Here is a 110,489-nt window from a genome sequence, read left to right as displayed (position 1 = left end):
AAGGTCATCGGCTGGACGCTGCCGACCAATATCAGCGAGACGGTGTGCGTGGTTCTCGCGCTCGTTCTCGGGATGGCTTGCCGATGACCCCGGTCCAGATCCTCTGGCTCAACATGGTGCTCACGATCACTCTCGGTCTCGGTCTGGCGTTCGAGCCGTCCGAGTCAGGCGTGATGGGCCGGCCGCCGCGCCGTCGCGATGCGCCGATCCTGTCACGCTTCCTGGTCTGGCGGATCGGCTTCGTCTCGCTCCTGCTCACTGCCGGCGTGTTTTTCGTGTTCGACTACGCGCTGCGAAGGGGACTGGGCGAAGACGGAGCAAGGACGATGGTCGTGAACGTGCTCGTCGTCATGGAAATCTTTTACCTCTTCAATGTCCGCTACCTTTATACGACGTCTTTCAGGCTGAACGGCGCCATGGGCACACCGGCGGTTCTCGGTGCCGTCGTCGCTGTGGTGGTCGCGTAACTGGCCTTCACCTACCTGCCGCTCATGCAGAGCCTGTTCGGAAGCACGCCGCTGTCGATCGAGAATGGTTCAGTTTTCCTGCTTGTCGGCGTCGCGTTGATGGCCGTGCTGGAGGTCGAAAAGCCATTCATGCGCCGCCTGCATTCAGGCCGGCAGCCCGCGGTCCACGCGGCATGAAGCAAGCCGGCATCATGACGTAAAGAAGCACGACATGCAGGTCCGCACACTCGACAGGTCGGAATGCGATTGAGGCGATGAAAACCCCAGAGAGCTTTTGATTTTTCTCAAAGCCTGACGTTTCAAGCAATGCCACAAATGGGCTGATTACAATTGGGAAAAACGCCACATGCCGTTCAAGACAGTCCTCACCATTGTGTCGTCGCACCGGGGAGACGACGACTTGAAGATGGTCTCTACACTCTGCGACGAGACAGAGGCACATCTATCGGTCGTTGTCCTGACGCCCGCGCCGCCGCCGCCGATCGGCCACCATGCGATTGGCTGGTTCGAGCAACGCGAACGAGACGAACATACGCTGCAGCGGCGCGCTGCGGCCGTGTCGGACTTGCTGACGTCGGCCGCCGTCTCGGCCGACCTGTGGACCGTCTATCCGGAAGTTCCTTATCTGGACGATGTGGTCGGCCGCCGTGCGCGCTATGCCGACATCACGGTGCTCGGCCCTGAATTGCTTTCCGACGAGACGCTGAAAGCAAAGGCTCTGGAGGGCGCGCTGTTTTCATCCGGGAAGCCGGTTTTACTGATTCCCGCAGGTGCCAAAGCCTCGCTCAAGCCGAAGCGGGTCAACGTCGCCTGGGATTCCCGCGTCGAAGCGTCGAATGCGGTCGCGTCATCCCTGGATATGCTGAGAATGGCCGAGGAGGTGCGTCTTGTGCTTGTCGATCCCGTACAGGGCGAGGGCGCTCAGGGCGCCGAGCCCGGTGCGGACGCTGCCGCCTATCTGGCCCGGCATGGCGTGAAGATCGTCGTCGATCGTCTGCCTTCGCAAGGGCAGCCGATCGCCGAAGTGCTTGGTCGGCACGCAGTCGATACGGCAGCGGAAGTTCTCGTGATGGGCGCCTATGGCCATTCGCGCCTGCGCGAGCGCCTGTTCGGCGGCGTAACGCGCTCGATGATCGAGACGCCGCCGCTTCCCCTCCTGATGGCCCGGTAGGGGCGAAGGCGCTCGGCTGGAGACCGCGCTCGCGTTCCTGCGCGAGCGGGTCGAAGGACGCGAACGAAGTCCTTCCGACGCCACGATCGATATCCTTGCGCGTCAGCTTCAACGGGATGTCGGGACGATGGACTTGCGCAGGGTCGATGCGGGACGCGATGTCGGGTTGATCGTGCGCGAAATCCTCTCGCTCCCTGTGGATGACATGGCCGGTCCCTCGGACCGGCCATGACGCATTGTCTGCAAGAGCCTCAATCTGCTTTGAGGTTCTTGCGGATGAGAACGAGCGTGGGATCGTCCGGGTAAGGGCTCGCTGTGAAGCCCTGCTGCCGCTCGAGTTCGATCGCCTCGTGGTTCTGGCGGCTCTCGAGAGATTCAAGAACCTTCACCCCCATGACCTGCGCGTGGGCCGAGACGTGACGCAGCAGTTCCCAACCGACGCCCTTGTGCTTGTAGTCGGAGCGCACGGAAATCGCGACCTCGGCTCTTCCAAGCCCTTCCTCGCAGACGAGCATCGCCGCGCCGATGATCGGCGTCCCCTCAGGCGCGAAGGCCAGAAAGCTCTCGGTCCGGCCGTGTTCGACCCTCAGCATGTCGGCCAGTCTTTCATGGCTCACTTCCCGGATGCTGCCGAGAAAGCGGTACCGAAGATCTTCTGGCGCGACATGCCTGAAGAATTCCGCCAGCGCGGCTTCGTCGTCCGGACGTGCGGCGCGGACATCGAAAACAAGGCCGGAGCGGGTTTCGACGGCGGTCGTCTCACCATGGCCGGTCATGTTCAGTTCCTGATTTGCAAGACCCGCGCTGGTCGGCGAGGCGCACTCGATGATGACCTTCAAAGCGCCTGTGCTGGATGCGCTGCCGAACGTCTCATAGGCGTCGAGGATCTGGTCGAGGGCAAACCGGTGGGTGACGAGCTTGCCGGCTTCGAGCTTTCCGGATTGGACCGTTTTCAGAAGCATCGGCGTGGTGACGGTATCTACGAGCCTGGTGGTGATGGCGATGTTGTGCGACCAGAGCTCTTCCAGATGAAGGTCCGCCTTCGCGCCGTGGACACCGACATTGGCGATGATGCCGCCAGCCGCCACGATCTCCTGGCAAAGCTCGAAGGTTGCCGGGATGCCAACCGCCTCAATGGCGGTGTCGACGCCGCAGCCGCCGGTCAGCGCCATCACCTCGCGGGCAGCGTCTTCGCCTGAAGCCTTAATCGTGTGGGTAGCTCCGAAGCGCTTCGCTACCTCGAGCCGGTTCTCGTCGAGATCGACCATAATGATATGGGCGGGCGAGTAGAATTGCGCCGTAAGCAGCGCCGCCAGCCCGACGGGACCGGCTCCGACGATCGCCACCGTGCCTCCAGGCTGCACCTTTCCGTTGAGAACGCCGCATTCGAAGCCCGTCGGCAGGATGTCGCTGATCATCACCAGCGCGTCCTCGTCGGCGCCATCGGGTATCGCGTAGAGGCTGGTGTCGGCATGCGGGATACGTACATATTCGGCCTGGGTGCCGTCGATCGTGTTGCCGAGGATCCATCCGCCGGTCGCGCAGTGGGAGTACATGCCGCGGCGACAATTCTCGCACTTCCCGCATGAGGAGATGCACGAAATCAGGACACGATCGCCTTTCTTGAACTGCGTGACCCCGGCTCCGGTTTCGGCGATGACGCCGACCCCTTCGTGCCCAAGGATGCGGCCGGGCAAACAACTGGACACATCACCTTTCAGGATATGCAGATCCGTGCCGCAGATCGTGGTCTTGACGATTCTGACGACTGCATCGGTTGAGGATTCGATCACCGGCATGGGTCGCTCCTGAAGCGATTTCGCGCCGGGGCCTTCGTAAACCAAAGCTTTCATGAAAAATGCTCCTGATGTTGAGTAACGCGACACTGTTAATCCGATCGCGCGTCTTCGCTCGCAGTTTGACAGTTTGACAGTTTGACACAAGGGCATCTTTGACTTTGGTCAATGCGATGCGAACGTTATCACCCAACATCTTCGGCTCATGCCGAACTACCTGATCGAAGGTCCAGAAGTGCCCGCGCGGCCGACTATTGGGATCCTGAGTGCGCGGGGTGAGAGTTGCCGAAACGGGGGGCGGTTGTCGCTTGATCAAAGGCTGTGTTTTCGCCGGCGGCGCGATTACTGTCGGTCTACAGCTTCAGCTCATCCTTGAAGCCCGGACCCGCGACGCTCTCGACGATCATGCGCACCACATCGATCTCCGACGCCGACGCCATCACTCCTACTACGCGGACCGCACCGGCCTCGACATAGTATCCCGGCTGACGCGTCAGGACAGAAGCGGCCTCCTGAAGCCGAGCTGCCAGAGCCCGCCGAACGGCCTCATCCCCTCGGACCTCGGCATCGGGTTTACCGGCCGACACGATGCTCAACAGATCTGCCCGGCTGACGATACCCACTAGCCGCCCATCCCGCTGTACGGGAAGGCGTTTGATGCGATGTACGCCGAGGAGCATGGCGGCGGTACCAATCGGCGTATCCTCTTCGACCATCACAACCTTCGTCGACATCACGTCGCCGACGCGCCAGCTTCGGCTCTTGAGATAAAACATCGCCGGATCCGGCGGCGCATCCACTCCGGCGACTATGGCCGCATTGCCCAGTTCGGTGCGGCGCAGGAGATCGCCTTCTGTGACGATGCCGACGAGTGACAGATCGCTATCGAGGACGGGCAAGCCACTGACTCGTTGGCTCAGCATGATATGTGCTGCATGCCAGACACTGTGATCTGGGCTTACGGTGATAGGATCGACGGTCATAAGGTCACGTACGCGCATCGCAACTGCCCTCTTAACGCATGTAAGCTTCGGTTGCGTAACGGCGAAGCATCCGGTGACTGCTGAACGAGGATCCGATCTTGCTGATCGACTGTTTCATCATCCATGTCCAACGGGCCCGGTCATTATAGTAAAGCGGGAGCACGACTTCTTGCAGCTTGTCGTAGAGCGGAGCCGCGTCGTTTGGCCTTTTGGGGTCATGATCGATCGACCAGCCGGTCACGCCCTCGATGCAGCCTTCGACCCACCAGCCGTCGAGTATGCTGAGATTGAGCGCACCGTTGAGCGCCGCCTTCATGCCGCTGGTTCCAGACGCCTCGAGCGGCGGCAGCGGCGTGTTGAGCCAGATGTCGCAACCGGCGACCAGTGCGCCAGCCAGGTCGAGATTGTAGCCGGACAGAAACGCTGCAGGGATCGTGCCGTCGAGGGCCGCGACGTGAGCGCCGATCGCCTGGATCGCCTCCTGTCCACCGCGATCGCTCGGATGTGCCAATCCTGCAAGGACGATCTGAAAGGGTTGCCTACGCGCTAGTTCCTTCAACCGCTCTATGTCCGAAAACAGAAGTTCTGGCCGCTTATAGGCCGTCATCCGGCGCGCATAGCCGATCAGTGGGACGTCGACTCGAAACTGCTTGCCAGTCGTCTCGGCGATGCGAGTAACCAGCGCTGCCTTGATCCGCTGATGCGCTTCCCAGAATGGCTGATCTTCGAGCCTGTCCGCAAAAGCGAGCACCTCCGGTTCGTGCCCCCAATTGGGCGCCATGCGGTCGTGCAGCTTGCCGATCTCGGCTTGCGTCCAGCGATGGACATGTACGCCATTGGTAATCGAAGAGATTGCGTAGCCGGGGAAAAGCGAACGCGTCGTTTCCGCGTGCCGGCGCGCCACGCCGTTGACATAACTGCTGAGATTCAGCGCTAACCGCGTCATGTTGAGTTGGTCGGGACCGGCAAGCGCCTTCAGCGCATCCAGCGGGACATACTCGCCGAGCAGGCGGCGTACCAGATCGTAGTCGAACTTGTCGAACCCGGCTTCGACCGGCGTATGGGTGGTGAATACGCAGCGGTCGCGAACTGCCGCGACATCATAAATTTCATTTGGATCGGAGGGCCGTGGGTCCGGCCGTTGTGTCGCCCGAAGCAGCGGCAATGTCAGAAGAGCGGCATGCCCCTCGTTGAGGTGATACGTCCTGATGTCGAAGCCGAGGACGCGCAGGAGCTTTTGCCCGCCGATGCCCAAGATGATCTCCTGCTTGAGTCTGTAGGCGGCATCGCCACCATAGAGCCGGTCGGTGATCCGTCGATCTTCAGCGGCATTCTGCTCGAGGTCCGTGTCCAGCAGAATGACCGGGACAGCGTGCCCGAGCGGACACGTAAGGGCGTAGAGCCAAGGGCGCACCCAGACCGTGCGCCCTTCGATCACCACGGCAACCATGTGCGGCAACGGCCTCGCCCAATCCTGGGGCGACCACGGATCGGGTAGGCTGACTTGAGCGTAATCATCGCCGATCTGCTGGCGGACATATCCCTGCCGGCTGATCAGCGTGACAAATACCATCGGCAAATCGAGATCGGCTGCCGAACGGGCTGTGTCGCCTGCCAGCACGCCGAGGCCGCCGCTATAGGTGTGGATTTCAGGCTGTAGCGCTATCTCCATCGAGAAATAGGCGATGTGGGCGCGGCGTATAGCACGATGAAGGATGTCCAAAAGTCTCTCCTGGAACCGTCGCGGCGGCTGCGATTGCCGCATTGCGGTTGATGCGTCAGTGGGCCGTTAGCAACGGCACGGGACTGCTCTTGAGGAGCGACCGGGTAACGCCCCCAGATCTTCCTGTAGAAAGCGTGAATATACGAAGGCACCTATTACAATCATGTCGAGCCCTTCGTTCGTGACGTATCGGCGCGGAGTCTCCGCGACACCACCATTTTATGCCGAAATCTGTTCGACCTCGGCACGAACGCCGTGTAGATCGAGATAAGCGAAAAGTTCGGTGCCGGAGGCAGCGCGACTGGGATTTTCTCGCCCCCGACCCACGACGATCGAAGCCGTCCTTGCGGCCTCCAGTAGCGGAAGATATCCTTCTCCTTGGGATTCGGTCCTTCGGAGAAGGAGCGCATTCGTTATTTCTTGTCTCTGGAGGGCGACTGCCCTTCTGTGTTCTCTGGCGCAGCCGCCGCCGCAAGTTCGGATTCGGCTTTCAGCCAATGGCCTAGATCGTGGCCATGCTGGCAGCCTTCGTGAAGCCAGATGTCGTATGCGCGCATCTCAATACGCCGTTTCAAAGACTCTCGATCTGAAACAGACTCGATGGTGGACATAGTTTTCTCCTTTACGATTCTGAGCTGGCGACAACAGAGTAGAATGCACAAACACCCCGTTCATTGACCAACATCAATAAAACTTGCGGACGGATCATCCAGAGCAGGAAGTCCGAGGTGTTACCGGCAGCCTCGACAGGCCGCTATCATGATAACGTTGGAGAACAGGTAAGTTTACGGTCAGTTTTCCCATCAGCTTGAACTGGGATCGGTGGCCGATCTACCTCACCTTAGAAATCGTCTGAACCGCCATCGCGACAAGACGAAAAAGGCCAAGCCGATGGCAACGAGGGCGAGGATTTGCGGCCAGATGACTTCGAGCCCGGCGCCGCGAAAAAGGACCGCTCTCGCCAGTGCCACGAAGTGCGTGTCCGGCGCGGCCATCATCGGAATCCTCACGAAATCCGGCATGCTCTCCACGGGCGTCGTGCCGCCGGCCAGAACCTGGAGCGGGAAAAGAACGAGCATCAAGAGGAGGCCGAACTGCGGCATCGAACCGGCGAGCGTGGCAAGCAGGATGCCGAGCGAGGTGGTGGCAAAAAGCTGCAGAGCGAGCCCCAGCATGAGCAGCCAGAGCGAACCGGCGACCGGAATGGCCAGCCATATCCGGATGACCACCACGATGGCCAGGAGGGCGGCGACGAAGACGACGAGCGCTGTGGGCCACATCTTGCCGATCATGATCTCGGTCGGCGTGACGGGCATGACGAGCAGATGCTCGATCGTGCCGCGCTCGCGTTCCCTGATCAAGAACGCGCCGGCAAGGATGATCGAAAGCAGCGAAACGTTGTTTACCACCTCCATCATCGCCCCGTACCAGTTCGGATCGAGGCCCGGATTGAAGCGGGCGCGCAGGACGAGTTCGATGGGCGCGGCCTCAACCGCCCGATAACGCCGTACAAATTCCTCGACCTCGCCGGAAAACGATTGCCTGGACGTAGCCGGCGCCGGCAAAGGCCTGGGCCATGCGCGTGGCGTCGACATTGAGCTGGATAGCCGGCGTGCTCCCCGCCAGCACGTCGCGCTGGAACCCCGGCGGGATGACCAGGGCGAAGGTATCGAGGCCAGCATCCATGCGGCCGTCCATCTGCGAAAGGGAGATCAACTGCGGCGGATTGAACTGCGGCGGGTAGAAGGCAGCGGCAATGCGCGAGGACAGCGGGGACCGGTCCTCGTCCACGATGGAAATCGGCGCCTTGCTGAGCACTTCCGGCATGACGGTTGCGGCGGCGTAGATCTGTGCGGTGAACGCCCAGACGATCAGTAGCAGCAGCGCCGGATTGCGCGCTAATCCCCACAATTCCTTGATGCCCAGACGCCAGGTGGTGGATATCCGCATGGCTATCGCGCCTGCTTGCGCAACAAAAGGACGCTGAGGCCAAGCAATACCGGAGCCGCAACGAGCAAGGGCACGTACGCGTCTCGCAGTTCCGCGAGCCCAAGCCCCTTTGAGAATGTACCGCGCGCGATCGTGACGAAGTGTGTCGCCGGATTGATCGACCCGATCAGCGCCGCCGATCCCTCCATGGACGAGATTGGATCGAGCATGCCGGAATACTCGACTGCAAGCATCATCGTCGCAAGCGTAGCGAGAAAGGTCGCTGCGATCTGGCTGTTCATGAAGCTGGAGATCAACAGACCGAGCCCGGTCGATGCAAAGGCATAGAGCAACGCCCCGGCGGCGAAGGCGACGAGGCTGCCCGTGAACGGCACACCCTGTACGAAGACAGCGAACATCATTAGGGTCACAGTATTCATCAGGGCCAGACCGACATAGGGAAGTTGCTTTCCGATCAAGAATTCCAGCCGCGAGACCGGCGTGACGTAAAGGTTGACGATCGAGCCCATTTCCTTTTCCCGGACGACCGACAGTGTCGCCAGCATGGTGGGGATGAAGAGAAGCACCAGGGCGATGACCGCCGGGACAATGGCGATCAGGCTTTTAAGGGCGGGGTTGTAGCGGAAGCGAGGCTCCAGTTCGAAGATTCCCTTTAGCGCTGTCGACCCAATTAGCTGCCTCGCCTTTTCCGCCAGCCAATAGGCGTGCAGACCTTCGACATAACCTTTAGCGGTCTCGGCGCGCGCCGGCATAGCGCCGTCGATCCATGCACCGATCCTGACGTCCCGGCCGGCAGACAGATCGCGGGCGAATCCGAGCGGGATCTCGATGGCCAGGCTGAGTTCGCCGCTGCGCATGCGCCGGTCCCTCTCGGCGGGGCTGGATATCGGCGGGCGCTCGGAAAAGAAACGCGACCCTGCTATCTGCTGCGTATAATCGCGGCTCAACGTGGTCTGATCGTAATCGAGCACCGCATAGGGAAGGTCCTCGACGTCGGTGCTGATGCCGTAGCCGATCACGAAGAGCAGAAGAATGCTGCCGAGAAAGGCGAAGGCGGCGCGGATCGGATCGCGGCGCAGTTCGAGGGTCTCTCGCCTCGCGTAGCTCAAGAGACGTCGCGTGCTGAGACTGCCGGACGTCGCCCGCGCCGCCTCGTCCGTCGCGCCGCGTGAAGACCGGTCCGGCTGACGGAGGGTCTTTACTCCCTCAGCCCCCGCAGTATTGCGGCCATCCTCGCCCGAGATGGCTGCTTCCAGGTAGTAGACAAACGCTTGCTCGAGGTTCGTGCTGCCGCTCGCCTTGATGAGAGCCGCCGGTGTGGCGCTGGTCAGCACCTTGCCGGCGTGCATCAGCGAGATGCGGTCGCAGCGCTCCGCCTCGCTCATGAAGTGGGTGGAGATAAAGATGGTGACGCCGTCATTGCGCGAGAGGTCGGCGAAACTTTGCCACAGTGCGTCGCGGGCAATCGGATCCACACCGGACGTCGGTTCATCGAGGATCAGGATCTCGGGCGCGTGGATCATGGCGACCGCCAGCGACAGGCGTTGCGTCAGGCCGAGCGGCAGGGCTGCGGGTAACGTGTCGAGGACCTCGGAAAGCCCGAAGCGTCGGGTCATCTCGTCGATGCGTGCCGGAATGTCCTGCGCAGGCAGATCGAACAGCCGAGCGTGCAGATCGAGGTTCTGGCGGACCGTCAATTCGGAATAGAGGGAAAACGACTGCGACATGTAGCCGACGCGGCGCCGTGCCTCGATATTGCCGGCGTCGACCTGTTGCCCGAACAGGCGTGCGGTCCCCTCTGTGGCCGGCAGGAGGCCGGTCAGCATCTTCATCGTCGTGGTCTTGCCGCAGCCGTTGGAGCCCAGGAACCCGAAGATCTCACCGCGCGGTATGCGGAAGCTGACCTTGTCGACCGCAGTGAAGTCGCCGAATCGCATAGTCAGGCCATCCGCTTCGATGGCCGGCTGGTCGTCGCCGCTCAAGGAGCGTGGCGGGATGACGACGCTGCGATGAAGCCGGCGCTTGGCTTCCGGCATCAAGGCGATGAAAGCCTCGTCCAGCGAGGAAGCCCCCGTCAGCTGCTTTAGGCTCTCCGGCGTGCCGGCGGCGAGGACCTGTCCGGCATCCATCGCCACGAGCCAGTCGAAACGTGCGGCTTCCTCCATATAGGCTGTGGCGACGATGACTCCCATGCCGGGCCGGTCGGCACGGATCGTATCGATCAGGGTCCAGAACTGGCGCCGCGCCATTGGATCGACGCCGGTGGTCGGCTCGTCGAGGATCAGAAGGTCCGGATCGTGGATGAGCGCGCAGCAGAGGCCGAGCTTCTGCTTCATACCACCCGAGAGCTTGCCCGCGGGGCGGTTTGCGAACGGGTCGAGCCCCGTCGCCGCCAGAAGTTCGCCGATGCGTCGTTCGCGCACCGGCCGGTGATGCCCGAATAGACGTCCGAAGAAATCGATGTTCTCGAACACGGACAGCGTCGGATAGAGGTTTTTGCCCAGCCCCTGCGGCATATAGGCGATCCGCGGACCGACAGCGCGGCGCTGACGCGCGCTTCGCATATCAGCTCCGAGGGTTTCGACTTGGCCCTTCTGCACTTTGCGGGCGCCTGCAACCAGCGAGAGCAAGGTCGATTTGCCGACGCCGTCCGGTCCGATCAGGCCGACGATGCCGCCGGCCGGAAAGTCGAGCGTCACGCCGTCCAGCGCGCGCGTCTTGCCGAAGACGTGGTTTACACCCTTCAGGCGGGCAACGGCGGGCGGCACGTCGTCCGTCATTCGAGAAGCCCCGTGGCGAGACGTTGCGGCCATTCGGAGGCTGACTCGAGCCGCACATAGGCCACCCCTGGTAAACCCGGCTTCACGTAGTCGGAATATTTCAGCAGCAGTTCAGGCGCGATGCGCGCGCGGACGCGGAACATCAACCCTTGCCTCTCGTCGGCAGTTTCCACTGTGCGCGGCGTGAATTGGGCAAGATCGGAAATAAAGGACACCGTGGCGGGCACGACAACACCAGGCGCCGTGTCGAGCACGATGCGGGCCTCCGCACCCAAGCGCAGGCGCCCTGCCTGCGCTGTCGGCAGAAAGAACGTCATGTAGACGTCGGCCAGATCTATGAGGTTGAGCACTCGCCCCCCGCCGGCGACGACTTCGCCAGGCTGCGCCACCAGATACTGGATCCGCCCGCTTCGCGGTGCACGCAACGTGCTGTCATTGATATCGACCTGGATACGTTGGATCGTGGCGTCCGCCGCCTCGATGACAGCGTCCGCATCGACGATCCGCGCACGGGCGGTCGCCATCCCTGCTTCCGCGGCCGCAACCTGGGCCCGCGCGGCATCAAGCGCGGCACTGGCGCCTTCCATCCGGGCCCGATCGTCGTCAAGAACCTGTTGGGAAATCGCGTTGGTGCGCGCGAGTTGCTCGGAGCGGTCGAACCTGCGCTGCGACGCATTGAGTTCCGTCTGCCGCTGCGCGACGACTGCGCGTGTCGCCGTAAACTCTGCCTTGGCCTGGACTACACCGCTTTCGGCAACGCTCCGGGCGATCCGACCGCGCTGAAGTTGCGCCCGAAACTCGCGCAGCTGAGCTTCAAGCTGCTGCGTATCCATATTGACGAGCACTTGCCCAGCCGAGACCGATTGCCCCTCTTCGACCGCGATAGCCCCGATCCGGCCGCCGATATTGGCAGAGATGTCGATGGCGACAGCGTCTATCCGACCGTTTGCGAAGACAATACCCGTCGGCAGCGGTGGTTCGGCCAACTGTTGGGCCAGATACCAACCAAGAAGTAGCGTTGCCGCGAGGCCACTGACCCAAAGCCAGCCGCCGCCAAGCAACCGCCGAATCCGATTAGGCATCGTTCAGTTTCCCAAGAACTTTTCATTGCGTCGCCGGCATAAATATCCATGATGCGACCGGCCCACTTTGAGCAAAATCAAGCGAGGGAAAAACTTGAGACGCGTGACCGTGCGAATCCGGACAGCGGGGCGCCAACAAGCGCGGCTTCAATCTCGGCAACACCCGCGATCGGGTGCTCTTGGCTTGAAGACCCTACTCGGCCCGGCCATCATGTCGTTGCCTGTCCCCAAATTTCTTATAAGTACAGCAACTAAGGATTATGGCGGTCGCCTGAGCAACTGCGAATCGCCCCGGATTTGGCGGCCAGCGATGGTCTTTGCCAATAGTCAATCGAGCAGTATCGGTCATCTTCCGCAGTCGCCGCGCACCGGATCAAGGTTGCGAGTTTCCGCGACTTCATCGGGGCAGCGTACAGTGCGGACTTCTACCATGTTCACGATACTCGATCTTCGAACGTAACAACTTCGTCATCCAGCAAATGATCGAGTTCGGTCACCTGTCTCAGACGGTTTATGTCCGTAATGATGATCCGGGTTCCGTCCACCTTGACTCCATCCGGCTGCAGGCCACGCAGCAATCGCGAGAGACTTTCGGCGGTTATCCCAAGATATGTTGCCAGTTGGCGCTTTTCGAGCGGTAGGAAAAATGACGGAGTGGAGCCGGCCAAGCCCGATTGCTGCAATATCCAGGCGGCCAACCGCTCCCGCGCCGAACGCAGCTTCAAATTTTTGGCATGACGCACCATAACGCGATAGCTCATGGCCAGTTCATTCATCGATGCCATCGCCAGATCGGGGTCGCGCCGCATGGCGGAACGCAGGTCACCAGCCGGCAACATGATGATCCGCGATTTCTCAAGCGTCCGGGCCGACATGAGATAGACCATATCGCTCACGCATGCCGCCAAAATGAAAGCGGACACAGGCCTCACCACGGCCATGACAGTCTCACGGCCATTCCATTTGGCATGCAATTCCACGGCCCCCTCCACCACCACATGCAGGAAATCGGCTTTTTCTCCTTCGCGGAACAGATCAAGAAGGGGAGGGAAGTTCTGCGAGTAGGCGGCCATCATCAAAGTGTCGAACGTTTGAGGCATGATGTCACGAAACAGCGGTAGTTTTCGAATGCTCGGTTTTTCTTCTTTTCGCACGATGCCCTAACTCTCATTCTATCAAATATCATACTTATCAGAATCATTTATCAAGTCAAAGCATCGGTATCGTTGGCCGTTTGGCTGATCATTTGCCTCCTTTGAAACTGATGTCTGTCTCCATTTTCGACTTTTTGTTCAGCCTGTTCCTCATGTTTGATCTAGGTCAATTCCATTGCTTCGGAGACGGTGATCCTGCGGGAAATCATTGACTTTTCTTCGATCCCTTCGGAGACAGACCATGGCAGGCATGAGCAAAACATCCCACACCCAACAACACAGAGCGCTTTGGCTCAGCACGATAGCATTCACGCTTTGCTTCGCAGTCTGGACCATTTTCGCGATCATCGGTGTGACCATCAAGGCTGAGCTCGGACTCGGCGAATTCGAATATGGCGTTCTCATCGCTACCCCCGTCCTTACCGGCTCGTTGATCAGGCTGTTTCTCGGCGTCTGGACCGAACGATACGGCGGACGTCTGGTCTTCGGATTGCAAATGATCATGACCGGACTGGCTACCTGGGCGTTGGCCTGGGCAGACAGTTACACGACCTTTCTGCTGGCGGCGTTAGGAGTAGGACTTGCCGGCGGGTCTTTCATCGTCGGGGTAACGTATGTCTCGAAGTGGTTTCCCGCGGACCGCCAGGGCTTGGCACTCGGCACATTCGGCATGGGCAATGTCGGCGCAGCCGTAACCAAGTTTCTCGCGCCGTTTGTCCTGGTCGCCTGGGGCTGGCAGGCCGTGGCGGAAATATGGGCGGTCGTCATTGTCCTCATGGGCGCGGCTTTCTGGATTTTCGCCAAGGATGATCCGGACTTTGCGGCGCGGCGCGCCCAAGGCATCCGGGCGCCCAGCTTAGCCCAGCAATTCGCGCCATTGAAAAACCTTCAGGTCTGGCGCTTCGCGCTCTACTACTTTTTCGTCTTCGGCGGGTTCGTCGCATTGGCTCTGTGGCTGCCGCATTATCTGGTCCAGGTCTACGGCGTCGATCTGCGTACGGCAGGCATGGCCGCAGCGGCATTTAGCCTTGCGGCCAGTCTGTTCAGGGCTTATGGCGGCATGCTGTCGGATCGTTTCGGCGCGCGGACGGTAATGTACTGGACCTTCGGTTTCAGCGCCCTGCTGCTGTTGATGCTTTCCTACCCGCCAACCAATTATGTCATCCGCGGCAAGGATGGCCCGATTGCCTTGTCGGCGGAAATGGGACTGGTTCCCTTCGTGGTGACGCTATTCGCGCTCGGGTTCTTCATGAGCCTCGGCAAGGCTGCCGTCTTCAAGCACATTCCCGTCTATTATCCGAACCATGTCGGCGCCGTTGGCGGCCTGGTCGGCATGATTGGCGGACTCGGCGGCTTCATCCTGCCCATCGTCTTCGGCGCCATACTCGACATGACCGGGATATGGACCTCGGCCTTCTTCCTGCTGCTGGTCATCGTTCTGGTGTCGATGGCATGGATGCATGTATCGATCCGCATAATGGAACGGAAGGCGGCAGGCGCCGCCCTCGACAAACTGCCGACCTTTGCCGAACTGACGGAAATCCACGACCCCGATCGGACGGCTATGCCCAGAATGATCGACGACTGGCGGCCAGAAGATCCCGCGTTCTGGGCCGAGAAAGGCCGCCGTGTCGCCAGGCGCAATCTTTGGATCTCGATCCCTGCGCTGATACTGGCCTTTTCCGTCTGGATGGTATGGTCGGTGGTTGTCTCCAGGCTTCCTGGCATCGGCTTCAATTTCGCCCAGGACCAGCTTTTCTGGCTGGCAGCTCTCCCGGCGCTTTCGGGCGCAACGCTTCGTGTTTTCTACAGTTTCATGGTGCCGATTTTCGGCGGCAGGCTATGGACGACGCTATCGACGGCCTCGTTGCTCATTCCGGCGCTCGGCATCGGCTATGCGGTTCAGGATCAGCAAACACCATACCTGGTTTTCGTGATCCTTGCTCTGCTTTGTGGCTTTGGCGGCGGAAACTTTGCCTCTTCCATGGCCAATATCAGTTTCTTTTTCCCGCGTTCGGAAAAGGGCAACGCCATGGCGCTCAATGCGGGGCTCGGCAATCTCGGCGTTTCGCTGATGCAGTTCCTTGTCCCTCTCGCCATCACCATGAGCGTGTTCGGATCACTTGGCGGCCAGCCGCAGGTCCTGTCGGCGGGTGCCAAAGTTTGGGTGCAGAATGCCGGGTTCATCTGGGTTCCGCTGGTGATCGCCGCGACAGCTGCGGCCTGGCTGGGCATGAACGACCTTGCCGATGCGCGTGCCAGCTTCCGAGAGCAGGCCATCATCTTCACACGCAAGCACAACTGGATCATGTGTCTGCTTTATATCGGCACATTCGGAAGCTTTCTCGGTTTTTCCGCCGGCTTCCCATTGCTGACCGGCATTGCCTTCCCTGACGTCAATGCCTTGCAATTCGCATTTCTCGGGCCGCTGGTGGGCGCATTGTCGCGCGCCGGATCTGGATGGATCGCCGATCGTGTCGGTGGAGCGCGTGTTACCTTCTGGGTCTTTGCAATGATGATCCTGTCGGTTTTGGTGGTGATCGCCGGTCTCGACCGTGGCTCGTTCTCCTTCTTCTTCGCGGGCTTCCTGCTGCTGTTCTTTTTCACAGGAATCGGCAATTCCTCGACCTTCCAGATGATCCCGGTGATCATGCGGCTGGAGGTTGCGCGCCTGATGCCCGAACTGCCCAGCGAAGACCGGCGTCGTCAGTCTGAACGCGAATCCGCAGCGATCGTCGCCTTCACCAGCGCGATCGGCGGGTATGGCGGATTTTTTATCCCCAAAGCCTATGGCACCTCGATTGCCGCAACCGGTAGCGCTGCCGGCGCACTTTGGGCGTTCCTGGCCTTCTACGTTGTTTGTCTTGTCATCACCTGGTGCGTCTACGCACGCCGTGGCGGTCTTCTGCATGAGATCGAGCGCGGCAGAGCGACGGCTGCCTCAGCAAAATCCGCCTAAACCTGAAAGGAGAGCGCCATGAGCCAGCTTCTGGATCGCCTGAATTTTCTGAAACCGCTTCGCAAGGATACGTTTTCCGAGGGATATGGCCAGACGACCATCGAGAGCCGCGACTGGGAGCACACCTATCGCTCGCGATGGCAGCACGACAAGATCGTTCGCTCCACGCATGGTGTGAACTGTACCGGCTCCTGTTCTTGGAAAATCTACGTTAAATCGGGGATTGTGACCTGGGAAACTCAGCAGACGGATTATCCGCGCACACGACCGGACCTGCCCAATCACGAGCCGCGCGGCTGCGCGCGAGGAGCAAGCTACAGCTGGTATCTTTACTCGGCAAACCGGGTCAAGACACCGCTGGTGCGCGGGCGCTTGATGAAGCTTTGGCGCGAAAAGCGTCTGACCCTGCCGCCTGTCGCGGCATGGGCCGCGATCCAGGCCGATCCGGAAGCGCGCGCCAGCTACACGAAGGTCCGCGGCAAGGGCGGTTTCGTTCGCGCCAGCTGGGCTGAAGCCACCGAAATTACCGCTGCCGCGAATGCGTATACGGCGAAGAAATACGGTCCCGACCGGGTATTCGGCTTTTCACCGATCCCGGCCATGTCAATGGTTTCTTATGCCGCCGGTACTCGTTACCTGTCGTTGCTGGGCGGTACCTGCATGTCGTTCTACGACTGGTACTGCGATCTTCCGCCGGCGAGCCCACAGACGTGGGGAGAACAGACAGACGTTCCGGAATCCGCGGACTGGTATAATGCCGGCTACCTGCTTCTTTGGGGGTCCAACGTACCGCAGACGCGCACGCCCGACGCACATTTCTACACCGAAGTCCGCTACAAGGGCACGAAATCGGCAGTCATCTGTCCGGACTACTCGGAGGCTGCGAAGTTTTCCGACATCTGGCTCAACGCCAAACAGGGCACGGATGCGGCTCTCGGCATGGCCTTCGGTCATGTCATCCTGCGAGAATTCCATCTCGACAGGCAGGCCGATTACTTCGAGGACTACTGTCGCCGCTACACAGATATGCCGATGCTCGTGCATCTGGAAAAACGGGATGATGGCCGCCTCGTACCCGCTCGGCAGTTGCGCGCATCCGATCTTGAGGGAGCGCTCGGTCAGCAACAGCATCCCGATTGGAAGACCATCGCTATCGACGAAATCTCCGGTGCTCTCGTGGCGCCAAACGGATCGATCGGCTTCCGCTGGACGGATGAGGCGGCTGGCGGCGTCCCCAGCGGCCGCTGGAACCTAGAACAGAAGGCAGACGGCACCGATGTAAGGCTGAAGTTGAGCTTGATTTCCGACGGCGACCACGACGCCGTGGTGGGGGTCGATTTCCCTTATTTCGGCGGCATGGCCTCGAATGGATTTGCCCGCGACGACCGCGGCGATGTGCTGACGCGCAACGTGCCCGCAAGGCGAATCCGTCTCGCCGACGGCTCTGAGGTGCTTGTCGCCACGGTATTCGACTTGTTTTGCGCCAATTACGGCCTCGACCGGGGACTTGGGGGCGACCACGTCGCTCTCAGCTATGACGAGGATGTGCCCTTCACGCCCGCCTGGGCGGAAAAGATCACCGGCGTGCGCCGGGACAAGATCGTCCAGGTCGCCCGTGAATTCGCCGCCAACGCGGAAAAGACAAAGGGCCGCTCGATGGTGATTATCGGTGCGGGCATGAACCACTGGTTCCACATGGACATGAGCTACCGGGCGGTCATCAACATGCTGGTCATGTGCGGCTGTGTCGGCGAGTCCGGCGGCGGCTGGTCGCATTATGTCGGACAGGAGAAGCTCCGCCCGCAGACAGGCTGGACCGCGCTCGCATTTGCTCTCGACTGGGCACGTCCGCCTCGGCACATGAACGCGACATCAGCCTGGTACGCGCATACCGATCAGTGGCGTTATGAGACGGTGACGGCCAGCGAGCTGCTTTCTCCCACAGCCCCCAAGGGCGACTGGAACAGCCTCAGTCTGATCGATTACAACGTCCGTGCGGAACGCATGGGCTGGCTTCCGTCCGCCCCGCAACTGAAGACGAATCCGCTGGAGGTCGGTCGCGCCGCGACCAAGGCCGGTGTGCCTGTCAAGGATTATGTGGCGAAGGGTCTGAAGGACGGCTCGCTGCAGATGTCCTGCGAGGATCCGGATGCCCCGGAAAACTGGCCGCGCAACCTCTATGTGTGGCGGTCCAACCTGTTGGGCTCCTCCGGCAAGGGGCATGAATATTTCCTCAAACACCTGCTCGGCACCGATCATGGCGTTCAGGGCCGCGATCTCGGCGATGAAGGTGGCATCAAGCCGGCGGAGGCCATCTGGCGCGAGGAAGCACCGGAAGGCAAGCTCGACCTTCTGGTCGATATCGACTTCCGCATGTCCACCACCGCCGTTTATGCCGACATCGTCCTGCCGACAGCCAGCTGGTATGAAAAGGACGACATGAATACGTCGGACATGCATCCGTTCATCCATCCGCTTCAGGCGGCGGTGGACCCCGCGTATGAATCCAAGACGGACTGGGAAATATTCAAGGCGATCGCGAGGACTTTCTCCGAAATCGCACCCGAAGTGCTGGGCGTCGAGACCGACGTGGTTCAGCTCCCCCTCCAGCACGACAGCCCAGGCGAACTTGCCCAGAACACGGTACGCGACTGGAAGCGCGGCGAGTGCGAGCTCATTCCTGGAATAACGGCGCCAGCCTATCTCGCGGTGGAGCGCGATTATCCAAACCTTCACAAACGCTTCACTGCTGTCGGCCCTCTGATGGAGAAGGTCGGCAACGGCGGCAAGGGTATTGCCTGGGACACCAAGCATGAGGTTCGCCACCTTCGCGCCCTGAACGGAACAGTTACGGAAGACGGTGTCACGAAGGGCATGGCGCGGCTCGATACCGCTATAGACGCGGCCGAAATGATCCTGATGCTGGCGCCGGAAACCAATGGTGAAGTCGCGGTAAAGGCCTGGGAAGCGCTTTCAAAGGCAACAGGCCGAAGCCACAAGCATCTGGCCGAGGTGAAGGAAGACGAGAAGATCCGCTTCCGCGACATCGCCGCGCAGCCGCGCAAGATCATCTCTTCGCCAACCTGGTCGGGCATCGAAAGCGAAGAGGTCTGCTACAATGCCGGCTGGACCAATGTTCACGAACTGATCCCGTGGCGCACGGTCTCCGGACGCCAGCAGCTCTATCAGGACCACGAATGGATGCTGGCCTTCGGCGAAGGCTTCGTGACATGGCGGCCGCCGATCGATCTCAAGACCGTCGGCCATGCCGCAACTCGTTCGCTCGAGGACGGTGAAAAGCACGTGGTGCTGAATTTCCTGACGCCCCACCAGAAATGGGGCATCCACTCGACCTATACCGATAATCTGCTGATGCTGACGCTCAATCGCGGCGGGCCGGTTGTCTGGATCTCGGAGAAGGATGCAAGGCAGGCCGGACTGGTCGACAATGACTGGGTCGAAGTCTTCAACGCCAACGGCGCCATAACTGCGCGTGCGGTGGTCAGCCAGCGCATGAAGGACGGCTCGATGTTCATGTATCACGCCCAGGAAAAGATCGTGAACACGCCCGGTAGCAAGGTGACCGGCAAGCGCGGCGGCATCCACAACTCGGTCACCCGAATCGTCCTCAAACCCACCCACATGATCGGCGGCTATGCCCAGCTTTCCTACGGCTTCAACTATTACGGAACCGTGGGCGCCAACCGCGACGAGTTCGTCATCGTCCGAAAGCTGAGCAGGATCGATTGGCTCGACCAGCCGCTCGAAACCGAGACCCAAAAGATGGAGGCAGACCAATGAAGGTGCGCGCGCAAATCGGCATGGTGCTCAATCTAGACAAATGCATCGGCTGTCATACCTGCTCTGTTACCTGCAAGAATGTCTGGACTTCGCGCGAAGGCGTCGAATATGCCTGGTTCAACAATGTCGAGACCAAACCCGGCATCGGCTATCCGAAGGACTGGGAAAACCAGAAGCGCTGGAACGGCGGCTGGAGCCGCTCGAAATCCGGAAAGCTGCAGCCGAAGCAGGGCGGAAAATGGCGGATTCTGGCGAATATCTTCGCCAATCCCGACCTTCCCGAGATCGATGATTTCTACGAGCCTTTCGACTTCGATTACGACCATCTGAAATCCGCGCCGGAAATGCAGGCATTTCCGACCGCACGGCCACGCTCGAAGATTTCCGGGGAGCGCATGGAGAAGATCGAATGGGGGCCAAACTGGGAGGAAATCCTGGGCGGCGAATTCGCCAAGCGGTCGAAAGACTATAATTTTGAAGGCGTGCAGAAGGAGATCTACGGAGAGTACGAAAATACTTTCATGATGTATCTGCCGCGCCTGTGCGAGCACTGTCTCAACCCGGCCTGCGTTGCATCCTGTCCCTCGGGAGCGATCTACAAGCGTGAAGACGACGGTGTCGTACTGATTGACCAGGAGAAGTGCCGCGGCTGGCGCATGTGTGTGTCCGGCTGTCCCTACAAGAAGATTTACTACAACTGGTCATCGGGAAAATCGGAGAAATGCACGCTCTGTTATCCCCGTCTGGAAAGCGGCATGCCGACAGTCTGTTCGGAGACCTGTGTCGGGCGCATACGTTATCTCGGCGTCATGCTTTATGATGCCGATCGCATCGCACAGGCCGCGAGCGTTGAAAACGAGCAGGACCTCTACGACGCACAACTTGGCGTTTTCCTCGACCCGAACGATCCGGCCGTAATCGAAGCGGCGCGCGCGGAGGGCATTCCCGAGGACTGGATAGAAGGTGCGCGCAATTCGCCAATCTGGAAGATGGCGATGGAGTGGAAAATTGCGTTTCCGCTGCACCCCGAATACCGCACACTTCCGATGGTGTGGTATGTGCCGCCTCTTTCACCGATCCAGAACGCGGCAGCAGCTGGCAAGATTGCGGCTCAGGACGACATGCCGGATGTGAAATCCCTGCGCATTCCGCTGCGCTACCTCGCCAACATGCTGACGGCCGGAGACGAGACGCCTATCGCTTCGGCGCTGGAGAGGATGCTTGCCATGCGCTCCTACATGCGCTCGAAAACCGTTGACGGCGTCGTCAACCTTGCCGTCGCGCGCCGTGTCAATCTGGCACCGCAGCAGATCGACGAGATGTATCACCTTCTCGCCATCGCCAATTACGAGGATCGTTTCGTCATACCGACAACCCATCGGGAGCTGGTTGAGGACGCCTACGATCTGAAAGGCGGTTGCGGCTTTACCGATGGCAACGGCTGTTCGAGCGGTCATTCGTCAGGCACGATTTTCAGCGGCAAGAAATTCCGCAGCCCGCAGGAGTTCATCGCATGAAGACCTTCAAGGCATTCTCCCTGCTTCTGTCCTATCCGTCCGCGGCGTTGCAGCAGGGCATTCCCGAAATCGAGACGGTCCTTCACAGCGAGGGATTGCTGGATTCCAACCGGCTGCGGAAGCTGTTGCTTCTTCTGGCCGAGCTTCGCGACGGCGACCTTTACGATCTGCAGGAACGTTATGTCCTGCTCTTCGACAGATCGCGCACGCTTTCGCTCAACCTGTTCGAACACATTCACGGTGAAGGCCGCGATCGCGGCGGCGCGATGGTGGACCTTCTGGAGATGTATCGGACCGGTGGGCTCGACCTCGATGGCACGGAGCTTCCCGATCACCTGCCTGTTCTGCTCGAATATCTGTCGACGCGGCCGCTTCAGGAGGCTCGGACAGTGCTGGCCGACGCCGGCCATATTGTGGTAGCTCTGCATGAGCGCCTGGAGCGTCGCGCGGCGCCTTATGCGGCGGTCCTTGATGCGCTCGCCGCGATTGCCGCCGTCCATCCAGCAAGCGAGGAAGCGCAGGCGCTGCTCGCCGAAAAGGATGATAATCCAGAGGACCTCAGGGCTCTCGACGCGGTCTGGGAGGAGGCGCAGGTCACTTTTGGCCCCGATCCGAACGCGGGCTGCCCTGTCAGCCGCGATATTCTGTCCCGCATCGATCCCGCGCCAGCGCGCGCGGCCCAGTAACGGAGGGTAAGATGCATAATTTCATTTTCGGGGTTTTCCCCTATATTGCGATCACCGTGATGGTCGTCGGTTCCATCATCCGGTATGAGCGCGATCCGTTCACCTGGAAATCCTCGTCCAGCCAGCTGCTGCGCCGCAGGCAGTTCGTCGTTGGTTCGGTGCTCTTTCACCTCGGCGTATTGATGATCTTCGCCGGGCATTTCGTCGGCCTCCTGACGCCGATATGGGTTTTCGACGCGCTCGGTGTCAGCCATGGCGCCAAGCAGATGCTTGCGATCGTCGCCGGCGGTGTCGCCGGTATGATGGCGATGGTCGGAGGTCTTATCCTATTGCATCGCCGCCTGATGGACCCACGTATCCGCGCCAATTCGACCCTCGCCGATACGGGCATATTGATCCTGCTGATGATGCAGCTTACCCTTGGCCTAGGCTCGATATTCTTCTCGCTCGGCAGCCTCAATGGCGAGGAGATGGTGAAATTCATGAACTGGGCGCAGGGCATCCTGTATTTCGGTTCCCAGCCGGCCGCGTACATCGCCGATGTTCCCTTTATCTTCAAGGCCCATATCCTGCTCGGCCTGATGATATTCCTGGTCTTTCCGTTCACGCGGCTCGTTCACATGTTTTCTGCTCCCGTCCGGTATCTCTGGCGGCCCGGCTATCAGATCGTTCGTTCCAGGCGCGGCGCCAAACCCGCCTATCGTGGACTGGAGCCAATCTCGCGGCTTCCGGGGGAATAGATCATGCAGATCGATATAGAAAGAACCATCGGAACGCGGCAACCCGTGAGCGTCAACGGCATCGTCATAGATCCGGCGCGGATCGCTGCGGAGGCGCAAAACCACCCCGCCCCAAAAGGCAAGCCCGGAGCGGCCTGGATGGCGGCTGCGCGTGCGCTGGCGCTGCGTGAACTGATGCTGCAGGAGGCTGGGAGACGTGGCCTGGTCCCGGAGCCGGCGGAGGTCGAACCCGGTCAGTGGGAAACGCAGGACGAGGCTCTTGTCCGGCAACTGCTGGATGAAGGCATCGAGATTGAAGCTTTCGACGATGGACAGTTGCGCGCTCTTTACGACGCCGATCAAGATCGCTTCCGCGGGCCGTCGCTCTATGAGGCAGCGCATATCCTGTTTCCCGCGCCCGCTGGCGACGCCTCGGCACGGACGGCGGCAAGGGCCAGGGCCGGCGCCGTTCTTGCCACATTGATGGAAAGACCCTCACGTTTCGCCGCGCTTGCTCGCGAGCACAGCGGCTGTTCTTCGCGCGACAATGGCGGCCTGCTTGGCCAGTTGGCCAGCGGCGATACCGTGGCGGATTTCGAGGCCGCACTGGCTGCGATGAAGGAGGGCGACATCTCGACCGTCCCCGTTGAAACCCGCTATGGTTTTCATCTGATCAGGCTCGACGCCAAAGCGCACGGAGAGGTTCTACCGTTCGAAGCCGTGCTGCCGCATCTTCGTGCGGCCCAGGAAAAGGCGGCCTGGATCCACGCAAGCAAGTCGTTCATCGCTAAGCTCGTCGCTAGTGCGGACATAACCGGCGTCCAGATCATCCGCTCCATCGCGACAACATAGGAGCCTTCTCACTATGTCGTTCCGAAAACCAAACACACTGACTGAGGAATCGAGCCTCATTCAATCGAAAGCTGAGGCGCTGATTCCGGTGGACGATGCGATCAGACGTGTGCTCGATTTCGTGGCGCCGGTAACTGACCTCGAGACCTTGCCGTTGGATAGCGCTCACGGCCGGGTCTTGGCCGAAGCAACATGCGCGCGCGTGTCTTTACCGGTCTTCGACAATTCCGCTATCGATGGATACGCATTGCGTCTCAACGATCTGACAGGTCGGGGACCATGGTCGTTTCGGATTGCTGGCCATGTTGCGGCCGGCGACTGCGGCGACACGGACTGGCCTGCGGCGAATGCACTGCGCATCCTCACCGGGGCTCGAGTTCCAGCCGGCTGCGATACTGTGGTCGCGCAAGAGGATATTTCGCTCGAGGGCGGTTCGATCACAGTTGCGAGCCAGCCAGCGGAAGGACAAAACATCCGGCGCCGGGGAGAGGACATAAAGGCTGGCATACGTCTTTTCCCGGCAGGTCGAATCATCGATCCACGCGCGGCGGCTGTTCTGGCTGCTACCGGGGAAGGGCAGGTCGGGGTTCGCAGGCGGGTCCGCATCGCCATTCTGTCCACCGGTTCGGAACTAGTCGAGCCCGATCAGCACTTGGCGCCAGGACAGATTTGGAACGCTAATCGCTATCATCTAAGCGGCGCGCTGAAGCTTCCTTGGATTGAGCTGCTGGACTTCGGCATCGTGCCTGACAATGTGGAAGCACTTCGCATCGTGATGGAGAAGGCAGCTCATGGAGCTGATCTCGTCGTCTCGACTGGTGGCATTTCCGTTGGTGACAAGGATCACGTGCCGGCGGCGATGAAGGCCGCTGGTGCCAGTTTGCTGACCATGAAACTCGCCATGAAACCAGGAAGGCCACTCGCGGTCGGGCGGCTGGACGGCGCTTTGCTGTTGGGTTTGCCGGGAAATCCCGTTGCATCGTTCGTTTCGTGGAAGCTTATCGGCGCGCGTGTGGCGGAGAAGCTAGCGGGAATATCGAACAACAGCGTCAAGACTATCCGGGTCCGCGCGGGCTTCGAGCACAGGAGGCGTCCGGGGCGCGCCGAATTTATTCCAGCCATTCTGCATGGACCCGATGAAACCGGTATCCGTGTTGCCGAGATCGCGACGACATCGACGTCACACCGCGTTGCCCTGTTGGCCATTGCCGATGGCCTGCTTTGTATCCCGACTGACCTGGAACAGTTCCGACGGGCAGACCTGCTGGATTTCCTGCCATTTTGAGCACCGGCTTCTCCTGAGTTCCACGTGCCTGACGAAGAAAGGACGAGATGATGAAGCTGGGATATGTAACCGTTTCCGGCCGTGGCGAGATAGATTTGCTGCTCGCTGCGGTTGTCGGGACCCTTGAAGCCGACGGATGGAATCTGGCTGGTACGGTGCAAACCAATATTGAAAGAACAGACCGGCATCATTGTGATATGGACATCCGGCTGCTGCCGCATGGGCCATCAGTGCGTATCAGCATCGACCGAGGCGCCGAGGCACGAGGCTGTCGGCTTGATCCAGATGCGCTGGAGCGCTCCGTAGCATGGGTATCGTGTAATTTGGAAGGCGCTGATCTCCTGGTTATCAACAAGTTCGGAAAGCAGGAAGCGGAAGGACGGGGGTTGACCTGCGTGATCGCCGAAGCACTCGACCGCGAACTTCCGGTTCTGATTGGCGTCAACGGCCTCAACCTTCAGCCTTTTCTCGCATTTTCAGAAGGAATGGCAGAACGACTCATACCCACGTCAGATGCGGTAATCAGATGGTGTCGAGAAAGTAGGAACCGAAACGCTGAGGATGGATAAGCCAAATCGCTTGAACAAGCCCGGCGGCCGCATTCCAAACAACCGATACATCAACATTCTTATTAAATTCTTTGATCACCAGCCGCACAAAATGAGGAGGCTCGGTCATCTAGATGAAGCCGTCAGGAGCTGCTGCTGTATCACGGTTTCGGCAGAGCGCAGGCGTGACCGAGGGGGCAAACCCACGTCATTTCCAACATATCCAAAACCGCACGTTAGTTCCATAAATTAGGTTATGCGATATGTTATACCATAACGTTGCACTATTGGTAGGCGCGGACGTCTGGCCGCACTGTCGACGTTGTGACAGAGCATGTTTTGTTGGAGTTTTGAATGGAGAATTTACGGATACGACGTGGGTTTCAAGGTCTCGCCCTTGAAATCCAGAATGCCCCGACTGTTGATGATGCACTGCACATTCTGGAAGCGGCATACGAGATCGACTTTTCCACCTACCATCTGGCTCTGACTATAGCAGACGTGGTCGACACTCCGTATGTTCGCACGACCTATCGCGATGCCTGGGTTGCTCGATACCTGCTGCGGGGATACGTGAAAGTCGATCCGATCGTCCGCGAAGGTCTCATCCGGCAAATGCCTTTCGATTGGCGCGAGGTCGAGGTTCCACAGGCGGCCCATGACTTCCTGCTCGACGCCCAGGAACATGGTGTTGGAGCCAACGGATATTCCATTCCCATTGTCGACAAGAAGCGCCGCGCTCTCTTCTCTTTGAACTCCAGGAAGCCCGCCAACGACTGGAGCAACCTGGTCCAAACATATAGCCACGAGTGGCTCGATCTTGGGTTTCTGATCCACAGGAAGGCAGTGTTCGAACTTCACGGCGAGCATGATCCAATCCCGCAGCTCGCCCCACGCGAGAAGGAGTGCCTGTACTGGTCCGCTCTTGGCAAAACAAACGATGAAATAGCCGAAATTCTCGGTCTTTCGATGCACACGACGCAACGGTACCTGATGTCGGCACGCCACAAGCTCGGGGGTGCTTCGACCACATCGGCAACCGCTCTTGCGATTCAGCTGCGCCTGATAAATCCGTATGGCAATACCCAGGATTCGGGGAGCTAATCTCCGAATATATCGCGCGCGCGTATCCTGTTGCACGCTGGCCCCGATCAATATGCGGAGGCAAGCATGTATCTCCTTATCCAAGCACACGAATATCACAAACACACGAAACTGCTCGATCAGTCGTTCCGACTGAGGAAAAGAGTATTCGCAGACCGGCTCGGCTGGGACGTGTCCGTATCCGGCCATCGAGAGCGGGATCGCTATGATGATCTTCACCCTGCTTATCTGCTGTGGTGCGATGAAGATCAAAGGCAGCTTTACGGCTCTGTTCGGCTCATGCCGACGACTGGTCCGACGCTGCTTTATGACGTCTTCCGGGAAACATTTCCCGATATGTGCGACCTGATCGCACCTGGCATATGGGAAGGCACGCGGATGTGCATCGATGAGGATGCGATCGATCGAGACTTTCCCGGAATGCGGCCGGACAGGGCATTTTGCTTGCTGCTACTCGCCTTGTGCGAGGCGGCGCTTGCCAATGGCATCAACACGATGATCTCGAACTACGAGCCGCACATGCGGCGCGTCTATCAAAAAGCCGGAGCTGAACTCGATGAACTTGGACGTTCCGAAGGATATGGACGTTACCCGGTCTGCTGCGGCGCGTTCGAGGTTTCGAACCGCATTCTCGGTGTCATGCGCGCCAAACTCCAGGTGGACGGGCCGCTTTATCAGCGGCCAGCGTTTCCATCGCGCGTCGCCTCTGCGCCGGCGTTGCAATTCGCCTGACCAAATGAGCTGGAAGTTCTCATGGCCAAACACATTTCCGAAACGGTTGTCTGGGTCGCAGATGCCGACCGGATCGCAGAGACGCTCTGCGGATCGCTAAGCGATTGCGCTCTGTCGGTCGATATTGATGGCTCCGACCAAGTTCTGAACTTTGGCGACGGCAGGGCGATCATCAAGCCGAACGTTTGCGGCCTGCACCTTCGCGTGGAGGCTGAGGATCCCCTAACATTCTTCGGGATCCGGTCCTTGCTGCAGGTATCCCTATCCCGGGCCTCGAATGATCAATCCGGGCGCCTCGAATGGCATGCAGCCAGCGGCGAGCTGTTCGATGTCCTCGGTCGGCGAGCGCGGCGCACCGGCGGATGCTGACAGGCCGCGTGCCCTGTCAATAATCGGGGTCGGGCGGAATCAACGCCGTATCCCGAGCTGGGGTGTGCTCACGACGTTACGTGCCTGTCGAAGGGACTTGTCCTGCAACGCGCCGGCGCGGTCCTGGACATGCTTGAGTGAAGCAGCCTGCTCCGGCGTTATCCTGAGAGAAGACGCTAGCCTCGTGACATCTCCCCTTTTCAGGTCAACCCGATCCTCCGAAGAGAGCCGTTTGGTCATCGCCAGGGTGAGCTTCTCGAACTCGCGACGGAGCGCTGGATCCGTATTCAAGCGACGTACCTGCTCCTGGTCAGTCCCCGACATCAAGGCAGTGAGTTCCTTCGACGGCCTGGGGACCTCGACCCTCTGTCGCGCCTGCTCCTCGCGGTGGCGCAGGTCGATTTGATGCCGCTCGAAATCGACCGCCATCCCATAATCGGCCAACGCCGCCGCGAGCTGCGGAGCGTGGGCCTCAGCTGTCTGGCGCGTCGGGCTCGGTCCTCTCAACCATGTCCTTGCCTCTCCGGCCATTTCACCAAGGCGGCCTTCGCGCACATCATCGCCGGCGGCCGCGCCGCTCTGCGCACTGGTGATCCGCTCGACAGAGCCCGAAACCGCCTGGCTGTTGCCGAACACCAGCCTCGACAGATTGTCGATCTCCGCGCGCTTGTCCGCAAGGCGCGAAGACGCACGCAGCCGATCCGTGATCTCGCTCTCGGAGAGATCGGGCAAATCCCGTGCTGGAACCAGAGCGTCCGATCGAGCTGTACTGCGCTCCCGGGTGCGGCCCCCTCCAAGATTACGCTCGTTATCGGCAATACTACGAACAAGCTCGCCGGCTGCACGGCGCCCTTCAGCGTCGAGACGATTGTGCTGCACCGTTTCGGTCAGGATAACCTCCATCATGGTTTTGGCTCGTGCCCGGTTTTCCAGATCGGCCGTTCGTAGCCGAAGATTGTCCCGCAGCGCGCGAACCGGCTCGCCCCTTTCGTCGACGATGACAGTGGCGATCGCGGTACGCTCAGCGATAGCCATGTTGCGCTCGAGTCGCCCCTGCGCCTGGGCAATTGCCGCCGCGTATCCCGGCTCAACGACATCGGACATAGCAGCGTCCGCCGACATTCTGCCGGAAGCGACAGCGTTGGCGGCGCGAGCAAGCGTCGTGCGCATACCGGCGGCCTCGAGCCAGGAGTCGACGACGTTGGAGAGGCGCGACAGACGATCCGTTCGGCCAAAGATGTCACGGTCGATGGCGGCCTGGTTCAGCGCGACATCAAAAAATTCCGTCAGCCGGCGGCGGGATCCATCCGGCGTTTCAACCGCGAGATCGGCTGGCATTCGATGCGCCGCCGGGAACTCTCGGGCGCCGCGCTTGTCCTGGACCATTGCCCGTGTCGACACGATGGTCCCGTTCTCCGGAAAGAGACCGAGGTTCCGGGCGGCTTCAACCAGTTTCAGCGCCATGTAGCTCTGCGATAGTCGACCGACCGCATGGGCTTTGATATTGCCGATCGGCCGACGTTCGGCATCCCGCAGCGCGTTGTCATACAGCTCGACGAACAAGCCGAGCGCATCGGCGCGGCTTTCGAGGATTGACCGGCTGCGCCGTTGCCCGTTTTCGCCGTCAGCATCGCGACGCTGGGCGAGCAGGTGGCTCACGTCTTCAATGGCGCGTGTCCTGACCGCAGCGGTGCGATCGTCCGGCGCCCGCCTTTCCTCCATGCGGCCGAGAACGTGGTTCCAGTCGTCGGAGAAACGCTGAAGTTCACCGCGTGTCATCGGCCGCGATTGCTCGCGCTCGAGTGCGACCCGAGCCTGGGGCGGCTGCGACCACCCGTCCTCGCGCCGCTCGTTGTCGTAGAGGATCGTGCCGCCCCGCGTCCTAAGCTGGACACGGTCGACCAGGCTTTCGCTCTCGATCTTCTCGAGGCTGACGCGTAACCCGATGACGGCAGCGTCGTGAACATGCTGCGGCGGATTGCGCGCCGCATCGCCTGCGCGCAGCATCTCTTCGAAGCGATAATGGTTCCCCTGCCAGCTCAGTCGCGGATTGACGGCAACGGCCCGGGCCTCGACGTCATAGCCGGCCGCGCGAGCCATGCCGATGACCCGCGCGACATTCTCCGGCGTGCGCATCGTCGTCTCGAACACGATGTTGACGTTGCGCCCCGTGGCGGCGGTCAAGAGCTTTTCCGTCCAGCGGCCGGCGTCAGCCTGGGTGAACTGCGATGCCGTTTCTGGATCGTGCCGCTGGAAGGCGACGAATTGCGGATGATAGGAACGCAGATCGTCGCCAACGATGCGGATCGTCGGCCCGGATCGTTCGAGCTCGGCGTGGCTGGCAATCAGCACTGCGGTTTTGCCGGCGCCCGGCTGGCCACCGAGCAAGATAAGGCGGGGCCGCCCTGCCCGGCCGATTCCATCAGGCAGATAGTCGGGCAGAATGTCGTTGCGGAAAATGCTCTCGTTTCTCTCCAGCGAGAGCGGTCCGGATTCCTGATCATCCGCCATGATCAGAACTCCGCCCAGAACCGGGCTTCGTCCTTGACGCGCGGTCCCCAGAGCGCGATCAGGTTTTCGACCATTTCGCGATCGGCAACAGCGATGCTTTGCTGGACGGCGATAAGATCGCGGCGACGGAGCCGCAGCGCTTCCGCCGTGTCAGGGTCCGTCCCTTCGAGCTGGTAGACGCGGGCCGTGACGATGGCGCGCGCTTGATTGAGTAATTCGATGGCGATCTCGGTGCGGAGGATCGCGTCGTAAGAGATTTCCTGCTCAGCCATGTTCATTTCCTTTCAGGTCTAAAGTTCTCAGCGGATGACACCGCGAGCGCGGTCGAGGACCCGCCGCTGCCGCTCCGCCACGATTTCCTGGCTTGCCTGCATGCGCACAGTCTGCTGCAGGATTTTCAGCCGGTCATGCATCGCTCCGAACGCAGCGCGTTGAGAAGGCGATACGCGGTTGATGACATCCTTCTCACCGCGCAGAATGGCGTTTCGACCGAAGCGATCGTCGAGCGCCCGACTGACCGCGACGAATTCCCGGCGGGTCGCGGGATCGAGCGAACCGGCCGCCACTTCAAGTTTGGCACCCTTTTTCTTCATCGCCGCTGAGAGTTCTCGCAATGCGTCTTCGGCGGAAGCTGACAGTCCCGGAATAGAGACGCTCATGCGTTGGCGCTCCCCTGTAATCGCCCGGATCTCGGTGTCGAGAGCAGTAGCATAGGAGGCACCCAGCGACCGGATGAGGCTTGCGGCCTCCGGAACGGCCTGAAGCGCGTCCTTTCGCTCGCGCCCGACCGCCAGAAATCTGTCCACGATACGATCGGAGCCGCGCAACGCACCATAAGCTGATGGATCGTTGGCGACGGCCGCTGCGATCCGATCGCCCGCGAAACCTTTAAGGACCAAGGCCTCGATCTTGTCGACGGCGCCGGCGGGATCGCGCCAGAGACGCGCTGCCGTATCGACAAGTGCCGCGCGATTGTGGCCGTAGTGGGCGACAGCACGCGCCCGCTCCCGCGCTTCGTCCTCGACAGGCGTTTTGAACTCCGTCACGGCGGTGAGCATCGGCAACACGGATATCGTCTCCCTCCCCGGCTCGACGCTGGCGCCGGCCACGATCTTCGAGCGATCCTTGTGTTCGGCAAGATGCTGTTCCTCGGCAAAGCGGCGCACGACCTTAAAGAGCCGCGCCAGTTTCTCGCGACGCTCCGGACCAAGATCCTCCGGCATACGCTCGACCATGTTGCGCTCGGCAATGGCATCCGCCTTCTCCGTGAAGGCGGACCATCCAAATCGCGCCGTTAACGCCTCATTGACCGCCTTCGCCTCCTGGACCAGCAACCGGTCCTCGACCGCATAGGCAAAAGCCGTCTTGTAAGCGTCCTGCCCGCCGCGATCCCGCACAGCTTCGATTTCGAGAAGGCGCGCTATTGCCGGTTTCGAGAGGGCGGGAACCGACAGGGACATGTGGGCACGGCGTTGTTCCTCACGGATACCGAACCGTTTGGCCTGTCGGCGGAACTCTGTCGCATGGGCACGGGCCAGCGGCAGCAACTCCGACAGCGCTGCCATTGCTGCGTCGCGCTCGGCGCGGGCCGCACGGCCGTCGATCAGGAGCTCCGATCCCCGCAGCCGACCGAGACGCTGCGGCGTAGCCGCAACATCGTCGGCGAGCCGGCGCGGCTCGATCCGGACATCGGAGGCGAGCGCGTTCAGTCTGGCAAGCGCGCCACCTGGATCGCGATAGATCTTTTGCAGGATGGGCCGAAGGAGTGTATCCCGCTCCTTCCAACGCTCCGAGGCAATCTGCGCCCGCCGTGCATCCTCTTCGACGCTACGAGCGAACACGGTGGTGGGCGGGATCAGATATTTCCCGCCCGTCGGGACTTCTGCTCTGACGGTTTCGTTCTGTGCCTCGTTGTAGGAGACGCGCCGCTCGCGCTCGATTGCGAACCCGAGCGCCACGCTGGCTCGCTCCCATAGCTTCGCCACCTGCCCGCGCTTCTCCGCAAGCCAGGCCAGCCGCTGGCCGATCCCTTCCTCCATCCCGGCCGCGACCTCGGCAGCCAAGTCGATGCCGCGGCGCCGGGCAAAATCGCGGGCATGCGCCTGGTAACCTTCCTCGCTCTCGAAATCGAGCGTTGTGGTCTTCGCGCCAGACCGGCCGAGACGCTCGACAAGCTGCTTGAACAATTCCGGCCGGTGGCTCTCGCGCTCGATCCGCTCCCGACGGGCGTCGGCCGTTTCCTTCAGTGCCGCAGTCCAGACATTCCGATCGACCGTCCGTTCCTCGAAACTCTTGTTCCCCGTTTTCTCGTCGATGACAGGCACAGTGACCGTGACCCGTTCGACGCCATCCTTGCGCAGGGCCACCGTATCGCCTTCCGAGACGCCGCCCTCTTCCAGCGCCTTCGGCAGACTGACGCCCCAGAGACGATGGACGGCTCCATCATCCGTCTTCACATCAGCATAGGGACTTTCGTCGGCATCCTCGTCATGGGGCCGGAACTTTGCCATCCCGGTCTCGACCAGCTCGCCGATAACGCCGGCGGCATGATCGACCCGGGATTTGCCACCCCATTCGGGTTTCGGCTCGAAGTCCTCACGGGCCGCATAGAGATCGGCACGATCCCGATGACGGGTCATCGACACATAGGTGAGGTGCTGGTCCATCATGCCGGTGGCGAGAACGAAGGTCCGGTCGACGGTGGCTCCTTGTGACTTATGGATCGTTGCGGCATAGCCGTGATCGATGTTGCGATAACTGTCCTCGCTGATGACGACGTCGCGTCCATTGTCGAGACGGACCGACAACAGAGGATCGCCGCGTTTATCGCCAGTGGAAACGACCGTTCCAAGCATGCCGTTCTTGACATATTGAGGACCGAGACGCCTTGCGCGCGGTTCGAGGAAGCGAGCGTTTTCGAGGAAGATGATCCTGTCGCCGGCGGCGAACTCTCGCACGCCACGCTCCGTCTGAAATTCGCGGGCAGCCGTCAGTGCGCCGTCATCTCTCATGACCTGACGCAGCGCCTCATTGAGCCGCTTCACGTCGTCATTGGTATGGGCGAGGACAAGCAACTCGTCACCGCGCAACCGGACCGGCTGTTCGCTATCGGCAATGTTCCGGACGAGGCCACGGCGTGCATCGGCCCAGTCGATGACGATGCGCTCGACGATGTCAGCCCGGCTCTCCGCCTCAAAAATCCGTCCCTCACGTGCATAAACATCCAGCGCTTCCTCGACCTTCCCACGGGCGAAAAGACGAGAGGCCTCACGCGCCCAGTCCTCGCGCTGACGGCGCACACCGGCCAGTTCGGCAGAACCGATCCGTTCTGCAATCGCCCGGAAGGCCGCACCGGCCTGGATCGGCTGAAGCTGCATCGCATCGCCAACCAGAACCACCTTCGCACCGGCATCCTCCGCTGTCTTAAGGACGCGCGCCATCTGCTGTGACGAGACCATGCCGGCCTCATCGATGACAAAGGCGTCACCGCGACCAAGCAGATCGCGGCCGTTCGCCCAGGCGAGTTCCCAGGAGGCGAGTGTCCGCGCCTTGATGCCGGAACTGTCCTCCAGGCCTTCGGCCGCCTTGCCGGCGAGAGCCGCCCCGAAGACACGATGATTTTCGCTTTCCCAGGCGACCCGCGCGGCGGCGAGCAGCGTCGACTTCCCCGCCCCGGCCAGGCCGACAACGGCAGCGATGCCATTCTCCCCAGCAACGTGCCTGATGGCATCGACCTGCTCCTGGTCGAGCGTAAAGGGTTTTTCTGGATCGGCCGTTTCGACAACCCGTACCGCCGCGGCAATCTTCCTATCGCTGATGCCGAAGCCTTTTCGCTGCGACAGGACTTGCGCAGACTGCGCCATGTCAAATTCGATGCGCAGGATCTCGCGCGTGGTGAAGACGGCGGGCTCGCTAACTTTTCCCGTCTGCCGATCCACCTGCTGCGGCTTCAGCAGAACCAGATCGTCGGACGCCATCAGCCGTGCGCGAATGTTTGCGAAATCTGTGGGATCGTCGACAGTGCGATGCAGCGCCTTGGCAATATCACGCTCATCGAAGGTGGACCGTTCATTGCCAAGCTGCTTCAGCAAAAGTTCGGGTTCGGCGAGCAACCGGTCGGCCATGTCCTGCCGTCGCGCCAGATCGGCCGGCGCGAAATACATCTCGACGCCCTTGCGGGCGAGAGCCGCCTTTTCCGGCCCAAGATGTCTCTGCGCGATGCCGTCGAGCCCTTGTTCGGCATAGGAACGTCCGTCGAGGCGGATATCATGACCGGCGAGCGCCAGATGCCGGTTGGTCGTTTCCGCCCAGGCAATCTTCCAGCCTTTCATCGTCTCCTTGTCCCCGGCCCACAGCTTGTAGACGATCTTGCCATTCGGCCGATCCGGCGTGACGACGCGAAGGGGCTCGCCGTCCGCGCCAAGCACCGGCACCTTCTTTGGCCCAAAACCCTCCTCGGTCAGCGGCCTGAGCGTGGTCATCAGATGGATGTGCGGATTGCCGTCCTTGTCGTGATAGACCCAGTCGGCGATCATCCCCTTCGGGGTCAGATTGTCCCGGACGAACTCCCGCACCAGAGCAATATTCTCGGACCGCGTCAGCTCTTCCGGCAGAGCGATGATCAGTTCGCGGGCAAGCTGCGCGTCCGCCCTCGTCTCGAACGCATCCACGGAATTCCAAAGCACCTCGCTTGCCGCCGCGGCCGTCTTGCCGTCGATGGCCGTGCGCAGCCATGCCGGAATCCGGTCGGGCAGCGCCAGCTCCTCGTGCTTCAGTTCGGCTTCGCCACCACGGTAGCTAAAGGACGTTCCGGCCTGCTCATCCATCATTCGCGCACGGTGACGATAGGCGGCGGCGGAGACGATGCTGCGTCCCGCTCCCCTGCTGATCACCTGCGCTCTGACGAACATGATCGCCACTTGTCGTCTCCAGACCTTCCGAGCACGTCGCGCCAGCGACGTATATTGCGCCCTCAAATCGATCGGACCGCAGGGCCGATGCCGCTTTTCCGGAAGACGGCCCAGCCGGAATTCCGGCATCGACGTTTTGGGACTTGTGCATGGTGACATATTTGACTACCATTTTCTAGTAAGTTAAATGACAAATGCGAAATTTCGCAATCGGACATCAGAGGCTTATCATGGCTACAAAATCGGCAATTCTGGACATCGACGCTCAAATCGAGAAGCTGCGTGAACGCAAGAAAACTTTGATAGTCAAATCAGCCGATCGCTTCGCGCGCGCCGCGACGAAGTCCGGGCTGGCGGAAATGGAGATCGCTGATGAGGAGGTCGATCGCATCTTCGAAGAGATCGCAGCGCGATTTCGCAAAGGTGAGAAGAAAGGGTCTGGTGGCTCACCTGCTTCGCCACGTGGACAGGCAAATGGTGGGGCTGGAGCGGCGACGGAGGTTCCTCATGACAGTTGAGCGAAAGAGGGAGGCGCGCGAGAAATTCGTGCTTGGCGGCATCGTGGTCAGGGCGGGCCTCTCAAAGGCCGACCGGGCGTTCCTGCTCGGCGGGCTTCTCGAACTGACGCAGGTCGTGCCAGGAACCGCTGAACATCGGCGCCTTCGCGATATCGGCGAGGTCGCCTTCAAGGCGCCCGCAACCGAAAGCTTCGCGGAGGCTGCGGAATGACGGTGAAGGCCAGACCGCATCCCAGCCTGTTGCTCATGCTCGTCCCGATCGTTGTCACCGGCTTTGCCTTCTATGTCGCCAACTGGCGTTGGCCGGAACTGGCCGCCGGCATGACAGGGAAAACGCAATACTGGTTCTTGCGCGCGTCACCATTGCCGGTGCTGTTGTTCGGGCCACTGGCTGGACTGCTGGCGGTTTGGGCGTTGCCCCTGCATCGGCGAAGACCGGTGGCGATGGTGGGGTTTCTCTGCTTTCTTTTGATGGCGGGCTTCTATGGGCTGCGCGAGTTCGTGCGACTTGAGCCGCCCGTTGAGCGCGGCGTGCTGACCTGGGATCGAGCTCTGTCCTTTCTCGATATGGTCGCGGTCCTAAGTGGGGTGGCCGGCTTCATGGCGGCCGCCGTCTCCGCTCGCATTTCCAGCGTCGTGCCCGAACCGGTGAAGCGTGCCAAGCGAGGGACGTTCGGAGATGCGGACTGGCTGCCGATGTCGGCGGCAGGACGGCTGTTTCCCGATGAAGGCGAAATCGTCATCGGCGAGCGTTACCGGGTCGACAAGGAACTCGTCCATGAGCTGCCGTTCGATCCGGTCGACCGGGCCACATGGGGGCGTGGTGGAACAGCACCGCTTCTCACCTACAAGCTCGATTTCGATTCCACCCACATGCTCTTCTTTGCCGGGTCCGGTGGATACAAGACGACCAGCACGGTCATACCGACGGCGCTGCGCTACACCGGGCCGATCATTTGCCTCGACCCATCCACCGAGGTTGCTCCGATGGTCGTCGATCACAGGCGCAATAAACTCCGGCGCGAGGTCGTGGTGCTCGACCCGGCAAATCCGATTATGGGCTTCAATGTTCTCGACGGGATCGAGACGTCGAAGAAAAAGGAGGAGGACATTGTCGGCATCGCCCACATGCTGCTTTCGGAGAGCATGCGCTTCGAGAGTTCGACCGGGTCTTATTTCCAAAGCCAGGCGCACAACCTGCTGACCGGTCTGCTCGCTCATGTGATGCTATCCCCGGAATATGATGGCCGGCGAAACCTGCACAGTCTGCGCCAGATCGTATCCGAGCCTGAGACGTCGGTGCTTGCTATGCTCCGCGATGTGCAGGAAAATTCGGCCTCCGCCTTCATCCGCGAAACGCTGGGCGTATTCGTCAACATGACCGAACAGACATTTTCGGGCGTCTATTCGACGGCCTCGAAGGATACCCAATGGCTGTCGCTCGACAACTACGCGGCGCTCGTTTGCGGCAACACCTTCAAATCGAGCGAAATCGCTTCCGGAAAGAAAGACGTGTTCCTCAATATCCCCGCGTCTATCCTGCGATCCTATCCAGGGATCGGTCGGGTGATCATAGGTTCGCTGATCAATGCGATGATCGAAGCCGACGGCGCATTCGAGCGCAGGGCACTGTTCATGTTAGACGAGGTCGATCTGCTCGGCTACATGCGCGTGCTCGAGGAGGCCCGCGATCGTGGCCGCAAGTACGGGGTCAGCATGATGTTGCTGTACCAGTCGGTCGGCCAGTTGGAGCGCCACTTTGGAAAAGATGGTGCTGTGTCATGGATTGACGGCTGCGCTTTTGCAAGTTACGCCGCGATCAAAGCGCTGGACACGGCGCGCAACGTTTCGGCGCAATGCGGAGAAATGACCGTCGAGGTCAAGGGCAGCTCCCGCAACCTCGGCTGGGATACGAAAAACAGCGCCTCGCGAAAATCCGAAAACATCAACTTCCAGCGCCGGCCGCTGATCATGCCGCACGAGATCACGCAATCGATGCGAAAGGACGAGCAGATCATCATCGTCCAGGGCCATAGCCCAATCCGCTGCGGACGAGCGATCTACTTCCGGCGGAAGGACATGGACGAGGCCGCTGAGGTCAACCGGTTTGTCAAACCGGGAAGGCCATGAGGACCGGGCGTGTCATTGCCAGTCACGGCGGCGGTATCGTTCGAAGGGGTCGGTCTCGCTGGGCGGCGTGAATCGGTCGATGAATTTCGAATAGCCGAGGGCAAACGCAATGAAGCCCGCCGCCATCAGGAGAAACACCCAGAATGGCATTCCGTTGGCGGCCTCAGGCTTGACGAAGGCAGCAAATGAGATCGGCAGCATGATGACCCCACCGAGCATCAGCACGTTGATGACGGGGCGGAACATGCACAGGAGAAAGAAGGCGAGATGCCAAGCGCAATAGAAAACGCCAAGCACGAGCCCGATGGCGAGCGTCGTGACGACGCGGGCGATGTAACGGAGCATGCGGGAGAGCGGGTTTTGCTTGTCGAGCTGACGGCCCGCGCTGGCGAGGGATTGATTTTCGTTCATCGCACCCTCTCTTTCGCTGGCGAGCCGACAGGATCAAACTAACGGATTTCAGTGAGTCTAGTTCGAGACGGCAGCTGGAGCAAGGACGGATCGGTGAAGCTCGCGAGTCCATGAGACGCCGGATCGACCACATCAAGCGCTCGGCCGGCTGGGTGCGGGAAGGGTATCCGCTTGCGACGAGGCGGCCGGTCGATCCGGCCGTCTCGTCCCCGCGAGAGTGATCGTCACCGAAGGCCGAGACGGCAGCGCCGGCTCGGGGAGCGGCGGAACGGCGCGAGTAGTGAGCGGTCGGCCGTAGGCCGGCTCGCCCGAGCACCGTTTATCTCACCTGCCCATCCATCACCAAGATGAATCGAACCATCCCGTCGGATTCAAAAGTGTCGTTGGACGCTGAAAGCGAGACAGGCGATTCTTCGGTCATGCTCGCACAGCCCTACAGCCTCTATATCGAACGCGTGGATCCCGAACGGAACATGGGGCGCTTCTATCTGCTGACGATCGAATCGACACTGTTCGGCACACCAAGACTGGTGCGCCGTTGGGGCAGGATCGGGACAGCCGGCCAGGCGAAAGTCCATCACTTCCGTCGCGAAGAGGAGGCTGTTTCTCTGTTTCTCGAATTGCTTCGCAAAAGGCGAGCGCGCGGATACAAGCCAAAACCGATCCAGACACTGGGCGATTATTAGTCCGCGAAAATTTTGATGGGGGAAGCGAAGCTTTGGTCCGTCGTGCCGGTCGATCCGGCACGACTGACCCGGATGGCAAGGCAAAAACCTCCCTCAGTGGGGAGGCTCGCCGGCGCGCTCGGCGTCTTGAGCGGCGGTCGCCGCTGCCAGTGCGGCGCGGGCCTCGTCCAGTTCCGCGATGATCTGGGCGCGCTCTGCCGGGTCGCAATGGTTTGCCTCGGCACGCAGTTCTTCAATGTGGATTTCGAGGTCGTAGGTCATCGTCGTCATCTCCTTGACAGTGTGAAAGATGACGCCCGGGGGTCGTGAGGATCGGGCCGGGTCAAGGATCGCCGCAGGCGACCGTCGGAGGCGGCGAGTGGAGGAACCGATTTTCTGGCGGCGCCCTTCAGGGCGTCGGCTGAAAATTGGCGGGGCCGCGAAGTCCTTGAGGCGGCGCGATGCTCACGGCAGACTTGACGTTCTGAGCAGACAGGGTTTGGTCTCGTTTGGCACCAAAAGGAAGGATCGCGGGCTCGATGCCCGCGCTCATTCCCGCCAATCGTTCCGGTCAATTGAACTCACACGCTAGAGCCGGCCCCGATCGCTCGGGGCCGCTCGCTTGCCGTTCAGTTCGGGTTATTCCAGAGGATCACCTTCTTGTTCGGATCGCCGCCAGGCGCCTGAGCGAGATTGCCGAAGATCACGCCGATCTCGGGGGCCTCCAGCTTGACCGAGAGATATTCCTCGCCGGTCTGGCGGGCGATGCGGTTCCAGCCTGCGCCGATCTCGAAGCCGGTCTTGCGGTGGATGACCCGGTAGTCGGGCGCTTCCTCGCTTGCCTTGTTGGCGTTCGGGACGATGGCGATCGGGGCGTTGACCCGGATGGTGGCGAAGACGCCTTCGAGGATGCCGTCGGTCTTCTGCGTCAGGGTTGCGATCGTGGTGGCCATGGTACTTGCTCCTTCGGTTGCTCGGGACCATTCCCGATGGCGCACGAAGAGACGGCCGACTGCTGCGGTCAGCTCGGGCAAAAATTTTGCGAAATTCTATTTTCCACCAGAAGCAAACAACTGAAATCGAATTTCGCAAAAATTTTGGGCGAGACTTACCCCTTTAGGGGTTGGCCGCTAAAGCAGGCGGTCGTCTATACGAGCGACATAAAACGGGAATGGTTCGGGGCAACTGAAGGGCGCGATAACCCATGGCTGCCCGGTCCAGCGCTGCGGAATATTGGCCACGCGCCTCGTGAGCACTTCGCCGCCGTCCGGGTCAACGTCATGCCCTCGCCTTGTCGCAGCTGCTGCGCGCGATGAGCACGCCTCCGCCGAGTTCACACCTTTGCGTGTCCGCGAGGTCGGCACAGTGACCGCATCGTCGCCTGCGGACCGTGCGACAATATCGGATGACGCCATTCGCATGGAGGACCGGATACGGCCTTCAGCAACTCGGCCCCAGCGCCGGCCGCCCCAGCCGCTGGTATCCGCTAGACACGCCGCCATGGCAGCGTCGCGTCCGAGCGATCGGGGGCCGGCTTCGGCGGCAGAACCAAACGCGAGGATCACAAGGCGACAGGATCCGAGCACGTCACGAACGGAACGCCGTAAAGCGCGACATGCTGATCCTGCGAAACGAAATGCGCTCCCTCCGCCACCGCCTGCGCCATGAGAAGATGATCGAAGGGATCGCGGTGATGAAGCGGAAGAGCCGCAAGAGCGACAAGATGCGCATCGGTGATATCAAGCCGATCAAAACCCTCCGCCGGCAAGATCGCAAGAATCTCGTCTAAATCGGCATCAAGCTTGCCGATCCGCAGCTTCACGGTGATTTCCCACAGGGAGACAGCACTGACAAGAACGTCGTCCTCAGAATCGCCGATAAGGCCACGCGCATGGTTCCCCAGCTTCCCGTCGTCGTTCAGCCACCACAACAAGGCATGCGTATCGAGGAGTAACCTCACGCCTCGTCTTCCATGGACGACAGAGCATCCGCCGGCAGGCTGTCGAAGTCATCGGCACCTTTGATCTTCCCGCGCAACGCGCCGGGCTTGCGAGCGACAATGTCCTTTGATGGCGGCCCGATTTCCGCGACAACCTTGTGATGGGAGGTGAGGACAAACCGCTGGCCATCCTCGACCTGCTTGAGAAAGGAGGTGATGATGTCTACTGGCGAGACTGAGGCATGGCGAGGCTCCGTTTGAGCGGGAAATGTGTACACAATTCCTCCACAATGCAAGCGGTTCCTCGGCGAGGCATGGCTCAGATCGGCACTTAAGATTTGTCACGGCAGCCTTGAACGGCGACCGGTTCGCATCATTGATGAGAACTCTGAGCGTCCACTTTCGATCTTCGGGATCGCCGACGCCAGGCCTCGGCTGCCGCGGCGGGTCTACTGCGTCCGACGAGACTGCCTATATTCCGAACATAGAAAAAAATAAAAGGAGGAAACAATGTCGACCAGACTGAGCGCATCCGAGCAGGAGTTTGCAGCGCGTCTTGAGGCGATGAGCGACGTCGAACTGTTCGAGACAAGGGACGGGCTGGAAAGCACCAGCGAGCGAACGTCCTTCGATAAAAATTGCGACACTTTCGCGAAAATCGTTCTCACCGAAAGTGTCATCGAGCGCCGGTTTCCCGGTCAGTTGCTGCAGCCCTACAAAGCCTGGCGAAAGTACAGGATCTGACGCCTAATGCAGCGTGCCTGAGATCAGCCGCTCCCGGGAGACACTCCGCATCGTGCGAATGAGGCTTTGCGCGTTGCCGAGAATCTCGGCGCTCGTCGGGTTTCCTGACGTCGCAAGCTCGTCGCGCATGACTGTCTATCTTCACCAGAGCGAGCCGGCGAAGCGGCAGCAGGGCGGCAAGCAGCCTGCTCCAGCTTTAAGGATAAGTTCCGCACCTATCTTTGTCGCGGAAATCCTGATTTTGCAGCGATGCAAAAGTCGGGATAGCGTATCGGGCAAAAAGCGGGAAGATGTTTGCAACCTCCAAAAATAGAGCGTGCTTGCCTTCTGCTCTTAAGCTATCTTTGCTGATGCCGAGGGGTGCCCCGCCAAGGGGCTGAGATACTGCTGGCAGACGCAGCGCAGTGACCCTTTGAACCTGATCCGGATCATGCCGGCGAAGGGACGGGTCTGAACGCCTCTCCTTTGCCGGCCTCTTGAGTGAGGCCGCAATGACACTGAAAAACCCAATCCCCAAATCTTGGGGCTTTGCCGATGGCTTTCGAGCAAGCCCGTCGCTAGCGACAATGCGCTCGCGGAGGGCTGAGACATGATGCGCCCTGCACCCAGATTCTCGACCATCACGCTCCTATGCGCTCTTTCGGTGGTCCCGCTTAACGTGTTCGTGCCATCGCTGGCAAATATCGCGCAGGACTTTCATACCTCCTACGCTGTCGTGAGCTTGTCGCTGGCAGGCTACGCGATCGTTGCCGTCGCGGTGGAGATGATCATGGGGCCGCTGTCGGATCGGTTCGGGCGGCGGCCGATCATCCTGGCGAACCTGGCCTTGTTCACGGCCGGCTCAATTGGCTGCGCACTCGCATCCGATATTTGGACATTTCTCGTGGCTCGTATGCTTCAGGCCACTATCACGTCCTGTTACCCGGTGGCGATGGCGGTTATCAGGGATACGGTCGGCAGGGAGCGGACGGCCAGCCGGATCGGCTATACGGCGATGATCTGGGCGATTGCCCCGATGCTCGCTCCGGCGTTCGGCGGTTCGGTGGATCAGGCTCTTGGCTGGCGGACAATCTTCTGGTGCCTTGCTCTAGCGGGAGCCGCGATGTTCACCCTTTGCTGGTTCGACCTGGGCGAAACCAACAAAGCGCGCGCCGGCAGCATTGCACAACAGTTCAGGGCCTATCCGGCGTTGTTTCGCATGCCGCGCTTCTGGGCCTATGGACTGTGCATGTCGTTTTCTGTCGGCGCATTCTACGCATTCCTCGCCGGCGCACCGCTTGCCGCGACATCGGCATTCGATCTGGAGCCGGGAGTGCTTGGCTTCTTCATGGGCGTTACGACCCTCGGATATATCTTCGGAAGTTTCCTGTCCGGGCGATATGCCGGCCGCGTGCCGCTGACAAACATGATGATCGTGGGACGCATCGTGGCGTGCGCTTGCCCTATCTTCGGCCTGACCCTGTTTCTGATCGGCTTCGGGAGTGCGCTCACCCTGTTCGGACCCTTCATCCTGATCGGAGTGGGAAACGGCCTGACCATGCCAAGCGCCAATGCCGGAATGCTCTCCGTGCGACCGGACTTGGCCGGAAGCGCCGCCGGGCTGGCCGGAGCCATGACGGTCGGTGGCGGCGCTGTCCTTTCTTCCATCACCGGGGCGGTGCTGACGCAAAACAATGCGACCTATGGCCTATTTACTATCGTTCTTCTTTCCACGGCGACCGGACTGCTGGCGGCCTCGCTCGCGGCTGTGGCCGAGAAGCGCGACCTCGCACGAGCGCCGGCAACTTCCGCGCCCGCCGCCAGCCAAGTCGAAGGAGGATGAATATATGCCTCGATTGAATCCTATCCTTGCGGCCAGCGCCGTCATTCGCGATGAAAGTAGCCGCATCCTGCTGGTCCAGCGTGCCAACCCGCCAGACATGGGGTGCTGGACGCTACCGGGTGGCCGCGTCGATCCCGGCGAAACCTTGGAACAGGCCGCCGTTCGGGAGGTTTTCGAGGAAACCGGCCTGACGATCGCGATCGTTCGGGAACTCGGGCAGCTCGATGTGCCGGACGGCAAAGGTGGGGTCTACGAGATTCACGATTTCTGGCGGAGAAGATCAGCGGCGACGCAATAGCCGGCGACGATGCGGCCGCCATCGGCTGGTTTAGCAGCGATGAGCTTCCCGCGCTTTCGTTGACGCCCGACTTACTGCAATACCTTAGCCGATATGGCGTTTATCCCTGATGTCGCGGAATTCCTGACATTTGCGAGAGGTCGGCCAGCGCTGAAAATTCTGGAGAATTTCCATCGCAAAAATCAGAGGCAAAACTCAATATTTCGCGACAGAGTTTTGCGACAGACGCGGCACGTCTACTTCGCCGCTAAAACCTTCGCCTTGAGCGCAGCCCAAAATGCTAGAACTGCAAACGGCGAGGTATCGACCATGCCAGTTGCAGCTGCCTCCGGGTTAGCTTGGCCGTAGAGACGGACCAAGCGATAGCCGATGGTGTAGCCAGCCCATCGGGGCAATTCGCCAGTGCCGTAGAACCAGGCTGCATGATCGTAGTCCTGGTTATGTTCCGCCTGATTGAGAAGGGCCGGCCAACTCCCATTGATCGATGCGCTCGCCCAAGGCGGAGCGGAAACGCCGGTGACCGTCTCAGAAAATATGTCGGCCAGTCCCTCCGACACCAAGGCCTCTCCCAATGAGAACCCATACCCACAGGCATCCCATCGCATTGCATGATGAAGCTCATGAGCGAGCGTGCGGCCGAAAACGCCTTGAGCCAGACGGTCCTCGAATCCGGGCGCTCCCGGATCGAGGTTTATCGTCACGAGCCCGCGCCTGAAGCAGGAGCCGCCAAAGCCAAGTTCGGGAATAGTCTCATCCGGTAGATAATGGACAACGACATCGATCGCGTGTCGCCGAAATTCGGGAGGCACGATCTTGTCGATGCGATCGGCAACGGCGTCGGCTTGTGTTTTCATCACAGCGTGCCAAGGAGCAAGCGATCCCTCGGCTTCAAGAAAATGGATGTTGAGCTTCATAATCGTCCAATCGAATATGGTGCCCGCCTCTTAACAGACGGCATTCTGGTTCCGAAGGTGTCGAAGACCCTTGCGGAGACGATTATGCGATGGTGACGAAGCTGATCATGAGCTTACCATGCCATGATCAGTTCAACCCGTCAAAGCGGCACGAAAGTTAGGACTTGCGCGACACAAGCGGCTCGCCCGCGCCAAGGCGCGGAATCAGCCGCATGTAGATCAGTTCGCTTATCAGCTCGACCAGTGTTTGCGTGACGATGATTGCCGGCAGGACCGGCACCGCACCCGGCACGGCGAAAGCAAGGGGCAACACCACGAGCGAATTTCTGGTGGCGGCGCTGAACGCGATCGCGCGGCCGGCCGCTGCCTCAAGGCGGAACAGCCGACCGACGCCCCAGCCGATCAAGGGCGCTAGGAGCGCAAAGGCAACGTAGATCGGCACCACGCGCAACGCCCCGTCGATCGCCGGCCCGAGCTGCGGCACCACGGCGGCAATGACGACGAACAGCACCAGCGCGGTAGCTGGAACGGGCAAGACGCCGAGAACCGTTGCAACGCGTTCACCCGCCCGGCTGCGGTTCGCCCAAATCTGCACGAGCGCGGCCAGCACGAGGGGCACCGCGATCAGCCAGACAAAGGCATGAACGAACGGCCCCATTTGCACGAGGGCCGCCGCATCGGCCCCGAGAAAGAACCCGAGATAAACCGGCAACAGCACCATTTGCAGGATGAGCAGCGCCGGCGTTGACGCCAGCAACAACCGCGAATCGGCGCGGCCCAGATGCGAGAACGTCACAACGTAGTCGATGCAGGGCGTCAGCAAGACGAACAGGACGCCAAGGCGCAACATCGGGTCGGTCGGCAGGAGCTGAACGAAGACGGCAACGAGGATCGGCACCACCATGAAATTTGTAACGAGCAGGGCCGCAAGGAACCGGACGCGGGCGAAGGCCCGTCCAAGATCGGCAAGGGGTACCTGTAGGAAGGTGACGAATAGCATCAATGCAAGCGCCGAATTCACGGCGCTCTCTAGCGCGGTCGTGCCCGGAACAAGCCATGCAATGAGAGCGGCCACAACGACCGCACCGAAATAGATTTTGACCTGCTGTGCTTCAAGTGTTTCCCGAATATCGTTCAAGTCTCTACTCTCGCTCCATGTCGCAGAAATCCCGACTTCTCTTCGAGTTTCGCAGTCGATTTTTGCGCCGCTGCAAAATATGGATATTCGCGACGAATTGCACGCGGTAGATTCAAGGCAGCGCCACAGCGAATGGAAGCCGCTTTGCTCATCGGATATGCCCGCGTCTCGACCGACGACCAGACACTAGACCAGCAGCGCACGGCGCTGAAGGCGATAGGATGCAAGCGCATCTTTGAAGAAAAGGTGTCTGGAGCAAAGCGCGATCGACCGCAACTCGCTGCCTTGCTCGATCAACTCTGCCCCGGTGACATTGTTACGGTAACCCGGCTAGACCGCCTCGCGCGATCGACGCGCAATCTTCTCGACATTGCCGAGCAACTGGATGTGGCCGAGGCCGGCTTGCGCTCATTGGCTGAGCCGTGGGCAGACACCACATCGCCGGCCGGCCGCATGGTGCTGACCATCTTCGCTGGTATTGCGGAGTTCGAGCGATCCTTGATCCATGATCGCACCAGCAGCGGCCGAGCCGCAGCAAAGGCGAAGGGGGTCCGGTTTGGTCGGCCCCCTGCCCTATCTGCGGAGCAGATCACGGTTGCGCGAAAGCTTATCAATGACGGGCAATCACCACGTCAGGTCGCTCAGATGCTCAAAGTACACACAGCGACACTCTAACCGCCATCTGACAGAGGAGAGGGTCTAGCGCCCGCAGCATGGGCAACCGTTTCCGAGTGGTCCCATGGTGATTTGTTCGGACTTCTCAACGCTTTCGTTAATTCTGCCCGTTTCAATGCTCCCATTGAGGCGTTTCCTGAATTCTTCCTGATCTTTCAGGGAGAGTTTGGCATACCCTTTGATGACCTTCCGAAGCTCTTCGTTCATTATGCTCTCCTAGTTCCCCCCACAGACGGGGCATTTCGTTTTGGGGAATAATGGCAGGCCGCGACTGTTCGGGCTTGTTTTGCATCCCGTGCATTGGCGTTGGTATTCGATCAATCCACTTCGCATGCCCAGGTTCTTTTCCTTGGAGGATATTTCCTGTCCGATGTCATGCGAGTCGATCACATCTTGCTGCTTCGCTCTCGTTGCAAATTCCGCGCCGATATCCGCAACCTGCCCCCGACCGATAACCTCCCACGCGCGTTGCATTTCATATGCGTCCCTTACAGCTCGCGCGCTATATGCAAGACCGTCATCCCAACGGCTAAATACGGCCCACAAGGCGATCAGGATCTGAACCAATGCGGCGGCAGCAAGCGCGATCTTGAGTAGATGCACGTAGTTCTCAGGTAACGACAACGTGTTTGAGCCGGCAATGGCGCCGAGAATAATTGGAATAGCAAAGCCCCAGAAATCACGGAGCTTCGTAAGAAAGCGCAGCCGCTTCAGTCTTCGAGAGAAGACCGTATATGTGCCGTGGCAATGCAGCGCATTGTTCCACGCCATTGAGCGCATCTCGTCTTCTGTCATTATCGTCCCCTCAGCCAACGCCGAACGTATGTACTTCAATTGCGAAAATCAAATGGTTGAGTGAATTTCCATCAGCAATTTCTACACGTAGGCACGCCCGTTCCGGACCAGGCTCTATTCCGCCGCGGTGCGGCTCCACGGAACCCCGTTTCGGGTTTCCGCCGACAAGCGGTGACAATCCTTCGTGCTGCCGGCATGTTGCCGGGACATGACGCGCGATTGCGCGAGTTCGTTTGTCTGATGGGGGAACCGAGGGCCTTGCCCTTCTCGCCCCCAAAATAGCCTTCCGCCCAGCTTCCTCCGCGCCCGCCTGGCGGTCGCTCCGTGCAGCCGGTTCTCCGCGAAGGCTATTTTCCCCCTCCATCCCACCGCTCGCGCGGCCCCGGGAAGCAGGACGAGGTCCTGCTTCGCAGTCCAAGGAAAGAAAGGACAAGGGAATGTGCGAACCTACTTTCGAGGAATGGTTTTTCAGCTTCGCGGGCGAGCTGGCCCGGCTCAGCGGTGAGCTGCCGGATTTTGATGCTGCCTATAACCGGTATTTCCCGGCCTATGAGAACGGCATTTGCGGCGGCACATGCGCCCGTCAGGTCGCCGGGATCGGCTCGGCCGCCGTCTATGCCGACGAGTGGGAGGACGCCGAGTGATGCGTTTCGCCCCATTACGCGATTTCTACATTCCGAAAGGCTCCGTGAAGATCGCCGACAAGGCGGGTGACGGCCTTGTCTACATCTACACCAGCGCCAAGGGCAGACCTGCCGCCATTGCCTTCCACGGCAAGGCCGCAAAGCCCGACTGGCACCACAGCTTTACCAGCACGGAGGCCCGCGAACACAAGATCAGGGAGCATTTCGAGGGGCGGCGGCGCTGGGCCGAATGGAAACAGGAACGCCGCAAAGAGCGCAAGAAGCCCCACGGTTTCGAAGTCGGCCACGTTCTCTATGCCTCATGGGGCTACGAGCAGACCAATATCGATTTCTATCAGGTGATGAAGATCATCGGCGCTCTGGTCAATAGCCGAGTCTGGTCTGCAAACTGCCTGGCTGACGTGCGCGGAACATCTTCGCTTCCGCAGGCGGTTCGTTTAAAACCATTTTCCTCCCTCCTGAGACTTTGTAAGTTTCGAGGCTGGCCCACCGATGAACGCATGGGGGTGCCGGCCACCTAATTATGAGACGCGACCTCGTCTATTGAAATGAGGTACGTCAACTGTCATATATGGAGCGTCAAATGACGCAGGAGATGTCAAGATGGCTGTTGCGGCGGAAGTGGCCCGTTCCGAAGGACGCGGTGGAGACTTGCAGAAGGTGGCAGCCTTGCTTGGCGGCACGCGCGTTCTGTCGCGCCGGCTGACAAGTGAGCTCGACGCGCACGAACTGCTTCTCCACGGCCTGCCGGCCTCGGCGGTCGATCACCTTGTCGGAAGCCTTATGTTCATCGGCAAGACCGACTCCCTCGAAAAGGCAGTCGGCATGAGCCTCAGGACGTGGCAGCGCCGAAGGGACGCACCGACCAAACCGTTGAGCCAGGAGCAGAGCGGGCGGGCGTGGAAATTTGCCGAAATCTTGTCGAAGGCGACGGACGTTCTGGGAACCCAGGCGGAGGCTGAGCAGTGGCTGGAGCGTCCGGCGATCGGACTTGACCAGCGCCGGCCGATCGACCTGCTCGGGACGCCGGCCGGCGTCGAACTCGTCGAAGACTACCTGGAGCGGCTCGAATACGGCGTCTATGCATGACGCCTCGGCCGATTGCGCTCGGCGGTACCGAACTCATCGCATGGCGTCTGGATCAAAGCAGTTTTGCACCGACATGGGATAGCGGCGAAGGCGCCTATCGTGTGGGCGGCCGCTGGAACAGCAAGGGCGTGCGCGCGGTCTATTGCTCGCTCGACCCATCGACGGCGATCCTCGAAGTTGCGGTCCATAAAGGGTTTCGTGCGCTCGACACAGTTCCTCACGTCCTGACCGCAGTGGCCATCACCGATCCCTCCTCGGTGCACGTTGTCGATCCCGCCTCTGTTCCCAATCGGAACTGGTTGCGTCCGGGAATCCCGAGCGCGGGGCAGCAGTCTTATGGAGACGAGCTTCTGCGACGCCATCGTTTCGTGGCGATCCCGAGCGCGGTATCGACAAAAAGCTGGAATCTCATCTTCGTCGCGAGTCTTGCGGCCGGCAGCTACTTTTTGAAGTTTCAGGAGGCGTTTGCCCTCGATACGCGCTTGCATCCGCCAGCATAAACGTAAAGTCACGGGAATATGTGGAAAGGTGGCTGAAGCGGCAAGAAGAGATCCGGAACCGCGTGACATCAACCGATCCGGGTGAAAGGGATCGAAGGGTTCCAAAAGAGAGGAGACCCTATGACCACCACCAACGAAATCGCAGACAAGATCGCCGCAGACCATAACCTGACCAAGGCGCAGGGCAAGGCCGTCGTCGAAGCCGTGTTTTCGGCGATAACGACAGCCGCGACATCGGGCGCCGAAACATCGATCCCCGGATTCGGAAAGTTCAAAGTCAAGGACACGCCGGAGCGAGACGGACGCAATCCAGCGACGGGCGCGGCAATCAAGGTCGCCGCGCAGAAGAAGCTTTCCTTCACTGCGGCGAAGTCCCTGAAGGATGCGATGAACAAGTAGTCTTCGACCAAGAAAGCGTCGACGGAAGTGACGATGGCGCTCACGCGCCATCTCCTTTGAGTTCCCAGACATTGATGCCGAGCCGGCGGGCCTTGTCGCGAAGGTTGTCGGTGATGCCGGAGCCGGGAAAGACGATGACACCTGACGGCATGACCGCCAGCATCTCGTCGTTGCGCCGAAACGGGGCGGCCTTGGCATGTTTCGTCCAGTTCGGCTTGAAGGCGATTTGCGTCACCTTGCGGGATTCGGCCCAGCAGGCGGCAATGCGTTCGGCACCTTTCGGCGAGCCGCCGTGCAGCAGGATCATGTTCGCGTGCTTGGCATGGGCCTTGTCGAGCGCGGCCCAGATCCGCTCGTGGTCATTGTAGTCCGTGCCGCCGCCGAAGGCGATCTTCGTGCCGGCCGGGATCAGCACCTCCGTCTCGGCGCGCCGGCGAGCAAACAGGAAGTCTCTGGAGTCGATCATCGCCGCCGTCATGTTGGCGTGGCTGACCTTCGAGCCGGTGCGCGGCCTCCATGCCGATCCGGTCTGCGCCTCGAAGAGGTCGGCGGCATAGTCGCGCATGAACTCGAAGGCGTTGCGCCGTTCGAGGAGTGTGATGCCTTCTGTGACATGGCGCTCAAGCTCGACGCTCTTGACCTCCGACCCGTCCTGCTCGCGCTGCCCGCTGCGCTGGGCGTCCTCGTTGCGCTGAAGCTCGCGCTGGATGCGTTCGCCGGCGCGGTGGAAGAGATTGACCGTCGACCATAGCAGGTCTTCGAGATCGGGCTCCAGCCGCGTGTCGCCGAGCATTTCGAACATCGCAGAGAACATCGCGGTCAGCGCCGACTGGACGACCGGCTCCTCGGGCAGCGGGCGCGGGTCCGGCTCGTCCTGGAAGGGGCGGTAGCCAAAGACTTGCATCTCGTAGATGAAGCGGTCGGTCGGGGAAGATGCGTGATGGGGCTCGAAGGCGTCGTCGGCTGGAAGGATGAGGTTCATGATGGTCTCCGTCGGTTTGGGCCGCGCCTCTCGCGGCCTGACGGCGATCCCTGTCCAGGCAGCGGGCGGGCCGGAACAGCGAGCGCAGCGAAGCGGCCCAGCGCAGCGCCGGGCGGTTGAGGGAGGGTTTCTTGGCCTGCGAGGAGCGCCGGCTTGCCGGCGCGGGGAAGAAACCAGACCGATCCGCTGAAGGCCCGACAGCCGCCTGGTAAGGGTCGCCTCTCGGCAGGCCCGCAGGCGCGCCACACCAGGAGGGAGACCGGCAGGGACCGGCCCTGCCAGCCACGCCGCGCCCTCACCCGCCGTCCCCTTCGCGGCCGCATCACGCGAGAAGAGGGGCCCAGGCGTCTTCCGGTGCAAGCTGGCCCCGGAGATTTGCGATCAGCCTGTCAGGTCCAAGCCGGCGCAGATCCTCGTTGAAGTCGCCGAGTTCCGGGGTGAGCACAAGCGGCAGGATGCCGAGCGCCTGCGCCCGGCGGCTCAGTCCCTCGATGCCATGCCGGCCGGCGGCATCCGCGTCAGCGGCAACGTAGAGGCGTAAGCATCCGGCCGGTGGCCGGAAGGCGGCAAGGTGATTGGCCGTCAGCGCCGAGACCACAGGCATGCCGGGCATTACATGCGAGAGCGACAACATGCTTTCGAGGCCCTCGCCCGCCGCCATGACAGGTACGAGGCCATCGACAGGAAAGCGGAAGCGCACGGCGTTGCCAAGCAGTCCGCCCAGCGCACGGCGGGGATCGTCGACCCTTGCCTTGCCGTCGCCATCGGGGTCGAGCCAGGTGCGATGCACGCCGGTGATCGCCCCGGCTTGATCGGTCACGGCGGCGATCAGCGCCGGATAGCTGCTGGTCATGCCGCCGACGAGATCGCGATAGTAGCAGGACGGGTGGAAGCGGAGCGCGGGATGCGACGATGCCCGCAGGATGCCACGCTGACGCAGATAGCTGTCGGCCAGCGTGCCGGAGAGTGGCTCTGTCATGCGGAACAGACGTCTTGCTCGGTCCGCAGCCGGCCTTTCGGCTGGTCGGCTGCCGAGGGTATCGTCCCTGCGGGACGACACCGGTCTTGGTTGGGTCGAGTCGGGCTGAGGTTCGTTCAGGAAACGCCGTGCCTCATCGGCGACGTCGCGGAAATCGACCAGTCCGCAGGATTCCCGCACGAGATCGAGCAGGTCACCATACTGGCTAGTCGCCGCGTCTGTCCATCTGCCCTTGCGAGGCCCGGCGAGATGGACGTAGAGCGACTTGCCCTTGCTGTTGGCGACGTCACCAACGATCCAGTAGTTGCCGGCCCGGCGGCCGGCGGAGAGGTAATGGCGGCAGACCGCCTCGGCATCGCGCGCGAGACGGTCGGCAAGTTCGGAAGCGGACAGCATGATGGTCACCCCCGGCCGGCGACGTCGATGACGCGATGGCGTTCGAGGAGGCGCGACAGGACCGCCTGCCCGTCATCCGACGCCGGTATGAAGAAGCGGAGCTTCCAGGCAATCATCTCGGAGAAGAGACCCATGGATCTCAGCCGGTCGCGCATGCCGTCGGTGAAGCCGGTGAGCTCGACGCGATAATCGTTCATCACCCGCACACGCCGCAGCGTCATGTCGCCGGCGAGTGCTACGACCGCGGAACCGGCGAGCAGCGATTGCCACACCTCGGCGGCGCTGACGACCTCCGTCTGGTCGAGCCCGAAATTGCGGCACAGCCGGGCGAGCCCTTCGGACGAGATCAATCGGCCGACGATACGCTCACCGTCGTCTGTCTGAAGACGATACACCCGGCAATAGTCCTGCGGCAGGAGTTTCCAGATCGGCAAGAGCAGGCCGGAGACGACATGCATCGTCGACAGGGAGAACTCCGGGAGACCGGCGACTTCGGTGTTCCATGCGGCGGAAAAGCCTTGGTCATCCGTCTCCTCCCAGTTCGTCTCTTCGAGCTGGCGCAGTTCGAAACGGATCTCGTCCATCGGCCGGATCAGCGCGACGCGGGGCTGCACCGACCCGTCGTCAAGCATGATCGAGCGCGTCTGGATCCGAACGGCCGGACGGCCCGACTTGGCGTTGACCATCAGCCTCGCCCGCGGATCGCGCTCGACCAATCCTAGGGCATCGGCAAGCAGCATCGGCTTGTTGCGATCCATGCGTTCGATAGTGAGGAGGTGCGACTGCGCGCCGGTGACGGGATGAGTGTAGATGAGCCTGCGGTCCTTCACCGTCATTCGGTCCGCCGTCAGCGTCTCAAGCCCCCTGTCATAGACGCCGGCGGCGATCGCCCCTTCGATGCGGGCCGCCAGAAGTTGTTCGAAGGCCTCGAAAAGCAGGTTCTGCATGGCGATCGTCAGCGCCAGCATGCGGTTCAGGAAGGTGTGGATCGGCGGCAGTTCGTCCTTGAGCCCGCCTTCGTCTGACGTCAGCGACAGGCCGGTGATCGCCTCGAATGTCTCCAGCGAGCAGCCGGCGACGCCGCCGCCGTGGATCAGCCTGTAGAATTGCCTCAGCGCATCGCGGGCATATTGCGATTCGAGGTTGTCCTCGCTCCGGAACATCCCCTGCCCGCCCGTCTGACGTTGCCCGCGGGTGATGGCGCCGAGCGTGTCGAGACGCCGGGCAATGGTCGAGAGGAAACGCCGTTCGGCCTTGACGTTGGTGGCGATCATCCGGAATTTCGGGGGCTGCGCCTGGTTGGTGCGATGGCTGCGGCCCAGACCCTGGATGGCGACGTCGGCACGCCAGCCGGCTTCGAGGAGGTTGTGCAAGCGCAGGCGCTGGTTCTTAGCACCGAGGTCGGCATGGTAGGAGCGCCCCGTGCCGCCGGCCTCCGAGAAGACCAGAATCGGCTTCTCGTCGTCCATGAAGGCGCGCGTCTCGTCGAGATTGGCGCTACCCGGGCGGCTTTCGACGGCGAAGCGGTCGATCCTGCCGCCGTCGTCACGGCGGACGATGCGGCGCGTGCGGCCGGTGATCTCTGCAACCTGGGCAGTCCCGAATGTCTGGACGATCTGATCGAGCGCGGTCGGGATCGCCGGGAGGCTGCCGAGCCGTTCGAGCAACGCGTCCCGGCGCGCCACCGCCTCGCGGCACAGGACCGGATTGCCATCGGCGTCGTAGACCGGCCGCGACAGGAGATTGCCTTCGGCGTCGGAATATTCCTCGAAGAGCTGTGTCGGGAACGAGTTGTTGAGGTATTCGGCGACGATCTCGCGCGGCGTGACGTCGACCTGGATGTCACTCCATTCCGCGGTCGGGATCTCCGCCAGCCGGCGCTCGGTGATCGACTGGCCGGTGGAAATGATCTGGACGATCGCCGCGTTGCCCTCTTCCACATCCGACCTGATCGCGCTCATCAGCGCTGGTGTCTTCATCGATGTAAGGAGATGGTTGAAGAAGCGCTGCTTGGTGCTTTCGAAGGCGGAGCGCGCGGCCGCCTTGGCCTGTCTGTTGAGTGTGCCGCCGCTGGAGGTGATGCCGGACGCCTCCAGCGCCTGATCGAGATGATTGTGAATGACCTGGTAGGCTTCGGCGTAGGCATCGTAGATGCGAACCTGCTCCTCGCTCAGTTCGTGTTCGAGGATGTCGTACTCGACACCTTCGAAGGACAGCGAGCGGGAAGCGTAGAGCCCCATCGCCTTGAGATCTCTCGCGAGCACTTCCATGGTCGCCACGCCGCCGTCCTCGACTGCGGCAACGAACTCGGACCGGTTCGAAAACGGGAAATCGGCGCCGCCCCAAAGGCCAAGGCGTTCGGCATAGGCGAGCGACTCCACCTCCGACGCGCCGGTCGCCGAAACGTAGACGACGCGGGCATCGGGCAGAGCGCGCTGCAGCCGCAGGCCGGCGCGGCCCTGTTGCGAGGCCGACTTTTCGCCGCGCTCGGACTTGCCGCCGGCGGCATTGGCCATCGAGTGGCCCTCGTCAAAGACGATGACGCCATCGAAATCGTGCCCCACCCAATCGACAATCTGCTGGACGCGCGACCGCTTGCCCTCGCGCTCGTCGGTCCGTAGCGTCGCGAAGGTGACGAACAGGATGCCCTCATCGAGCTTGATCGGTTTGCCCTGGCGGAAGCGCGACAGCGGTGTGACCAGCAGCTTCTCCTGTCCAAGTGCTGCCCAGTCGCGCTGGGCGTCCTCGATCAGGGTCTCGGACTTGGAGATCCACAGGTGCCGGCGACGGCCTTTGAGCCAGTTGTCCAGCAGGATGCCGGCGGCCTGGCGGCCCTTCCCGGCTCCGGTGCCATCGCCGAGAAACCAGCCGCGGCGAAAGCGGCGGGCGCTTTCTTCGCCTGACTTGACGGCTTTCAGGTTGTCGAAGGATGCATCGACCGACCAATGGCCGGCGAGATAACCTGAATGCGCCTCGCCGGCATAGATGACGCTTTCAAGCTGGGCCTCGGAGAGGTCTCCGCTGGTGACGACACGCTTCGGCAGGTGCGGACGATAGGTCGGCTTCGGCGGCGCGACCGATCCCATGGCAACGGATTCGACCAACTTGTCCGGATGCGGTCTTGCGCCCGGAATGTGGATCGCCTGCAGCCGATACGGCTCGTAGATACCGTCGGCGACTTCGCCGCGGCTCATCGGCACCTCATTGTGCAGTTCATAGGAGAGTTGCACGACCTCGTCATCGATATGGGCAGGCAACGAAGGCGCGGCGGACGCGGGACGGGGTGGATGAGCAGCCGGTGACGGGTGGGTGCCAGGAGCGGCGACCGCTGCGGGGCGCAGGGTCTCACTGGCTCTTCGGGCTGCCATCTTCGCCGCGCAGGCCCGCAGAATGCCGTTGGACAATGCGCCGATAGAGTTCGACGCGGTCGACGGCGAGCGAGGCTGCAAGTCCGAGATCCACGAAAGCAAGGTTTCCAGATCGGGGGCGACACCGTGCGAGGCGATGAGGCGTGTCGGATCGGCGACGGCGATCTTGTCGATCACCGTCAGCCGCGTTTCCATCGTCGTGCCATGCCGGGCATAAACCGAGCCATCGATCGCGGCGCTGAACAGAATCGTGCCACGGTCCTGCAAGCGGACGAAGGCGTCGCGCCATTTGAGATTGTCGGGAGAGAGACTTGAGCCGGTGATCGCCACCAGTCGGCCGCCGGGGGCAAGCCGCGCGAAGGCGGAGGCGAGATGACGCCATGCGGCGTCGGCCATGCGGCCTTCGACATGAACGCCGGCGGAGAACGGCGGGTTCATCAAGACGACGGTCGGGCGGATCGAACGATCGAGATAGTCATCGATGTGGGCTGCGTCGTGATGCGACACGGTCGATCCGGAGAAGAGCTCCTGCAGAAGGCCGTGGCGGACCGGCGCATATTCGTTCAGAGAAAGGCGCGCATGCGCGAGTTCGGCGAAGATCGCCATCAGGCCGGTCCCGGCGGAGGGCTCGAGCACGGTATCGTCCGCCATGATGCCTGCGGCGCGGGTCGCGACATAAGCCAGTGGCATCGGCGTTGAAAATTGCTGCAGCTGCTGGCTTTCCTCCGAGCGCCGCGTGTGGGTGGGGATCAAGCCCGCCACCTTGGCCAGCATCGAGAGCGTCGCCTGTGGCGCGTCTGCGCGGGCGGTGATCGCCGCGCCGAACTTGCGCAGAAACAGGACCTGCGCCACTTCGGTCGCCTCGTAGGCGTCTTTCCATGACCAGAAGCCTTCGGCGTCCGAGCCGCCGAAGATGTTCATCAGAATGGCGCGGAGATCGGCTGCGCCGATGGGCTGGCCATGTTCGAGAGACGGCAGAAGCGCGTGACCGGAGCGGAAGAGTTTGCCTGCTCGGCTGGTGCTATCGGCGGGAGCGAGCGAGGCGGTGGTGGCGTTTGCGACGCGGGAAGGAACGATGTTCATGGGAAACCCTGTCGAGAGCGGGAAAGGACAGGCCCGCCCGGACGCTCTCCAAGCCCCGGCTGACCGCCCTTTTCCGGCCCCTCTCTCCCTCTGAGCGACCAAGGCGGCGGGCGCCCGGCCCTTAGCCGGGCGCGAGCTTGAGGTTTCCGAATGCCGCAACGCCGGCGACCGATACCTCATGCAGGACGGCATTGCCGCCGGCTGCGATCCAATCGACCACCTCATCCACCGACAGCTCATGGACATGGACGCCGTATCGCTCGGCTGCGCTGCGCTGGCGCTCGAAGGCAGCCCGGTCCTCAAACGCGTAGAGCGTATCGCCCGGACCGTCCCAATAGACGATGGCGAAGCAGACGGGTCGAACGATCTGCGAACGGAAATTGAGGAACACCGGCGCGACCGGCGCAGAAGCCGGGCGCGGGTGGTCGAGTGCAGGCATGGTCATGATGCTCTCCTGAAAACGTGGAAAGGCCCGGCGTTCCTTGGAGCACCGGGCCTGGCTGGAAAAGGTTGGAAGGAAGATTGGTGGGGGCGTCCTCTCCGGAGCGTCAGCGCCGGCCGGAGACCGCACCTTCGATGAAGACCTCGTCGCGGTTGGCTTCGAGAAGCTTCAGGATGCGGCCGTCAACGTCGACGCATTCGTTGATCCAATTGCGATCGAGCTTTCCGTGCCGCCCGAACCGCTCGGACGGTACATAGACGATCGTGAAATGCGGATAGTCCCTGCCATCCGGCGCGACATGGACATGGGGACCTTTGACGTCGATCACCGTTCCGCCCGTGCCGTACGACGTGCGGATCACCATGCCGGGGTGAACGAGTGCCGCAACATCCGGCGCACCGGCCGGCGTCGAACGATAATGGCCGGAGTCGGGCGCCCCGAGCTCCGCCGCGTAGATGGAGTGAGCGCGATATTGCCGCTTCTGGTCGGGCCGAGGTTTACGCCTGATCTGCATTAGCAGCCTCCTTCATGTCGGTGACACGATCAAGGCGGGATGCGTCGTTGGACACCGCACCTTCACAGAGCGGATCCAGAAATTTCGGAGAACCGAAGCTCTTGACCCGAGCATTCTCGGGCGAACGAAGCGCCAAGCCCGATCTAGGAACACTGCTCGATCCGCCTCGCCGCGCCTGACGCGAAAATCGTCATCGACGACGCCGTTCACCTGCGCCCATTGGTTCCAGGCGAAACTGCGGCCCAGGCCGACGGTCTTGTTCGAGCTGGGAAAGCGGTCGGCATTGCGAACCAGTTCCTCCCAGGACGCGCCGAACTCGATTTCGTCGAAGCGGCTATGCCGTCCGGTCAAGGCATTGCGCTCAAGCAAGAGGGCTCGTTCCAGCAGGTCGGGATGATAGGCGGCGAGCCAGAACAGTTCCCAGAGCTTCGATGCCGGGCAGAAGAAGCAGGCCGACTTGATCGGTACATAGTCCGCACCGAGAAACCTCGGCGATGATCCGCACGCAATCCTCGCGCGTCCAGCCGAGAAGTTGCAGCGGATAGACAAAATCGAAATCCGTGTCGGCCGCAGGAAGATTCCTCGACCGGCGAATGTCCGCCGGACTGCAATCGTAACCGATCAGCTTGACGATACGCTGGCCGGTGCGCTGCGCCTCTTCCCACACTGGGTGAGGCGGCGCGGCGTTGGGACCGGATCGAGATCCTTTGAGAAGCTGGTCCTGCGGCCTCTGCTTCCACTTGATGCTGCAGGACTTCAACCCGAAGGCCAGCGACGGCAGGGTTTCGTTGGCGACGCAGTTTCCGTAGAGGTCTTCATAACCGGTCGAGGCGAGCGTCGACTTCCGGCATATCGTGATCGGCGGCCCCCCAGGCGGCCAGAACCGCGTTCATCCGGTCGAGATGGACCATCGTCTCCGGTTTCTCGGCGGCAAGGTCGGCAAATGAAATCACATGGGGACGGAGTCCGGCAAGGTGTAGCAGAACCAGCATCGCCGTCGAGTCGACACCCGCGCCGAAACAAGCCGCAAGCAAGCGGCCATGAAGAGCGGAAAGAAGATGGCGCTGCGCCTGCGGGAGCCACCCGGTTTGATCTCTATGCATGCGAGGAACTCCGCGACGAGCCGCCGGAAGCCTCTCCTCCAGCCCGAACCCGTCTCCCTTCTTTCAGGCCGAACTCTCCCTCTCCGCCACCTCGCTCCGTCGGCGTCCGTTCATGGACCGCGCCGGTTGGCTCCGCTTCTCGGCACGCATTCTTCATCGCATCGCACTGTTTTACTGTTTATTTTTTTTTAAGTAAAACGCATGGTGGCCGTATAGCTTCGACAAAGAGACGGAGAGAACAGAGGTGCGAAAGTTCACGATCGGGGACCGGGTGATCGAGGAATCCTCGCCCGAATTGCGGGCATTCCTCCCGCAGGCCTACGAGCAGCGCCTTCGCCCGATGTGCATGTGCAAGGCGCCGCCGGCGCCGATGTACATCGCACGCGTCGAAGACCAGTATCTCATCAAGCGGATGCCGCTGTCGGGACGCGATCACGATCCTGCCTGCCCCTCCTATGAGCCTCCCTACGAGCTTTCCGGCCTTGGCCCGTTGATCGGCAATGCGATCCAGATCGATGCCAGTGGCAAGGCCGACCTGAAGCTGGATTTTTCGCTGACGAAGCGCGGGCCTCGCGCAGCACCCAGCGCGCTGGCTGAACCGTCAGAACACGGGATCCGGAGCGAGCCCAGGAAATTGTCGCTGCGGGCGATGCTGCATTATCTCTGGGAGGCCGGCGAACTGACGGAATGGCGTTCGACTTGGGCAGGCAGGCGCGGCTGGGGCCGGGTACGAGCAAGCCTTCTCAATGCCGCCGCGCAGATGACGGCAAGAGGCGCCATCTTGGGCGAAATGCTCTTCGTGCCGGAAGTGTTTCATCCCGAGGACAAGGAAGGGATCGCCGCCCGGCGCGCCGCGGCGCTCAAGGGCGTGCAGGCGACGGGTGCTGGTCCACGCAAGCTGATGATGATCGTAGCCGAAGTGAAGGAGTTCTCCGCCGCACGTGAGGGGCAGAGGATCGTGGTGCGGCATATGCCTTTTCCGCTGATGATCGAGGAGGGCGCATGGCGGCGGCTCGCAGCGCGCTATGAGCTCGAACTCGAACTGTGGCGCTCGAACGAGGCGTTCCATCTGATCGTCATAGCTACCTTCGGCGTCTCGGCCGCCGGCATCGCGGCGGTCGAAGAGGTCGCGCTGATGGTGGTCAACGAGAACTGGCTTCCGTTCGAAGACATTCACGAGCTGCGGCTTCTGGAGAAGCTCGGTCACCTCAAGCGAAAGAGCGTCAAGGGGTTGCGTTTCAATCTGGCACGGGATGCGCCGATCGTGTCAGTGACGTTACCGGAACAGAAACCGGCTCCCGTCGCCATGTTCATCGTGCCGGCGAGCGCCGGAGAGGAATTTGAGCGGGCGCTGGCTGACATGATCGAGACGAGACCGGAGATCACGCCCTGGGTCTGGCGGGTGGCGGAGGGTGAGATCCCGCGCCTGCCATGATCCGCAAAACCACATATCCGCAGGGCGTTGACAGACCGCGCCGAATAATAGCACCTCGGCGGTTCGACGCTTCATCTGTCCAACGGAATCCCATGAAACCTGCGAAAAAACCGTTCGTCGTGGAGATCAAGAACCCGCGTCGCCTGTCCCGGGGCAAGAATTCGATCTGGGACAAGGTCGACCTCAAAGCTGCGGGCGATCAGGTCACCGGCGAACTAATGGCCGAAGAGAGCGCTGAAGCGGTGGCGAACAAGAACGCCGGCGACATCAGCGCTTGATCGCATCGTATACCAGCTTTGGAACCACCCATCCGTTCAGGTAGAAGTATCGCCTGGCCTTGAGGCGGGCGATATAGGCGTCCTGCTCTGCATACGAGCCAAGCCGGTTGAAGTGAGTCCGGGAATAATCGATCATTCCGTCCCCTTCGCTGAGTTCCAGCTGGCCGGCTGCAGCCAATTCCTCGATATGAGACCGGAGCGTTTTGACGACGCCGTCGAAGCGGTATTGCCGATCGAGAGCGGTCTGCAGTCGCCCCAATTGCATTGGTGAGAGTGAAATTGTGTTGAACAAGGACATAGGTAACGCCTTTCCTCATGAGCCGACTTGGCATGAAGGCGGATTGAAGCTCGATGTGGTTCGCGCGACGACGTCCTGTCGATGGCGCCTGACGGCCACCATCACGTCTTCAAGGAACTCCTCCGGTTCGCCTTCTCGGAAGGCGCCATCCTCGGACCAGGAGAGGGTCTCGACGAACGCCGGCGCGAAATCGAAATCGAAGGTGAAACCTTCTTCCTCAAGCTCCTCCGAAACGTCCTCATGGACGTCGAGTGCAAGCGGCACGATCTCGCGAACATGGGAACGCATCGCTTGCCATCCGACCGCATCCCAGACCTCGGACATGCGGACGATATTGTCCGGGACCGGCTGTCCAAGCTGATTCAGCCCGCGGAAATAAAGCATCGCCTCCCAGATGCAGAGAGCCGTCTCAAGCTGTTTCACCGTGAACAGATCGCCTGCAGCGTCGCTGGTCAAAGCGTTGTGGTCCTCTGAAGCGGCAGCCGACGATGCCGCAGACGGGAGGGCCTTGTCCTCAAGCCTGAACCGGGCGAGAAGATCCTCGCTTGTGGCATGATGGATGGTCTTGGCGGTGATCAGCGAAACGCTGGCGCCGTAGCTCTCTGGACGTTGCGAGGGGTGATTCATCCATTGGATCACCGTGACCTCACGCAAATCCACTGATCGCGCGACGATACCCTGCACCACGAACTGCCACGGGAACTGGCTAAGGTCGATGTCGATCATCACATCGTCCTCGACTGTGTTGCTGCCTGCCGGCAGAAGTGCGAGGACACGGTCGGCGATGAAGATGTTGAACGGATCCTCGGCATATTGCGATGAGGCGCGAAACGCGACGATCAGCTCGCTGCGCGGCACACGGATCGGGTTGGTCGGTCCGAAGTCCGTGAACAGGACAAGGCCCTCATCGGTTTCGCTGCACTCGAGCACATTGGTGAGGAGCAGCATTTCGAGAGGACTGATGTCTGCCAGCGGGATGGGCGGACGACTATAGATTCTGGTTTCGAGCGGGGTCATGACGTTTCCTTTCCGTGAACGGAGAAGCCCGGCGCGATGGCCGGGCGATGAACGGGATGGATGAGGATGGGCGGTGAATGACGGAGTCAGGCGGCGCTTTCGAGCAGCCTCTTCGCCTTGCCTTCAAGTTCGAGCCGGGTGTCCTGATGCGACTTCCCTCGTGCCAGCGCTGTGATGCCCTGCACAAAGTCAAAAATGCTCTCGGGCGGTCGCCCTTCCTCTCTGAGAACAGTCTCGATTATTTTGCTGGTTTCGGCCTTTGAGAAGCCACGCTTGCGCAGGAACTCCGAGCGATCGTCTTCATTGCGGGCGACGATGCGTTCGCGGGCAGCGCGAATGCCGGCGATAAACGGCGCTGGCGAGGAATTGGCGAAATTCGTCAGCGCCGGGGCGGCTTCGTGGGCGAAACGCTGGGCTGCGAATTTTGAGTGGCGGATGGTGATCTCCTCGAAGTTCTCGGTGCCCCAGAGATTCCTGTTGGCGCACACGGCCCGCAGGTAGAAGCTTGCGATCCCAAGGGTTTTCGAACCGACTTCTGAGTTCCAGGCGTAAAAGCCGCGAAAATACAGATCGGGCTCGCCGTTTGGCAGGCGGCCTGCTTCGATCGGATGGGTGTCATCGCAAAGGAAGACGAAGACATCGCGGTCGCTGGCATAAAGCGTCGTCGTGTCCTTCGTGATGTCGACGAAGGGATTGTGGGTCATGGTCGACCAGTCGAGCAGGCCGGGAACCTTCCAGATCGTGTCGCCTGTGCCATTGCCTGCAATGTTCATGATGGCCACGATCAAATCCCTGTCCCAGATCCGCCCGTATTCGGGGCCGGTCACGGCGCGCAGTTCGAGGCGACCGTCGTCCATCTCCAGCGTCTTGACCGTTTCGGCGTTGTGATTGAGCAAGCCATGTTGGAGATTGATGGCGGCGAGCGGTGCCGGGAGTTGGCGCATGTAGCTCGCCGGCGCGCCGACCAGACTGCAGAGCTGACCGTAGCTCCAATGGGTCGGGGCCAACGGCTCGCGGCTGCCAGGCAGGATCAGCGACATGCGCTCGGTATTGTCGCGGGTCGCTTCAACGTGGATGTCGGCGGTTTCGACGGTGCGGACACGGGCCCGTTCGGTCCGGGCGCTGACGGCGCGATGAAGATCGGAAAGCGACAGGTAGCGCTCGTCGTCTGGACGCGAGAACCATTCCGACGACACGCGGCCGATGCGTTCGCCGCGGGATATATCGACCTTGAAACCTGACGAGGTCGGGCGGGAGTTGGAAATCATCGTGTGCATGTTGGTGTCTCCTTGAAAGTAAGAGCGCGCGGCCGACCGCTCCTGCGGACAACCGGGCGGGCGAATGCGCCTTGAACCATGGGCGCCACAGTGCATCGGCGGCGCGGCATGGTGGGGCAGACGACTGCGCCGCCTGAGGCGGCGGCGCAGCGCAGATCGTCAATCGATCGCCTGAAAGATCTCCGAGGCTTCGGGATGATCCGCAGCGTAGGCGTAGAGGCGACCGTAGCCTTCCGAGAGATGATCGGATTGATGCTTGAAGGAGAGATGCGAGAAGGCAAACAGCGTCGCGATCATCCCGGCAGCCTCCGCCGAGACGTCCCCCTGGAACCCGGTGATTTCGCCGGTGATCCTGAAACGCGATGTCGATCTCGGAGCCAGAAACAGCGGCTTGCCGTCCTGCTCGTAGAAATCCCAGAACCCGCCGCCGTAATCGAGCGGGCTGAGTCTCTCCATGAGACCGTAGACGGCATTCTCGCCGATGATGAGGAGCGAACGCCCGAACAGGGTCGGAAGGAATCCCGCGCGGCGCTCATCAGGGACAATCGCCGCGGCCAGGGGCGTTATATCGGAACTGGACATTGATTCTCTCCGGAGAGGCGTTGGGTCGAGACCGGGCTGCCCTCTCTTCGCCCGCCCGGCCTGCCCCCTTCCCGGCCAAACTCTCGCCTCTCGCCGGCCGCAGCCGCCGGGTTCCACGCGCGCCGGATAATCACCCCCGGTGCGTCAACCCGGCTGAAGCCGACGGTGCGCCGCCCGGATCGCCTCCATTGCCGCCAGAAACTCCGCATTGCTCACGGCATCGGAGAGATCCGCGGTTGCGACGATGGCTTCGCAGGCAACTCGGACGTCTTCATCCGTCACCAGAGCCGGCGAGACCGATCGGAAGCTGTCATCGACATCGAGCACCGAGGCGATCGCGCTGCGCACGTGCTCTTCGTCCAGACGTGCAAGGACATGGCTCGGCTTTGGCGCGACGACCGGATCGGCGGGATCGGCGGAACCGGCCAGAATCGCTTCACCCCGCGCTATCGCCCAATCCGATTTGGCAAGCCAGTCGAGCGGCGGCTGACTGCCCGCATGGGCATCGTGGGCCATCATCTTCAGCAGGCCGAGCAGGATTTCGAAGTGGTGGGCCCGACGTTGTATTCCTTCATCGAACTGCGAAGGGACTGTCACCGGCGATCCGGCATAGGCGGTATTCTCGCCTTCCCAGATGCCGGTTACGTGGATCTCACCGGAGGAATCGTAATTTTTCTTCAGAGACTCCCAGTTGTCGTCACCGAGTGCCGCCTTGCAGGCAGCCTCGGGCGTGTCGGCGACATAGGTCGCATGCCGGAATACCGGCAGGGTGTAGGTCGTTTCGATCGTGTAGGCAGGCATGACGCTTTCCTGAAAAACAGAGAAGCCCGGCTGAGCGCCGGGCTTTCGTGAGCTTGGGATCCGGGAGTGGTTACTCGGCGGCTTCGAGATGTTCGCCGTCGCCATCGATCGAAGCGTCGGCCGCGTTTGCGGCATCCGTGTCCTCAGTCAGGAAGGACGGCAGATCGATGTCCGCGGCCTCGGCCGTAGCGTCCTCGACGACAACATCGGATACGACGGCATCGGCCTCCGCCGCCTCCTGAACCTGATCGACCGGCAGCCGCAGCACTTCGGGAAGCCATCCGCTGCCTTCGAGCAACCGGGCGGCTTCGCGCGCCATGTCGGGCTTCTTCAGGTGGTCGATCAGCTGCGCCGACTGCTCGCCCTTCGCCTCGCGGACCGCCTGCAGGATGTGCGCCTTGGTCACGCGGCCGAGGTAGTTGTCGACCGTCGGCGTCCAGCCAGCGGTAACCATGCCGAAGCCAAGCGAGCGGGCGAGCTGCGTCGCATGGGCGTTTTCCTTGGTTCGCCGGTTCCATGCCTGCACGGTGGTATTCACCGACAGCGAGACGCAATGGGCAAAGAGCGCCATGCGGCTATCCTGGTCGAGCGCGATCAGGTAGTCCCAGACCTCGTCGGCGTTGCCGGGGAGATCATAGCCCCAGGATTCCTGCCGCTGCTCGATCTCCTTTGCCCAGACCGTGTCGCCGAGGCCCTGCGTCTGGCTGAAGGCGGTGTGCTGCAGCGTGATCTCGAGGCATGAGTCGCTGCCGTATCGATAGAAGATCTTCAGGACCGCGACATGCAAGGCGGCAATGAAGGCCATGACGGGATCGTTGGCCACCGCATTGCGCAGAGCGACGGTGCGGGCCGCCGTCAGATCCTCGATGACGCGATCGGAAAGCGGACGAACCTTGCCGTCGTCTTCCTCCGGCTCCTCGACGGCGGCAGGCTTTCCGTTGACCGAGATACCGCCATTCGCGGAAGTGGCAGCAGTGTCAGTCTCGCTTTGAGCATCATCGGTGCCGTCATCGGCATCACCGCTTTCCGGCTCGGCGACGGTTTCGTCTTCGGGTCGGACGAAACCGCGTTCGATCTTCGGCTCGCCATTGGCGGCAAGCGAGATGAAGGCGCCGCCGCGGGCGACTTCTTGCCTGTCGAAAACGTAAGGTCGATCGTTGAGGGCATCCAGCGCGTTGCCGAGTTCCTCAAGACGAGCCTCGGTCTCATCGGACTGCTCATCCGCCTCGGCGTATTCCGCGTCGAGCCTGTCGTATTCCGCCTTCAGCGCATCATGCCGCGCAAGCTCTTCCTCACTGAATTCCGCCCGTTCTCCGTAGAAGCGGCGAAGACCGGATGTGTGGCCGTAGGGGAAGTCGAACGCGGCCTCGACCCACTTCCAGCCCTCTTCGGCTTTCAGCGCTTCCGCCTCAGTGGTCAGCTGTTCGAGCACGAGCTGCTCGAGCAGCGCCGGATCCTGCAGCCACCCGCCACTGTCCTGCTCGAACAGGTCACGCATCACGACACCGCCGGCTGCCTCATAGACCTCGATGCCGACATAGATGGCACGGCGGTCCGAGGCCCGGACCGCGGTTTCGGTCAGCATCCGGCGGATATAATAGGCATCCTGATTATGCGACCGCGAGATCGTGTCCCACACCTGTTCCTGGCGGACATGGTCGTTGGTGATGGAGAACGCCATCACCTGGCCGAGCTTCATCTCGTCATTGGCATAGAGTTCGAGGAGGCGCGGCGAGACCGACGCCAGGCGCATGCGCTGCTTCACGGTTGCGACCGACATATGGAAGCGGGCGGCGATGTCTTCCTCGTCGAGGCCCTGCTCGCGCAACGTCATGATGGCCCGGAACTCGTCCAGCGGGTGCAGGTCGACACGCTTGACGTTTTCGGCGAGTGAATCCTCGACCTCGAGCGTGTCGCCTTTGCTGACGATGCAGGGAATGGCGGCTGTCTTGGCAAGCTTCTTCTGGCTGACAAGAAGTTCGAGCGCGCGATAGCGGCGACCGCCGGCCGGAATGCGGTAGATGCCGGTTTCATTGCCGTCGCCGTCTACCTCGGCGCGGACGTTCAGGCTGGTCAAAAGACCGCGATGGGCGATGTCTTCGGCGAGTTCCTCGATCGACACGCCCGCCTTCGTCTTGCGGACGTTCTGCTGGCTGAGGACGAGCTTGTTGAAGGGGATATCGCGCCCCGCATTGAGCGTGATTTTCTGAATGGCCTGTGCCATGTCGTTTCTCCGTGGCGGGCTGGCCGGAGCCTCTCTCCGACAACCTCAACCCGCCACGAACACCCCTTCCCCCCTCTCCCTCCAACCTCATCCGCCGCCATCACCGCTTCCGACCGGCATCCGCGTCGTCGCCGGCTGTGGAGAGAGGCCTGTTCAGCCAGGCGGCCATCTGCTTTCGCATGATGCCGAACGGCCCGCAGATCTCCGTTACAAGCGCGCTCCCCGTCACAAAGCCGTCCTCGCGGAAAAGCTCGACAAAATGAAGCATAACGTCGAGATAGAGGGCTCCTCCGACGAGGCAGACATCGACGAAGGGCTCGCGGCCATACCTCGTCATCGAGGCGATGTGCTCGCCGGCGTGTTCGCCGGATGGCATGATGCGCCGCTGGGTCTTCGGGCGCGGCCATCGCGTGCCGAGGCCGCCCGTTTTCATGGCGGCAGCAATTTCGGGCGTCATCCGCGCCTCGTATTGCTCGATGTCCATGCTGGCATCGCGAAAGCCGTAATACGCCGACAGAATGGCGACGCGCGCCTTTTGTTCGCCGGGATCGACATGGCGCAAAGTGCGCCATAGAGGGCCATCGTACCGGTTGCGCGCCGGCATCCATTTCGGGCCGGCACGCTTGGTCATCGAGCAGGACAGGATCAGCAATCGCCGAGACGTCGAGACCGTCGTCATTCCGCCGTCCTCCTGCTGGCGCGAATTGCGAGCAGCTCGGCATAGCGATTATGGATCGAAGCTCGATCGAGAAAGCCTGGACGCAAACCCAACATGGTACTGATCTCCGTGCGCACCTCCGCAAGAAGATCGGCCTCGCCGTCGGACAGCATTCGGGTCGGCCAACCCTTTACATAGAGCATCTGCTTTGTGAGACGTTGCTCGGCCGTTCGGCGCCGGGCCGCCTTTTCCTTCGCTGCAGCCAGCCGAACCCGCATATCCGGCTGAAGGAGATGGGGAGCGATGTCGCCTAACCAACGCGCCCCCTGAAATGCGAAGGTGCTGCGGCACTCCAGGCCGACCATCTGGCGATAGAGATTATGGGTTTCCTTCCGGCCGGTGGCGGCGACGAGATCCGGAAGACTCGACATGATGCAAAAGCGGCACGACACCCGGCTCAATCCGAACTGCCGGTATGCTGGATGAGGTTCGATGCCCCAGGCATCCAGCGATGCAAAGACGTCCGCCTCCGACCAGTCAGCGATTGGGCGCCAAGTCCATATTTGCTCGCCGGGCTTGTGATCGGTGATCTCGGCGCGGGCGCGTTGGGCGCTCTCTGCGCGCCTAACGCCTGTCACGCTGATTATTGGCAGGCGCGAGAACCGGCGTTTGAGCTCTGCATGAATTTTCGTGGTCTTCAGTTCAAACGTGTTAAGGTGACCTCCGATTGAATTGACAACAAAGTGGCTTAACTTCCTGTTCAAAAGCCATTTTTGTCCTGTTGACGATCTCTCACTGGCGCTCACCATCCGGCTTTATGGGATACCTCGCCCAACTGTTAACTTTTGAGGATCCTATGTTGATGCGCCAAATCGGCTCTGTCCCGAGCAAGTATGTTTCACCACCTCACCGCATTCGAACCATTGTCTTTGGAAGCGGCGAACGCATGCCGATGCTCGTCCGAGTGGATACGGGCATGCCTGAGTTCGACGCGTGTGTTTACGCCACGACGGTAGTGCGCCCCGGAAGCGGGTCCGCTGCCACCATCGAACAGGCGCTTCGCGGGGTTCAGTTCCTTCTGGCATTTACCGAGCTTCGTTCGATCGCACTTCAGGAAAGATTTATCGACGGCAGATTCCTTGATGCGCACGAGCTCGATGAACTGGTTGCAATGTCGCGTCGAACACTTCGCGGCGAACAAGGTAGGCAGGGAGCGCTATCAGCAAAGCCAATGCGAGACAGTGTGTCAGCCACCACGGCAAGTATCCGTCTTCATTACGCCAGAACCTACCTTGGCTGGCTGGGCGAGGTGACCTCCTCCCGGATAACCTCAACGCTCCAGCAGCGCATCCGTTACATGGAATTGCTTCAAGGCTTCCTTGATCGACTGAGCGCTCGCATACCTTCCGGTCGGGTGATGCTGGCGAGAATGAGCCTGGGCAGGGACGCCAAGGCTGAGTTGCTTCGTGTCATCGATCCTCAGTCGATCGACAATCCGTGGTCGAGTGAATTCCATCGCGATCGGAACCGTCTGCTTATTCTATGGGGTATTGGCACTGGTCTGCGTCGAGGTGAGCTGCTGGGTCTAAGGATCAAGGCGCTCAACTTTCGTAGCAACATGGCTGACATTGTGCGTCGGCAAGACGATGCCAGTGACCCTCGGAGACTCCAGCCCAACACCAAGACACGGGAACGAAGCATCGGCATAAGCGATGAACTTGCCTATATGACCCATGAACACATCGTCAGGCACCGCTCGAAACTTCGGGCGGCAAGAAAACACGACTTTCTGTTCGTGGCAGATGACGGGGCACCCCTGTCGTTGTCGTCCGTCACCAAGATCTTCCGCGGGCTTCGACTACACCATCCCCAGCTTGGGGACGATCTGTCATGCCATGTCCTGCGCCACAGTTGGAACGAAGACTTCTCGGAAATCGCGGACCGGGCGAAACTTTCAACCGAAGATGAGCGCCGCGCACGCAATCATGCGATGGGTTGGTCGGAAACATCGAGGAGCGCAGACGTCTATCTGACACGTCGAACCCGCCGTCTTGCCGCCGATGCTTCTATGAAAATCCAACGCCATGTGATCGGTGAAGGAGAAAAGGAATGAAGCTCGCGCCGTTACATGCGGCGAAAGCTGCCATCGAATCTATGTCCGGGGATCAGGTTCTCCACACGGTCGACGGACATGCTTTCATTCCGATGGATGATGTGTGGGTGGTAGCGACACCGTCAGGACCCGCTTCATTCAACTTCAACAATCTCCCCGGCGCTTCACCTGAGCTACGTCAGCAAATCAAAGACGTCTGCCGTGCGTTGCTGGTGTCGGCGGCACCATCCCGCGCGTCTCAGGCGCTGACCGCCTACCGGGTGCTGATCCGCTTCCTGGCCGAGGAAATGCCTGGGAGAGCCGTGGAGATGATCAGTCTCAGGGATGTCTTACGGTATGGGGCATCGTTGAAAGCCAAAGAGCTTTACAAATTGCGACGCCTGAAGGAGCACCTGTTGCTCTGGGTCGATCTCGGCATTGGCGGCCTCGATGATGATTTGCTCATCAGATTGCCCGACCTCGAGACCAAACACCACGAGGTCGGCGCCGCTGTCAGGACGCTGGATCCGGAAACCGGTCCTCTCACGGATATGGAATATGAAAACCTCCTCTCCGCCATCCGCAACGCCTTCACCGAAGGCAAACTTACTACCTCCAATTACACGCTGTTGATGCTGGCGATCACGCTTGGCGCGAGACCATTACAGCTCGCCATGCTGAAATGTGGTGACTTCACGGTCAGCGCTCGGCAGGATAACAGCAAGATCTTTATCTTGCAGGTTACCCGGATCAAGCAGGGCAAGGGCATTCGCCCGCGAACGATCTTCCGCCCGCGTGAACTTGCGCCTGCGCTCGGCACGCTCATTCAACAGCAGTGCGATGAGGCCCGAGAATGGGCAGTCGCGCATGATGTTGCTCCCGAAGTAGCTCCGATCTTCCTGTCGGACCGCAGCTCGATCAATATGGGCGACATCGGACTGCGCGGTCATCATTCGGGTAAGTCCATGGCTGAGAAGCTACGCAGACTGCTGAAGGACCTGGCCGTTACATCCCATAGAACCGGACGAAAGCTTCACTTGTTCCAGAGCCGGATCAGGCGCACCCTCGGCACGCGGGCTGCGGCCGAGGGACATTCCGCTTCCGTTATCGCCGATTTGCTAGACCATAGCTGGATCGACTCTAGCTTGATCTACGTCGAAACCCGTCCAGCGATGATGGAACGCATCGACAAGGCGCTTGCACTTCAACTGGCGCCTGTCGCCCAAGCATTCGCAGGGACGCTCGTAATGCGTCAGGATACCGACCGCGGAAGGATCATCCATACCGCCACGCGCTCACAACTCGAATCCGTCGGCACTTGTGGCAAACACGATTATTGCCGGCTTGCAGCACCACTAGCCTGCTACACGTGCACCTTCTTCAATCCATGGCTGGATGCGCCACACGAAAGCTTGTTGGATAGCTTGCTGCAAGAGAGGGAAATACTTGCAAACACGGCCGACCTGCGTATCGCGGCCGTCAACGATCTCACGATCCTCGCAGTGGCCGACCTGGTTAGGAAATGCGGTGAGATGGTCGGGAGGGCAACCAAATGACTATGCCCACTCCGTTAATCTCTCGATCACGTGTCGATGCGCAGGCCAACATTGCCGCCTTCATTACCCATTCAAGGGACGAGGTCGCGGCGTTCGACCCACACCTCGATTTTGATTCCGATTGCTGGGATATCGGTAGCGTCCGCGCACGTGGTGTAATTTCGGAGGCGCGTTGAGGTGGAAACGGCGGTGGAGAATGAGCTGCCGAATTCGTTGAGCGCAAGGTGGGCACCGGGCCTGTCGGAGAAGGTGGAGTTGCAAGACTTCAACCAGCCGAAAGGAACCCCGATGACCGACGACAGATTAGCTCTTTCCGAACTTGCCGCGAAGAGCGGCGACAGCGATTTCCTGCGGACGATTGCCGAAAGCGTGCTGCAACTGATCATGGAGGCCGATGTTGACGGCCTGATCGGCGCTGGCCGCTATGAACGTGGCGACGGCCGCCAGACCTGGCGCAACGGCTACCGCGACCGCTCGCTCGACACCCGGCTCGGCACATTGAACCTGAAGATACCGAAGATGCGGCAGGGAGCCTACTTTCCCGGCTTCCTGGAGCCGAGGAAGATGGTGGAGAAGGCGCTTGTCGCCGTCATCCAGGAGGCGTGGATCAACGGCGTCTCGACGCGCAAGGTCGATGAACTGGTGCAGGCCATGGGCATGACCGGTATCTCCAAATCTTCCGTTTCCAAGCTGTGCAAGGATATCGACGAGCGGGTGAACGCCTTCCTCAAGCGCCCCCTTTCCGGTGACTGGCCATACCTCTGGCTCGACGCCACCTATCTGAAGGTGCGTGAGGGCGGTCGCATCGTGTCGGTGGCGGCGATAATCGCGGTGGCCGTGAATACGGACGGGAAAAGGGAGATCGTCGGCCTGCATATCGGCCCTTCCGAAGCCGAGCCGTTCTGGACGAGCTTCCTGCGCGACCTCGTGCGCCGGGGTCTCACCGGCGTCAAACTGGTCATCTCCGATGCTCATGAAGGTCTGAAGGCCGCCATCACCCGTATCCTCAGCGCGACATGGCAGAGGTGCAGGGTTCATGCGATGCGCAACGCACTCGCCTACGTCCCCAAGGGACAGCATACCATGGTCGCCGCCGCGATCCGGCAGGCCTTCATCCAGCCCGACTATGACAATGCCATGCAGACCTGGCGGCATGTCGCCGACCAGCTCCGCGCCAGATGGCCCAAGCTCGGCACCTTCATGGACAACGCCGAAGCCGACGTGCTGGCCTACATGGCCTTCCCGGCGCAGCACCGCACCAAGCTCCACAGCACCAACCCTCTGGAGCGGCTGAACAAGGAAGTGAAACGCCGTGCCGATGTCGTTGGCATCTTCCCGAACGAGGATGGCATCATACGCCTGATCGGCGCGGTCCTCCTCGAAGCCAATGACGAATGGCAGCTTCTCAGCCGATATATGCAGGTCGAGGCGATGGCCGAGCTGAATCCACCGACAATCGAGGAGGAAACCACACTTCAGATTACACCCAGAGCCGCCTGATCATGACGGCCCGGAACCACACCCGAAATTACACCAGCTTGACGGACGCGGCCGGGATATCACCGCCCATAGCTTCGCCAAAGGCGATCGACGCGTCCGACTGGGTCGCATTCATCTGTTCTTCGACAGGATTCCCGACGGCGGGGGAACAGACCCGATATCCAACGTACGAATGTTTGCGAAAGCGTATGTGCGGAGCCAGACCGCGCATCTTAGCAGCACTGTGGTGGTACGCGCGGTCAAAGCCTTCGAGGCCATTGGAACGGCGATGGAGAAGGCCGGGATAGATTCGCTCGCCGATTGTGACAGAGCCTGCTTCGATGCGGCCGTGAGCGAACTCATTGCCAACGGAGCTGTTGCGACCACAGACGCGGTCGGCCCTCGCCTCGGCCAGATTGCCCGGTTCCTAGACCGGAACCTGATGTGCGTCCATCCCATCGCTCGCTGGAGATATCCCAAACAGAGGGCCAGCACGAATGGCCGTGTCGGCGACGCTTTCGAAGCGCGAAAGCGCAGATCTCTACCGGATCCGGAGGCAATCGACGCGCTTGCACAAGCGTTCCAATTGGCATCGGACCCGCGCGACGTACTGACCACGTCGGTCGCAGCGATCCTTTGCTCTGCACCGGAACGGATCAACGAAGTTCTCGCCTTGCCTGTCAACTGCGAAGTCGACCAGACCGGCGACGATGGACGCGGGTATCTCGGATTGCGGTGGGCGGGCTCCAAAGGCTATGCCGATCATGTGAAGCTCATCCTGCCGGCCATGGCGGATGTCGTCCGTGAAGCCCTACGGAAAATCCATGCAATCACCGATCAGGCGCGGAGTGTCGCCCGATGGTACGAGAATAACCCAACGCGACTGTATCTGCCGGAAGGCCACGAACACCTGCGCGGCAAGGAGTTTGTTGAACTTGAGGAAATCGCCCCTTTGCTTGGATTGGCAAAGCCCACACGACCGGTCATACGATATTGGGTCAAGACCGCAGGTCTTCAGGTAACCAAGGTCCGACGGCAATCAGGCCAATTCGCCCAGGTCATCAGGTTCGCGGATCTGGAGAAACATCTCATTGGTCTATTGCCGACAGGCTTTCCGATAGCCGATAGCAAAACAGGTCTGAAATATGCTGATGCGCTGACGGCGATTCCATACGGACTGTTCCGGAATGGAGAACCGAGCCTCTGCATGATAGAGCCGCTCCGCTACCACCATATCGCCTACGCCCTCGGTCAAAACAACGAGGCCGGAAGCGTGACTGTCTTCCAGCGTGTGGGTCTAGATCCTGAACGCCGGCTTTCCATTCGAAGCCATCAGTTCCGGCACTGGTTGAATACTCTGGCGCAGGGGGCAAACCTGTCGCAGATAGACATCGCCAAATGGAGCGGCCGGCGCAGTCCCGATCAAAATGCGTTCTACGATCATGTGACAAGTGAGGAAATCGTCGAACAAATCCGCGCGAAAGTGGGCAATCACGCAAAAGCCATCGGGCCGCTCGCTGAAATCCCGAAACATCTGCCGGTCTCCCGAGAGGAATACGTCACAATGGCGGTTCCAACGGCACATACGACTCTCTATGGGTTTTGCATTCACGACTTTGCTGCTTCACCTTGCGAGATGTTCCGCAATTGCCTGGACTGCCGCGAGCATGTCTGCATCAAAGGTCTGCCGGACAGGATGGAGAGGATCGAACGCTCTCTGACGCTGGCGACTGCACATCTGGAGCAGGCCCAAGCCGCAGTCACAGATGGAGTCTATGGCGCTGAGGAATGGGTTGAGGTTCATGGCGCCACCGTCAAACGCCTCGCGCAACTCATTGCCATCCTGAAAGACCCCGGTGTCGAGGACGGCGCTGTAATCCAGTTGGGCAAGCAGGAAACCTATTCGCTCTCCGAGGGCGCCGCACATGATTATCTCAAGAGCATCGAGACGTCTGAATCTCGGGCTGATCCGTGCGCCTTGCAAACTGCCATGGAGTCCTTCGCATGAAACGCAGATCCCCAAACCTGGTCCCCGAACGTGTGGATGCAATCATTGAGATGATCCGCGCATGGGAAGGCCGCCTCACATGGCCGGCGTTGATTGCGTCAATCGCCGCGAAGTTCCACGCCAGTTATACCCGGCAAGCCCTGTTCAAGCATGATCGCATTCGTATTGCCTATGAAACGCATCGCAGCAGCCCGGATAGACACGCCGGAAATGGCAATCTTCGACCGGCCTCAGCAACCCTGAAAGCCGCGCTCGAACGGCTTCAACGGCTGGAGCGCGAGAACGCCGAACTGAAAAAACGCGAGCATGCTCTGCTCGAACAGTTCCATCGATGGGCGTATCATGCCAGCACTCGGGGCTTAACCGAAGAGTTTCTTGATCGTCCGCTTCCACCGCTTAACAGGCGAGGCAATTTAGCACGTTCCCGGAAATTGCCGGCAGCACGATCAATGTGAACGCTACAGCGTCCGGCGCTTCAAAGCAAACTGTGTGCTCCAGGTGCCCCTCATCCGCACCCGCCCGACCCTCTGCAACCCCGGCCAGCGCCGGGCCGGTCGGGTGCTACCGTTGGCGCGTGTCGAAACGTAAATAAACTTCAGAAGAAGGAAGCTTCGAAGCAGATGTTATTTACACTTCAATGGCCGAATCCAGCATAGCCGTTGTCCAAAGCATTGTTGACAAGCCAAAACCGTCGTTGTTTACATACCGTGTATCCCCATAAGTGGTGCAAAACCTCATCGCCGGCGTGCTCCAGCAGGGAACAAGCGTCACCGTGCTGAGGCCCTCGTATCGCGTGACGTTCGACCGCCAGCGGCTTTCCCATCGGTCCATGAGCCCGCCTTGCTTGCGGCGGACGACAACGAAGTCGGTGCCGAGTTGCGCGGAAAGGCGCTCGCAGGTGGGCAGTGAATCCGCCCATTCCACCGAGCCGAGATCGGCATGGATCAACAGACGGGGACCACGATGCCCGATTTGATCGAGATATTGGATTGTCGCGGTTGCGGCGGCCTGGCTGTCCTTGCCTCCCGAAATGCCAATCGCCACAGCCGCATCTTGCGCGAGAAGGTCTGTAATCTCCCTTGTCGTAGAAATGCGATTGGTTAGTGAGTTCGGCGTTGCCACGAACGGCAACGCGATCTGAGGGCTAGTGCCGGCGTTGGCGGACAGGCGGCGGTGATGTCTCCCAACACTCTGGTTGGTTTCGCTTCGACGGTTTTGTAACTCACGCATTCTCCGGCTCCTCGGCGGGCCGGCTGGAAACTCTCTCCAGCCTCCCAACCCGCCGCCTTCGGTCATCCCTCCTCTCCCTCCGCCGCCACCCGCCCCGCTCAAGGGCCAATCCTTCTGTCGGCACGATGGTGCAGCAGAAAATTAAGGACAAATTCAATAGGATGTCGTAATCTGCCCTTGGAGCGGTACGCACTGCTCTGGGGCGTCGAAACCCCTGTATCCAACGGTTGGGCCTACCAAAAAGGCTCCCTCCTTGACCTTCAGCGTCGGGGAGCCTGTGGCGTATGTCCAGGTTCTCGCGAACTAAAGGCTACAGGGCTGTGGATACACGGTTTCGAACTCCCCGCGGCCGGGGGTCAATGAGTATTGAACGGCGGGGGCGGACCGCCAGCAATGCTCAAGGAGAAATCGTTGAAAAACCCACCTTCGTACACTTTCTACACCTATTCGGTTGCTGGCATCCCACCGGAGGAAAGGTGGAAGCCAACGGGCATTCCGGATATTTTCTTCGACAATCTTGAGGATGCGCGCAGTGCGGTGATTGCTCTGCGGGAGGACGTCGCGGTTGACCCTGAGATGGAATGGGCGACGACGGTTCTCGAGAAGATGGAGACGATCCCGTTGGATCAGGCCGCTATCCTTGCATTGCTAAATCATGGTCCGGGAGGCGTTGTTGCGCGCTGTGAAATCGTCGAGACGTTTGGCCCGACGGCATAAAGGAGACCGGGGTAGTTATTCTTTCGTGTTCAGGCGTTCCTGCATCTCTTTGCTGGCACGAAAGAACGGCGTCCACTTTTCCTCGACGAAGACCGCTGTTCCATTACTCGGGTTTCGACCGGAACGAGACGGTCTGTGTCTGACGGAAAATACTCCAAAACCCCGCAGTTCAACGCGATCACCGTTCGCCAAGGCGTCGCCGATGTCATCAAGGACACTACTGACGATCTTCTCAACATCATGGTGATAGAGATGCGGGTTGCGGAGCGTGATGATGTGAATGAGTTCAGACCTGATCATCCAGTCCTCATATCGGGTTTGACGCCATTGGGAAGTGGTGCAGCCGAAGGTTTATCGATCGCTTCGAGCTTGCGCCGTCGTCATAGGACAGTAACGTGCGTCGTTCTACAATAAGGTAAAGGACCGTGTCTTTGGAAACCCGATCCAAGAAACCCAATCCAATCGATGTCGAAGTCGGTCGGCGCATTCGGATGCGCCGGGTGCTGCTTCGCCTGAGCCAGAGTAGTTTGGCTGAGGGTCCCGGTATAACATTTCAGCAGGTACAGAAGTATGAGAAAGGTACAAATCGTGTAGGTGCGAGCCGCCTGCAGGCCATAGCACAGGTTCTTGAGACGCCCGTTTCCTTTTTCTTCGAAGGCCAGCAACCAAATGGCGCCCACGAGGACGGGCTGCACGGCGAGGAGATTACCGAGTTTCTATCGACGGCCGAAGGGCTCGCCCTCAATAAATCGTTCACTCGTATTCAGAGCGCTGATGTCCGGCGGAAGGTCGTCGGTCTGGTCAAAACCTTAGCTGACGGCGAGGTTGCCCAGGAGCCGTCCGAAGATACTGTGTGAAGCCACCAAAGAAGCTCACCGGAAATCCCGCGTTTTGACCCTGATCTGATCGATGTGTCCGTATGGGTCGACGATATCACGCACCTTCGGCATCCCGCGCGGATCCGGCGCCGGCGACCCGTGATAAAACTCGTCGCCGCGGCCATGGGGTAGCGGAAAGGCCTTGTCCCGCGACCCGATGCTGGCAAGCTCGGCAGAAAAATCAGTTAGCCGGTGCGCGACCAGATGCACGACCTCACCTTCGCGTTGGACCTTGCCATAGACGCCGATCATGCCGGCGCCGAGGACGACGCGCCGGTATCTCTCGAAGGTCTTCACCCAGACAACGAGGTTCGCATGACTGGTCTCGTCCTCGATGGTGATGAACATGACGCCCTTGGCCGAGCCCGGCCGCTGACGCACGAGCACGAGGCCGGCGGCTTCGAGCCATTTGCCGTCACGAGCATTCATGGCGTCCTCGCAGGTTACGATGCGCCGCTCTGACAGATCGGCACGCAGGAAACTCAGCGGATGGGCACGCAATGTCAGGCCGACATGGCTGTAGTCCTCCACGACCTCGCCGCCTGAGGTCATTGGCTTCAATGCGACCACCGGCTCGATCGCCTCGGGGATGACGGCTTGCTCGCGGGCGGCAGCTGCGGCGAACAGTGGCAGCGGCTCGTCGCGCAAGGCTTCTATTGCCCAGCGCGCCTCCCGTCTCGCAAGCTTCAGCCCCGGCTGGAAGGCGTCGGCTTCGGCCAATTGCACGAGCGACGCCGACGGAACACCTGCCCGACGCCAGAGATCATCGATCGACTGAAACGGCTGATCCTCGCGGGCGGCGACGATCGCCGCGCCATGCTTGTTCGCCAGACCCTTGACCATACGGAACCCAAGGCGCACGGCAAAGCGCCCGTCGTCCGTCGATTCAAGCGTGCAGTCCCAGCGTGAGGCGTTGATACAGACGGGCCGGATCACGACACGGTGTTTCTCGGCGTCGCGCACGATCTGCGCCGGCGCATAGAATCCCATCGGCTGCGCGTTGAGAAGCGCTGCGCAAAAGACGTCGGGATGCCAGCATTTCAGCCAGGAGGATGCATAGGCGATCAGGGCAAACGAAGCCGCATGGCTTTCCGGAAACCCATAGCTGCCAAAACCTTCCAGCTGCGCGAAGGTCTTTAGCGCGAACTCCCGCTCATAGCCGTTGGCGACCATGCCGTCGATCAGCTTCTGGCCAAACTTGCTGACGCCGCCGGTGTGTTTGAAGGTGGCCATTGCGCGCCGCAGCTGGTCCGCCTCACCGGCAGTAAAGCCGGCGCACTCGATCGCGATCCTCATCGCCTGCTCTTGAAACAGGGGCACGCCAAGGGTTTTTCCGAGCACCTTCTCCAGTTCGGGCTTCGGAAACTCGACCTTTTCCTTGCCGGCCCGCCGGCGCAGGTAGGGATGCACCATGTCGCCCTGGATCGGCCCGGGGCGGACGATCGCCACCTCAATGACGAGATCGTAAAAAGTCTCCGGCCTGATCCGCGGCAGCATAGACATCTGCGCCCGGCTCTCGATCTGGAATGTGCCAAGCGTGTCGGCCCGCTGGATCATCGCATAGGTGCGCGGATCCTCCGGCGGGATCGTCGCCAGATCTTTCTTGATGCCCTTGTGCTCATCCAACAGATCGAAGCCGCGTTTCATGCAGGAGAGCATTCCCAGGCCAAGGACGTCCATCTTCATGAATTTGAGGATGTCGATGTCGTCCTTGTCCCACTCGATGATCTGCCGGTCGTCCATGGCGGCCGGTTCGATCGGGACCATCTCGTCTAACCTATCCTGCGTGAGCACGAAACCACCCGGATGCTGCGAGTGGTGGCGGGGCGTGCCGATCAGCTGCTGGGCAAGGTCGAAGGCGAGGCGCAGCCGGCGGTCGGTGGCGTTGAGGTTGAGGTCCTTTGCCTGCTGCTCGCCGATGCCCTCCTTCCATCCCCAGACCTGCGACGACAGCATTTTGGTCAGGTCTTCCGGCAGCCCAAGCGCCTTGCCGACATCCCTGAGCGCGCCCTTGGCCCGATAGCAGGTGACGACTGAACAGAGGGCGGCCCTGTGCCGGCCGTAGGTTTCGTAGATCCACTGGATGACCTGCTCGCGCCGCTCGTGTTCGAAATCGACGTCGATATCCGGTGGCTCGCGTCTCTCTTCCGAGACGAAGCGCTCGAACAGCAGGTCGCTGCGCGACGGATCGATGGATGTGATGCCGAGCACGTAGCAGACGGCGGAATTGGCCGCCGATCCCCTGCCCTGGCACAGGATGTCCTTGGAGCGGGCAAACCGCACGATGGAATTAACAGTCAGGAAATAAGGCGCGTATTCGAGCCTGGCGATCAGCGCCAACTCGTGCTTGAGTATCTTTTCGACGTCGTCCGGCAATCCCTCCGGATAACGGTTCGGCACGGCTTCCCATGTGAGCTTCTCCAGCGCTTCTTGCGCCGTCAGCCCCGGAAGCATCAATTCCTCCGGATATTGATAGGTGAGCTGATCGAGGGAGAACTTGCAGCGCGCGACGATCTCGGATGTCCGGGCCAGCGCTTCCGGGTAGCGCTTGAACAGCCGGTGCATTTCCTCGGGCGGCTTCAGATAGCGGTCGGCGAATCTCTCCTTGCGGCGGCCGAGCTTGTCGATGGTGCAATTGTGGCGGATGCAGGTGACGATGTCCTGCAACAGCCGCCGATCGCGATCATGATAAAGAACGTCATTGGTGACCACGGTCGGCACGCCGGCCTGGGCTGCGAGGTTGGAGAGCGCGTGCAGCCGAAGCTGGTCGTTGGGGCGGCGTCGCAGCGTCAGCGCCAGATAGGCGCGGTTGCCAAAGTCCTGCCGAAGGCGCCGCAGCCTGATAGCGCACAGATCGTCGGCGAAATCGGGAAGCAAAACGAGCAACAGGCCTTCGCCGTAGGTGACAAGGTCATCCCAGGCCAGATCGCACTTTCCCTTGCCGGCCCTACTCTTGCCGAGCGACAGCAGGCGGCAAAGCCTCGAATACGCCGGACGATCGGTCGGATAGACAAGGACGGAAAAATCGTCGCGCAAATCCAGCCGGCAACCGATGACGAGACGGACACCGGTCTCCTTCGCTGCCTGGTGGGCACGCACGATGCCAGCGAGGCTATTGCGGTCGACGATGCCGAGCGCCTCAATGCCAAGCAGAGCTGCGGTGGCGAACAGCTCCTCGCAGGAACTCGCGCCTCGCAAAAACGAGAAGTGCGAGGTGACCTGCAGCTCGGCGTAGTGAGGGCGATGCTGGTTTCCTGAGGTACTCATCCGAAAATCCCCTGCAGGAACCAGCTGCCTGAACCGCTGTCGGCATGTTCGCCATCACCCTGCCGGAAAATCCAGAACCGCTCGCCGGCATCGTTCTCGACCACGAAATAATCCCTGACTGCGCCGAGCTCCTTGTCGCGCTTCCACCATTCGCCGAAGACGCGCTCCGGCCCGTCGGCGCGTTTCACCGCGTGACGGCTGCCGCGCCAGGTGAAGCTGGCCGGCGGATGGTCGGGCAAGAGCGCCATGCACTGGATCGGTTCGGGATGGAGCAGCAGTCGCGACGGGCGCGGCCATTCAGCGGGCCAGCCAAGCTCGTCGTCATCGGCGAGTGCCGGCATCGCCGCGAACGAGCGCTCCGGTACATCGCTTTCCAGTGCCGCGACACGATAGACGCGATGGCCGCGATTGGCGATCACGTCGATCAGCCCGCCGACTTCCGCTTCCGGCTCCTCGATCAGCGACGATATCGTCTGGATTGCGTCCAGGGGCTCGCAATGCACGGCGGACAGTGTCATCACCTCGATGCCGAAGCCGGGATCGATCTTGTCTATCCGGTCGCAGAGCAGTTTCGTCAGGCGATCAGCGTCGCGCACAGGCTTGGCTGTCCCGGCGCGGATAACTTGCAGCGTGTTGTCGACCCGATGGAGGATGAGGTCGAGGCGGCGCACGCCGACGCCGTGCTCTTCCAGCACGCTGCAGAGACGCACCACCAGTATTCCGACATAGCGAGCAATGGTCTCGCCCGCCGAAATAGGTTCAGCAAAGGCACGGCGCGCTTCGATCGTGTCAGCAGTCCGGATCGGATCGATCGGCTCCGCTGCTCGGCCGAGCGCTTGGTCGAGGCGGCGGCCAATCTGCGGGCCATAGCGCAGCGCCAGCGGCGCGCGTGGCGTGGCGGCGAGTTCTGCGACTGTGTCAAAGCCGAGCGTGCGGAGTGCGGCGACGGTTCCGCTGTCCAACCGCAGTGCCGCGATCGGCAGGCCAAGAACCACTTTTGCAGCTTCACCTTCAGGAATAACGAGAGCGGGACTGGCTCGGTAACGGGCAAGCGCGTGGGCGGCGCCCCAGCTGTCGGCGATGGCGGCGCGTGCGGCAAACCCCATGGCGAACAGGCGATTGACCATGCCTGTCAGCATCAGTGTTTCGTTGCCATGCAGGTGGTCGGCCCCGGTCGTATCGATGACGATGCCGTCGGGCGGATCGACTGCGACGACAGGCGCATAGTTGCGCAGGAACCAAAGCGCGAGACGGTCGAGCTCCTTGCGGTCCTCTTCGGGACACAAGTCCTCAATGATGAGATCGGTCACTAGCGCCTGGGCTTTGCTGGCTGGCATGCCGACACGAAGGCCGGTGGCGATCGCCGCCTCATTGGCGGCCGCGACAAGCCGTCGGCTGCCTTCGCGGGCGATCATCACCAGCGGCTGGTCAGCCGGCGGAGCTTGTTGCCCAAGCATCCGACGATGGCGATCGGTTGGCCAGCTCGGCAGGTAGACCGAGACGACCCTTGGCATCGCAGGCTTCGACCACATAATCAGCACTTTCTGCGGCTCGGCAACGAAGGAGTTCGAGATACCACCGGGCACGGCCAACGCCTGGGACCGGGAGCGGATGGGAAGGGAGGACGGAGATTCGCCAACGGGTGACCGCGGCCGTCGGATGGCCAAAATCCGAGACATCACCGGGACGGCGCCAACGGCGCACGGCAATGCCGAGCACGCCGGAGGCTTCCGCCGCAAGCTGCAGCCGACGTGAGGCGGTCATCGGCAGGCGTGCGACTTCGCCGATGACGGCGCCGATCCCGCGACATCTGAGTGCTTCCTCGAAACAGTCGAGCACGCCTTTCTCGTCGCGACACTCGACCATCACCACGCGATTGTTGCAAAGCCCCGCCTGGACGATCCCCGGCATGAACAGATCCCGCTGGGTCACGCACCAGAACACCTTGCCTTTGGTCCGCGCCGCAATCCCTGCGACGAACAGCGCAGCGGTCGCCCCGTCGAGTGCCCCATTGCCGCCGCCGGCAACCTCATGGAGCGACCCCATAGCCAGCCCGCCTCCCGGCAGGCGCCGGTCGATCGGCTCGATGCCGAAGGGCAGCGTCTCCCGTGGACGCAGTGCTCCGCTTTCCAGATGCTGGATGCGTTCGCGCAATTCTTCGATGGCAATGGTTCGGGCGCGATTTTCCATGGTGTGGGCAAGTCCGATCACACCTTTTCAACGGGCGTGGGTTACTGTATGTTCCTTTTTTGTTCTCTAATATTCAATGAGTCAATCGGGCGCATTCGGGAATAGAGATTGGCAAGCGGCGGCGAGATGAAACCAGGGCTCGAATCCGGAAGTAAGATCAAACGGATAGGCTTTTATTCACAATCTCGGAAAAATTTCCTGTCTCTTTTGCGGTCGCTAGGGGGTTGTCTTGAGAGGAGAGAGGCCCGATCACCCAGCGCCGGCTCCCGGCGTCATTCGCAAAATAATCCACTGCGATATGGATGCCTTTTACGCATCCGTCGAACAGCGCGACAATCCGGAGCTTCGTGGTCGCCCGGTCGCCGTCGGCAGCGCGGCGGCGCGTGGCGTCGTGGCGGCGGCGAGTTACGAGGCGCGCGCCTTCGGCGTCTTCTCCGCCATGCCTTCGGTGACGGCGCAACGCAAATGCCCGGACCTGGTTTTCGTACGACCGCGCTTCGAAGTCTACAAGGCGATCTCGCTACAGATCCGGGGTATCTTCGCCGAGTATACGCCGGTGATCGAACCGCTGTCGCTCGACGAAGCCTATCTCGACGTCACCGAGAACCTGAAGGGCATGGCGATCGCCACCGAGATCGCCGAGGAAATCCGGGCGAAGATTTTTGGCGCAACGGGCCTCACCGCGTCAGCCGGAATTTCCTACAACAAGTTCCTCGCCAAGATGGCGTCCGGACAGAACAAGCCAAACGGCCAGTTCCTGATCACGCCGAAGAACGGTCCCCTCTTCGTCGAGCAACTGCCGGTCAAGAAGTTTCACGGCGTCGGGCCGGCGACGGCGGAAAAGATGCGCCGGCTCGGGATCGAGACCGGCGCCGACCTGAAGTCGAAATCGATCGAGTTTCTGGTCGAGCACTTCGGCAAATCCGGGCCGTATTTTTATGGGATCGCGCGGGGCATCGACAATCGCGAGGTCAAGCCGAACCGCGTCCGAAAGTCCGTCGGCGCCGAGGATACGTTCTCGCAAGACATCCAGTCCTTCGAACCGGCGCGCGAAGGGCTTCAGCCGCTCATCGACAAAGTCTGGGGATATTGCGAGGCGAACGATATCGGCGCCAAGACGGTGACACTCAAAGTCAAGTACGCCGACTTCACCCAGATCACCCGAAGCAAGACCGTTCCTGTGCCACTGTCCACTATCGCTGACCTCGAGGAGGTCGTGGACCTGTTGCTTGCGCCGATCTTCCCGCCGCACAAGGGCGTCCGCCTGCTCGGGGTGTCGCTGTCTTCTTTAGAGAGCGGTGGGCGGGAGACGATGCACCAGCTCCGGCTGGAGCTTTAGACCGCCAATCGCGGTTGGGAGGGTGCCGTCCCGAGCGGCTTGACCTGGAACGACTCCGCTGGCAGCGGCCGCAGGATTTCCTTCTCTGGAACGAGACTGTCGAGCCAGTCCAGCCGCTGGTCTCTTGTCAGCACAGCCATCTGCCGGTCATGATAGGGCGAGATATCTGCATTGGCTTCTATCGTCAGGATGGCATAGGCCTCCGGCCAAAGATTGGTCGCCGGCCGCCAGATCCCCGCGAAATAGAACCAGTCGCCGTTGGCGAGCGAGAAGCTGAAGTTTCTGCCGCCGCTGCGATGGCGAAACTCGGAGGCCGGCACCAGGCATCGGTGGTCGGGTAACGTCCCCCCTCTGACCTGACGACGTTCACAGCTCGCGGCCCGCCGTCGAGTGGCCGTAGGCCCCAAGGCAGTTCGACCATCTCCACATCGCCGTCATGGCGTCTTATGATGACGCGACGCTCGTCGAGCGGGGCGTCGGACTGGAAAACCTTCGCGCTCTTCATAGATAGAACATAGCAAGAACTCGATCGGACAACAAGAAGCGCAGGAGGGAGTATGTGCAACGACTACAGGCTGATGGTGGACGTGGCCTCGATCGTGGAGGATTTCGCGCACCTGAAGATCAAGATCCGCTTCGGCGAGGGCGCGCCGAACCTGCAGCCGCGCGAGGACATCAAGATCACCGACCTAGGACCGATCGTGCGGGGTATCGAGGGCACGATTGGCGAGGCGGAATTGGTGCAGCGCCGATGGAGTTGGCCGCAGAACAAGCGCCCGGCCTATAATTTCCGGTCGGACGGACGGGAGTTCGGTTCCAACAGGTGCCTGATCGTTGCCGACGGGTTCTACGAGTTTACGGACCCGAAGGACAAGTCGAAGAAACGCAAGGACAAATGGCTGTTCACCAGGAAGGACGAGCCGATCTTCTGCATCGCCGGCATCTGGCGCGACACGCCCGACGTGGGCGAGGCTTTCACAATGTTGACGATGGAGCCGGGTCCGGACATTGCGCCCTATCACGACCGCCAGATCGTCATCCTCGAACGCAATGCCTGGGCCGACTGGCTCGATCCGTCGGTCTCGGCAAAATCGCTCATCAAAGCCTTGCCCGTCGGCAGCTTGAATGTCGACCAGGTCGGCTGATGCGGTTCTCTTTCCCTTACAGTCACGCCTTCCCACATGGCCGGATCACGATCGACGACGACGGCAAGAGCGGGCCGGACTGCCTGATCGAGTTCGCCGATAGTGTGACGGTCATCGCGACGTGGCGGCGAGAGCAGGAAAAAATCGAGCTTGCTATGCCCGACTATCGGACTGACAAAGGCACACGCATCAACGCCAAACGATGGAGATTAACCCAAGGACCGGATGGCATCTGGCGCACCGAAAGAACGTCTTGAGCCCGAACCGCCGCAGCTGAGCGCGGAACAAAAACACCTTTTGTACGCTTCTCATCCCGAGGTCGCGCGCCGTGTCAACCGGACGTGACAGGGATGATGAACGCGAGGATTTTTCCGGTTTCTCCTTGCGGCCAACGAAACGGCAGTCGAGCGTCCCACCTGTCCGGCCCGCGCCTCAGCTCCGTCGTCACAAGACGCGGATGGCGGATATGTTCTGGGGACTGCCATGGCCAACGACAAACTCTCGACCTACAAACAGAAGCGCGATTTCCAGAAGACGCAGGAGCCGAGCGGCCAAACGAAGCTGAAGGCGTCGAACCGTCGGCGTTTTGTCATCCAGAAGCACGATGCGACCCGGCTGCACTATGACCTCCGCCTCGAACTCGACGGCGTGTTCAAATCCTGGGCGGTGACCAAGGGCCCTTCGCTCGATCCGCATGACAAGCGGCTGGCCGTCGAGGTCGAGGATCATCCGCTGGACTACGGAGACTTCGAAGGCACGATCCCGAAAGGCCAGTATGGCGGCGGCACGGTCATGCTTTGGGATCGCGGCTACTGGGAGCCCGATGGCAACAAGAGCCCGGAACAGGCACTCGCAAAGGGCGATTTCAAGTTCACGCTGGAGGGTGAGCGTCTGCACGGCGGTTTCGTCCTCGTTCGCATGCGCAACGACCGCGACGGCGGCAAGCGCACCAACTGGCTGCTGATCAAGCACCACGACGAATTCTCGGTCGAGGAAAACGGCGCCGCCGTTCTCGACGACAACGCAACCTCGGTTGCCTCCGGCCGCACGATGGAAGCGATCGCTGCCGGCAAAGGCAGGAAGCCGAAGCCGTTCATGGTCCACAGCGGCGACGTGCAGGCGGATGCGGTTTGGGACAGCAATCATGGTCTCGCCGCCGAGGAACGAGCCGCGGGGACAAAGACCAGCCGGAAGAAAGGCTCGACCAAACCTGCCAAGCCATCCAAAGCCGCAAAATCGGAAATGCCCGACTTCATCGCGCCTCAGCTCTGCGAGACGCGCGAGCGGCCGCCCGCCGCCGACGGCTGGATCCACGAGATCAAGTTCGACGGCTATCGCATCCAGATGCGCATCGAGAATGGCACGGTCACGCTGAAGACCCGCAAGGGCCTGGATTGGACGGTAAAGTATCCGGCGATCGCCGAATCCGGCGCGGCTCTGCCTGACGCCATCATCGACGGCGAGATCTGTGCCCTCGATGAACATGGCGCACCGGATTTTGCGGCCCTTCAGGCAGCTCTGTCTGAGGGAAACACCGATGAACTCGTGTTTTTCGCCTTCGACATGCTGTTCGAAGGCAATGAGGATTTGCGCGAGCGTCCTCTGACGGATCGGAAGGAACGGCTACAGCAGCTGCTCTCGGATGCCGGCGAAGATCCGCGGATGCGTTTTGTGGAGCATTTCGAGACCGGCGGCGATGCCGTCCTGCGATCCGCCTGCAAGCTCTCGCTGGAAGGCATCGTCTCGAAACAAGCTGATGCACCTTACCAATCCGGCCGCACCGACACCTGGGTCAAATCAAAGTGCCGGGCCGGGCATGAAGTGGTGATCGGCGCCTATGCCAAGACCAACGGCAAATTTCGCTCGCTGCTCGTCGGCGTCAACCGCGGAGACCACTTCGTTTATGTCGGCCGCGTCGGTACAGGCTACGGAGCCGCCAAGCTGGATGTGCTGCTGCCCAAGCTGCACGCTTTGGAGACGAGCAGGTCGCCCTTCACCGGCATTGGCGCGCCGAAGAAGGACCCTGACGTCGTCTGGCTGAAGCCGGACCTTGTCGCGGAGATTGAGTTCGCGGGCTGGACGGCAGACGGTCTTGTTCGCCAGGCCGCTTTCAAGGGCCTTCGCGGAGACAAGCCGGCGGCCGAAGTCGTTGCCGAGAAGCCGGTTGAACCGGAGGAGGTTGAAACGCCTGATCCGGAGGCGAAGGCCAAAACGCCGCGATCCACCAAGCCGGTTCGCAAGGGCGGCAGGCAAGAGGTCATGGGCGTCATGATCTCTCATCCCGACAAGCCGCTCTGGCCGGACGCCGGTGACGGCAAGCCGGTTACGAAGGTGGAGCTGGCGCGATATTACGAAGCTGTCGGATCCTGGCTAATCGACCACATCAAGGGTCGGCCGTGCTCGATCATCCGCACACCGGATGGCATAGGCGGCGAGCAGTTCTTCCAGCGCCACGCGATGCTCGGCACTTCCAATCTTCTGGAACTGGTCAAGGTGTTTGGTGACAAGAAGCCCTACCTGCAGGTCGATCGGATCGAAGGCCTTGCGGCCATCGCCCAGATCGGCGGTGTCGAACTGCATCCCTGGAATTGCGAACCGGACCAGCCCGAAGTGCCCGGCCGTCTCGTCTTCGACCTCGATCCGGGACCGGACGTCGCCTTCTCGACGGTGGTCGAAGCCGCCCGCGAGATGCGTGACCGGTTGGAAGAGCTTGGTCTTGTCAGCTTCTGCAAGACGACCGGCGGCAAGGGCCTACATGTCGTGACACCTCTCGCCGTGCCGAAAGGCAAGAAGCTCTCCTGGACGGGCGCCAAGGGCTTTGCGCATGACGTCTGCCTGCAGATGGCACGCGACAACCCGGAGCTTTATCTCACTAAGATGGCGAAGAACCAGCGTAACGGTCGCATCTTCCTGGACTACCTGCGCAACGACCGCATGGCGACGGCCGTGGCTCCTCTGTCGCCGCGAGCCCGGCCCGGTGCAACAGTGTCGATGCCGCTGACCTGGAGCCAGGTGAAGACAGATCTCGATCCGAAACGCTTTACCATTCGCACCGTGCCGGCGCTGCTCGCCAAAACCAGTGCCTGGCAGGACTATTGCGACGGGCAGCGTTCGCTGGAACAGGCGATCAAACGTCTTGCCAAGATGATGAAAGCAGCCGCATGAAATATGAACGCCAATATCGGGGAAATGCGCATCACGAGGATATCGACCGCCTGGTTCGCCTTCGCCGCATGCGCGGGCTGGCGCGGCTGATGGACACGGCGCTGCGTATCCCCGGTACCCGTTTTTCGTTCGGCGCCGACTCCATCATGGGATTGGTCCCGGGGATCGGCGATTTCGCCGGCGCTGCGATCAGCCTCTACATCGTCAACGAGGCGCGGCAACTTGGCGTGCCGAAGGACAAGCTTGTAAAGATGCTGGTCAACATCGGTTTCGATGCGGCGGCCGGCAGCGTGCCGCTGGTCGGGGATCTGTTCGACGTCTACTTCAAGTCCAACCGCCGGAACCTGGAGCTTGTGCTGGATCATTTTGGGCTCGACCACTCCGATCTCGATCGCTGACGACCGAGACGTATACGCCGGCCGACACCACCATCGATTATCCGTACCGCCGGTCAAGTTCCCGCAGGGCCGCCTGCACGGCGTCGATCGAGACCGGCTCAGGCGTTCCCGGCAGATGTCGAAGGGCCGGTTGCGAATCCACCGCGTAGAGGTCGGACGCCCAAGCTGCCAGGATCGCTCGCCGATCATCGACCGAAAGGGATGCTGCGCCTACGACATCGATGGGTCGCCGAAACGCCAAGCCCTGAACCAGGATCGCTGGCCCCATCGTCATTGCCTGGCCGGCTGCCTGCTGCAACAGGTGGTGCATCATCCGGCCTCCTTACCGAACGTGGGGATCCCGGTCCCGCCGCAGGCGAGACTCGGCGATGACACTGGTGTCAGGCGCCAGCAGATCGTGTTTCTCGGCAAAGGCGGCGAACAGCCCGCGGGCGGTTTCTGCTTCGATCTCGTCCCGTAGTGCCGCACCGCAAGCCTTCAAGGCGACTGCATGCGCATTGTCTCTTAACCGCATCGGCCATTCGCACAGATGCCGATAAGCATCCGCCGCGCTGCGAACCTCAGCCGGAAAGCCAAGGCCGACAAGAATGGAAACGGGTTCTCTGAACATGTCGGGTTTCATGACGCTCTCCTTCCCAACCCAAGACGTCGATGGGCGCCGCGACAACGGCGCCCATTCTCCAGTGGTCTGATTACGCTGCCTTCTGGGCTTCGATCCGCGCAGGCTCAGCCGACGATACGAGGACGCCGTCCGTCTGGATATCAATCTTTCGCGGCTTCAACGCTTCCGGGATTTCGCGCACAAGGTCGATCGACAGCAGGCCGTTCTTCAGGTCGGCACCGTTCACCCTGACGTGGTCGGCAAGCTCGAACCGGTGCTCGAACGGCCGGCCGGCAATGCCGCGATGCAGGTAGCCGTCAGTGGCCGTCTCCTGCTTCTTGCCAGTGACGATGAGAAGGTTAGACTGGAAGGTGATGTCGAGGTCGCCCTGCTCGAAACCTGCCACCGCCACCGAAATCCGGTAGCTGTCATCGCCGGTCTTGACGATGTCGTAGGGCGGCCAGTCGCTGATTGCGCGGGCGCGCTGGGCATTTTCGAGAAGATTGAAGATCCGGTCGAAACCGACGCTCGAACGGTAGAGCGGTGCATAGTCGTAAGATGTTGCCATAGCCATATCCTCCTTGAAGCAACATGGGTACGGAAGCGCCGAAAGACGGCGCTCCCAGCAAGGCCAGCCCTATCTCAGCGGCTGGCGGCAAACGATTTGGTTTTTGAGAATTTCGGATTCAAGAGATCTCGCAGAATTTTTTCCTCAAATGTGAGGGAACGGTCCGCGGGATCCCGATCCAACCGATCCCTTGTCAACGAGACAGACCTCGTTCAGATAGATTGAGCGCGATAGAGAGGTAGTTGCCATCAGGCCTATCATTGAGGTGATCAATGCGACGGGATGAGATCGCAGACCTGGCCGCCTTCGTCGTGGTCGCCGAGGAGCGCAACTTCACGAAGGCGGCGCAACGGCTGGGAATGGCGCAGTCCGCCATCAGCCAGATCGTCCGGCGGATCGAGGATCGCGTCGGGGTCCGGCTGTTATCGCGCACGACGCGCAGCGTCGCGCCGACCGAAGCCGGAGAGCGGCTGATTGCGACTCTCGGGCCGATGCTGCACGATCTCGACACAGCCATCGCATCGATCGGCGAACTGCGGGATCGTCCGGCCGGAACGATCCGGATCACGACGGTGGAGCACGCGGCCAAGACCATCATTCTTCCGGCCCTGAAGCGCTTGCTGATCGACAATCCCGATATCAAGGTCGACATGACCATCGACTACGGGCTTGCGGATGTCGTCGCAGATCGTTTCGACGCCGGTGTGCGGCTCGGCGGCGATATCGCCAAGGACATCTTCGCCGTGCGCATCGGGCCGGATACGCCAATGGCGATCGTCGGCTCGCCGGACTATTTTCACGGACGGCCTGTTCCCGCCTCCCCGGCACAGCTGACCGACCATCGCGCCATCAATCTGAGGCTGCCGACCTCGGGCACGCTAAACGGCTGGCGACTAATGCGCGGCGGAAGGGAGACACGAGTCCGCATCGATGGTTCGCTGGTGCTGAACACGATCGACCTCATCCTTGACGCGGCGCTCGAGGGTCTCGGCCTCGCCTACCTGCCGCTCGACCAGGTGCAGCCCCATCTCGACGCAGGGCGCCTGGCCAGGGTACTCGCCAAGTTTACGCCCGACCTACCGGGTTATCATCTCTATTATCCGCACAGGCGTCACGCATCGGCCGCCTTCGCGCTGTTCGTGGAAACCCTGCGATATCGGGGGTAAGGCTTGGGGGTGAGGTGCGCGCAGTGGGTTGATGACTCCGAGCACCTCATCCAAGGTCTCAGACACCGGCAGCACGCGGCGACGGAGTCGAACCGGTTCCCATATGCTTGTCGAACCAGCCTACCAGTCGTTCAGGATGCTGACCGAAGTGATTGTAGGCATAAAAGCGCTGGTTCGATTGCTCGATCCACAGAAGTTCCTTCTGTTCGGTGGCAAGTGAATCGAAGATCTCCTGGCCATCTTTCTCGCCATGGATGAGGAAGTCGCGCCTGAGCTGCGCCATGAATGTCGGAACGGTGACCCCCTTTCCGTAGTCCTGCGGGCGGAAGTCGAACAGGCTGAACCCGGTCGTCTCACGGCACCGCTGATCGAGCCGTTTAGCGGCTTCGTGGGGATCAAGGCCGAGGTTGTCGGCACCACACTCGATGAACGTCGGCCCGGACACGACATTCAGGAGGGCAAGGACCTCGATGTGCTGAAACTCGTCGGGCCATTTCGACATCGCGATGATGGTCGAGTTGCCGCCCATGCAGCGGCTGAACAGGCCGGTGCGCATCTTACCCATGACCGGATGCGCCTTGGCGTGGCGAACCGAGCCGACGACGTCGCGACATTCGAGCAATCCAAGACCGCTGATCCCGCCGTTGCCCTGTCCGCTTCGGCCGCAGTTGCGAAGGTCATAGGTGAGGATGTTGTAGCCCGCGTCGTGGAGGTGTCGCAGTTCAGGCAGGAAGTTGACCTCGAACCCGCCGAAGTAGCCGTTGTATTCGGGAAGATGGCCCGGGAAGCCGTAGCGATTGCAAGTCATCGGGTGGTTGATGATCAGCAGGCGATCTGATGCCGCGGGAATGAACCATGCCTCGAGCGGCACGCCGTCCATCGAAGGGAACCAGGTCTCTTCGAAGGCCATGCCATAGTCGGTCGGCTTGCGGATGACCGGCGTTCTGAGACCCGTCTTGAACAGACCGGCATATTGCTCCGTCAGCGGATCCAGCTTGTCGGCGATCTTGCCCGCACCCCCCTTGATGGCGTTGACGGCGGTATCGACAAGTCCGCGGTCATCGACACCAAGCTGCTTTTTGTAATCCACGTCGGCAGCGCCTACGTCGGCATCGTCGAGCTTCACTTCGGTCATTGTCCTCATCCTTCTGAAGATTGGCGTGGTGATGCCACGCCCTTGTATCGTCCAAGAATATGGCCCAGGACACCCTCAGGATTAGACACGAAAACGAGCTTGGACTTATCACTGAGGTGATGAATGTATTCGAGTTGCTGGCTGTTATTGCGTCGCATTGGAAACGTCCGCAAAATGCTGCACCGCAGCGGAACCATTATTGGTCACGTTGCTTTCCAAAGATCATCAACCCTTCTACTTCGGGAGGTGACAATGATTAAGGCTGATCCGATCTACATCGCCAGGCGGCAGGACGACGGGACGTGGAGCATCGTGGACATCAAGACCGGTCGCGTTGCGGACATCGGCGGCTGCGTGTTGAGACGCCTTGACGTTTCGATGACTGCCGGACTGGTGCGAGACTTGAACGGAGTGGCGATCGTCGTGCAAGAGCACGCAGCGCGGGATCAAGTCCGAGGAATGTCGCTTTCGTTCAGATCGAACACCGCGGCGTTGTCCTGGAGTTCACGCAAGCCCTTGTACGAGGCGTGCCGCAGACTGCCGTCACCGGTCCAGCCGCGGAACTCGATCTCGGCGATCAGCGTCGGCTGGGCGAAGACGTAGCTCTTGCCCTTCAGCGGCACGACCGGCGTTTTCGTCTTGAGCTTGTCGAGCGTCTTCTTCAGGTAGACGGCATCCTTTTCCTTGAAGCCCGTGCCGACTTCGCCGACGTAGACCCAGTCGTGGCCGCGCCGGGCGGCGAGCAGCAAACTGCCAACTCCGCCTCGGGCGGTGGCGGACTGCTCGTAACCGACGATCATGAAGCTCTCGCTCTGGACGCACTTGATCTTCAGCCAGTCGCCGGTCCGCCCGGAGCGATATGGGCTGTCGCGGTGTTTGGCGATGATGCCTTCCAGTCCAAGCGAGCGGGCATTCTCCAGAAGCTCCCCGCCGTCGCCCCGCACTTCCTCCGACAGCTGGATGGCGCCGACCGCGCGGTCGAGCAGATCCTCCAGCAGGTGGCGGCGGACTGACAGCTCGGTCCGGGTCAGATCGTGACCATCGAAGTAGAGGAGGTCGAAGACGAACAGCACAGCTTCGGTTGAGGCACGCTTGCCGCCGCGTCCTCCCAGGGACCGCTGAAGTGCACCAAAATCGGAGCGGCCTTCGCTGTTCAGCACCACAGCTTCACCGTCGAGGATAGCCGTCGAGACGCCCAGGTTTCTGGCGGCCTCACCGATCGCAGGAAATCGGTGTGTCCAGTCATGCCCGCCGCGGGTGATGATCCGCACACCCTTCGGCTCGATGTGGATGGCAAGCCGATACCCATCCCACTTGATCTCGTAGGCCCAGTCCGACCCGCTCGGAGGCGCCGACTTCAGCAGCGCCAGACATGGCTCGACACGATCGGGCATCGCGTCAAAGGGAAGATTTGGCTGCGCCGGATCGCGTTTGCGGCTGGGCTGCGATTTCGCGGAAAGACTGTCGTCCTGCAGGAGCGGCTTGGCGGGTCGTCTCATTTATTCGTCCGTGTTTCGGCGGCGACCGACTTCTTCAGGGCGTCCATGATATTGATGACGTTACTGGGTGCGGGTTTCGATGACGTCGACGTTTTGGATTTCGCCGGCTTCTTCATCGCCTTTTTCTTGGCGGCGATGATATCGAGCAGCCGGTCCTGCACCGGATCGATGACCAATTTGGCATCCCAATGTTTGGTCTGTTTCTTGATGAGCTGCTGCACCAAAGGCATCATGTCGCTGTCCGCGGTCTCGTCATCGTCGATACCCGCAAAATAGGTATCCTCATCACGCACTTCATCCCCATAGCGCAAGGTCCAGAGCACGATACCCTTGCCGCGTGGCTCCAGCATGACGGCGCGCTCGCGGCGCGAGATCACCAGACGCGAGATGCCGACCATGTTTTGTGCGTCCATCGCGTCGCGGATCACCGAGAAGGCTTCCTGACCGACCGGGTCGTTCGGCGAGAGATAGTATGGCGTATCCAACCAGATCCATTCGACGCTGTCGCGCGGTGTGAAGGTCGAGATGTCGATGGTCTTGGTGCTTTCCAGCGCGACGTTCTCCAGTTCCTCGTCTTCGAGCATGATGTAGTCGTTCTCGCCGCGCTGATAGCCTTTGACCTCGTCCTCCTCCTTCACTTGCCTGCCGGTGACGGAGTCGACATAATGGCTGACGACGCGGTTCTGGGTTTCGCGATTGAGGGTATGGAAGCGGACCTTTTCGTTCTCGGAGGTCGCCGGCATCATCTGCACCGGGCAGGTGACGAGCGACAGTTTGAGATAGCCTTTCCAATAGGGACGAACAGCCATGGTTTCCTTCGATCAACCGGCGCGGCGGGCCACGGACCCGGCAGACTTGGATGACGCCGCGGACTTTGTCTTGGCAGCTGCGGGCTTCGCGGCCTTCTGGCGAGACGTACTCTTGTTGGCATTGGCAGCCGTCCGCTTCGGCTCCGCCTTCTTCCCACCCATGCCGGCGCTCTCTCTGAGTGCTTGGAGAAGATCGCTTGGTTTCGACGCCGGCGGCACCTTCTTCTTCGGAAGCGCCCTGCCCTCGATCTTGGCCTTCACCAGCTCGGCGACGGCGGCTTCGTAACGATCGTCAAAGCTGCTGGCATCGAAGCTTCCTTTCTTGGTGCCGATGATGTGCTCTGCGAGCTCCAGCATCTCGCCCTCGATCTTCAGATCCGGCAGTTCCTCGAAGGCATCTTCCGAGGAGCGAACCTCGTAATCGAAGTTGAGCGTCGTGGCGATCAGTCCCTTGCCGTGCGGCCTAATGAGAACGGTGCGAACACGGCGGAAAAGCACGGTGCGGGCAATGGCGGCGACCTTCGCCGTCTTCATCCCGTCGCGCAACAGCACGAAGGCCTCGGTGCCCATCTTGTCGGGCGCCAGGTAATACGGCTTGTCGAAATAGACGTCGTCGATCTCGTTGCAGGGAATGAAGGCATCGATCTTCAGTGTCTTGTCGCTGTCGGGGACTGCGGCCGCCACCTCGTCCGGCTCAAGGATGATGTACTGGCCGTTCTCGATCTCATAGCCCTTGACCTGGTCGTCACGTTCGACCGGCTCGCCAGTCTCGCTGTCGACGAACTCACGCTTCACGCGGTTTCCGGTCTTACGGTTCAGCGTGTTGAAGGCGATCCGCTCCGACGACGAGGCGGCGGTGTAAAGAGCCACCGGACAGGACACCTCTCCGAACTCGATGAAGCCTTTCCAATTCGCACGCGGGGCGACCATGACGCAGCACTCCTGACACAACCAATGCGATTCAAGCGAATCGGAATGTAATTGTTCCGAGTCGAAACGAATCAATTTTCAAGGACTTAGAGCCAGTTGGACCGCCCGATTTGCGGGTCCTCCGTAGAGTCCTGATTCCCATGCATCTTTTGCCCGACACGCGCGTTTTCTTGTTCAGCAACCATAAAGGAGTCCTGCCATGAGCAAACGCGAGCTAATCGATACCGGTCCCGACAAGCGTTACGTCCGCCGCGACAAGGACGGCAAATTCAAGGAGAGGGTCGACGTCTCCCGTTCGCTGTCAGCCGATGCCCGCCACGATGCCAAGAATGACGCCAAGCCCGGTCAGGGCGACAAGGGCGATCGCAAACACTGACGGGAACTTCCGGTGAAGCTCGCTACCTACAACGTCAACGGCATCAATGGCCGGCTCGAGCTGCTGCTGCGATGGCTCGACGAGGCACAGCCGGACGTCGTCTGCCTCCAAGAGCTCAAGGCGCCAGATGAGAAATTCCCGCGCCGCGAGATCGAGCGCGCCGGGTATGGTGCGATCTGGCACGGTCAAAAAGCCTGGAATGGCGTTGCCATCCTCGCGCGCGATCAGGAGCCCCGCGAAACGCGGCGCGGCCTTCGCGGCGATCCGGACGACGGTCACAGCCGCTACATCGAAGCGGCCATTGACGGGATCGTTGTCGGCTGCCTCTACCTGCCAAATGGCAATCCAGCGCCCGGCCCCAAATTCGACTACAAGCTCCGCTGGTTCGAGCGTCTGCATGCCTATGCCGCCGAGTTGTTCGAGCTGGACGTGCCGGTGGCGCTCGTTGGCGATTTCAACGTCATGCCGACGGATCTCGACGTCTATGCGCCCGAACGCTGGCGCGACGACGCGCTCTTCCGGCCGGAGGTTCGGGCCGCCTATGCCGAGCTGATCGCCCTGGGCTGGACAGATGCCATCCGGTTGCTGCATCCGGAGGAACGGATCTACACATTCTGGAAATATCTCCGCAACGCCTTCGCAAGGGACGCAGGGCTGCGCATCGACCACTTTCTGCTCAGCCCGTCGCTACGCGAACGGCTGCAAAGCTGCGGCGTCGACAAGTTCGCACGCGCCTGGGAGCACACCAGCGATCACGCGCCGGTGTGGATTGAACTGGATGATCAGTAGGTCATTTCCTGTTCGGGAATGAGACCAGGCGAACGAGCATCAAGCGGCGAGGAGGAAAAGCCCGATGGCAGATGACCGAGATTTTGATGTCCGAGAATTCACGGATCGCCTTGCAGCGATGACGGAAGACGAGCTGTTCGGAACGATGGACGAGCTCGAACGCGCGAGCGCGGCGGTTCCGCCGGCAAAGCGTGATGACAGTGACGTTTTCGCCAAGATCGCGCTCGTGGAGACAGCCATCGAGGATCGATTTCCCGGTCAGCTTCTGGCACCCTACAAGGACTGGCAACAACGTCGCCATACCACCATATGATCCGGTGGTAGGAAGGAACGGATCATGGCCGAAGGACCAGTCAGTACAGAGCGTCTCTTTCAACAGCTGGATGATCTCATCGCCGACATTATCGATCAGTTCGCGAGCCAGGGGCATGGCACGGTGACCGTGATCGAAACGCTGCAGGACGTCCTTGCAAAGCTGCAAGTCGCCTATGACCGCGATCCGGATCCCCAGGACGACAAGGTCGAGGAAATCGAAGAATAGGGGATGCTCATGATCAGAAGCCAGGCAGCCCACAGACCCGTGGAACCTCCCGACGACGCGCGAGCGCTGGATCTCCCGAAGACGCTGACGCAGGCACAGCAGGAGGCGCTGAGCGCAATCGTCTTTTTTCGGCGGCAACGAAAGGTGACGCTCGGATGGGTCATCGGCGACAGGCGCCTTTCGGAAAAGCTCGTCAGGGGCCTTTTACAGATGGATCTCGTCGTCGAAAACGTCCTAGACGACCGTCCCGTTCTTCAGTTGACCCCCGCCGGCAGAGCGGCAAGAGCGCAGTTGACGCAATAGGTCGTCCTATCGCCGCCGCAGACCCCATTCCTTCTCGAACTCCGTCTCGAAATCGGATCCCGATCGATCAGACGTCGCTGGTTTCGCAACGATCGACAGGCCCTCCGCGAAGGCTTTTCCATTCCGGGAGCCGATCGAATATTGAAGCGTGGTGCCGGCTTCCAGGGTGGGGAGTTTCGCCTCCTGCACTTTCGAGAGATGAAGGAAGATATCGGGGCTTCCATCGTCGGGCTTGATGAAGCCATAACCCTTGCTGACGCTGAACCATTTTACTTTGCCGGTCGGCATTCGATACCCTTCCCCTCTCAGGATTCAAACGACGGTTACCCGCGAACGAGCCATCGAACGCATCCGTCGCGCCGCGCTCGTTGTGGCGATTCTTGAACAAACTGCACCGGCAGAGCGTTATCCGTCCAGTTCTTACGGAGGAAATCATATGGACTGGAATCGCGTCGAAGGAAACTGGAAGCAGGTCAAGGGCAAGATCAAGGAGCAGTGGGGCAAGCTCACCGACGACGATCTCGACCAGATCGCCGGCAAGCGCGATCAGCTCGAAGGCAAGATCCAGGAACGTTACGGCGTCGAGAAGGATCGCGTCAAGACGGACGTCGACGACTGGTATGGTCGCCAGACCTGGTGATCGACAAAATAGCAACAAGCTGGCGCGGCACTTCCGGTCGCGCCAGCTGTTGACCAGTGATCGGCCGGCACTGAGGCTATGAGACTTACCCTTGTCGATCTGCCAGCGAGTTGGCTTCCCGACGGTACCGCCTTCTTCCGTAAGGCAACATGGAAGAATGAAGACGCAGAGAAACGTTGCTTCTCTGACGGCTGGCCCCTTCGGGAGAACTTCGATATCGACGCCTGACGGCTATGATCCGGGCAAAGCCAGCATCTCCCGCATCTCTTTGATGACCTCTTCATGCACATAAGGCTTCGAAAAGAAGACCGTGCCGTCGGGAATGTCGGTGATCTCTACGACGCGCCGGCCGGAAGTGACGATGATGCGCGTCGTCGGCCATCGGGCTGCTACCAGCTTGGCGAGCGCAAGACCATCCAGCTGTCCCGGCATTTCCACATCGGTGAACATCAGATCGATCGGTTGATGGGACTCCAGCATCGCGATGGCCTCGTCTGAATCGCCGGTGCCCAGCACACGGAAACCATCCTCCTCGAGAGAATCGACGATGTCCAACCGGAGCAATGCTTCATCCTCGACCACGAGCACGCTGGGGGCGGCAGGCATGAAACTCCTCACCAAACAGATACAGTCTTGTCACCAAAACTCTGGAGGAGGTTCATTGATCCACGACGCCGTTGATTTTGCGGACTTTATTCATTTGGAAACGACTTGGAAAACCGCGGCCCGTTGATCGGTCGCCAGCAATTGCATTGATGCTCCTAAAGCCTATCTTAGGAGCGTTCAGCGAAGCTGTCAGACATTGGGGAGCGGGTGTGGGACAACACAACTGACGGATTCCCTGTCGGCAGGCCGGACAGTATCGCGGTCAGTCCGGAGGAGTGTTCGATTGGCTGGTTCAGTGCATTTCCTTGATGGCGGCGGCGAAATGGCAAAATCGGTCCGCGCCTACGATTGGCACGCCAGCGTGCTCGGTCCTCTCGAGACTTGGCCGCCCTCGCTTAAAATCGCAGTCGGCATGATGCTCAATTCGACATTCCCGAAGTGTATCGTTTGGGGACCGGAGCTGATCACGATCCATAACGATGCATTCCTGCCGATCCTCGGCGACAAACCGCCGGCTCTCGGACGACCATTCAGCGACGTCTGGAGTGAAGCGTGGGAAGAGATCGGGCCGATCGCAGCCCGCGCCCGTGCCGGCGAGGCGACGTTCATTGAAGACTTTCCGCTCGTGGTCGATCGCCACGGCTATCCGGAACAAGCCTATTTCACCTTCTGCTACAGTCCGATCCGCGACGAAGGCGGCTTTATCAGGGGATTCATGGACACTGTGATAGAGACCACCGGGACGGTCGAAGCACGTCGCCAGGCCAGCCTGCTGAATGCTGAGCTGGAGCATCGGATCAAGAATACTCTGGCGGTCATCTCCGCCATCGTCAGCCAGACCCTTCGAGCGACAGAGTCCGACTCGGAGGCGCGCTCGGCGCTTCAAGAGCGGATACAGGCCATGGCGCAGGCACAGTCCCTGCTGACGCGCGCAAGTACCGCCGAAGCCAACATCACCGATGTGGTGCAGGGGACGACCGCGCCCTTCAAGCTATCCGAAGAACGCTTCCACATAAGCGGTCCTCCGGTGATGCTGTCGTCGAAACAGGCTCTGACCTTGAGTCTGGCTCTACATGAGCTCTCGACCAACGCCGTCAAGTACGGCGCATTGTCCAACGCCTCCGGCGTGGTGCGGGTCGACTGGCGTGTCGGCCGGCCAAGTTCCGAGGATGAGTTCCGGCTGACATGGATCGAGTCCGGTGGACCGCCGGTGGTCGCCCCGACCCGCAGGGGCTTTGGCTCTCGCATTATCGAGGCTGTATTGCCGCAGGACTTCGCGGGCGAGGCCAAGTTAACCGCCGATCCGGCTGGCATCCGCTACGAACTTCGCACGCGCATGAGCAAGATCGGCGAGAGAGATGTTCAATCCGCGGGTTGATTATGCGACGCCCTTGCCGCCTGTGACGCCGTAGACCTCGCCATTGATGAAACTTGCCTCCTGCGAGGCCAGAAGAACGAACACCGGGGCCAGTTCGACAGGCTGCCCGGGACGTCCGAAGTCGCTGTCCTTGCCAAAGTTCTTCACCTTCTCGTCCGGCTGGCCACCGCTCGGCTGCAACACTGTCCAGACCGGGCCAGGCGCCACGACATTCGCCCGGATGCCGCGCTCGATCAACTGCTTGGCGAGCGCCTTGGTGTAGGCGACGATACCGGCCTTGGTGGTGGCATAGTCGAGCAGGATCGGCGACGGCTGATAGGCCTGGATCGACGCGGTGGTGATCACAGCCGAGCCTGCTGGCATATGGGGAACTGCTGCCTGGGCAATCCAATGCAGCGCATAGAGGTTAGTCTTCATGGTCTTGTCGAAGTCGTCGGTCGACAGCTCCTCGATCTTCTCATGGTACTGCTGCCGGCCGGCATTGATGACCAGAATGTCGAGACCGCCGAGACCGGACACGGTCTTCTTGACCAGTTCCCGGCACCACGCCTCCTCCTTGATGTCGCCCGGCAGGGCAATCGCCTTGCGACCCTCCGCCTCGATCAGGTCGATCACCTCTTTGGCGTCGGCTTCCTCATCCGGGAGATAGGCGATCGCGACATCAGAACCTTCGCGGGCAAAGGCGATCGCGGCAGCACGACCAATACCGGAATCGCCCCCTGTGACCAGGGCCTTGCGGCCGGCGAGCTTGCCGGAACCTCGATAGCTCTTCTCGCCATGGTCAGGGGTCGGGTCCATCTTCCGCGCCAGGCCGGGAGCCGGTTGCGGCTGGTCGGGGAACGGCGGTGCTGGATAAAGTTTGCGGGGGTCTTTCAAGGAGTCTTGTTCGCTCATCATAACACCGAATTTTGTTTGGGATGGATTGGACAGTGCCAATTCGCGAACGCGGCTTCCGGATGTTTGTTCCTGCGATCTCGCCACGGTGGAACTAACAATAAGAGCGTTCGTTCGTTTTTGATGATCAAACCAAGGAGAAAGCGTCATGCCCCGCGGTGACAAATCGAAATACACCGACAAGCAGGAACGCAAGGCAGACCACATCGCCGAAAGCTATGAGGATCGTGGCGTCTCGGAGAAAGAGGCTGAACGCCGGGCCTGGGCGACCGTCAACAAGGCCGACGGCGGCGGCAAGAAAGCCGGCGCCTCCGGCCAGGGCAAGCACACTGGCCATCCGGCGGCGCATAAAGGCGGCAAAAAGGGCGGCAAGGCTGCTGCCTCGCGATCGGCTGCGGATCGCTCCGCCTCTGCAAAGAAGGCTGCGGCCACCCGCAAGCGGAACGCCGAGCACCACGCTCATTAATGTTTACTTCTCGGAGCGGCCGCCTGTAGACGCCGCCTCGAGATTATTGAACGGAGATCTCTAGACCGCCGGCGTCTTCGAATGCACGGTCAGCTTGGTGTTCGTCATGTCGGACTCCTTTTTCAGCCCTAACGCCGCCGCAGGGCTTTTGTGCCGACAAATTCGGCCCTAGCTTGGATACGGCTGCGGGAGCACCAGAGGATGCTGCGGGAGCACCAGATGATAAAGAACAGGAGTTCAGGCATGACGACCAAGCTTAGTGTGATCATCGGCAGCACGAGATCCGGCCGTGCCGGCGTACCAGTTGCCAAATGGGCCTACAGCGAAGCGGTCTCGCATGGCGCCTTCGACGTCGACCTGCTGGATCTGGCTGAATTCAATCTGCCGCTCCTCGACGAACCGAAGCACCCGCGCCTGCAGCAATACGAGCACGAGCACACGAAGCGTTGGAGCGCAGCGATCGGTCCGGCCGACGCCTTTCTCTTCGTCACGCCCGAATACGATTATTTCACCTCGGCGGCTCTGGTGAACGCTCTGCAGTTCCTCTCGGTCGAGTGGCATTACAAAGCGGCCGGCATTGTCAGCTATGGCGGTATCTCTGGCGGTCTGCGCGCCACGCAGGAACTGCGGCAGCTGATCGGCAATCTCAATATGATGGCAATCCCGCAGACCGTACCTGTGCCCTTCTTTTCAAAGTTCATCAACGAGGAAAAGATATTCGTGCCCGAGCAGCCGGTCATTGACGGCCTCAAGCTCACGGTCGATGAGCTTGCAAAATGGAGCAAGGCTCTGAAATCGTTGCGAGCGAATTGAGGTTCGGGGCAGTCGGATCATCTGCCGGTCTGCTGCGCCTCGGCTTGCGTGAGCGTTTCCAAAAGCGTCCGAACTCGCGTTGAGTGCGGATGGGACTTCGAACGCCGGGAGTGACTGCAGGCGCTGGACATGCGCCCTGTCCAGCGCCCTGCTGGAAAATCGCTTCACCCAGGTCTCGTCGTCTCTCATTTTCTGGTCCATATCGCTCAGCCTGTTGTGCCCAGAATTGCTTGCAGGAAACGCGAGCAGCCATGCTCGGTTCCGTTCCAAAGACACGGCGTTATACTTGATCTTGATCCTGGCCAGAGATCGCCGGATATCCGGCGGTCGGACCTGCAGGGGCGCCAGGAACTCATTCCTCGTCGATCAGATCGGCGGCCTCAAGGATACCAACGAGATCGGCCACCTTACCCGAGGGCAAAGAACGCCCTTCATTGACCAGTGCCTCGTCGGCGTTCAGCCATGCCCAGGCCTCCGCGAGTTCGCCTGCCGATGCCCCGGTCTGGTTGATCGCGGCGACGAGAGGCTCGTCGGTTGGTCCGAGGATCGCGGTGATTTCCTCCAGTTTCATGTGAGCTTCCTCCGTTTCTTCGGGAGTGTTTCCACCTCGGCTGGCCTTCAGATAGGCCCTCGTCTTGACGAGAAAAGGAGCTGCTGGAGACAATCTAGTGAATAGCGTGGCTCATCATCCGGTAGGGATGGGCAGCATTGAACTGGGAGATCACGGCCGTCGCCTGCAACAGCACCCGCTCGGCATTCGCCATTTCGTCGCGCGCGAGCTCGTCGGCATTGACGCGAATTGCCTGCGCCATGTTGGCCGACAGCGCGGCAAAGTGGCGGTTGCCTTCGACAAAGGCCTCGCGGGCAGTCCCCTCCAAGACACGCGCGATATCGGCAAAGACCTCTTCCCGTTCCTCGATGCTCAGGTCCTTGATAATCTTGATCTTCTCTTCCATTTCGCTCTCACTCCGAACAGACGTGCAATGCTGACCGAGCTCATCAAGCCTCGGCAGCGAGAGACCTAGGAAGGGAAAATTTCTGTTTCAAGACCTCAGTGGAGCTTGAACTCGCCTTCGACACGACGCCATTCGTTGGGTCCGATCAGACGCTGATGGGTATAGCGCACGGAATGCAGCGGGCCATCGAGGCTGGCCTTCCAGAAGTCCAGGAACTTGTGCATCTCGGGAAAATCGGGAGCCAGATCGTAATCCTGCCAGACATAGGTCTGCAGCACGGATTCAAAATCGGGAATGCGGTAGAGGATGTGTGCGGTGGTGAGGCCGTAGCCGTTCAGTTGCCGTTCCAGATCCGATGAGAATTGCATGCTTCATCTCCGTTTCATGACAAAGCGATGGTGACGAAAAATCGAGCTGTCATCAACGGATTTTTGAACGCCGGACGCGACTTTATGGTTCCTTTACAGCATGTTAGTAGCCGCTCCCGGTGAGTGCTAATTTTTCGTTTGACCCTCTTGAAATCGAAAAATCCCGAAAATAAATCTTTTGCCGCGAACGCTCATTGGAGGTTCGCACCCGCCCGGACTGGTCATCCGGTCCGGCCAGGGATCAACGTCATCTTTTTTTGCTCAACGGAGGAAAACATGTCGTTCCGACCGCTTCATGATCGCATTCTCGTCCGCCGGGTCGAATCCGAAGAAAAGACCAAAGGTGGCATCATCATTCCCGATACCGCCAAGGAAAAGCCGCAGGAAGGCGAGGTGATCGCCGTGGGTCCGGGTGCGCGCAACGAGGCCGGCCAGATCCAGCCGCTCGACGTCAAGGCCGGCGATCGCATCCTGTTCGGCAAATGGTCCGGCACCGAGATCAAGATCAACGGCGAAGACCTGCTGATCATGAAGGAAAGCGATGTCATGGGCATCATCGAAGCCCAGGCCGAGCAGAAAAAGGCCGCCTGAGGCGGTACCAGTCCATCCAACCCATCAGTCAGATAGCTGCCTATTGAGGAGTTAAAGAAATGGCTGCAAAAGAAGTCAAATTCCACAGCGAAGCCCGTGAACGCATGCTGCGTGGGGTCGATGTGCTCTCCAATGCCGTGAAAGTCACCTTGGGACCAAAGGGTCGTAACGTCGTGATCGACAAGTCCTTCGGCGCGCCGCGCATCACCAAGGACGGCGTTTCCGTCGCCAAGGAAATCGAGCTCGAAGACAAGTTCGAGAACATGGGCGCGCAGATGCTGCGCGAAGTCGCGTCCAAAACCAACGACCTTGCCGGCGACGGCACGACCACCGCGACCGTGCTTGCTCAGGCGATCGTCAAGGAAGGCGCCAAGGCCGTCGCCTCCGGCATGAACCCGATGGACCTGAAGCGCGGTATCGATCTTGCCGTCGACGCCGTCGTCAAGGAATTGAAGACGAACGCCCGCAAGATCACCAGCAATTCCGAGATCGCCCAGGTCGGCACCATCTCGGCCAATGGCGATTCCGAGATCGGCCGTTATCTCGCCGAAGCCATGGAAAAGGTCGGCAACGAAGGCGTCATCACAGTTGAAGAAGCCAAGACCGCTGAAACCGAACTCGAAGTCGTCGAAGGCATGCAGTTCGACCGCGGCTACCTCAGCCCCTACTTCGTCACCAACCAGGATAAGATGCGGGTCGAGCTCGAAGATCCCTACATCCTGATCCATGAGAAGAAGCTGTCGAACCTGCAGACGATGCTGCCGGTTCTCGAAGCTGTCGTGCAGTCCGGCAAGCCGCTCATTATCATCGCCGAGGACGTCGAAGGCGAAGCGCTTGCCACGCTCGTCGTCAACAAGCTGCGCGGCGGCCTGAAGATCGCTGCCGTCAAGGCTCCGGGCTTCGGCGACCGCCGCAAGGCCATGCTGGAAGATATCGCCATCCTCACTGGCGGCACGGTCATCTCAGAAGACCTCGGCATCAAGCTCGAGTCGGTTACGCTCAACATGCTCGGCCGGGCCAAGAAGGTGGCGATCGAGAAGGAAAACACCACCATTATCGACGGCGTCGGTTCCAAGGCGGAAATCGATGGCCGCGTTGCGCAAATCCGCGCCCAGATCGAGGAGACCACATCCGATTACGACCGTGAGAAACTCCAGGAGCGTCTCGCCAAGCTTGCCGGCGGCGTTGCTGTCATTCGCGTCGGCGGCTCGACGGAAGTTGAGGTGAAAGAGAAGAAGGATCGCGTCGACGATGCGCTGCATGCGACCCGTGCAGCCGTGGAGGAAGGCATCCTGCCGGGCGGCGGCGTCGCGCTGCTCCGTGCCGTCAAGGCGCTCGATAATCTCGACGCCGCCAACCAGGACCAGAAGGTCGGTATCGAGATCGTTCGCCGTGCGATCGAGGCTCCGGTCCGTCAGATCGCCGAGAATGCTGGCGCCGAAGGCTCCGTCATCGTCGGCAAGCTGCGCGAGAAGGCTGACTTCTCCTATGGCTGGAATGCCCAGACCAGCGAATACGGCGACCTTTATGCTCAGGGCGTCATCGATCCGGCCAAGGTCGTCCGTACCGCGCTCCAGGATGCGGCCTCCGTCGCCGGTCTTCTGGTGACGACGGAAGCCATGATCGCCGAGAAGCCCAAGAAGGAGTCCGCTCCGGCGCTGCCGGCTGGCGCCGGCATGGACTTCTAAAGTAAAAACGGTTGCCCGTCCGCCGGTGCGGACGGGCAACTTCACAGGATTTATCACCTTGACAAATTTGCCATCGAGAGAAGATGCGCGTCTGTGCGCGAGCGTCGTGAAGGAGATCGCGCGCACCAAAGGTGTTTTGCATGACGCGGCTGCTGTCGGAAGGCTGACGGTCTTGGTTGCCAGGCTCTTTAACAAGGGCCTGCGCGAACGCGATGAGCTTCTGTCGGCCGCAATGGAATCATATTCCGCGCTGGCGATGCCGTCGCTGCAGGCAAGCGAGTGACGGTAACGGACATACCTCGTCAAGAAGTGTACTCGATTAGGGGAAGCTGGTGCGCTTCATCGCATCTCCATTTCCCCGGCTTACAGTGACCTTCTGATGAGAGACAGAGACTTGTTTCAAAAGGTCAGAGCCGGCTCGACAGAAATGCACCATTTTCAAGGTCCGTTGTCGGCAAGTCATTCCGAGATAGTTGCGAACCGTTTTCGATATTCTGCCGGCGTGACCCCGACGTGGCGAACGAACGCCCGACGCAGCACGTCGGCGTCGGCGAACCCGCAATGCGCCGCGACCTGCTTGGGTGCCTCGCTCCCTTGCTCAAGAAGGTGACGCGCCGCGCTCACGCGGGCTTCCTCCACCCAGGTTGCCGGCGTGATGCCGACCGCCGACAAGGAACCACTTCCATCGCGGCAACTTTTGCAGCGTCATCCGCTGCTCGCAATGGCACGGCTAGGTGAAGCATTTGAACGGTGAAAGTTCGAGAAATAGCAGCGATCGTCTCCCTTGATAGCTTGCACGGTGGTAGCCGCTCAAAGAATCATATTGGTTTTTCCGCAATAATGGCGGATTTCCATGAATGATTCGGTAAAGGCATCGTATTGAGTTTTCCGCGTGAAAAGCGGATAAAGAGATATGATGCAAACCGGACGATCAACGCTGTCTTCCTACACATCCGGTCTGCTCGCTACCGGCCGGGGAGTCTTCTCTGCGGATGAAGCGCAGCAAGAAATCGGCATTAGCCGGGGCGCTTTCCTTGACGCTGCCGAGCGCTTGCAGCGGCGCGGCCAGCTTATCCGGCCCCGTCGCGGCTTCTATGTGGTTGTGCCGCCTCAGCACGCCGTCATGGGAGCGCCGCCGCCGGAGTGGTACATCGACGCCCTGATGCGCCACGAAAAGCGACCCTACTATGTGGGATTGCTGACGGCTGCCGCCGCCCATGGCGCCTCCCACCAGGCTGCTATGGTATTTCAGGTCGTTACGAACAAACTCATGCCCGATATTGCGGCTGGGAGAACGCGTATCGTCTTCTCATTTCGCAAGGATATGGGAGCGGTATCGACGGGAATCGAAGACCGCAAGACGCCTTCGGGATATATGAAGCTGTCTTCACCGGAACTGACGGCACTCGACCTGGTACGCTATCCGCATTCCGGGGCTGGTCTGGACAATATTGCGACGATATTTTCCGAACTTGCCGAACGGCTGCAATCCGAGAAGCTTGCTTCCCTGTCGGGTGCTTTCGAGAAAGCGGTCGCCCAACGCCTCGGGCACCTGCTTGGAAGGCTGGGGTACTCGCAGATAGCGGAAGCGATGTTCGCAGCGCTATCTCTACGTGGGCCGCTTCCATGGGTCGAACTCGATCCCAAGCAGGCGGGAGATCCAGATTTCTCGCCGCCGCCATCCGAACGCGATGAACGATGGCGTGTGATCGTTCGCCGGCCGCCGGAGGTCGACGAATGATACCGCAGGACTACATCACCGCCTGGAATGGTGTGGTGCCATGGGCAAGCCAACGGCAAGTCGAGCAGGATCTCATCATTAGCCGCGCGATTGTCGCCATTTTCTCCGATCCGTACCTGCGCAACGAACTGCGCTTCCGCGGCGGCACTGCACTCAACAAGCTGCACTTCCCGAAGCCGTTGCGCTATTCGGAAGACATCGACCTTGTGCGGACGACTGCCGGTCCTATCCGCCCGTTACTGGAGCATCTGCAGGACGTTCTTGATCCTTGGCTGGGAAAGCCGCGATTCGATCAAAGCCCTGTCGCGCCGAAGCTCAAATACGCCGTCGAAGCCGAAGACAGGGATTCCCCTGGTCCGATCAAGCTCAAGATCGAAATCAACACGCGTGAACGGGAAGCTTACGATCCACCCGTCGAGATTCCGTTTACTGTCGAAAATCCGTGGTTCGCCGGCGAGGCTGCAATCCCGACTTTCTCGCGGGAAGAAATGCTGGCGACCAAACTACGGGCCTTGCTTCAGCGCAACAAGGGTCGTGATCTGTTCGACCTGGATCACGCGCTCGATGTGTTCGAGGGGCTGAACTCGGCCAGGACCGTCGAGTGTTTCCTGCTCTACCTTGATAGAGCGGAGGTATCAATTTCCAGGGCCGAAGCGCAGCAGCGGATGTTCCAGAAGCTCGTCAATCCGGGCTTCTTCATCGACATGGCCCCACTGCTTCCGTCGGATCTCGCCAAAGCTCTGACCGAAGAAACTCTTAGGGCCGCATTTGCAAAGGTGATGAAGGAACTTATCGACCGGATGCCTGGCGAAGAATGGGCAAAGGCTGGGGAAATGCGCAAACGGTTCGGGCTGTAAACCAGCCTAAAGTGCCCGTCCGGGCTCTTGAACGGATACGAACTCGCGACCCGGCAATTCCTGGGAGAGCATCACACGGAATATCGATGATAATGTCCTTATCATGGATAGGAAAGCGATCTCTGTTCGTGCTCGATTTGGTGCGATAACCATCGCTCTCTGACACGGCATGAATGGCAACCTGCGATTTTCTTAACCAACTGCTAATGGGTGTTTGCAACTGTATCTTAGTAAACGTTCCAACTACTTACTTGGAGTTGCATATAGAATTGGTGCGTTCAGAGGCTTTATCTTTGGCGTCTCCACAATGTGTACATCTCAGAAAGTGCGGCGTCGCTGATAGCGACTTAGTAATTCACGCAGTTTCTTCATTGAGAGCCATTTTGTTAGAGGACAACATGGAATTTACTCGCAGAGCAATTCTTGCTGGTACAGGGACTTTAGCCCTCGCCTCACCACATATCACGCTGGCGCAAGGACTTCCGCCAACTCGCGCCCGCATATCAGGGGCAAAGACGTCACCGTCGATCATTGCATATAAGCGGGCAATTGACGCTCGTTGAGCGCTCTATCGCCCTAATTGCCGGAAACTCGAAGGCGTGAAATCCGTTTGCTGCTCGATCGCTGTCAATCTGCGGAGATGTCTGGTGGGCGGGGAGATACGGTTGCAACTCGAGCTCTTCGACGTCACCGGCTCGCCACACCCCATGATCCACGTCGAGATGCCGGAGGTTTTTTCATCGGGTTCCCTTGATCGGTGGTCGATGACCTATCCCCATGAATATGCCTATGTCGACAGCGAGACGTTCGTCGCTTCGCTCAGCGGGTTGGGATTGACGTCCCTGCCCGACCGAACGCTGATCGTGCCGACCGGAAAACTGATGCGTGTTCCTCCCAACATCCTCGAGATCGATGGGCAATTTGCCGGTCGCGACCATCGCCTCGCCGTTACGCCATCCCTCAACTGGTTGATGGCGAACCGCAGTCGCGATGTGCCTGGGAACGGGATTGTTCGCGCGTGGATTCCCTAGACAGACGACGATGCGGCACCGCTGAGACTGTTGCGCGAAAATCTCGCCGATGTGCTTACAAGCCATGACATTGCCATCGATCCTTCGCCCGAACCTTCCATCTCGCTCACTCAGGCGGAAGCCGGAATCATCGCCGGTCACGGGGGGCTTGCCACTGCGAACCGCTATTCCCGCTCTTTCACCAACGATGACCACCGTGGCACCAGCGTTTCAAAAATTGCCGATCTGACACGTCGCTCACGTCTGGTCATCCTGTTCGTGTGCTCAGGCGGCAGGGTCGATCCGGATCCTGAGAGCGGAGCGGGGATCGGTCTGGCGCGCCGTCTGCTTGCCAGGGGCACGCAAGCCGTGATCGCGCCACCATGGCCAGTGCCGGTCTTCATTGCGCGCCCCTGGCTGAGAGCCTTTCTGCCACCTTTCCGATCCGGATGCTCGTTGATCGATTGCTGTTATCTCGCCAATCAGGTGGTCGGCGAAGCTACATCTTACGATCCCAGCCGTTATCTCGCGATGACCCTTTATGGAAATCCTTTTATTTCTACCGGGCCCGGGTCAGCTACGCTTGGCGGGCGCCGTTGAAAGTCTTGACGAGAAAATAGCTGAGCGACAAGGCAAGCTGCCGTCCGAGGCGGATATATTCAGCTTCCGTCAAGCCGACCGTGCGATGTGCCCCCGAGCTGATAAAGGTATAGACATTGGCAAGTGTGGCTTCCTTGTGGACGTCAAGGACGCCGAGCTCGACCAGCGAGCGTAACGCGCTACCCCATTTCTTCGACTGGACCTCGTCGCCGCCAAGGTCATGGCTGATGGATCGCGCTATTGTCTCCAGCGCTATGCGAAGGTTGGTCAGACAATTATTCATATCCGGCTGCATGAACGCCTGTGCGGATGCCTCCAGACGCTCGATGACCTTGCCCCTTCTGACATCCCCGACTGACGGATCGCCGTTGTAAGTTCATCATCGATTGTGTCAACGGCGGAGTAAAAACCGGCCACGGGGCGGAGCAAAAGTCGGCCACTGTGGCGCCGGCCTGAGACCGCCGGGAGGGCTTAAGCCCGAGC

114 protein-coding genes, 3 pseudogenes and 1 riboswitch (1 of these 118 running past the window's edge) are annotated in these 110,489 nt (G+C 60.7%); of the genes and pseudogenes, 59 read left to right on the top strand and 58 right to left on the bottom strand.

What is annotated here, in order from left to right; translation table 11 throughout:
- The 3 genes from GGQ67_RS25355 to GGQ67_RS17400 all read left to right on the top strand — a co-directional run.
- Positions 1-87: the 3' portion of a hypothetical protein gene (locus tag GGQ67_RS25355; RefSeq protein WP_246400216.1), read on the top strand. 78 nt of this gene lie to the left of the window's left edge; only the last 87 of its 165 coding nucleotides appear in the window; its start codon lies beyond the left edge, outside the window; its stop codon occupies positions 85-87.
- On the top strand, positions 84-467 hold the full coding sequence (locus GGQ67_RS25350; RefSeq protein ID WP_246400215.1) for a cation transporting ATPase C-terminal domain-containing protein: 384 nt from the start codon (positions 84-86) through the stop codon (positions 465-467). Before GGQ67_RS25355 ends, GGQ67_RS25350 begins: the two co-directional genes overlap by 4 nt.
- Positions 468-813: 346 nt before the next feature.
- Entirely contained in the window at positions 814-1,638 is an 825-nt protein-coding gene (locus GGQ67_RS17400) for a universal stress protein (RefSeq protein WP_183901392.1), read from the top strand.
- A gap of 251 nt (positions 1,639-1,889) precedes the next feature.
- Here the strand turns inward: GGQ67_RS17400 and GGQ67_RS25130 are convergent, their stop codons facing one another.
- From GGQ67_RS25130 to GGQ67_RS17360, 9 genes and pseudogenes are all read right to left on the bottom strand, one after another.
- Positions 1,890-2,231 carry a GNAT family N-acetyltransferase gene (locus GGQ67_RS25130; protein WP_246400225.1) on the bottom strand — a complete coding sequence of 114 codons (342 nt, stop codon included), beginning with the start codon at positions 2,229-2,231 and terminating at the stop codon, positions 1,890-1,892.
- A 228-nt stretch (positions 2,232-2,459) separates the two neighbouring features.
- Positions 2,460-3,491: pseudogene (locus GGQ67_RS25125) on the bottom strand (zinc-dependent alcohol dehydrogenase family protein); the annotation flags it as partial.
- Between the two features lie 296 nt (positions 3,492-3,787).
- A complete protein-coding gene (locus tag GGQ67_RS17390) occupies positions 3,788-4,417 on the bottom strand; it encodes a CBS domain-containing protein (protein ID WP_246400214.1) in 630 nt (209 codons plus the stop codon).
- Positions 4,418-4,448: 31 nt separating this feature from the next.
- Entirely contained in the window at positions 4,449-6,140 is a 1,692-nt protein-coding gene (gene glgP / locus GGQ67_RS17385) for an alpha-glucan family phosphorylase (protein WP_210279685.1), read from the bottom strand.
- 413 nt (positions 6,141-6,553) lie between these two features.
- On the bottom strand, positions 6,554-6,751 hold the full coding sequence (locus GGQ67_RS17380; protein ID WP_183901388.1) for a DUF2934 domain-containing protein: 198 nt from the start codon (positions 6,749-6,751) through the stop codon (positions 6,554-6,556).
- Positions 6,752-6,976: 225 nt separating this feature from the next.
- A pseudogene (locus GGQ67_RS17375) lies at positions 6,977-8,090 on the bottom strand (ABC transporter permease).
- A gap of 2 nt (positions 8,091-8,092) precedes the next feature.
- Positions 8,093-10,870, bottom strand: coding sequence for a ribosome-associated ATPase/putative transporter RbbA (gene rbbA, locus GGQ67_RS17370; RefSeq protein ID WP_183901387.1), 2,778 nt, complete (start codon positions 10,868-10,870; stop codon positions 8,093-8,095).
- Positions 10,867-11,952 carry an HlyD family secretion protein gene (locus GGQ67_RS17365; protein WP_183901386.1) on the bottom strand — a complete coding sequence of 362 codons (1,086 nt, stop codon included), beginning with the start codon at positions 11,950-11,952 and terminating at the stop codon, positions 10,867-10,869. The genes rbbA and GGQ67_RS17365 overlap by 4 nt, the downstream gene beginning before the upstream one ends.
- A gap of 434 nt (positions 11,953-12,386) precedes the next feature.
- A complete protein-coding gene (locus GGQ67_RS17360; protein WP_183901385.1) occupies positions 12,387-13,106 on the bottom strand; it encodes a helix-turn-helix domain-containing protein in 720 nt (239 codons plus the stop codon).
- A 241-nt stretch (positions 13,107-13,347) separates the two neighbouring features.
- Between GGQ67_RS17360 and GGQ67_RS17355 the strand changes: the two genes are divergently transcribed.
- From GGQ67_RS17355 to rctB, 11 genes are all read left to right on the top strand, one after another.
- The gene (locus GGQ67_RS17355; RefSeq protein WP_210279684.1) at positions 13,348-16,065 is read left to right on the top strand and encodes a nitrate/nitrite transporter; all 2,718 of its coding nucleotides are present in this window, start codon (positions 13,348-13,350) and stop codon (positions 16,063-16,065) included.
- Positions 16,066-16,083: 18 nt separating this feature from the next.
- On the top strand, positions 16,084-19,866 hold the full coding sequence (locus tag GGQ67_RS17350) for a nitrate reductase subunit alpha (RefSeq protein WP_183901384.1): 3,783 nt from the start codon (positions 16,084-16,086) through the stop codon (positions 19,864-19,866).
- Positions 19,863-21,383, top strand: coding sequence for a nitrate reductase subunit beta (gene narH, locus GGQ67_RS17345; protein WP_183901383.1), 1,521 nt, complete (start codon positions 19,863-19,865; stop codon positions 21,381-21,383). The genes GGQ67_RS17350 and narH overlap by 4 nt, the downstream gene beginning before the upstream one ends.
- The gene (gene narJ / locus GGQ67_RS17340; protein WP_183901382.1) at positions 21,380-22,069 is read left to right on the top strand and encodes a nitrate reductase molybdenum cofactor assembly chaperone; all 690 of its coding nucleotides are present in this window, start codon (positions 21,380-21,382) and stop codon (positions 22,067-22,069) included. Before narH ends, narJ begins: the two co-directional genes overlap by 4 nt.
- A gap of 11 nt (positions 22,070-22,080) precedes the next feature.
- On the top strand, positions 22,081-22,809 hold the full coding sequence (gene narI, locus GGQ67_RS17335; protein ID WP_183901381.1) for a respiratory nitrate reductase subunit gamma: 729 nt from the start codon (positions 22,081-22,083) through the stop codon (positions 22,807-22,809).
- A 3-nt stretch (positions 22,810-22,812) separates the two neighbouring features.
- The gene (locus tag GGQ67_RS17330) at positions 22,813-23,640 is read left to right on the top strand and encodes a peptidylprolyl isomerase (protein ID WP_183901380.1); all 828 of its coding nucleotides are present in this window, start codon (positions 22,813-22,815) and stop codon (positions 23,638-23,640) included.
- 13 nt (positions 23,641-23,653) lie between these two features.
- Complete coding sequence (locus GGQ67_RS17325; protein ID WP_183901379.1) at positions 23,654-24,925, top strand: molybdopterin molybdotransferase MoeA; 1,272 nt, start codon at positions 23,654-23,656, stop codon at positions 24,923-24,925.
- A gap of 47 nt (positions 24,926-24,972) precedes the next feature.
- A complete protein-coding gene (locus tag GGQ67_RS17320) occupies positions 24,973-25,494 on the top strand; it encodes a DUF2478 domain-containing protein (RefSeq protein ID WP_210279683.1) in 522 nt (173 codons plus the stop codon).
- A 333-nt stretch (positions 25,495-25,827) separates the two neighbouring features.
- Positions 25,828-26,577, top strand: coding sequence for a helix-turn-helix transcriptional regulator (locus GGQ67_RS17315; RefSeq protein ID WP_183901378.1), 750 nt, complete (start codon positions 25,828-25,830; stop codon positions 26,575-26,577).
- A gap of 66 nt (positions 26,578-26,643) precedes the next feature.
- On the top strand, positions 26,644-27,309 hold the full coding sequence (locus GGQ67_RS17310) for an acyl-homoserine-lactone synthase (RefSeq protein WP_183901377.1): 666 nt from the start codon (positions 26,644-26,646) through the stop codon (positions 27,307-27,309).
- A gap of 21 nt (positions 27,310-27,330) precedes the next feature.
- On the top strand, positions 27,331-27,678 hold the full coding sequence (gene rctB, locus GGQ67_RS17305; protein ID WP_183901376.1) for an SMa0974 family conjugal transfer regulator: 348 nt from the start codon (positions 27,331-27,333) through the stop codon (positions 27,676-27,678).
- A 39-nt stretch (positions 27,679-27,717) separates the two neighbouring features.
- Here the strand turns inward: rctB and GGQ67_RS17300 are convergent, their stop codons facing one another.
- The 3 genes from GGQ67_RS17300 to traA are packed head-to-tail and all read right to left on the bottom strand — an operon-like array spanning position 27,718 to position 35,108.
- Positions 27,718-30,189 carry a zeta toxin family protein gene (locus tag GGQ67_RS17300; RefSeq protein ID WP_183901375.1) on the bottom strand — a complete coding sequence of 824 codons (2,472 nt, stop codon included), beginning with the start codon at positions 30,187-30,189 and terminating at the stop codon, positions 27,718-27,720.
- Between the two features lie 2 nt (positions 30,190-30,191).
- Positions 30,192-30,461, bottom strand: coding sequence for a hypothetical protein (locus GGQ67_RS17295; protein WP_183901374.1), 270 nt, complete (start codon positions 30,459-30,461; stop codon positions 30,192-30,194).
- A gap of 27 nt (positions 30,462-30,488) precedes the next feature.
- Positions 30,489-35,108: a Ti-type conjugative transfer relaxase TraA gene (gene traA, locus GGQ67_RS17290; RefSeq protein ID WP_183901373.1), complete on the bottom strand. Its 4,620-nt coding sequence runs from the start codon at positions 35,106-35,108 to the stop codon at positions 30,489-30,491.
- Positions 35,109-35,329: 221 nt separating this feature from the next.
- Here traA and GGQ67_RS17285 point away from each other — a divergent pair, with 221 nt between their 5' ends.
- From GGQ67_RS17285 to traG, 3 genes are read left to right on the top strand one after another with little or no spacing between them, the layout of a single operon-like run.
- The gene (locus GGQ67_RS17285) at positions 35,330-35,617 is read left to right on the top strand and encodes a TraC family protein (protein WP_183901372.1); all 288 of its coding nucleotides are present in this window, start codon (positions 35,330-35,332) and stop codon (positions 35,615-35,617) included.
- Positions 35,607-35,828 carry a conjugal transfer protein TraD gene (locus GGQ67_RS17280; protein ID WP_183901371.1) on the top strand — a complete coding sequence of 74 codons (222 nt, stop codon included), beginning with the start codon at positions 35,607-35,609 and terminating at the stop codon, positions 35,826-35,828. Before GGQ67_RS17285 ends, GGQ67_RS17280 begins: the two co-directional genes overlap by 11 nt.
- Positions 35,825-37,747, top strand: coding sequence for a Ti-type conjugative transfer system protein TraG (gene traG, locus GGQ67_RS17275; protein ID WP_183901370.1), 1,923 nt, complete (start codon positions 35,825-35,827; stop codon positions 37,745-37,747). The genes GGQ67_RS17280 and traG overlap by 4 nt, the downstream gene beginning before the upstream one ends.
- Before the next feature lie 12 nt (positions 37,748-37,759).
- Here traG and GGQ67_RS25345 read toward each other — a convergent pair whose 3' ends face one another.
- A complete protein-coding gene (locus GGQ67_RS25345) occupies positions 37,760-38,158 on the bottom strand; it encodes a hypothetical protein (protein ID WP_246400213.1) in 399 nt (132 codons plus the stop codon).
- Positions 38,159-38,577: 419 nt separating this feature from the next.
- Here GGQ67_RS25345 and GGQ67_RS17265 point away from each other — a divergent pair, with 419 nt between their 5' ends.
- Positions 38,578-38,844: a WGR domain-containing protein gene (locus GGQ67_RS17265; RefSeq protein WP_343056523.1), complete on the top strand. Its 267-nt coding sequence runs from the start codon at positions 38,578-38,580 to the stop codon at positions 38,842-38,844.
- A gap of 93 nt (positions 38,845-38,937) precedes the next feature.
- Here GGQ67_RS17265 and GGQ67_RS17260 read toward each other — a convergent pair whose 3' ends face one another.
- On the bottom strand, positions 38,938-39,105 hold the full coding sequence (locus tag GGQ67_RS17260; RefSeq protein ID WP_183901368.1) for a hypothetical protein: 168 nt from the start codon (positions 39,103-39,105) through the stop codon (positions 38,938-38,940).
- Between the two features lie 347 nt (positions 39,106-39,452).
- On the bottom strand, positions 39,453-39,776 hold the full coding sequence (locus tag GGQ67_RS17255) for a DUF736 domain-containing protein (protein ID WP_020809989.1): 324 nt from the start codon (positions 39,774-39,776) through the stop codon (positions 39,453-39,455).
- A 36-nt stretch (positions 39,777-39,812) separates the two neighbouring features.
- Here GGQ67_RS17255 and GGQ67_RS17250 point away from each other — a divergent pair, with 36 nt between their 5' ends.
- A complete protein-coding gene (locus GGQ67_RS17250; RefSeq protein ID WP_246400212.1) occupies positions 39,813-40,139 on the top strand; it encodes a hypothetical protein in 327 nt (108 codons plus the stop codon).
- A gap of 245 nt (positions 40,140-40,384) precedes the next feature.
- On the opposite strand, the gene GGQ67_RS17245 is transcribed toward GGQ67_RS17250, so the two are convergent.
- Both GGQ67_RS17245 and GGQ67_RS17240 read right to left on the bottom strand, forming a co-directional pair.
- Positions 40,385-40,783, bottom strand: a complete 399-nt coding sequence (locus GGQ67_RS17245) for a PIN domain-containing protein (protein WP_183901367.1) — start codon at positions 40,781-40,783, stop codon at positions 40,385-40,387.
- Positions 40,780-41,040 (bottom strand): type II toxin-antitoxin system Phd/YefM family antitoxin, encoded by a 261-nt coding sequence (locus GGQ67_RS17240; protein WP_343056522.1) that lies wholly within the window; start codon positions 41,038-41,040, stop codon positions 40,780-40,782. Before GGQ67_RS17240 ends, GGQ67_RS17245 begins: the two co-directional genes overlap by 4 nt.
- Before the next feature lie 232 nt (positions 41,041-41,272).
- Here GGQ67_RS17240 and GGQ67_RS17235 point away from each other — a divergent pair, with 232 nt between their 5' ends.
- Positions 41,273-41,506: a hypothetical protein gene (locus GGQ67_RS17235; RefSeq protein ID WP_183901366.1), complete on the top strand. Its 234-nt coding sequence runs from the start codon at positions 41,273-41,275 to the stop codon at positions 41,504-41,506.
- A gap of 3 nt (positions 41,507-41,509) precedes the next feature.
- On the opposite strand, the gene GGQ67_RS25525 is transcribed toward GGQ67_RS17235, so the two are convergent.
- On the bottom strand, positions 41,510-41,635 hold the full coding sequence (locus GGQ67_RS25525) for a hypothetical protein (RefSeq protein ID WP_281393607.1): 126 nt from the start codon (positions 41,633-41,635) through the stop codon (positions 41,510-41,512).
- 217 nt (positions 41,636-41,852) lie between these two features.
- Positions 41,853-41,968, top strand: a riboswitch (TPP riboswitch).
- Between the two features lie 127 nt (positions 41,969-42,095).
- Here GGQ67_RS25525 and GGQ67_RS17230 point away from each other — a divergent pair.
- Entirely contained in the window at positions 42,096-43,328 is a 1,233-nt protein-coding gene (locus GGQ67_RS17230) for a multidrug effflux MFS transporter (protein WP_183901365.1), read from the top strand.
- A gap of 4 nt (positions 43,329-43,332) precedes the next feature.
- Complete coding sequence (locus GGQ67_RS17225) at positions 43,333-43,626, top strand: NUDIX hydrolase (protein ID WP_183901364.1); 294 nt, start codon at positions 43,333-43,335, stop codon at positions 43,624-43,626.
- 236 nt (positions 43,627-43,862) lie between these two features.
- On the opposite strand, the gene GGQ67_RS17220 is transcribed toward GGQ67_RS17225, so the two are convergent.
- Together GGQ67_RS17220 and GGQ67_RS17215 are read right to left on the bottom strand one after the other, a co-directional pair.
- On the bottom strand, positions 43,863-44,540 hold the full coding sequence (locus GGQ67_RS17220) for a DUF2268 domain-containing putative Zn-dependent protease (protein WP_183901363.1): 678 nt from the start codon (positions 44,538-44,540) through the stop codon (positions 43,863-43,865).
- A gap of 157 nt (positions 44,541-44,697) precedes the next feature.
- Positions 44,698-45,678: an arsenic resistance protein gene (locus GGQ67_RS17215; RefSeq protein ID WP_183901362.1), complete on the bottom strand. Its 981-nt coding sequence runs from the start codon at positions 45,676-45,678 to the stop codon at positions 44,698-44,700.
- Positions 45,679-45,810: 132 nt separating this feature from the next.
- Here GGQ67_RS17215 and GGQ67_RS17210 point away from each other — a divergent pair, with 132 nt between their 5' ends.
- Entirely contained in the window at positions 45,811-46,353 is a 543-nt protein-coding gene (locus GGQ67_RS17210) for a recombinase family protein (protein WP_281393606.1), read from the top strand.
- Between the two features lie 24 nt (positions 46,354-46,377).
- On the opposite strand, the gene GGQ67_RS17205 is transcribed toward GGQ67_RS17210, so the two are convergent.
- Both GGQ67_RS17205 and GGQ67_RS17200 read right to left on the bottom strand, forming a co-directional pair.
- On the bottom strand, positions 46,378-46,560 hold the full coding sequence (locus GGQ67_RS17205; RefSeq protein WP_183901361.1) for a hypothetical protein: 183 nt from the start codon (positions 46,558-46,560) through the stop codon (positions 46,378-46,380).
- A 9-nt stretch (positions 46,561-46,569) separates the two neighbouring features.
- Complete coding sequence (locus tag GGQ67_RS17200) at positions 46,570-47,148, bottom strand: mobilome CxxCx(11)CxxC protein (RefSeq protein WP_183901360.1); 579 nt, start codon at positions 47,146-47,148, stop codon at positions 46,570-46,572.
- Positions 47,149-47,585: 437 nt separating this feature from the next.
- On the opposite strand from GGQ67_RS17200, the gene GGQ67_RS17195 reads away from it, so the two are divergent.
- From GGQ67_RS17195 to GGQ67_RS17175, 5 genes are all read left to right on the top strand, one after another.
- Positions 47,586-47,792, top strand: a complete 207-nt coding sequence (locus GGQ67_RS17195) for a hypothetical protein (RefSeq protein ID WP_183901359.1) — start codon at positions 47,586-47,588, stop codon at positions 47,790-47,792.
- Complete coding sequence (locus GGQ67_RS17190) at positions 47,792-48,313, top strand: hypothetical protein (RefSeq protein ID WP_246400211.1); 522 nt, start codon at positions 47,792-47,794, stop codon at positions 48,311-48,313. Before GGQ67_RS17195 ends, GGQ67_RS17190 begins: the two co-directional genes overlap by 1 nt.
- Before the next feature lie 82 nt (positions 48,314-48,395).
- A complete protein-coding gene (parS, locus tag GGQ67_RS17185; protein WP_183901358.1) occupies positions 48,396-48,881 on the top strand; it encodes a type II RES/Xre toxin-antitoxin system antitoxin in 486 nt (161 codons plus the stop codon).
- A complete protein-coding gene (locus GGQ67_RS17180; protein WP_183901357.1) occupies positions 48,878-49,381 on the top strand; it encodes an RES family NAD+ phosphorylase in 504 nt (167 codons plus the stop codon). The genes parS and GGQ67_RS17180 overlap by 4 nt, the downstream gene beginning before the upstream one ends.
- Before the next feature lie 120 nt (positions 49,382-49,501).
- A complete protein-coding gene (locus GGQ67_RS17175) occupies positions 49,502-49,780 on the top strand; it encodes an HU family DNA-binding protein (protein ID WP_183901356.1) in 279 nt (92 codons plus the stop codon).
- Between the two features lie 40 nt (positions 49,781-49,820).
- On the opposite strand, the gene GGQ67_RS17170 is transcribed toward GGQ67_RS17175, so the two are convergent.
- The 7 genes from GGQ67_RS17170 to GGQ67_RS25115 all read right to left on the bottom strand — a co-directional run bounded on the left by GGQ67_RS17170 (position 49,821) and on the right by GGQ67_RS25115 (position 58,647).
- The gene (locus GGQ67_RS17170) at positions 49,821-50,762 is read right to left on the bottom strand and encodes a DUF2493 domain-containing protein (protein WP_183901355.1); all 942 of its coding nucleotides are present in this window, start codon (positions 50,760-50,762) and stop codon (positions 49,821-49,823) included.
- 322 nt (positions 50,763-51,084) lie between these two features.
- Entirely contained in the window at positions 51,085-52,137 is a 1,053-nt protein-coding gene (locus GGQ67_RS17165; protein ID WP_210279682.1) for a DUF7146 domain-containing protein, read from the bottom strand.
- Between the two features lie 5 nt (positions 52,138-52,142).
- Positions 52,143-56,588 (bottom strand): strawberry notch-like NTP hydrolase domain-containing protein, encoded by a 4,446-nt coding sequence (locus tag GGQ67_RS17160; protein ID WP_183901353.1) that lies wholly within the window; start codon positions 56,586-56,588, stop codon positions 52,143-52,145.
- A 121-nt stretch (positions 56,589-56,709) separates the two neighbouring features.
- A complete protein-coding gene (locus GGQ67_RS17155; protein WP_183901352.1) occupies positions 56,710-57,033 on the bottom strand; it encodes a hypothetical protein in 324 nt (107 codons plus the stop codon).
- 103 nt (positions 57,034-57,136) lie between these two features.
- Positions 57,137-57,544, bottom strand: a complete 408-nt coding sequence (locus GGQ67_RS17150; protein WP_183901351.1) for a hypothetical protein — start codon at positions 57,542-57,544, stop codon at positions 57,137-57,139.
- 12 nt (positions 57,545-57,556) lie between these two features.
- On the bottom strand, positions 57,557-57,913 hold the full coding sequence (locus GGQ67_RS25120) for a hypothetical protein (RefSeq protein WP_210279681.1): 357 nt from the start codon (positions 57,911-57,913) through the stop codon (positions 57,557-57,559).
- A gap of 446 nt (positions 57,914-58,359) precedes the next feature.
- On the bottom strand, positions 58,360-58,647 hold the full coding sequence (locus GGQ67_RS25115; RefSeq protein WP_210279680.1) for an adenine nucleotide alpha hydrolase family protein: 288 nt from the start codon (positions 58,645-58,647) through the stop codon (positions 58,360-58,362).
- 244 nt (positions 58,648-58,891) lie between these two features.
- Between GGQ67_RS25115 and GGQ67_RS17140 the strand changes: the two genes are divergently transcribed.
- Positions 58,892-60,082 (top strand): DUF1173 family protein, encoded by a 1,191-nt coding sequence (locus tag GGQ67_RS17140; RefSeq protein ID WP_183901350.1) that lies wholly within the window; start codon positions 58,892-58,894, stop codon positions 60,080-60,082.
- 92 nt (positions 60,083-60,174) lie between these two features.
- Entirely contained in the window at positions 60,175-60,360 is a 186-nt protein-coding gene (locus GGQ67_RS17135; RefSeq protein WP_183901349.1) for a hypothetical protein, read from the top strand.
- Here the strand turns inward: GGQ67_RS17135 and GGQ67_RS17130 are convergent.
- The 8 genes from GGQ67_RS17130 to GGQ67_RS17095 all read right to left on the bottom strand — a co-directional run bounded on the left by GGQ67_RS17130 (position 60,350) and on the right by GGQ67_RS17095 (position 67,981).
- The gene (locus GGQ67_RS17130) at positions 60,350-60,658 is read right to left on the bottom strand and encodes a hypothetical protein (protein ID WP_246400210.1); all 309 of its coding nucleotides are present in this window, start codon (positions 60,656-60,658) and stop codon (positions 60,350-60,352) included. The genes GGQ67_RS17135 and GGQ67_RS17130 overlap by 11 nt on opposite strands.
- A 15-nt stretch (positions 60,659-60,673) precedes the next feature.
- Positions 60,674-61,675 (bottom strand): hypothetical protein, encoded by a 1,002-nt coding sequence (locus GGQ67_RS17125; protein WP_183901348.1) that lies wholly within the window; start codon positions 61,673-61,675, stop codon positions 60,674-60,676.
- Between the two features lie 86 nt (positions 61,676-61,761).
- Positions 61,762-62,952, bottom strand: coding sequence for a DUF932 domain-containing protein (locus tag GGQ67_RS17120; protein WP_183901347.1), 1,191 nt, complete (start codon positions 62,950-62,952; stop codon positions 61,762-61,764).
- A gap of 159 nt (positions 62,953-63,111) precedes the next feature.
- Positions 63,112-63,534: an antirestriction protein gene (locus GGQ67_RS17115; RefSeq protein ID WP_183901346.1), complete on the bottom strand. Its 423-nt coding sequence runs from the start codon at positions 63,532-63,534 to the stop codon at positions 63,112-63,114.
- A 144-nt stretch (positions 63,535-63,678) separates the two neighbouring features.
- A complete protein-coding gene (locus GGQ67_RS17110) occupies positions 63,679-64,335 on the bottom strand; it encodes a hypothetical protein (protein ID WP_183901345.1) in 657 nt (218 codons plus the stop codon).
- Positions 64,336-64,405: 70 nt separating this feature from the next.
- Positions 64,406-66,559, bottom strand: a complete 2,154-nt coding sequence (locus GGQ67_RS17105) for a ParB/RepB/Spo0J family partition protein (RefSeq protein WP_183901344.1) — start codon at positions 66,557-66,559, stop codon at positions 64,406-64,408.
- Between the two features lie 100 nt (positions 66,560-66,659).
- Entirely contained in the window at positions 66,660-67,238 is a 579-nt protein-coding gene (locus GGQ67_RS17100; RefSeq protein ID WP_183901343.1) for a hypothetical protein, read from the bottom strand.
- On the bottom strand, positions 67,235-67,981 hold the full coding sequence (locus GGQ67_RS17095) for a phosphoadenosine phosphosulfate reductase domain-containing protein (RefSeq protein WP_246400209.1): 747 nt from the start codon (positions 67,979-67,981) through the stop codon (positions 67,235-67,237). Before GGQ67_RS17095 ends, GGQ67_RS17100 begins: the two co-directional genes overlap by 4 nt.
- Before the next feature lie 212 nt (positions 67,982-68,193).
- Here GGQ67_RS17095 and GGQ67_RS17090 point away from each other — a divergent pair, with 212 nt between their 5' ends.
- The 5 genes from GGQ67_RS17090 to GGQ67_RS17070 all read left to right on the top strand — a co-directional run bounded on the left by GGQ67_RS17090 (position 68,194) and on the right by GGQ67_RS17070 (position 74,807).
- Positions 68,194-69,330 (top strand): tyrosine-type recombinase/integrase, encoded by a 1,137-nt coding sequence (locus tag GGQ67_RS17090; RefSeq protein ID WP_183901341.1) that lies wholly within the window; start codon positions 68,194-68,196, stop codon positions 69,328-69,330.
- Positions 69,327-70,865 (top strand): site-specific integrase, encoded by a 1,539-nt coding sequence (locus GGQ67_RS17085; RefSeq protein WP_183901340.1) that lies wholly within the window; start codon positions 69,327-69,329, stop codon positions 70,863-70,865. Before GGQ67_RS17090 ends, GGQ67_RS17085 begins: the two co-directional genes overlap by 4 nt.
- Before the next feature lie 288 nt (positions 70,866-71,153).
- Positions 71,154-72,365: an IS256 family transposase gene (locus tag GGQ67_RS17080; RefSeq protein WP_052642991.1), complete on the top strand. Its 1,212-nt coding sequence runs from the start codon at positions 71,154-71,156 to the stop codon at positions 72,363-72,365.
- Between the two features lie 226 nt (positions 72,366-72,591).
- The gene (locus GGQ67_RS17075) at positions 72,592-74,352 is read left to right on the top strand and encodes an integrase (RefSeq protein WP_183901339.1); all 1,761 of its coding nucleotides are present in this window, start codon (positions 72,592-72,594) and stop codon (positions 74,350-74,352) included.
- Positions 74,349-74,807: a hypothetical protein gene (locus GGQ67_RS17070; RefSeq protein ID WP_183901338.1), complete on the top strand. Its 459-nt coding sequence runs from the start codon at positions 74,349-74,351 to the stop codon at positions 74,805-74,807. The genes GGQ67_RS17075 and GGQ67_RS17070 overlap by 4 nt, the downstream gene beginning before the upstream one ends.
- 172 nt (positions 74,808-74,979) lie before the next feature.
- On the opposite strand, the gene GGQ67_RS25340 is transcribed toward GGQ67_RS17070, so the two are convergent.
- The gene (locus GGQ67_RS25340; protein WP_246400208.1) at positions 74,980-75,582 is read right to left on the bottom strand and encodes a tRNA lysidine(34) synthetase; all 603 of its coding nucleotides are present in this window, start codon (positions 75,580-75,582) and stop codon (positions 74,980-74,982) included.
- A 393-nt stretch (positions 75,583-75,975) separates the two neighbouring features.
- Here GGQ67_RS25340 and GGQ67_RS17060 point away from each other — a divergent pair, with 393 nt between their 5' ends.
- Positions 75,976-76,299, top strand: coding sequence for a hypothetical protein (locus GGQ67_RS17060; RefSeq protein ID WP_183901337.1), 324 nt, complete (start codon positions 75,976-75,978; stop codon positions 76,297-76,299).
- Positions 76,300-76,314: 15 nt separating this feature from the next.
- Here the strand turns inward: GGQ67_RS17060 and GGQ67_RS17055 are convergent, their stop codons facing one another.
- A complete protein-coding gene (locus GGQ67_RS17055) occupies positions 76,315-76,599 on the bottom strand; it encodes an integration host factor subunit beta (protein WP_183901336.1) in 285 nt (94 codons plus the stop codon).
- Between the two features lie 131 nt (positions 76,600-76,730).
- On the opposite strand from GGQ67_RS17055, the gene GGQ67_RS17050 reads away from it, so the two are divergent.
- On the top strand, positions 76,731-77,156 hold the full coding sequence (locus GGQ67_RS17050; protein ID WP_425503796.1) for a helix-turn-helix domain-containing protein: 426 nt from the start codon (positions 76,731-76,733) through the stop codon (positions 77,154-77,156).
- 15 nt (positions 77,157-77,171) lie between these two features.
- Here GGQ67_RS17050 and GGQ67_RS17045 read toward each other — a convergent pair whose 3' ends face one another.
- From GGQ67_RS17045 to GGQ67_RS17035, 3 genes are read right to left on the bottom strand one after another with little or no spacing between them, the layout of a single operon-like run.
- Entirely contained in the window at positions 77,172-80,444 is a 3,273-nt protein-coding gene (locus GGQ67_RS17045) for an error-prone DNA polymerase (RefSeq protein WP_183901335.1), read from the bottom strand.
- Complete coding sequence (locus GGQ67_RS17040) at positions 80,441-81,958, bottom strand: Y-family DNA polymerase (RefSeq protein ID WP_183901334.1); 1,518 nt, start codon at positions 81,956-81,958, stop codon at positions 80,441-80,443. Before GGQ67_RS17040 ends, GGQ67_RS17045 begins: the two co-directional genes overlap by 4 nt.
- A complete protein-coding gene (locus GGQ67_RS17035; protein WP_183901333.1) occupies positions 81,873-82,634 on the bottom strand; it encodes an ImuA family protein in 762 nt (253 codons plus the stop codon). Before GGQ67_RS17035 ends, GGQ67_RS17040 begins: the two co-directional genes overlap by 86 nt.
- A gap of 274 nt (positions 82,635-82,908) precedes the next feature.
- Between GGQ67_RS17035 and dinB the strand changes: the two genes are divergently transcribed.
- Positions 82,909-83,973 (top strand): DNA polymerase IV, encoded by a 1,065-nt coding sequence (dinB, locus tag GGQ67_RS17030; protein ID WP_484573237.1) that lies wholly within the window; start codon positions 82,909-82,911, stop codon positions 83,971-83,973.
- Here dinB and GGQ67_RS17025 read toward each other — a convergent pair.
- Positions 83,970-84,478: pseudogene (locus GGQ67_RS17025) on the bottom strand (SOS response-associated peptidase family protein). The gene dinB and the pseudogene GGQ67_RS17025 sit on opposite strands and share 4 nt — an antisense overlap.
- A gap of 52 nt (positions 84,479-84,530) precedes the next feature.
- Here GGQ67_RS17025 and GGQ67_RS17020 point away from each other — a divergent pair.
- The 4 genes from GGQ67_RS17020 to GGQ67_RS17005 all read left to right on the top strand — a co-directional run bounded on the left by GGQ67_RS17020 (position 84,531) and on the right by GGQ67_RS17005 (position 88,681).
- Positions 84,531-85,118: an SOS response-associated peptidase gene (locus GGQ67_RS17020; protein WP_183901331.1), complete on the top strand. Its 588-nt coding sequence runs from the start codon at positions 84,531-84,533 to the stop codon at positions 85,116-85,118.
- On the top strand, positions 85,118-85,375 hold the full coding sequence (locus GGQ67_RS17015; RefSeq protein ID WP_183901330.1) for a hypothetical protein: 258 nt from the start codon (positions 85,118-85,120) through the stop codon (positions 85,373-85,375). Before GGQ67_RS17020 ends, GGQ67_RS17015 begins: the two co-directional genes overlap by 1 nt.
- A gap of 226 nt (positions 85,376-85,601) precedes the next feature.
- Entirely contained in the window at positions 85,602-88,283 is a 2,682-nt protein-coding gene (gene ligD, locus GGQ67_RS17010; RefSeq protein ID WP_183901329.1) for a DNA ligase D, read from the top strand.
- A complete protein-coding gene (locus GGQ67_RS17005; RefSeq protein WP_183901328.1) occupies positions 88,280-88,681 on the top strand; it encodes a DUF4112 domain-containing protein in 402 nt (133 codons plus the stop codon). The genes ligD (GGQ67_RS17010) and GGQ67_RS17005 overlap by 4 nt, the downstream gene beginning before the upstream one ends.
- Positions 88,682-88,718: 37 nt before the next feature.
- On the opposite strand, the gene GGQ67_RS17000 is transcribed toward GGQ67_RS17005, so the two are convergent.
- From GGQ67_RS17000 to GGQ67_RS16990, 3 genes are all read right to left on the bottom strand, one after another.
- A complete protein-coding gene (locus tag GGQ67_RS17000) occupies positions 88,719-88,994 on the bottom strand; it encodes a hypothetical protein (RefSeq protein WP_183901327.1) in 276 nt (91 codons plus the stop codon).
- Between the two features lie 9 nt (positions 88,995-89,003).
- Positions 89,004-89,303 carry a DUF982 domain-containing protein gene (locus GGQ67_RS16995; protein ID WP_183901326.1) on the bottom strand — a complete coding sequence of 100 codons (300 nt, stop codon included), beginning with the start codon at positions 89,301-89,303 and terminating at the stop codon, positions 89,004-89,006.
- Positions 89,304-89,373: 70 nt separating this feature from the next.
- Positions 89,374-89,850 carry an Hsp20 family protein gene (locus GGQ67_RS16990; protein ID WP_183901325.1) on the bottom strand — a complete coding sequence of 159 codons (477 nt, stop codon included), beginning with the start codon at positions 89,848-89,850 and terminating at the stop codon, positions 89,374-89,376.
- A gap of 272 nt (positions 89,851-90,122) precedes the next feature.
- On the opposite strand from GGQ67_RS16990, the gene GGQ67_RS16985 reads away from it, so the two are divergent.
- Positions 90,123-91,016 (top strand): LysR family transcriptional regulator, encoded by an 894-nt coding sequence (locus tag GGQ67_RS16985; RefSeq protein WP_183901324.1) that lies wholly within the window; start codon positions 90,123-90,125, stop codon positions 91,014-91,016.
- 58 nt (positions 91,017-91,074) lie between these two features.
- Here the strand turns inward: GGQ67_RS16985 and GGQ67_RS16980 are convergent, their stop codons facing one another.
- The 4 genes from GGQ67_RS16980 to ku (GGQ67_RS16965) form a co-directional block, all read right to left on the bottom strand.
- Positions 91,075-92,151 carry an alpha/beta hydrolase gene (locus tag GGQ67_RS16980; protein WP_183901323.1) on the bottom strand — a complete coding sequence of 359 codons (1,077 nt, stop codon included), beginning with the start codon at positions 92,149-92,151 and terminating at the stop codon, positions 91,075-91,077.
- A gap of 446 nt (positions 92,152-92,597) precedes the next feature.
- Complete coding sequence (gene ligD, locus GGQ67_RS16975) at positions 92,598-93,650, bottom strand: non-homologous end-joining DNA ligase (RefSeq protein WP_183901322.1); 1,053 nt, start codon at positions 93,648-93,650, stop codon at positions 92,598-92,600.
- Entirely contained in the window at positions 93,647-94,459 is an 813-nt protein-coding gene (ku, locus tag GGQ67_RS16970) for a non-homologous end joining protein Ku (RefSeq protein ID WP_183901321.1), read from the bottom strand. The genes ligD (GGQ67_RS16975) and ku (GGQ67_RS16970) overlap by 4 nt, the downstream gene beginning before the upstream one ends.
- Positions 94,460-94,471: 12 nt before the next feature.
- Positions 94,472-95,389 carry a non-homologous end joining protein Ku gene (gene ku, locus GGQ67_RS16965; RefSeq protein ID WP_183901320.1) on the bottom strand — a complete coding sequence of 306 codons (918 nt, stop codon included), beginning with the start codon at positions 95,387-95,389 and terminating at the stop codon, positions 94,472-94,474.
- 199 nt (positions 95,390-95,588) lie between these two features.
- Here ku (GGQ67_RS16965) and GGQ67_RS16960 point away from each other — a divergent pair, with 199 nt between their 5' ends.
- From GGQ67_RS16960 to GGQ67_RS16940, 5 genes are all read left to right on the top strand, one after another.
- Positions 95,589-95,765, top strand: a complete 177-nt coding sequence (locus GGQ67_RS16960) for a hypothetical protein (protein ID WP_183901319.1) — start codon at positions 95,589-95,591, stop codon at positions 95,763-95,765.
- Between the two features lie 12 nt (positions 95,766-95,777).
- A complete protein-coding gene (gene xth / locus GGQ67_RS16955; RefSeq protein WP_183901318.1) occupies positions 95,778-96,554 on the top strand; it encodes an exodeoxyribonuclease III in 777 nt (258 codons plus the stop codon).
- A 64-nt stretch (positions 96,555-96,618) separates the two neighbouring features.
- Positions 96,619-96,867: a hypothetical protein gene (locus tag GGQ67_RS16950; protein WP_183901317.1), complete on the top strand. Its 249-nt coding sequence runs from the start codon at positions 96,619-96,621 to the stop codon at positions 96,865-96,867.
- Positions 96,868-96,891: 24 nt separating this feature from the next.
- Positions 96,892-97,095 carry a hypothetical protein gene (locus GGQ67_RS16945; RefSeq protein ID WP_183901316.1) on the top strand — a complete coding sequence of 68 codons (204 nt, stop codon included), beginning with the start codon at positions 96,892-96,894 and terminating at the stop codon, positions 97,093-97,095.
- Between the two features lie 9 nt (positions 97,096-97,104).
- Complete coding sequence (locus tag GGQ67_RS16940) at positions 97,105-97,398, top strand: hypothetical protein (protein WP_246400207.1); 294 nt, start codon at positions 97,105-97,107, stop codon at positions 97,396-97,398.
- 6 nt (positions 97,399-97,404) lie between these two features.
- Here the strand turns inward: GGQ67_RS16940 and GGQ67_RS16935 are convergent, their stop codons facing one another.
- Positions 97,405-97,686 (bottom strand): cold shock domain-containing protein, encoded by a 282-nt coding sequence (locus GGQ67_RS16935; protein ID WP_183901315.1) that lies wholly within the window; start codon positions 97,684-97,686, stop codon positions 97,405-97,407.
- A gap of 148 nt (positions 97,687-97,834) precedes the next feature.
- On the opposite strand from GGQ67_RS16935, the gene GGQ67_RS16930 reads away from it, so the two are divergent.
- Positions 97,835-98,038, top strand: coding sequence for a CsbD family protein (locus tag GGQ67_RS16930; protein WP_113371421.1), 204 nt, complete (start codon positions 97,835-97,837; stop codon positions 98,036-98,038).
- A 231-nt stretch (positions 98,039-98,269) separates the two neighbouring features.
- Here the strand turns inward: GGQ67_RS16930 and GGQ67_RS16925 are convergent, their stop codons facing one another.
- A complete protein-coding gene (locus GGQ67_RS16925) occupies positions 98,270-98,644 on the bottom strand; it encodes a response regulator (protein WP_113452559.1) in 375 nt (124 codons plus the stop codon).
- A 283-nt stretch (positions 98,645-98,927) separates the two neighbouring features.
- Between GGQ67_RS16925 and GGQ67_RS16920 the strand changes: the two genes are divergently transcribed.
- A complete protein-coding gene (locus GGQ67_RS16920) occupies positions 98,928-100,022 on the top strand; it encodes a sensor histidine kinase (RefSeq protein ID WP_246400206.1) in 1,095 nt (364 codons plus the stop codon).
- Here the strand turns inward: GGQ67_RS16920 and GGQ67_RS16915 are convergent, their stop codons facing one another.
- On the bottom strand, positions 100,023-100,916 hold the full coding sequence (locus GGQ67_RS16915; RefSeq protein WP_183901314.1) for an SDR family oxidoreductase: 894 nt from the start codon (positions 100,914-100,916) through the stop codon (positions 100,023-100,025).
- A gap of 148 nt (positions 100,917-101,064) precedes the next feature.
- Here GGQ67_RS16915 and GGQ67_RS16910 point away from each other — a divergent pair, with 148 nt between their 5' ends.
- Both GGQ67_RS16910 and GGQ67_RS16905 read left to right on the top strand, forming a co-directional pair.
- Positions 101,065-101,382, top strand: a complete 318-nt coding sequence (locus GGQ67_RS16910) for a plasmid stabilization protein (RefSeq protein WP_183901313.1) — start codon at positions 101,065-101,067, stop codon at positions 101,380-101,382.
- Between the two features lie 243 nt (positions 101,383-101,625).
- Complete coding sequence (locus GGQ67_RS16905; RefSeq protein WP_183901312.1) at positions 101,626-102,195, top strand: NADPH-dependent FMN reductase; 570 nt, start codon at positions 101,626-101,628, stop codon at positions 102,193-102,195.
- Between the two features lie 352 nt (positions 102,196-102,547).
- Here GGQ67_RS16905 and GGQ67_RS16900 read toward each other — a convergent pair whose 3' ends face one another.
- From GGQ67_RS16900 to GGQ67_RS16890, 3 genes are all read right to left on the bottom strand, one after another.
- Positions 102,548-102,766, bottom strand: a complete 219-nt coding sequence (locus GGQ67_RS16900) for a hypothetical protein (RefSeq protein ID WP_113371429.1) — start codon at positions 102,764-102,766, stop codon at positions 102,548-102,550.
- A gap of 94 nt (positions 102,767-102,860) precedes the next feature.
- The gene (locus GGQ67_RS16895; protein WP_183901311.1) at positions 102,861-103,151 is read right to left on the bottom strand and encodes a hypothetical protein; all 291 of its coding nucleotides are present in this window, start codon (positions 103,149-103,151) and stop codon (positions 102,861-102,863) included.
- A gap of 95 nt (positions 103,152-103,246) precedes the next feature.
- A complete protein-coding gene (locus GGQ67_RS16890; RefSeq protein ID WP_183901310.1) occupies positions 103,247-103,519 on the bottom strand; it encodes an usg protein in 273 nt (90 codons plus the stop codon).
- A gap of 276 nt (positions 103,520-103,795) precedes the next feature.
- Between GGQ67_RS16890 and groES the strand changes: the two genes are divergently transcribed.
- From groES to GGQ67_RS16875, 3 genes are all read left to right on the top strand, one after another.
- A complete protein-coding gene (gene groES, locus GGQ67_RS16885; RefSeq protein ID WP_183901309.1) occupies positions 103,796-104,110 on the top strand; it encodes a co-chaperone GroES in 315 nt (104 codons plus the stop codon).
- A 59-nt stretch (positions 104,111-104,169) separates the two neighbouring features.
- Positions 104,170-105,798: a chaperonin GroEL gene (gene groL / locus GGQ67_RS16880; protein ID WP_183901308.1), complete on the top strand. Its 1,629-nt coding sequence runs from the start codon at positions 104,170-104,172 to the stop codon at positions 105,796-105,798.
- Positions 105,799-105,904: 106 nt separating this feature from the next.
- The gene (locus tag GGQ67_RS16875) at positions 105,905-106,081 is read left to right on the top strand and encodes a hypothetical protein (RefSeq protein ID WP_246400205.1); all 177 of its coding nucleotides are present in this window, start codon (positions 105,905-105,907) and stop codon (positions 106,079-106,081) included.
- Positions 106,082-106,257: 176 nt separating this feature from the next.
- Here GGQ67_RS16875 and GGQ67_RS16870 read toward each other — a convergent pair whose 3' ends face one another.
- Positions 106,258-106,470, bottom strand: a complete 213-nt coding sequence (locus GGQ67_RS16870; protein WP_183901307.1) for a helix-turn-helix domain-containing protein — start codon at positions 106,468-106,470, stop codon at positions 106,258-106,260.
- A gap of 241 nt (positions 106,471-106,711) precedes the next feature.
- Between GGQ67_RS16870 and GGQ67_RS16865 the strand changes: the two genes are divergently transcribed.
- The 4 genes from GGQ67_RS16865 to GGQ67_RS16850 all read left to right on the top strand — a co-directional run bounded on the left by GGQ67_RS16865 (position 106,712) and on the right by GGQ67_RS16850 (position 110,006).
- Complete coding sequence (locus GGQ67_RS16865) at positions 106,712-107,539, top strand: type IV toxin-antitoxin system AbiEi family antitoxin domain-containing protein (protein ID WP_183901306.1); 828 nt, start codon at positions 106,712-106,714, stop codon at positions 107,537-107,539.
- Positions 107,536-108,396: a nucleotidyl transferase AbiEii/AbiGii toxin family protein gene (locus GGQ67_RS16860; RefSeq protein ID WP_183901305.1), complete on the top strand. Its 861-nt coding sequence runs from the start codon at positions 107,536-107,538 to the stop codon at positions 108,394-108,396. Before GGQ67_RS16865 ends, GGQ67_RS16860 begins: the two co-directional genes overlap by 4 nt.
- Positions 108,397-109,061: 665 nt before the next feature.
- Positions 109,062-109,427 carry a hypothetical protein gene (locus GGQ67_RS16855; RefSeq protein WP_183901304.1) on the top strand — a complete coding sequence of 122 codons (366 nt, stop codon included), beginning with the start codon at positions 109,062-109,064 and terminating at the stop codon, positions 109,425-109,427.
- A 30-nt stretch (positions 109,428-109,457) separates the two neighbouring features.
- Complete coding sequence (locus tag GGQ67_RS16850) at positions 109,458-110,006, top strand: CHAT domain-containing protein (protein ID WP_183901303.1); 549 nt, start codon at positions 109,458-109,460, stop codon at positions 110,004-110,006.
- Here the strand turns inward: GGQ67_RS16850 and GGQ67_RS16845 are convergent.
- A complete protein-coding gene (locus GGQ67_RS16845) occupies positions 109,984-110,301 on the bottom strand; it encodes a hypothetical protein (protein WP_183901302.1) in 318 nt (105 codons plus the stop codon). The two genes, GGQ67_RS16850 and GGQ67_RS16845, sit on opposite strands and share 23 nt — an antisense overlap.
- Positions 110,302-110,489 lie beyond the last annotated feature (188 nt).

The organism is Rhizobium metallidurans (assembly GCF_014196505.1).
Lineage (GTDB): Bacteria > Pseudomonadota > Alphaproteobacteria > Rhizobiales > Rhizobiaceae > Rhizobium > Rhizobium metallidurans.
Note: the sequence above shows the minus strand (reverse complement) of the source record. Positions and strands in the feature narration are given on the sequence as shown.

What these genes read in the sequence shown, in the direction of transcription:
- GGQ67_RS17300 (WP_183901375.1), bottom strand. Translation starts at nt 30,189, where the DNA reads ATGGCGGATGATCAGGAATCCGGACCGCTCTCGCTGGAGAGAAACGAG.
- GGQ67_RS17020 (WP_183901331.1), top strand. Translation starts at nt 84,531, where the DNA reads ATGTGCAACGACTACAGGCTGATGGTGGACGTGGCCTCGATCGTGGAG.
- GGQ67_RS17040 (WP_183901334.1), bottom strand. Translation starts at nt 81,958, where the DNA reads ATGCCAAGGGTCGTCTCGGTCTACCTGCCGAGCTGGCCAACCGATCGC.
- GGQ67_RS16900 (WP_113371429.1), bottom strand. Translation starts at nt 102,766, where the DNA reads ATGAAACTGGAGGAAATCACCGCGATCCTCGGACCAACCGACGAGCCT.
- narI (WP_183901381.1), top strand. Translation starts at nt 22,081, where the DNA reads ATGCATAATTTCATTTTCGGGGTTTTCCCCTATATTGCGATCACCGTG.
- GGQ67_RS17330 (WP_183901380.1), top strand. Translation starts at nt 22,813, where the DNA reads ATGCAGATCGATATAGAAAGAACCATCGGAACGCGGCAACCCGTGAGC.
- GGQ67_RS17365 (WP_183901386.1), bottom strand. Translation starts at nt 11,952, where the DNA reads ATGCCTAATCGGATTCGGCGGTTGCTTGGCGGCGGCTGGCTTTGGGTC.
- GGQ67_RS25345 (WP_246400213.1), bottom strand. Translation starts at nt 38,158, where the DNA reads ATGAACGAAAATCAATCCCTCGCCAGCGCGGGCCGTCAGCTCGACAAG.
- GGQ67_RS17115 (WP_183901346.1), bottom strand. Translation starts at nt 63,534, where the DNA reads ATGTCCAGTTCCGATATAACGCCCCTGGCCGCGGCGATTGTCCCTGAT.
- GGQ67_RS17220 (WP_183901363.1), bottom strand. Translation starts at nt 44,540, where the DNA reads ATGAAGCTCAACATCCATTTTCTTGAAGCCGAGGGATCGCTTGCTCCT.
- GGQ67_RS16910 (WP_183901313.1), top strand. Translation starts at nt 101,065, where the DNA reads ATGCCCCGCGGTGACAAATCGAAATACACCGACAAGCAGGAACGCAAG.
- GGQ67_RS16960 (WP_183901319.1), top strand. Translation starts at nt 95,589, where the DNA reads ATGAGCAAACGCGAGCTAATCGATACCGGTCCCGACAAGCGTTACGTC.
- GGQ67_RS17225 (WP_183901364.1), top strand. Translation starts at nt 43,333, where the DNA reads ATGCCTCGATTGAATCCTATCCTTGCGGCCAGCGCCGTCATTCGCGAT.
- GGQ67_RS17170 (WP_183901355.1), bottom strand. Translation starts at nt 50,762, where the DNA reads ATGAACCTCATCCTTCCAGCCGACGACGCCTTCGAGCCCCATCACGCA.
- GGQ67_RS17135 (WP_183901349.1), top strand. Translation starts at nt 60,175, where the DNA reads ATGAAACCTGCGAAAAAACCGTTCGTCGTGGAGATCAAGAACCCGCGT.
- GGQ67_RS17015 (WP_183901330.1), top strand. Translation starts at nt 85,118, where the DNA reads ATGCGGTTCTCTTTCCCTTACAGTCACGCCTTCCCACATGGCCGGATC.
- rctB (WP_183901376.1), top strand. Translation starts at nt 27,331, where the DNA reads ATGGCCAAACACATTTCCGAAACGGTTGTCTGGGTCGCAGATGCCGAC.
- GGQ67_RS16930 (WP_113371421.1), top strand. Translation starts at nt 97,835, where the DNA reads ATGGACTGGAATCGCGTCGAAGGAAACTGGAAGCAGGTCAAGGGCAAG.
- GGQ67_RS16945 (WP_183901316.1), top strand. Translation starts at nt 96,892, where the DNA reads ATGGCCGAAGGACCAGTCAGTACAGAGCGTCTCTTTCAACAGCTGGAT.
- rbbA (WP_183901387.1), bottom strand. Translation starts at nt 10,870, where the DNA reads ATGACGGACGACGTGCCGCCCGCCGTTGCCCGCCTGAAGGGTGTAAAC.
- GGQ67_RS17285 (WP_183901372.1), top strand. Translation starts at nt 35,330, where the DNA reads ATGGCTACAAAATCGGCAATTCTGGACATCGACGCTCAAATCGAGAAG.
- parS (WP_183901358.1), top strand. Translation starts at nt 48,396, where the DNA reads ATGGCTGTTGCGGCGGAAGTGGCCCGTTCCGAAGGACGCGGTGGAGAC.
- GGQ67_RS16865 (WP_183901306.1), top strand. Translation starts at nt 106,712, where the DNA reads ATGATGCAAACCGGACGATCAACGCTGTCTTCCTACACATCCGGTCTG.
- GGQ67_RS16915 (WP_183901314.1), bottom strand. Translation starts at nt 100,916, where the DNA reads ATGAGCGAACAAGACTCCTTGAAAGACCCCCGCAAACTTTATCCAGCA.
- GGQ67_RS25525 (WP_281393607.1), bottom strand. Translation starts at nt 41,635, where the DNA reads ATGCGCGACGAGCTTGCGACGTCAGGAAACCCGACGAGCGCCGAGATT.
- GGQ67_RS16895 (WP_183901311.1), bottom strand. Translation starts at nt 103,151, where the DNA reads ATGGAAGAGAAGATCAAGATTATCAAGGACCTGAGCATCGAGGAACGG.
- GGQ67_RS16950 (WP_183901317.1), top strand. Translation starts at nt 96,619, where the DNA reads ATGGCAGATGACCGAGATTTTGATGTCCGAGAATTCACGGATCGCCTT.
- GGQ67_RS17255 (WP_020809989.1), bottom strand. Translation starts at nt 39,776, where the DNA reads ATGGCCACCACGATCGCAACCCTGACGCAGAAGACCGACGGCATCCTC.
- GGQ67_RS17230 (WP_183901365.1), top strand. Translation starts at nt 42,096, where the DNA reads ATGATGCGCCCTGCACCCAGATTCTCGACCATCACGCTCCTATGCGCT.
- GGQ67_RS17210 (WP_281393606.1), top strand. Translation starts at nt 45,811, where the DNA reads ATGGAAGCCGCTTTGCTCATCGGATATGCCCGCGTCTCGACCGACGAC.
- GGQ67_RS17000 (WP_183901327.1), bottom strand. Translation starts at nt 88,994, where the DNA reads ATGATGCACCACCTGTTGCAGCAGGCAGCCGGCCAGGCAATGACGATG.
- GGQ67_RS17325 (WP_183901379.1), top strand. Translation starts at nt 23,654, where the DNA reads ATGTCGTTCCGAAAACCAAACACACTGACTGAGGAATCGAGCCTCATT.
- narH (WP_183901383.1), top strand. Translation starts at nt 19,863, where the DNA reads ATGAAGGTGCGCGCGCAAATCGGCATGGTGCTCAATCTAGACAAATGC.
- GGQ67_RS17260 (WP_183901368.1), bottom strand. Translation starts at nt 39,105, where the DNA reads ATGACCTACGACCTCGAAATCCACATTGAAGAACTGCGTGCCGAGGCA.
- GGQ67_RS17090 (WP_183901341.1), top strand. Translation starts at nt 68,194, where the DNA reads ATGCCTGAGTTCGACGCGTGTGTTTACGCCACGACGGTAGTGCGCCCC.
- GGQ67_RS17250 (WP_246400212.1), top strand. Translation starts at nt 39,813, where the DNA reads ATGGCGCACGAAGAGACGGCCGACTGCTGCGGTCAGCTCGGGCAAAAA.
- GGQ67_RS17110 (WP_183901345.1), bottom strand. Translation starts at nt 64,335, where the DNA reads ATGCCTGCCTACACGATCGAAACGACCTACACCCTGCCGGTATTCCGG.
- GGQ67_RS16905 (WP_183901312.1), top strand. Translation starts at nt 101,626, where the DNA reads ATGACGACCAAGCTTAGTGTGATCATCGGCAGCACGAGATCCGGCCGT.
- GGQ67_RS17295 (WP_183901374.1), bottom strand. Translation starts at nt 30,461, where the DNA reads ATGGCTGAGCAGGAAATCTCTTACGACGCGATCCTCCGCACCGAGATC.
- GGQ67_RS17120 (WP_183901347.1), bottom strand. Translation starts at nt 62,952, where the DNA reads ATGCACACGATGATTTCCAACTCCCGCCCGACCTCGTCAGGTTTCAAG.
- GGQ67_RS17105 (WP_183901344.1), bottom strand. Translation starts at nt 66,559, where the DNA reads ATGGCACAGGCCATTCAGAAAATCACGCTCAATGCGGGGCGCGATATC.
- GGQ67_RS17130 (WP_246400210.1), bottom strand. Translation starts at nt 60,658, where the DNA reads ATGTCCTTGTTCAACACAATTTCACTCTCACCAATGCAATTGGGGCGA.
- GGQ67_RS17380 (WP_183901388.1), bottom strand. Translation starts at nt 6,751, where the DNA reads ATGTCCACCATCGAGTCTGTTTCAGATCGAGAGTCTTTGAAACGGCGT.
- GGQ67_RS17060 (WP_183901337.1), top strand. Translation starts at nt 75,976, where the DNA reads ATGCTCAAGGAGAAATCGTTGAAAAACCCACCTTCGTACACTTTCTAC.
- GGQ67_RS17265 (WP_343056523.1), top strand. Translation starts at nt 38,578, where the DNA reads ATGCTCGCACAGCCCTACAGCCTCTATATCGAACGCGTGGATCCCGAA.
- GGQ67_RS16995 (WP_183901326.1), bottom strand. Translation starts at nt 89,303, where the DNA reads ATGAAACCCGACATGTTCAGAGAACCCGTTTCCATTCTTGTCGGCCTT.
- GGQ67_RS17200 (WP_183901360.1), bottom strand. Translation starts at nt 47,148, where the DNA reads ATGACAGAAGACGAGATGCGCTCAATGGCGTGGAACAATGCGCTGCAT.
- ku (WP_183901321.1), bottom strand. Translation starts at nt 94,459, where the DNA reads ATGGCTGTTCGTCCCTATTGGAAAGGCTATCTCAAACTGTCGCTCGTC.
- GGQ67_RS17125 (WP_183901348.1), bottom strand. Translation starts at nt 61,675, where the DNA reads ATGACCCCGCTCGAAACCAGAATCTATAGTCGTCCGCCCATCCCGCTG.
- GGQ67_RS17280 (WP_183901371.1), top strand. Translation starts at nt 35,607, where the DNA reads ATGACAGTTGAGCGAAAGAGGGAGGCGCGCGAGAAATTCGTGCTTGGC.
- narJ (WP_183901382.1), top strand. Translation starts at nt 21,380, where the DNA reads ATGAAGACCTTCAAGGCATTCTCCCTGCTTCTGTCCTATCCGTCCGCG.
- GGQ67_RS17100 (WP_183901343.1), bottom strand. Translation starts at nt 67,238, where the DNA reads ATGACGACGGTCTCGACGTCTCGGCGATTGCTGATCCTGTCCTGCTCG.
- GGQ67_RS17085 (WP_183901340.1), top strand. Translation starts at nt 69,327, where the DNA reads ATGAAGCTCGCGCCGTTACATGCGGCGAAAGCTGCCATCGAATCTATG.
- ligD (WP_183901329.1), top strand. Translation starts at nt 85,602, where the DNA reads ATGGCCAACGACAAACTCTCGACCTACAAACAGAAGCGCGATTTCCAG.
- GGQ67_RS17355 (WP_210279684.1), top strand. Translation starts at nt 13,348, where the DNA reads ATGGCAGGCATGAGCAAAACATCCCACACCCAACAACACAGAGCGCTT.
- GGQ67_RS16985 (WP_183901324.1), top strand. Translation starts at nt 90,123, where the DNA reads ATGCGACGGGATGAGATCGCAGACCTGGCCGCCTTCGTCGTGGTCGCC.
- GGQ67_RS17195 (WP_183901359.1), top strand. Translation starts at nt 47,586, where the DNA reads ATGTGCGAACCTACTTTCGAGGAATGGTTTTTCAGCTTCGCGGGCGAG.
- GGQ67_RS17205 (WP_183901361.1), bottom strand. Translation starts at nt 46,560, where the DNA reads ATGAACGAAGAGCTTCGGAAGGTCATCAAAGGGTATGCCAAACTCTCC.
- GGQ67_RS17070 (WP_183901338.1), top strand. Translation starts at nt 74,349, where the DNA reads ATGAAACGCAGATCCCCAAACCTGGTCCCCGAACGTGTGGATGCAATC.
- GGQ67_RS25340 (WP_246400208.1), bottom strand. Translation starts at nt 75,582, where the DNA reads ATGCGTGAGTTACAAAACCGTCGAAGCGAAACCAACCAGAGTGTTGGG.
- GGQ67_RS16940 (WP_246400207.1), top strand. Translation starts at nt 97,105, where the DNA reads ATGATCAGAAGCCAGGCAGCCCACAGACCCGTGGAACCTCCCGACGAC.
- GGQ67_RS16890 (WP_183901310.1), bottom strand. Translation starts at nt 103,519, where the DNA reads ATGCAATTCTCATCGGATCTGGAACGGCAACTGAACGGCTACGGCCTC.
- GGQ67_RS17035 (WP_183901333.1), bottom strand. Translation starts at nt 82,634, where the DNA reads ATGGAAAATCGCGCCCGAACCATTGCCATCGAAGAATTGCGCGAACGC.
- GGQ67_RS17165 (WP_210279682.1), bottom strand. Translation starts at nt 52,137, where the DNA reads ATGCTGTCCGCTTCCGAACTTGCCGACCGTCTCGCGCGCGATGCCGAG.
- GGQ67_RS17390 (WP_246400214.1), bottom strand. Translation starts at nt 4,417, where the DNA reads ATGACCGTCGATCCTATCACCGTAAGCCCAGATCACAGTGTCTGGCAT.
- groES (WP_183901309.1), top strand. Translation starts at nt 103,796, where the DNA reads ATGTCGTTCCGACCGCTTCATGATCGCATTCTCGTCCGCCGGGTCGAA.
- GGQ67_RS16845 (WP_183901302.1), bottom strand. Translation starts at nt 110,301, where the DNA reads ATGCAGCCGGATATGAATAATTGTCTGACCAACCTTCGCATAGCGCTG.
- GGQ67_RS17315 (WP_183901378.1), top strand. Translation starts at nt 25,828, where the DNA reads ATGGAGAATTTACGGATACGACGTGGGTTTCAAGGTCTCGCCCTTGAA.
- GGQ67_RS17180 (WP_183901357.1), top strand. Translation starts at nt 48,878, where the DNA reads ATGACGCCTCGGCCGATTGCGCTCGGCGGTACCGAACTCATCGCATGG.
- GGQ67_RS16980 (WP_183901323.1), bottom strand. Translation starts at nt 92,151, where the DNA reads ATGACCGAAGTGAAGCTCGACGATGCCGACGTAGGCGCTGCCGACGTG.
- GGQ67_RS25130 (WP_246400225.1), bottom strand. Translation starts at nt 2,231, where the DNA reads ATGCTGAGGGTCGAACACGGCCGGACCGAGAGCTTTCTGGCCTTCGCG.
- GGQ67_RS25115 (WP_210279680.1), bottom strand. Translation starts at nt 58,647, where the DNA reads ATGCATAGAGATCAAACCGGGTGGCTCCCGCAGGCGCAGCGCCATCTT.
- GGQ67_RS17350 (WP_183901384.1), top strand. Translation starts at nt 16,084, where the DNA reads ATGAGCCAGCTTCTGGATCGCCTGAATTTTCTGAAACCGCTTCGCAAG.
- GGQ67_RS17190 (WP_246400211.1), top strand. Translation starts at nt 47,792, where the DNA reads ATGCGTTTCGCCCCATTACGCGATTTCTACATTCCGAAAGGCTCCGTG.
- GGQ67_RS17150 (WP_183901351.1), bottom strand. Translation starts at nt 57,544, where the DNA reads ATGCAGATCAGGCGTAAACCTCGGCCCGACCAGAAGCGGCAATATCGC.
- GGQ67_RS17160 (WP_183901353.1), bottom strand. Translation starts at nt 56,588, where the DNA reads ATGAACATCGTTCCTTCCCGCGTCGCAAACGCCACCACCGCCTCGCTC.
- GGQ67_RS17045 (WP_183901335.1), bottom strand. Translation starts at nt 80,444, where the DNA reads ATGAGTACCTCAGGAAACCAGCATCGCCCTCACTACGCCGAGCTGCAG.
- GGQ67_RS17055 (WP_183901336.1), bottom strand. Translation starts at nt 76,599, where the DNA reads ATGATCAGGTCTGAACTCATTCACATCATCACGCTCCGCAACCCGCAT.
- ku (WP_183901320.1), bottom strand. Translation starts at nt 95,389, where the DNA reads ATGGTCGCCCCGCGTGCGAATTGGAAAGGCTTCATCGAGTTCGGAGAG.
- GGQ67_RS17175 (WP_183901356.1), top strand. Translation starts at nt 49,502, where the DNA reads ATGACCACCACCAACGAAATCGCAGACAAGATCGCCGCAGACCATAAC.
- GGQ67_RS16925 (WP_113452559.1), bottom strand. Translation starts at nt 98,644, where the DNA reads ATGCCTGCCGCCCCCAGCGTGCTCGTGGTCGAGGATGAAGCATTGCTC.
- GGQ67_RS17155 (WP_183901352.1), bottom strand. Translation starts at nt 57,033, where the DNA reads ATGACCATGCCTGCACTCGACCACCCGCGCCCGGCTTCTGCGCCGGTC.
- GGQ67_RS16935 (WP_183901315.1), bottom strand. Translation starts at nt 97,686, where the DNA reads ATGCCGACCGGCAAAGTAAAATGGTTCAGCGTCAGCAAGGGTTATGGC.
- GGQ67_RS17400 (WP_183901392.1), top strand. Translation starts at nt 814, where the DNA reads ATGCCGTTCAAGACAGTCCTCACCATTGTGTCGTCGCACCGGGGAGAC.
- GGQ67_RS25350 (WP_246400215.1), top strand. Translation starts at nt 84, where the DNA reads ATGACCCCGGTCCAGATCCTCTGGCTCAACATGGTGCTCACGATCACT.
- GGQ67_RS17080 (WP_052642991.1), top strand. Translation starts at nt 71,154, where the DNA reads ATGACCGACGACAGATTAGCTCTTTCCGAACTTGCCGCGAAGAGCGGC.
- groL (WP_183901308.1), top strand. Translation starts at nt 104,170, where the DNA reads ATGGCTGCAAAAGAAGTCAAATTCCACAGCGAAGCCCGTGAACGCATG.
- traG (WP_183901370.1), top strand. Translation starts at nt 35,825, where the DNA reads ATGACGGTGAAGGCCAGACCGCATCCCAGCCTGTTGCTCATGCTCGTC.
- GGQ67_RS17005 (WP_183901328.1), top strand. Translation starts at nt 88,280, where the DNA reads ATGAAATATGAACGCCAATATCGGGGAAATGCGCATCACGAGGATATC.
- ligD (WP_183901322.1), bottom strand. Translation starts at nt 93,650, where the DNA reads ATGAGACGACCCGCCAAGCCGCTCCTGCAGGACGACAGTCTTTCCGCG.
- GGQ67_RS17235 (WP_183901366.1), top strand. Translation starts at nt 41,273, where the DNA reads ATGTCGACCAGACTGAGCGCATCCGAGCAGGAGTTTGCAGCGCGTCTT.
- GGQ67_RS17320 (WP_210279683.1), top strand. Translation starts at nt 24,973, where the DNA reads ATGATGAAGCTGGGATATGTAACCGTTTCCGGCCGTGGCGAGATAGAT.
- GGQ67_RS16990 (WP_183901325.1), bottom strand. Translation starts at nt 89,850, where the DNA reads ATGGCAACATCTTACGACTATGCACCGCTCTACCGTTCGAGCGTCGGT.
- GGQ67_RS17310 (WP_183901377.1), top strand. Translation starts at nt 26,644, where the DNA reads ATGTATCTCCTTATCCAAGCACACGAATATCACAAACACACGAAACTG.
- GGQ67_RS16860 (WP_183901305.1), top strand. Translation starts at nt 107,536, where the DNA reads ATGATACCGCAGGACTACATCACCGCCTGGAATGGTGTGGTGCCATGG.